At 37.2% G+C, this 115,343-nt stretch carries 102 protein-coding genes, 17 tRNA genes, 3 rRNA genes, 1 other RNA gene and 1 riboswitch (1 of these 124 cut by a window edge); of the genes, 92 read left to right on the top strand and 31 right to left on the bottom strand.

Annotation, left to right across the window (positions count from 1 at the left end; all coding sequences use genetic code 11):
• On the top strand, positions 1–853 hold the 3' portion of the coding sequence (locus tag C1N55_RS00855; RefSeq protein WP_137727063.1) for a CaiB/BaiF CoA transferase family protein. Its footprint begins 329 nt before the window's first position; only the last 853 of its 1,182 coding nucleotides appear in the window; the start codon falls outside the window, past its left edge; it ends in the stop codon at positions 851–853.
• A gap of 308 nt (positions 854–1,161) precedes the next feature.
• Entirely contained in the window at positions 1,162–1,776 is a 615-nt protein-coding gene (locus C1N55_RS00860) for a C40 family peptidase (protein ID WP_137727064.1), read from the top strand.
• Here the strand turns inward: C1N55_RS00860 and C1N55_RS00865 are convergent.
• On the bottom strand, positions 1,741–3,201 hold the full coding sequence (locus C1N55_RS00865; RefSeq protein ID WP_137727065.1) for a hypothetical protein: 1,461 nt from the start codon (positions 3,199–3,201) through the stop codon (positions 1,741–1,743). The genes C1N55_RS00860 and C1N55_RS00865 overlap by 36 nt on opposite strands.
• Positions 3,202–3,859: 658 nt before the next feature.
• Between C1N55_RS00865 and C1N55_RS00870 the strand changes: the two genes are divergently transcribed.
• Positions 3,860–4,789 (top strand): AEC family transporter, encoded by a 930-nt coding sequence (locus tag C1N55_RS00870; protein WP_137727066.1) that lies wholly within the window; start codon positions 3,860–3,862, stop codon positions 4,787–4,789.
• A 110-nt stretch (positions 4,790–4,899) separates the two neighbouring features.
• On the opposite strand, the gene C1N55_RS00875 is transcribed toward C1N55_RS00870, so the two are convergent.
• Complete coding sequence (locus tag C1N55_RS00875; protein WP_137727067.1) at positions 4,900–6,393, bottom strand: catalase; 1,494 nt, start codon at positions 6,391–6,393, stop codon at positions 4,900–4,902.
• A gap of 994 nt (positions 6,394–7,387) precedes the next feature.
• Here C1N55_RS00875 and C1N55_RS00880 point away from each other — a divergent pair.
• The gene (locus C1N55_RS00880; protein WP_137727068.1) at positions 7,388–8,554 is read left to right on the top strand and encodes an IS256 family transposase; all 1,167 of its coding nucleotides are present in this window, start codon (positions 7,388–7,390) and stop codon (positions 8,552–8,554) included.
• A gap of 651 nt (positions 8,555–9,205) precedes the next feature.
• A complete protein-coding gene (locus C1N55_RS00885; protein ID WP_240758343.1) occupies positions 9,206–10,279 on the top strand; it encodes a nitric oxide synthase oxygenase in 1,074 nt (357 codons plus the stop codon).
• A gap of 73 nt (positions 10,280–10,352) precedes the next feature.
• On the opposite strand, the gene C1N55_RS00890 is transcribed toward C1N55_RS00885, so the two are convergent.
• Positions 10,353–10,907 (bottom strand): restriction endonuclease, encoded by a 555-nt coding sequence (locus C1N55_RS00890; RefSeq protein WP_240758344.1) that lies wholly within the window; start codon positions 10,905–10,907, stop codon positions 10,353–10,355.
• Positions 10,908–10,987: 80 nt separating this feature from the next.
• Complete coding sequence (locus C1N55_RS00895) at positions 10,988–12,202, bottom strand: CynX/NimT family MFS transporter (protein ID WP_137727070.1); 1,215 nt, start codon at positions 12,200–12,202, stop codon at positions 10,988–10,990.
• A 419-nt stretch (positions 12,203–12,621) separates the two neighbouring features.
• Between C1N55_RS00895 and C1N55_RS00900 the strand changes: the two genes are divergently transcribed.
• From C1N55_RS00900 to C1N55_RS00915, 4 genes are all read left to right on the top strand, one after another.
• Positions 12,622–14,079: an amino acid permease gene (locus tag C1N55_RS00900; protein ID WP_137727071.1), complete on the top strand. Its 1,458-nt coding sequence runs from the start codon at positions 12,622–12,624 to the stop codon at positions 14,077–14,079.
• Positions 14,080–14,198: 119 nt separating this feature from the next.
• Positions 14,199–14,888, top strand: a complete 690-nt coding sequence (locus C1N55_RS00905) for an RNA 2'-phosphotransferase (RefSeq protein ID WP_137727072.1) — start codon at positions 14,199–14,201, stop codon at positions 14,886–14,888.
• Positions 14,889–15,066: 178 nt separating this feature from the next.
• A riboswitch (purine riboswitch) is annotated at positions 15,067–15,168 on the top strand.
• A 143-nt stretch (positions 15,169–15,311) separates the two neighbouring features.
• On the top strand, positions 15,312–15,884 hold the full coding sequence (locus C1N55_RS00910; RefSeq protein WP_137727073.1) for a xanthine phosphoribosyltransferase: 573 nt from the start codon (positions 15,312–15,314) through the stop codon (positions 15,882–15,884).
• Between the two features lie 41 nt (positions 15,885–15,925).
• Positions 15,926–17,227, top strand: coding sequence for a nucleobase:cation symporter-2 family protein (locus C1N55_RS00915; protein WP_137727074.1), 1,302 nt, complete (start codon positions 15,926–15,928; stop codon positions 17,225–17,227).
• Between the two features lie 54 nt (positions 17,228–17,281).
• Here the strand turns inward: C1N55_RS00915 and C1N55_RS00920 are convergent, their stop codons facing one another.
• Together C1N55_RS00920 and fumC are read right to left on the bottom strand one after the other, a co-directional pair.
• Positions 17,282–18,232: a carbohydrate kinase family protein gene (locus C1N55_RS00920; RefSeq protein WP_137727075.1), complete on the bottom strand. Its 951-nt coding sequence runs from the start codon at positions 18,230–18,232 to the stop codon at positions 17,282–17,284.
• Between the two features lie 276 nt (positions 18,233–18,508).
• A complete protein-coding gene (fumC, locus tag C1N55_RS00925) occupies positions 18,509–19,900 on the bottom strand; it encodes a class II fumarate hydratase (RefSeq protein WP_137727076.1) in 1,392 nt (463 codons plus the stop codon).
• Between the two features lie 372 nt (positions 19,901–20,272).
• Between fumC and C1N55_RS00930 the strand changes: the two genes are divergently transcribed.
• Together C1N55_RS00930 and C1N55_RS00935 are read left to right on the top strand one after the other, a co-directional pair.
• On the top strand, positions 20,273–21,337 hold the full coding sequence (locus C1N55_RS00930) for a YeeE/YedE family protein (protein WP_305036289.1): 1,065 nt from the start codon (positions 20,273–20,275) through the stop codon (positions 21,335–21,337).
• 31 nt (positions 21,338–21,368) lie between these two features.
• On the top strand, positions 21,369–21,593 hold the full coding sequence (locus C1N55_RS00935) for a sulfurtransferase TusA family protein (protein ID WP_137727078.1): 225 nt from the start codon (positions 21,369–21,371) through the stop codon (positions 21,591–21,593).
• 91 nt (positions 21,594–21,684) lie between these two features.
• Here C1N55_RS00935 and C1N55_RS00940 read toward each other — a convergent pair whose 3' ends face one another.
• The 3 genes from C1N55_RS00940 to C1N55_RS00950 form a co-directional block, all read right to left on the bottom strand.
• Positions 21,685–21,993 carry a hypothetical protein gene (locus tag C1N55_RS00940; RefSeq protein WP_137727079.1) on the bottom strand — a complete coding sequence of 103 codons (309 nt, stop codon included), beginning with the start codon at positions 21,991–21,993 and terminating at the stop codon, positions 21,685–21,687.
• 205 nt (positions 21,994–22,198) lie between these two features.
• On the bottom strand, positions 22,199–22,750 hold the full coding sequence (locus C1N55_RS00945) for an SLOG family protein (protein WP_137727080.1): 552 nt from the start codon (positions 22,748–22,750) through the stop codon (positions 22,199–22,201).
• Between the two features lie 95 nt (positions 22,751–22,845).
• Positions 22,846–24,039 (bottom strand): ornithine--oxo-acid transaminase, encoded by a 1,194-nt coding sequence (locus C1N55_RS00950; RefSeq protein ID WP_137727081.1) that lies wholly within the window; start codon positions 24,037–24,039, stop codon positions 22,846–22,848.
• Positions 24,040–24,338: 299 nt separating this feature from the next.
• On the opposite strand from C1N55_RS00950, the gene C1N55_RS00955 reads away from it, so the two are divergent.
• The 3 genes from C1N55_RS00955 to C1N55_RS00965 all read left to right on the top strand — a co-directional run bounded on the left by C1N55_RS00955 (position 24,339) and on the right by C1N55_RS00965 (position 28,282).
• The gene (locus C1N55_RS00955; protein WP_205758533.1) at positions 24,339–25,712 is read left to right on the top strand and encodes a sigma-54 interaction domain-containing protein; all 1,374 of its coding nucleotides are present in this window, start codon (positions 24,339–24,341) and stop codon (positions 25,710–25,712) included.
• Between the two features lie 17 nt (positions 25,713–25,729).
• Positions 25,730–27,064 (top strand): RNA polymerase factor sigma-54, encoded by a 1,335-nt coding sequence (rpoN, locus tag C1N55_RS00960; protein ID WP_168193761.1) that lies wholly within the window; start codon positions 25,730–25,732, stop codon positions 27,062–27,064.
• A 684-nt stretch (positions 27,065–27,748) separates the two neighbouring features.
• Positions 27,749–28,282, top strand: coding sequence for a carbon monoxide dehydrogenase (locus tag C1N55_RS00965; RefSeq protein WP_240758345.1), 534 nt, complete (start codon positions 27,749–27,751; stop codon positions 28,280–28,282).
• A gap of 178 nt (positions 28,283–28,460) precedes the next feature.
• On the opposite strand, the gene C1N55_RS00970 is transcribed toward C1N55_RS00965, so the two are convergent.
• The gene (locus tag C1N55_RS00970) at positions 28,461–29,819 is read right to left on the bottom strand and encodes an IS1182 family transposase (RefSeq protein ID WP_137727085.1); all 1,359 of its coding nucleotides are present in this window, start codon (positions 29,817–29,819) and stop codon (positions 28,461–28,463) included.
• A gap of 302 nt (positions 29,820–30,121) precedes the next feature.
• Positions 30,122–30,688 (bottom strand): TetR/AcrR family transcriptional regulator, encoded by a 567-nt coding sequence (locus C1N55_RS00975; RefSeq protein WP_137727086.1) that lies wholly within the window; start codon positions 30,686–30,688, stop codon positions 30,122–30,124.
• A 148-nt stretch (positions 30,689–30,836) separates the two neighbouring features.
• On the opposite strand from C1N55_RS00975, the gene C1N55_RS00980 reads away from it, so the two are divergent.
• The 3 genes from C1N55_RS00980 (at position 30,837) to C1N55_RS00990 (ending at position 35,829) form a co-directional block, all read left to right on the top strand.
• Entirely contained in the window at positions 30,837–33,947 is a 3,111-nt protein-coding gene (locus C1N55_RS00980) for an MMPL/RND family transporter (protein ID WP_240758346.1), read from the top strand.
• Between the two features lie 186 nt (positions 33,948–34,133).
• Complete coding sequence (locus C1N55_RS00985; RefSeq protein WP_137727087.1) at positions 34,134–34,877, top strand: SDR family NAD(P)-dependent oxidoreductase; 744 nt, start codon at positions 34,134–34,136, stop codon at positions 34,875–34,877.
• A gap of 724 nt (positions 34,878–35,601) precedes the next feature.
• Positions 35,602–35,829 carry a hypothetical protein gene (locus C1N55_RS00990; RefSeq protein ID WP_168193762.1) on the top strand — a complete coding sequence of 76 codons (228 nt, stop codon included), beginning with the start codon at positions 35,602–35,604 and terminating at the stop codon, positions 35,827–35,829.
• Between the two features lie 315 nt (positions 35,830–36,144).
• Here C1N55_RS00990 and C1N55_RS00995 read toward each other — a convergent pair whose 3' ends face one another.
• Positions 36,145–37,338 (bottom strand): YbfB/YjiJ family MFS transporter, encoded by a 1,194-nt coding sequence (locus C1N55_RS00995; protein ID WP_137727089.1) that lies wholly within the window; start codon positions 37,336–37,338, stop codon positions 36,145–36,147.
• Positions 37,339–37,838: 500 nt separating this feature from the next.
• Between C1N55_RS00995 and menC the strand changes: the two genes are divergently transcribed.
• The 5 genes from menC to C1N55_RS01020 all read left to right on the top strand — a co-directional run bounded on the left by menC (position 37,839) and on the right by C1N55_RS01020 (position 42,670).
• Positions 37,839–38,945, top strand: coding sequence for an o-succinylbenzoate synthase (gene menC / locus C1N55_RS01000; protein WP_137727090.1), 1,107 nt, complete (start codon positions 37,839–37,841; stop codon positions 38,943–38,945).
• Positions 38,946–39,103: 158 nt separating this feature from the next.
• Entirely contained in the window at positions 39,104–40,144 is a 1,041-nt protein-coding gene (locus tag C1N55_RS01005; protein WP_137727091.1) for a YkvI family membrane protein, read from the top strand.
• A gap of 141 nt (positions 40,145–40,285) precedes the next feature.
• Positions 40,286–41,029, top strand: a complete 744-nt coding sequence (locus C1N55_RS01010) for a VCBS repeat-containing protein (protein ID WP_137727092.1) — start codon at positions 40,286–40,288, stop codon at positions 41,027–41,029.
• A gap of 66 nt (positions 41,030–41,095) precedes the next feature.
• Positions 41,096–41,419, top strand: coding sequence for a hypothetical protein (locus C1N55_RS01015; protein WP_137727093.1), 324 nt, complete (start codon positions 41,096–41,098; stop codon positions 41,417–41,419).
• A gap of 234 nt (positions 41,420–41,653) precedes the next feature.
• Positions 41,654–42,670: a S66 family peptidase gene (locus C1N55_RS01020; protein WP_137727094.1), complete on the top strand. Its 1,017-nt coding sequence runs from the start codon at positions 41,654–41,656 to the stop codon at positions 42,668–42,670.
• 57 nt (positions 42,671–42,727) lie between these two features.
• Here the strand turns inward: C1N55_RS01020 and C1N55_RS01025 are convergent, their stop codons facing one another.
• The gene (locus C1N55_RS01025) at positions 42,728–43,147 is read right to left on the bottom strand and encodes a universal stress protein (protein ID WP_137727095.1); all 420 of its coding nucleotides are present in this window, start codon (positions 43,145–43,147) and stop codon (positions 42,728–42,730) included.
• A gap of 13 nt (positions 43,148–43,160) precedes the next feature.
• Complete coding sequence (locus tag C1N55_RS01030) at positions 43,161–44,594, bottom strand: SulP family inorganic anion transporter (protein ID WP_137727096.1); 1,434 nt, start codon at positions 44,592–44,594, stop codon at positions 43,161–43,163.
• A gap of 94 nt (positions 44,595–44,688) precedes the next feature.
• Here C1N55_RS01030 and C1N55_RS01035 point away from each other — a divergent pair, with 94 nt between their 5' ends.
• Positions 44,689–45,234 (top strand): recombinase family protein, encoded by a 546-nt coding sequence (locus C1N55_RS01035; RefSeq protein ID WP_137727097.1) that lies wholly within the window; start codon positions 44,689–44,691, stop codon positions 45,232–45,234.
• Between the two features lie 109 nt (positions 45,235–45,343).
• Positions 45,344–45,490 carry a hypothetical protein gene (locus C1N55_RS20385; protein ID WP_168193763.1) on the top strand — a complete coding sequence of 49 codons (147 nt, stop codon included), beginning with the start codon at positions 45,344–45,346 and terminating at the stop codon, positions 45,488–45,490.
• A 79-nt stretch (positions 45,491–45,569) separates the two neighbouring features.
• On the opposite strand, the gene C1N55_RS01040 is transcribed toward C1N55_RS20385, so the two are convergent.
• Positions 45,570–46,328: an SDR family oxidoreductase gene (locus tag C1N55_RS01040; protein WP_137727098.1), complete on the bottom strand. Its 759-nt coding sequence runs from the start codon at positions 46,326–46,328 to the stop codon at positions 45,570–45,572.
• Positions 46,329–46,474: 146 nt separating this feature from the next.
• Between C1N55_RS01040 and C1N55_RS01045 the strand changes: the two genes are divergently transcribed.
• The 9 genes from C1N55_RS01045 to C1N55_RS01085 all read left to right on the top strand — a co-directional run bounded on the left by C1N55_RS01045 (position 46,475) and on the right by C1N55_RS01085 (position 57,094).
• A complete protein-coding gene (locus C1N55_RS01045) occupies positions 46,475–47,038 on the top strand; it encodes a TetR/AcrR family transcriptional regulator (RefSeq protein WP_137727099.1) in 564 nt (187 codons plus the stop codon).
• A gap of 77 nt (positions 47,039–47,115) precedes the next feature.
• The gene (locus tag C1N55_RS01050) at positions 47,116–48,828 is read left to right on the top strand and encodes an ABC transporter ATP-binding protein (RefSeq protein WP_137727100.1); all 1,713 of its coding nucleotides are present in this window, start codon (positions 47,116–47,118) and stop codon (positions 48,826–48,828) included.
• A gap of 91 nt (positions 48,829–48,919) precedes the next feature.
• A complete protein-coding gene (locus C1N55_RS01055; RefSeq protein ID WP_168193764.1) occupies positions 48,920–49,726 on the top strand; it encodes a helix-turn-helix domain-containing protein in 807 nt (268 codons plus the stop codon).
• 252 nt (positions 49,727–49,978) lie between these two features.
• Positions 49,979–50,968 (top strand): ABC transporter substrate-binding protein, encoded by a 990-nt coding sequence (locus C1N55_RS01060; RefSeq protein WP_137727102.1) that lies wholly within the window; start codon positions 49,979–49,981, stop codon positions 50,966–50,968.
• A gap of 111 nt (positions 50,969–51,079) precedes the next feature.
• Positions 51,080–52,075: a FecCD family ABC transporter permease gene (locus C1N55_RS01065; RefSeq protein WP_137727103.1), complete on the top strand. Its 996-nt coding sequence runs from the start codon at positions 51,080–51,082 to the stop codon at positions 52,073–52,075.
• Positions 52,068–53,099, top strand: coding sequence for a FecCD family ABC transporter permease (locus C1N55_RS01070; RefSeq protein WP_137727104.1), 1,032 nt, complete (start codon positions 52,068–52,070; stop codon positions 53,097–53,099). Before C1N55_RS01065 ends, C1N55_RS01070 begins: the two co-directional genes overlap by 8 nt.
• Before the next feature lie 10 nt (positions 53,100–53,109).
• Complete coding sequence (locus tag C1N55_RS01075) at positions 53,110–53,925, top strand: ABC transporter ATP-binding protein (protein ID WP_137727105.1); 816 nt, start codon at positions 53,110–53,112, stop codon at positions 53,923–53,925.
• Positions 53,926–54,666, top strand: coding sequence for an alpha/beta hydrolase (locus C1N55_RS01080; protein WP_137727106.1), 741 nt, complete (start codon positions 53,926–53,928; stop codon positions 54,664–54,666).
• A gap of 166 nt (positions 54,667–54,832) precedes the next feature.
• Positions 54,833–57,094 carry a sensor domain-containing protein gene (locus C1N55_RS01085; RefSeq protein ID WP_168193765.1) on the top strand — a complete coding sequence of 754 codons (2,262 nt, stop codon included), beginning with the start codon at positions 54,833–54,835 and terminating at the stop codon, positions 57,092–57,094.
• 58 nt (positions 57,095–57,152) lie between these two features.
• On the opposite strand, the gene C1N55_RS01090 is transcribed toward C1N55_RS01085, so the two are convergent.
• Positions 57,153–57,563, bottom strand: coding sequence for a YugN family protein (locus tag C1N55_RS01090; protein WP_137727108.1), 411 nt, complete (start codon positions 57,561–57,563; stop codon positions 57,153–57,155).
• A gap of 93 nt (positions 57,564–57,656) precedes the next feature.
• Positions 57,657–58,448 carry a serine/threonine protein kinase gene (locus tag C1N55_RS01095; RefSeq protein ID WP_370452562.1) on the bottom strand — a complete coding sequence of 264 codons (792 nt, stop codon included), beginning with the start codon at positions 58,446–58,448 and terminating at the stop codon, positions 57,657–57,659.
• Positions 58,449–58,835: 387 nt separating this feature from the next.
• On the opposite strand from C1N55_RS01095, the gene C1N55_RS01105 reads away from it, so the two are divergent.
• Together C1N55_RS01105 and C1N55_RS01110 are read left to right on the top strand one after the other, a co-directional pair.
• Positions 58,836–59,258 carry a MarR family winged helix-turn-helix transcriptional regulator gene (locus tag C1N55_RS01105; protein ID WP_137727111.1) on the top strand — a complete coding sequence of 141 codons (423 nt, stop codon included), beginning with the start codon at positions 58,836–58,838 and terminating at the stop codon, positions 59,256–59,258.
• Positions 59,259–59,322: 64 nt separating this feature from the next.
• Positions 59,323–60,480, top strand: a complete 1,158-nt coding sequence (locus C1N55_RS01110; protein WP_137730484.1) for an MFS transporter — start codon at positions 59,323–59,325, stop codon at positions 60,478–60,480.
• 110 nt (positions 60,481–60,590) lie between these two features.
• On the opposite strand, the gene C1N55_RS01115 is transcribed toward C1N55_RS01110, so the two are convergent.
• The 3 genes from C1N55_RS01115 to C1N55_RS01130 all read right to left on the bottom strand — a co-directional run bounded on the left by C1N55_RS01115 (position 60,591) and on the right by C1N55_RS01130 (position 63,977).
• A complete protein-coding gene (locus C1N55_RS01115) occupies positions 60,591–62,243 on the bottom strand; it encodes a sodium:solute symporter family protein (RefSeq protein ID WP_137727112.1) in 1,653 nt (550 codons plus the stop codon).
• A 33-nt stretch (positions 62,244–62,276) separates the two neighbouring features.
• Positions 62,277–62,579, bottom strand: coding sequence for a DUF4212 domain-containing protein (locus C1N55_RS01120; RefSeq protein WP_137727113.1), 303 nt, complete (start codon positions 62,577–62,579; stop codon positions 62,277–62,279).
• A gap of 771 nt (positions 62,580–63,350) precedes the next feature.
• Complete coding sequence (locus C1N55_RS01130) at positions 63,351–63,977, bottom strand: hypothetical protein (protein WP_168193766.1); 627 nt, start codon at positions 63,975–63,977, stop codon at positions 63,351–63,353.
• 375 nt (positions 63,978–64,352) lie between these two features.
• On the opposite strand from C1N55_RS01130, the gene C1N55_RS01135 reads away from it, so the two are divergent.
• The 3 genes from C1N55_RS01135 (at position 64,353) to C1N55_RS01145 (ending at position 66,304) form a co-directional block, all read left to right on the top strand.
• On the top strand, positions 64,353–64,844 hold the full coding sequence (locus C1N55_RS01135; protein WP_370452563.1) for a hypothetical protein: 492 nt from the start codon (positions 64,353–64,355) through the stop codon (positions 64,842–64,844).
• 161 nt (positions 64,845–65,005) lie between these two features.
• The gene (locus C1N55_RS01140) at positions 65,006–65,494 is read left to right on the top strand and encodes a DinB family protein (protein ID WP_137727117.1); all 489 of its coding nucleotides are present in this window, start codon (positions 65,006–65,008) and stop codon (positions 65,492–65,494) included.
• A gap of 276 nt (positions 65,495–65,770) precedes the next feature.
• The gene (locus C1N55_RS01145; RefSeq protein WP_137727118.1) at positions 65,771–66,304 is read left to right on the top strand and encodes a DUF2179 domain-containing protein; all 534 of its coding nucleotides are present in this window, start codon (positions 65,771–65,773) and stop codon (positions 66,302–66,304) included.
• A gap of 125 nt (positions 66,305–66,429) precedes the next feature.
• On the opposite strand, the gene C1N55_RS01150 is transcribed toward C1N55_RS01145, so the two are convergent.
• The gene (locus C1N55_RS01150; RefSeq protein ID WP_137727119.1) at positions 66,430–67,059 is read right to left on the bottom strand and encodes a DUF1643 domain-containing protein; all 630 of its coding nucleotides are present in this window, start codon (positions 67,057–67,059) and stop codon (positions 66,430–66,432) included.
• 348 nt (positions 67,060–67,407) lie between these two features.
• Between C1N55_RS01150 and C1N55_RS01155 the strand changes: the two genes are divergently transcribed.
• The gene (locus C1N55_RS01155) at positions 67,408–68,124 is read left to right on the top strand and encodes a TerC family protein (protein WP_137730485.1); all 717 of its coding nucleotides are present in this window, start codon (positions 67,408–67,410) and stop codon (positions 68,122–68,124) included.
• A gap of 39 nt (positions 68,125–68,163) precedes the next feature.
• On the opposite strand, the gene C1N55_RS01160 is transcribed toward C1N55_RS01155, so the two are convergent.
• Positions 68,164–69,354: a PucR family transcriptional regulator gene (locus C1N55_RS01160; protein WP_137727120.1), complete on the bottom strand. Its 1,191-nt coding sequence runs from the start codon at positions 69,352–69,354 to the stop codon at positions 68,164–68,166.
• A 410-nt stretch (positions 69,355–69,764) separates the two neighbouring features.
• Here C1N55_RS01160 and C1N55_RS01165 point away from each other — a divergent pair, with 410 nt between their 5' ends.
• The 4 genes from C1N55_RS01165 to C1N55_RS01185 all read left to right on the top strand — a co-directional run bounded on the left by C1N55_RS01165 (position 69,765) and on the right by C1N55_RS01185 (position 73,106).
• The gene (locus C1N55_RS01165; RefSeq protein WP_137727121.1) at positions 69,765–69,983 is read left to right on the top strand and encodes a hypothetical protein; all 219 of its coding nucleotides are present in this window, start codon (positions 69,765–69,767) and stop codon (positions 69,981–69,983) included.
• 787 nt (positions 69,984–70,770) lie between these two features.
• The gene (locus C1N55_RS01175) at positions 70,771–71,526 is read left to right on the top strand and encodes a DUF2087 domain-containing protein (RefSeq protein ID WP_137727123.1); all 756 of its coding nucleotides are present in this window, start codon (positions 70,771–70,773) and stop codon (positions 71,524–71,526) included.
• Positions 71,527–71,554: 28 nt separating this feature from the next.
• Positions 71,555–71,899, top strand: a complete 345-nt coding sequence (locus tag C1N55_RS01180; RefSeq protein ID WP_137727124.1) for a GIY-YIG nuclease family protein — start codon at positions 71,555–71,557, stop codon at positions 71,897–71,899.
• A 175-nt stretch (positions 71,900–72,074) separates the two neighbouring features.
• A complete protein-coding gene (locus tag C1N55_RS01185; RefSeq protein WP_137727125.1) occupies positions 72,075–73,106 on the top strand; it encodes a zinc-binding metallopeptidase in 1,032 nt (343 codons plus the stop codon).
• 182 nt (positions 73,107–73,288) lie between these two features.
• On the opposite strand, the gene C1N55_RS01190 is transcribed toward C1N55_RS01185, so the two are convergent.
• The gene (locus C1N55_RS01190) at positions 73,289–73,606 is read right to left on the bottom strand and encodes a thioredoxin family protein (protein ID WP_137727126.1); all 318 of its coding nucleotides are present in this window, start codon (positions 73,604–73,606) and stop codon (positions 73,289–73,291) included.
• A gap of 273 nt (positions 73,607–73,879) precedes the next feature.
• On the opposite strand from C1N55_RS01190, the gene C1N55_RS01195 reads away from it, so the two are divergent.
• From C1N55_RS01195 to C1N55_RS01340, 30 genes are all read left to right on the top strand, one after another.
• Entirely contained in the window at positions 73,880–74,845 is a 966-nt protein-coding gene (locus tag C1N55_RS01195; protein ID WP_137730486.1) for a M23 family metallopeptidase, read from the top strand.
• Positions 74,846–75,053: 208 nt separating this feature from the next.
• Positions 75,054–75,581 (top strand): YceI family protein, encoded by a 528-nt coding sequence (locus C1N55_RS01200; protein ID WP_137727127.1) that lies wholly within the window; start codon positions 75,054–75,056, stop codon positions 75,579–75,581.
• Between the two features lie 257 nt (positions 75,582–75,838).
• Positions 75,839–76,822, top strand: a complete 984-nt coding sequence (locus C1N55_RS01205; RefSeq protein ID WP_137727128.1) for a ring-cleaving dioxygenase — start codon at positions 75,839–75,841, stop codon at positions 76,820–76,822.
• An 18-nt stretch (positions 76,823–76,840) separates the two neighbouring features.
• Positions 76,841–77,434: an NADPH-dependent FMN reductase gene (locus C1N55_RS01210; protein ID WP_137727129.1), complete on the top strand. Its 594-nt coding sequence runs from the start codon at positions 76,841–76,843 to the stop codon at positions 77,432–77,434.
• Positions 77,435–77,815: 381 nt separating this feature from the next.
• Positions 77,816–78,754 (top strand): ring-cleaving dioxygenase, encoded by a 939-nt coding sequence (locus C1N55_RS01215; protein WP_137727130.1) that lies wholly within the window; start codon positions 77,816–77,818, stop codon positions 78,752–78,754.
• Positions 78,755–78,766: 12 nt separating this feature from the next.
• Positions 78,767–79,378 carry a flavin reductase family protein gene (locus C1N55_RS01220; protein ID WP_137727131.1) on the top strand — a complete coding sequence of 204 codons (612 nt, stop codon included), beginning with the start codon at positions 78,767–78,769 and terminating at the stop codon, positions 79,376–79,378.
• A 13-nt stretch (positions 79,379–79,391) separates the two neighbouring features.
• Positions 79,392–80,000, top strand: a complete 609-nt coding sequence (locus C1N55_RS01225; protein ID WP_137727132.1) for an alpha/beta hydrolase — start codon at positions 79,392–79,394, stop codon at positions 79,998–80,000.
• A gap of 497 nt (positions 80,001–80,497) precedes the next feature.
• Positions 80,498–82,052 (top strand): 16S ribosomal RNA (locus tag C1N55_RS01230).
• Positions 82,053–82,365: 313 nt separating this feature from the next.
• Positions 82,366–85,285: ribosomal RNA gene (locus tag C1N55_RS01235) — 23S ribosomal RNA — on the top strand.
• A gap of 64 nt (positions 85,286–85,349) precedes the next feature.
• Positions 85,350–85,465, top strand: a 5S ribosomal RNA gene (gene rrf, locus C1N55_RS01240).
• Together the 16S, 23S and 5S rRNA genes with 17 tRNA genes alongside form the textbook arrangement of a ribosomal RNA operon.
• Positions 85,466–85,475: 10 nt before the next feature.
• Positions 85,476–85,551: transfer RNA gene (locus C1N55_RS01245), tRNA-Val, on the top strand.
• 5 nt (positions 85,552–85,556) lie between these two features.
• A tRNA-Thr gene (locus tag C1N55_RS01250) sits at positions 85,557–85,629 on the top strand.
• Between the two features lie 9 nt (positions 85,630–85,638).
• Positions 85,639–85,722, top strand: a tRNA-Tyr gene (locus C1N55_RS01255).
• Positions 85,723–85,729: 7 nt separating this feature from the next.
• Positions 85,730–85,804, top strand: a tRNA-Lys gene (locus C1N55_RS01260).
• Between the two features lie 38 nt (positions 85,805–85,842).
• Positions 85,843–85,917: transfer RNA gene (locus tag C1N55_RS01265), tRNA-Gly, on the top strand.
• A gap of 5 nt (positions 85,918–85,922) precedes the next feature.
• Positions 85,923–86,011 (top strand) — tRNA-Leu (locus C1N55_RS01270).
• A 10-nt stretch (positions 86,012–86,021) separates the two neighbouring features.
• Positions 86,022–86,098, top strand: a tRNA-Arg gene (locus C1N55_RS01275).
• Positions 86,099–86,104: 6 nt separating this feature from the next.
• Positions 86,105–86,181 (top strand) — tRNA-Pro (locus C1N55_RS01280).
• Between the two features lie 26 nt (positions 86,182–86,207).
• Positions 86,208–86,283: transfer RNA gene (locus C1N55_RS01285), tRNA-Ala, on the top strand.
• Between the two features lie 22 nt (positions 86,284–86,305).
• A tRNA-Met gene (locus C1N55_RS01290) sits at positions 86,306–86,382 on the top strand.
• 9 nt (positions 86,383–86,391) lie between these two features.
• Positions 86,392–86,484: transfer RNA gene (locus C1N55_RS01295), tRNA-Ser, on the top strand.
• Positions 86,485–86,506: 22 nt separating this feature from the next.
• Positions 86,507–86,582, top strand: a tRNA-Asp gene (locus tag C1N55_RS01300).
• 19 nt (positions 86,583–86,601) lie between these two features.
• Positions 86,602–86,677 (top strand) — tRNA-Phe (locus C1N55_RS01305).
• A 6-nt stretch (positions 86,678–86,683) separates the two neighbouring features.
• A tRNA-Gly gene (locus C1N55_RS01310) sits at positions 86,684–86,757 on the top strand.
• 4 nt (positions 86,758–86,761) lie between these two features.
• Positions 86,762–86,838: transfer RNA gene (locus C1N55_RS01315), tRNA-Ile, on the top strand.
• 8 nt (positions 86,839–86,846) lie between these two features.
• Positions 86,847–86,921, top strand: a tRNA-Asn gene (locus C1N55_RS01320).
• A 1-nt stretch (position 86,922) separates the two neighbouring features.
• Positions 86,923–86,994 (top strand) — tRNA-Glu (locus C1N55_RS01325).
• 198 nt (positions 86,995–87,192) lie between these two features.
• Complete coding sequence (locus C1N55_RS01330) at positions 87,193–88,728, top strand: spore germination protein (protein WP_370452565.1); 1,536 nt, start codon at positions 87,193–87,195, stop codon at positions 88,726–88,728.
• Between the two features lie 2 nt (positions 88,729–88,730).
• On the top strand, positions 88,731–89,819 hold the full coding sequence (locus C1N55_RS01335) for a GerAB/ArcD/ProY family transporter (RefSeq protein WP_137727134.1): 1,089 nt from the start codon (positions 88,731–88,733) through the stop codon (positions 89,817–89,819).
• Complete coding sequence (locus tag C1N55_RS01340) at positions 89,816–91,063, top strand: Ger(x)C family spore germination protein (RefSeq protein ID WP_137727135.1); 1,248 nt, start codon at positions 89,816–89,818, stop codon at positions 91,061–91,063. The genes C1N55_RS01335 and C1N55_RS01340 overlap by 4 nt, the downstream gene beginning before the upstream one ends.
• A gap of 270 nt (positions 91,064–91,333) precedes the next feature.
• On the opposite strand, the gene ssrS is transcribed toward C1N55_RS01340, so the two are convergent.
• Together ssrS and C1N55_RS01350 are read right to left on the bottom strand one after the other, a co-directional pair.
• A non-coding RNA gene (gene ssrS, locus C1N55_RS01345) (6S RNA) lies at positions 91,334–91,525 on the bottom strand.
• Between the two features lie 204 nt (positions 91,526–91,729).
• Entirely contained in the window at positions 91,730–92,362 is a 633-nt protein-coding gene (locus tag C1N55_RS01350; RefSeq protein ID WP_137730487.1) for a YfbR-like 5'-deoxynucleotidase, read from the bottom strand.
• A gap of 270 nt (positions 92,363–92,632) precedes the next feature.
• On the opposite strand from C1N55_RS01350, the gene C1N55_RS01355 reads away from it, so the two are divergent.
• A complete protein-coding gene (locus C1N55_RS01355) occupies positions 92,633–93,067 on the top strand; it encodes a hypothetical protein (RefSeq protein WP_137727136.1) in 435 nt (144 codons plus the stop codon).
• 88 nt (positions 93,068–93,155) lie between these two features.
• Here the strand turns inward: C1N55_RS01355 and C1N55_RS01360 are convergent, their stop codons facing one another.
• A complete protein-coding gene (locus tag C1N55_RS01360) occupies positions 93,156–93,341 on the bottom strand; it encodes a YjfB family protein (protein WP_137727137.1) in 186 nt (61 codons plus the stop codon).
• A 148-nt stretch (positions 93,342–93,489) separates the two neighbouring features.
• On the opposite strand from C1N55_RS01360, the gene C1N55_RS01365 reads away from it, so the two are divergent.
• The 16 genes from C1N55_RS01365 (at position 93,490) to C1N55_RS20395 (ending at position 107,585) form a co-directional block, all read left to right on the top strand.
• Positions 93,490–94,056, top strand: a complete 567-nt coding sequence (locus C1N55_RS01365) for a superoxide dismutase family protein (protein ID WP_137727138.1) — start codon at positions 93,490–93,492, stop codon at positions 94,054–94,056.
• A gap of 431 nt (positions 94,057–94,487) precedes the next feature.
• The gene (locus C1N55_RS01370; RefSeq protein WP_137727139.1) at positions 94,488–95,483 is read left to right on the top strand and encodes a TAXI family TRAP transporter solute-binding subunit; all 996 of its coding nucleotides are present in this window, start codon (positions 94,488–94,490) and stop codon (positions 95,481–95,483) included.
• A 121-nt stretch (positions 95,484–95,604) separates the two neighbouring features.
• Positions 95,605–96,123, top strand: coding sequence for a DUF1850 domain-containing protein (locus C1N55_RS01375; RefSeq protein WP_137727140.1), 519 nt, complete (start codon positions 95,605–95,607; stop codon positions 96,121–96,123).
• Positions 96,110–98,176, top strand: coding sequence for a TRAP transporter permease (locus tag C1N55_RS01380; protein WP_137727141.1), 2,067 nt, complete (start codon positions 96,110–96,112; stop codon positions 98,174–98,176). The genes C1N55_RS01375 and C1N55_RS01380 overlap by 14 nt, the downstream gene beginning before the upstream one ends.
• Before the next feature lie 304 nt (positions 98,177–98,480).
• Positions 98,481–99,026: a 5' nucleotidase, NT5C type gene (locus C1N55_RS01385; protein WP_240758347.1), complete on the top strand. Its 546-nt coding sequence runs from the start codon at positions 98,481–98,483 to the stop codon at positions 99,024–99,026.
• 216 nt (positions 99,027–99,242) lie between these two features.
• Positions 99,243–99,395 (top strand): hypothetical protein, encoded by a 153-nt coding sequence (locus C1N55_RS20390; protein WP_168193767.1) that lies wholly within the window; start codon positions 99,243–99,245, stop codon positions 99,393–99,395.
• A 191-nt stretch (positions 99,396–99,586) separates the two neighbouring features.
• Entirely contained in the window at positions 99,587–100,702 is a 1,116-nt protein-coding gene (locus C1N55_RS01390; RefSeq protein WP_137727143.1) for an amidohydrolase, read from the top strand.
• 37 nt (positions 100,703–100,739) lie between these two features.
• Complete coding sequence (locus tag C1N55_RS01395) at positions 100,740–101,855, top strand: mandelate racemase/muconate lactonizing enzyme family protein (RefSeq protein WP_137727144.1); 1,116 nt, start codon at positions 100,740–100,742, stop codon at positions 101,853–101,855.
• 9 nt (positions 101,856–101,864) lie between these two features.
• Positions 101,865–102,554: an N-acetyltransferase gene (locus C1N55_RS01400; RefSeq protein WP_137727145.1), complete on the top strand. Its 690-nt coding sequence runs from the start codon at positions 101,865–101,867 to the stop codon at positions 102,552–102,554.
• Between the two features lie 119 nt (positions 102,555–102,673).
• The gene (locus C1N55_RS01405) at positions 102,674–103,201 is read left to right on the top strand and encodes an HPP family protein (RefSeq protein WP_137727146.1); all 528 of its coding nucleotides are present in this window, start codon (positions 102,674–102,676) and stop codon (positions 103,199–103,201) included.
• Between the two features lie 559 nt (positions 103,202–103,760).
• Positions 103,761–104,675 carry a group II intron reverse transcriptase/maturase gene (ltrA, locus tag C1N55_RS01410; protein ID WP_240758276.1) on the top strand — a complete coding sequence of 305 codons (915 nt, stop codon included), beginning with the start codon at positions 103,761–103,763 and terminating at the stop codon, positions 104,673–104,675.
• A gap of 20 nt (positions 104,676–104,695) precedes the next feature.
• Positions 104,696–105,052 (top strand): group II intron maturase-specific domain-containing protein, encoded by a 357-nt coding sequence (locus C1N55_RS20700; protein WP_137727147.1) that lies wholly within the window; start codon positions 104,696–104,698, stop codon positions 105,050–105,052.
• Between the two features lie 254 nt (positions 105,053–105,306).
• Positions 105,307–105,789, top strand: a complete 483-nt coding sequence (locus tag C1N55_RS01420) for a DUF2975 domain-containing protein (protein ID WP_137727148.1) — start codon at positions 105,307–105,309, stop codon at positions 105,787–105,789.
• A gap of 11 nt (positions 105,790–105,800) precedes the next feature.
• Positions 105,801–106,016, top strand: coding sequence for a helix-turn-helix domain-containing protein (locus C1N55_RS01425; protein ID WP_137727149.1), 216 nt, complete (start codon positions 105,801–105,803; stop codon positions 106,014–106,016).
• 47 nt (positions 106,017–106,063) lie between these two features.
• Positions 106,064–107,311 (top strand): DUF4153 domain-containing protein, encoded by a 1,248-nt coding sequence (locus C1N55_RS01430; protein ID WP_137727150.1) that lies wholly within the window; start codon positions 106,064–106,066, stop codon positions 107,309–107,311.
• Positions 107,312–107,426: 115 nt separating this feature from the next.
• Positions 107,427–107,585, top strand: a complete 159-nt coding sequence (locus tag C1N55_RS20395; protein ID WP_168193768.1) for a hypothetical protein — start codon at positions 107,427–107,429, stop codon at positions 107,583–107,585.
• Positions 107,586–107,803: 218 nt separating this feature from the next.
• On the opposite strand, the gene C1N55_RS01435 is transcribed toward C1N55_RS20395, so the two are convergent.
• Entirely contained in the window at positions 107,804–108,511 is a 708-nt protein-coding gene (locus tag C1N55_RS01435) for a Fe-S oxidoreductase (RefSeq protein ID WP_137730488.1), read from the bottom strand.
• A 133-nt stretch (positions 108,512–108,644) separates the two neighbouring features.
• On the opposite strand from C1N55_RS01435, the gene C1N55_RS01440 reads away from it, so the two are divergent.
• Positions 108,645–109,079: a DUF4395 domain-containing protein gene (locus tag C1N55_RS01440; protein ID WP_137727151.1), complete on the top strand. Its 435-nt coding sequence runs from the start codon at positions 108,645–108,647 to the stop codon at positions 109,077–109,079.
• A 175-nt stretch (positions 109,080–109,254) separates the two neighbouring features.
• Here C1N55_RS01440 and C1N55_RS01445 read toward each other — a convergent pair whose 3' ends face one another.
• The 3 genes from C1N55_RS01445 to C1N55_RS01455 all read right to left on the bottom strand — a co-directional run bounded on the left by C1N55_RS01445 (position 109,255) and on the right by C1N55_RS01455 (position 112,422).
• A complete protein-coding gene (locus C1N55_RS01445; RefSeq protein WP_137727152.1) occupies positions 109,255–110,226 on the bottom strand; it encodes a DMT family transporter in 972 nt (323 codons plus the stop codon).
• Between the two features lie 138 nt (positions 110,227–110,364).
• Positions 110,365–111,594: a peptidase T gene (gene pepT, locus C1N55_RS01450; RefSeq protein WP_137727153.1), complete on the bottom strand. Its 1,230-nt coding sequence runs from the start codon at positions 111,592–111,594 to the stop codon at positions 110,365–110,367.
• Between the two features lie 177 nt (positions 111,595–111,771).
• A complete protein-coding gene (locus C1N55_RS01455) occupies positions 111,772–112,422 on the bottom strand; it encodes a lysoplasmalogenase (RefSeq protein ID WP_137727154.1) in 651 nt (216 codons plus the stop codon).
• A gap of 171 nt (positions 112,423–112,593) precedes the next feature.
• Here C1N55_RS01455 and C1N55_RS01460 point away from each other — a divergent pair, with 171 nt between their 5' ends.
• Positions 112,594–114,261, top strand: coding sequence for a hypothetical protein (locus C1N55_RS01460; protein ID WP_370452608.1), 1,668 nt, complete (start codon positions 112,594–112,596; stop codon positions 114,259–114,261).
• A 279-nt stretch (positions 114,262–114,540) separates the two neighbouring features.
• On the opposite strand, the gene nfsA is transcribed toward C1N55_RS01460, so the two are convergent.
• Complete coding sequence (gene nfsA / locus C1N55_RS01465) at positions 114,541–115,275, bottom strand: oxygen-insensitive NADPH nitroreductase (protein WP_137727156.1); 735 nt, start codon at positions 115,273–115,275, stop codon at positions 114,541–114,543.
• Positions 115,276–115,343: the final 68 nt, after the last annotated feature.

Consider the following 115,343-nt stretch of genomic DNA (forward strand, 5'->3'; position numbering starts at 1 on the left):
ACTCAAAGCGGTAAATCCAAAGCTTATTTATTGCTCCATCACAGGCTATGGGCAAACAGGGCCGTATCAGCAACGTCCTGGGCATGATAATAATTACCTTTCCATTGCGGGGGTGCTTGATCACTCGCGTTTTAAGGGCAAAAAGCCAGTTGCGATGGGCATTCAGATTGCGGATATTGCAGGTGGGACATTACATGCAGCGGTAGGGGTGCTGGCTGCAGCTTTACACCGTGAACAAACGGGTGAAGGGAAGTATATTGATGTCTCCATGACAGATGCTGCTTTTACATTTAATGCATTGTATGGGACCTCCTTTTTAGCGAGTGGACAATTGGCAAAGCCAGAAGAGGAGATATTAAACGGAGGAACCTTTTATGATTATTATCAGACAAAGGATGGCCGTTATTTCTCTGTCGGAAGCTTAGAGCCACAGTTCAGAAAGCTATTGTGTGAGGCGCTCGATATACCGGAGCTAATTCAAAGTACATTTAACGATTCTTCCTATACACAGAAACGTTTTAAAGAGGCAATAAAGGATGCATTCCTGACTAAAAATTTTGATGAATGGCTCGAAAGAATCAAAGATTTTGATGGGTGTGTTGAACCTGTCTTAACATTTGAAGAAGCTTGTAATCACCCACAGATACAAGCGCGACAAATGGTTGTGGAAGTTCCTGAAGCTAATGGGAAAATGCAAAAGCAAATCGGTACAGCCATTAAGTTTGACCAAATGAAGCCTACCTATAACTATGTGGGAGCGAAGTTAGGTGAGCATACACAGGAAATTCTAAAAAGCATTGGTTATTCGGAGGAACAAATAAATCTATTAAATGAAAGTGGCGTTTTAGAATAACTCAATTCTTTATAAAAAGTATGGGGTGTCCAGAAAGTTAATTGATCTGGACACCCTTTGAACCTTCTTATTAACTATCTACTAGAAAATAGTGCGCCAGCGATGGTCAAATTAAAAAATGGTACTAACCTCGTCCGCATGGGAAGTTTCAAAAATCTTTTCAAATGCCCCCTTTTTGAAACTTTTTGCAATGTAATTCGTATTTTTATAGTAGATTCCAAAATTAAGGAAATCTTCATATATTTATTAATTTAATCTTAACAATTTCTTGTTATTATAGAGAGTAAGAGAGTTTGCGGGGTGATGAGATGACAAAAATGGTTTATATTGTGCTAACAAAAACTAAAACAGTATTATCAAAGGCAATCCAAATCTATACACAGCATGACTTTAATCATGTCTCAATCTCCTTTGATTCTGAGTTGAAAGAGATGTATAGCTTCGGGAGGAAAAATATAAATAATCCTTGGATTGGTGGTTTTGTGCATGAGAATCCATCTTCAACCCTGCTTAGAGAATCTAACTGCGTGATTCTTGCATGTCCTGTTACAGAGCAGCAATATAACGTACTGAAAAATAGAATATCCTATTATAAGCAAAATAAAAATGAATATAAATATAATTTCATAGGTTTGTTTGGTGTTGCTTGTCGTGTAAAAATAAAAAGAGAGAGAGCTTTTTTCTGCTCTCAATTTATTTCGACTTTATTTGAAGAAGCGGGCCTACCCCTATATGGAATAAGCCCATATTTTATAAAACCGAATGATTTTGTCAACTTGCCTTATCTTACTTTTATCTATAAAGGTACGATAGAAGATTTTATAGGGTTTAGCGAAGAAAAACAAAAGAAAAAAAGATCGCTTTCCACTATACATGCTATTGCCTTATCAGCTCTTTACATGGGCAGAAACAAAGTCTCGTAAATCAGCAAAGTGAACATCATTTATTAAATACTTCTTGTAAACTTCCATTAACTTCTCGAAAATTTCATAGTTTTCCGTTACAAAAAGCGCTTTTAAAATGTTGCAAATATGCTTAGATGTCATATGGGCGATATCAAAAAAAGGGCTTTTTTCATCTTGGTAGTTTTGTAACCATACTTCAACCGACTGTACAACATTTTGAGGTGAGTTGTGGATAATGTAGGCGATATCCCGTTGTACAGTAGCTTCTATTTTATAGATTGCATCCTGGTCATCTTGCTCGCGATTAAAATAATCATAAAGACTGATACACGATGCGATCTCATGCTGTTTAAGAAGTTCTACAACCTCATAAAAGTTGTTGTTTTGCACAAGAGCATCGATTAGAATGGTGAAAATTTGTTCTAAATAGTTTTTATCGTAGCGTTTAACAAGAGTATTTGGCTCTGGCTTTAAATTTGGCAGGACATCACTATACTCTAAAAATAATTCGATGGCATGGTTGATTAAACGATCATTCGCTATCAAATACTTACCATATTCAATAACCCTCGCTGTATCATTATGCTCAGATGCAGTAATAGCTTGAATATAAGATAAAAGCGTATATTCCTTCTCGGACAGCGCCCATTTTCCAGTCCCCCATGAAGAAATAATTTCTTCGATAAGTGAATCTACTTTACGAAAATGGCGTTTGCCGCCATTAAAATGGGAGATTAAATTATATAAATGTAGTTCCTTTAAATGATAGGAACGGATATTTTCCTGATCTAGAAACGTGATCAGGTGATTCGTAATGATAACGGATTGATTTAAAGTAAAATGCTTTTCTAATAGTAATTTGAAATGCTTGATTAATTTATTGGGATTATGAATAGTAGCCAAAGAATTCTGCATAAAAAGGGAATAAATTTTTTTAATAAACAATACATTCCAGAATTCGTGGTGATCATTAAGAATCGTATGTAAAAGGTATTTATTGCCTACCTGGTAGAGGTATATTTGTCTTAAACCACCATATGACCTCGATCTCGCTATTTTAACTTCTTTTCCAATTACAAGCCCAATCAGAGTGTCAAACTGTAATTGATTGTGTATAGTGAGATAATCCCAAAGCGTCTTCTTTCCTGATTCAGATGAAAAAAAAGCTGCTAAACGATCATTTGCATTTTCAATATCGATTGCAGTCTCCTGTAGGCTAGCATGTAAAAACAAATCCACATTTCCCCAGAATTTTTGAGTTAATGTAAAAATTAAATTTTGTGCTCTAGTTTTAGTCACCAGTATAAAATCAAGTGGAAGGTATGCGCCAAAAATGTCATGATGAAGTTCCTCATTGCGGGTAAGGTTTAAAATAGTATCCTCAAGAGGTTGTCCAATCCTTCCTCTAGCATTGTTTAGTAGCAGCTCATCAATTTTTAGCATGGTAATCTTCCTTCCAAAGAAAAATCATACTCAAAATATATCAGATTATTTTGTAATATTGTACGAAAAAGTATAATTTACTAATTTTGTAAGCTTCCATGACGTATTACAAAAAGAAAAACATCTAAATAGGAGAAGGAAGTAGCCACTCCTATTTAGACGTTTAGTTATTTTTTAGGCTTACTCTTTAAAGTTAAAGCAGATAGAATGGTTGCGATATAGACAACAGCCGTAAATATAATACTTCCTATTTGCAACTCGCCTGTATTTGAATAGTTTCTTATTAAGCTTATAGTAAAAAGTACGGAGATGAATAGACATATAAAGAAATGTCTTTTATTATTTCGCTTTTTCATGAATACCTCATTTTAAAATGTATTTACTTTGATGGTAACAGAGCGAAATAAGTACTTGCAATCGTTTCGCTCTTTCTAATAGATGAATAATTGCGACTAATGGGGATGGTTAACAATTTGTTGATAAAACCTACTTTCCTAAATAGTTAGGAAAGTAGAAGATTTCAAAGCTAGCTTCATTAAGGAAAGACATCAACTCGACCTAGATTGGTCGAGTTGTATTTTCTCATATATCATCTCATTAAAGAAAGGAGTAAAATAAGGTTAATTATACCGCATGTACGGAAAGGATTTAGTAAACGATGCCCTACTTATCTATGATATTTTTCCAAATCGTTGCACCTATCTTAGTGTTATTAGTAATAGGTGTAGGGTTACAGAAAAAATTCCAATTTAATTTAAAAGCGATGTCGCAGTTGCTCACCTATTGTTTTATGCCAATTGCAGTTTTTCTTAATATCTATGAAACTTCTATCCAAATGACAGTACTTGGACAAGTTGCATTATTTGTTACCATTTTTATTGGTGGTCAAATGATTCTAAGTCACTATATTGCTAAGCTACTTGGCCTTGAGCGAAAGGAATCAGCTGTATTTAAAAATAGTGTTGTTCTTATTAATTCAGGTAACTACGGGATTCCGGTAGCTCAAATGGTTTTTGCTACACAACCAATAGGGGTTGCGATTCAGGTAATACTCGTAATTTTCCAAAACATGACGACATATACATATGGCTTGTACAATTTAATATCTACAACCAAATCGGGTAAAGAGATTTTCAGAGACTTTTTAAAAATGCCAATTGTCCATGCTCTTATTGTGGGTGTCCTACTGAATATCTATAATATTGAAATCCCTCAATTCTTCCGGATACCTCTAGATCATATTTCGGATGGATTTGTGGCAATGGCCCTGATCACACTGGGGGCACAGCTCTCTCAAATCGAATTAAAGACTATGATGAATAAAACGATTTTTATAAGTTGCTTTACAAGATTAATAATAGGACCAGCTACGGCTTTGCTCTTTATTTATCTGTTGGGAATCGACGGGGTTGTGGCACAGTCTCTTTTTATTGCAAGTTCCTTCCCGACTTCACGGAATAGCTCAAGTCTTGCCCTTGAGTACGATATAGAGTCGAACACAGCTGCACAAACGGTATTATTTTCTACTATCGTCAGCTGTTTAACGGTGACATTTGTAATCTATTTATCTACTGTTTTGTTTGGTTAATAAATTAAAAAAGCTTCGTAATTCTTTGAAATTACGAAGCTTTTATTTTTGGATTGGATATCAATGATATGTAGATAAGCTATTATCTAGGCTTATCTAGTACTCGACAATTATTGACCTACTTTAGCTAAGTAAGGGTTTGAAAGGTCCATACCGTCTAATGTTAAGCCTAGAGCTTTGGCTACACCTTCACCATAAGCTGGATCAGCTAAATAGCAGTGTAAGATGTGACGGCGTTGAATAAATTCTTCTACACCTTGTAAGTTTTCTGCAGTGTTCTGGAATAAAACTTCTTTTTGTTCAGCAGTCATTAAGTTGAATAACTTACCTGGCTGCTCGAAGTAGTTATTGTCATCTTCACGGAAGTCGTAGATGTCAGCACCACCATCTAATGCTAAAGCAGGCTCTTTATATTGTGGTTGAGCTTGCAGGGCACCATAGCTGTTTGGATAGTAAGTTAATGCACTGCCGTTGTTTCCATCAACTCGGCCTTGACCATCGCGGTGGTAAACCATGAATGGGCAACGTGGTTGGTTAACTGGAATTTGGTAATGGTTCACACCTAAACGGTAACGAGTAGCATCTGCGTATGCGAATAAACGAGCTTGTAACATACGGTCAGGAGAGAATCCAATACCAGGTACTACGTTAGATGGAGCAAATGCTGCCTGCTCAACATCAGCGAAGTAGTTTTCTGGGTTTTTGTTTAATTCGAATTCACCAACTGGAATTAGTGGGTATTCAGATTTGTACCAAACTTTAGTTAAGTCGAATGGGTTATCTTTAGAATTACGAGCTTGCTCTTCAGTCATCACTTGGATGTACATTTTCCATTTAGGGAAGTCGCCTTTTTCGATTGAATCGAATAGGTCACGTTGTGAAGATTCACGGTCTTGACCAATTACTTTAGCTGCTTCTTCACCAGATAAGTTTTTAATACCTTGTTCAGAACGGAAAGTGAATTTCACATATACACGCTCGTTGTCAGCGTTAATCATTGAGTAAGTGTGAGATCCAAATCCGTGCATGTGACGGTAGCCATCTGGAATACCACGGTCAGACATTACGATTGTTACTTGGTGTAATGCTTCAGGCAGGCTAGTCCAGAAATCCCAGTTACTATTAGCATTGTGCATATTAGTTTTTGGGTCACGTTTAACAACGTGGTTTAAATCAGGGAAGTGTAATGGATCACGGAAGAAGAATACAGGTGTATTGTTACCAACTAAATCCCAGTTACCTTCTTCAGTATAGAATTTAAGTGCAAATCCGCGGATATCGCGCTCTGCGTCAGCTGCTCCACGCTCACCAGCTACTGTTGAGAAACGAGCGAACATTTCTGTTTTCTTGCCAACTTCAGAGAAGATTTTTGCTTTTGTATATTTAGTAATGTCATGAGTTACTGTGAAAGTACCGAATGCACCTGAACCTTTAGCGTGCATACGACGTTCTGGAATAACTTCACGGTTAAAGTTTGCTAATTTTTCAATTAAGAAAACGTCTTGTAATAGAATTGGACCACGACGACCAGCTGTTAACGCATCGTCATTACTTACGACTGGCGCACCAGTAGTAGTAGTCAAACGTTGATTATTGTTTGTCATGTTTGTACCTCCTAAGTTTAAATGAATCTCTTCAAAAATGAGTATAACAAATCTAAATCATAATTTCTACTAAATTATAATAATTCTATTTAAGAAATGTTTATATTTAATTAACTATTTGTAATATTAAATTATTTGCAATAGGGAGATTGACTGTTTTTGAGTAATGGATTGTGAATGGTTACTGTATTTAATGTTAAATTGAGTGGGTTTTGTATGGTTGTTATTCAAGAGCTTTATATAATCATTTTAATAAAATAATATTCATTTAACTGTGAGGAAAATCACTCTTATTGAAAATCGAGTGTTCTAATTGAAAATGTAGAGGAATTGTCTTTCTCGAGTGTTCTTTATATCTATTATTATATAAGATAAGTATTAATTTTGAAAAGTAATAAAACCTCTTGAGAAAGTATGAGAAAATGGCGGGTTTTTGAAGTTGGAACTGGCAAGTTTTTGCAGTTGTTGAGTAGGGCGGATGAAGCACTTTGTGAGTGAATTTTCTAGAGGAGCAGGTCATCATAGGGTGGATGGATGAAGCACTTTGTGAGTGGATTTTCTGGAGGAGCAGGTCAGCGTAGGGTGGATGAAGCACTTTGTGAGTGAATTTTGTGACGGAAAAGGACTTCATGAGGTAGATGAAGCAGTTTGTGAGTGAATTTTTTGGTGGAGAAGGTCATCATAGGTTGGATGAAGCACTTTGTGAGTGAATTTTTTGAAGGAGAAGGTCATCATAAGGCGGATGAAGCACTTTGAGAGTGAGTTTTTTGAAGGAGAAGGTCATCATAGGGTAGATGAAGCACTTTGTGAGTGAAGTTTTGGTGGAGAAGGTCATCATAGGTTGAATGAAGCACTTTGTAAGTGGATTTTCTGGAGGAGAAAGACTTCATAAGGTGATTAAGTCCATATAATTGTGTAAAAAGAAAAAGAGTCATTTTATTCTCTCTTGGATACAATGTTTTCAGCGACGATAAACATGAAAGAGGGAATAATAATGACTCAATTACAGTTTAACTTAGATATGGACTTTTTAAAAGATTCTGTACTAAATTCTGACTTAAATACAGTGGTTAAATCTGCTTTAGTATTAGTTTTAAATGAGTTTATGGAAAAAGAAAGAGACGAATATTTAAATGCAGCGGCTTATGAGCGTTCGAATGATCGAATCGATTACCGAAATGGCTACTACGAGCGTGAAATCGTTATGAGTGTTGGAAAACTAACTTTAAAAGTTCCTAGAACTCGCAACGGTGAATTTTCTACTAGTGTGTTTGAAAAATATGCTAGACATGATCAAGCGTTGATTCTATCGATGATAGAAATGGTTGTAAATGGTGTCTCCACAAGAAAGGTAACTCAAATTGTGGAACAGCTTTGTGGTGAAACTGTATCAAAATCACTCGTGTCTTCACTGACTCAAAAACTAGATCCCATTATTAACACTTGGGCAAACAGACCTTTAAACACGACTTACTATCCTTATATTTTTCTGGACGCAATGTATATTAAAGTGCGTGAACATCACCAAGTTGTATCGAAGGCTGTCTATATTGCAACGGCTATTACAGAAGAGAATAAACGTGAAATTTTGGGTTTAAGTGTAGACCATGTGGAGAGCTATGATAGCTGGAGTCGTTTTCTTCAACACTTAAAATCCCGAGGAACTCAATCACCCAAGTTAGTTATATCTGATGCTCACCAAGGTTTACGAAAAGCCATCCAACGCGAATTCATCGGAACTACATGGCAAAGATGCAACGTACATTTTAAACGTAATATTATTGAAAAGCTGCCGAAAAAGGATTCAGGAGATTTCCGTCTCATGATTAGACGTATCTTTGATGCAGTTACCCTTGATGATATGCGCAAATTTAAAGATGAATTAATGAATCAGTATGCAGAAGATCGCAGATATGAAAAAGCACTTACAGTACTAGATGAAGGTTTCGAAGATACCATTCAATATATGAATTTTCCGAAAGGTATACGTGTCAATATTCGAAGTACGAATTCTCTGGAACGACTAAATCAAGAAGTACGTAGAAGAGAGAACGTAATCCGTATCTTCCCTAATACCCAATCTGCCTTTAGATTAGTTGGTGCTGTGTTAATGCACTATCAAGAAAACGATTATTCAAAAAGAACAGGACTTTCTAGATAGTATTTCTGATTTATCTTGTCAACCTTAACTCCCGCCCAGGGAGTATCTCACATTCCGTAAAGGCTATCAAAGTGAAAAGAGCCTTTGACAGCCTTTACGGAATATGAGTGATTAACCCATGGGAGTTAAGGGAGAAAAATGTAGTGGGTGGATAATTTATTACCCCCAATTTTTACAATTAAAATTTAGTTGAAAACATTCGTATTGAATTTTACACAATAACTTGGACTTGACTTCATAAGGTGAATTAAGCATTATTTATAAGCCGTTTTAATCGTACTAAGGTCAAAGTGTTCCCAAAAGGAAGCTACACCAAGGTCAAAGTGTCTCAAAAGGCCACCAAATGGGACAAAAGGAAGCTCCAACAAGGTCAAAGTGACCCAAAAGGCCTCCTATTGAGTTAAACCAAAGCTCCTCCAAGCTCAAACTGTCTTAAACCCTACCTTTGTCTATCCCGAATAACCTCCAACTGTCTTAAACCCCGTCTCTGTCTATTCATCCCAAACTCTTAAGAAATACCAATCCCAATCCCTCGCCCCATAATTTTGTCTATTCTTAGTCATATATATAATTTACATCTTTTAGCTAGTCACACATTCGTTGAGTTCATGAATTTCATTCCTATAAAATAGGGTTATGGAGGAACTAACCATGACACAATTACATGAGAATATTGAAAAACAGCGTAAAGAAGCAATTGAATTTTTAACTCTATATAAAAATGAAAACGCCTTATCTAATCAGTGGTTAAGGGATCGTTTAGATGAAATCAAGCAAGAACAAAAATATATTCCAACTACCGAAGAACTGGTTTTTGGAGCAAGGGTTGCCTGGAGAAATAGTAATCGTTGTATTGGGAGGCTATTTTGGAACTCGTTACAGGTGTTTGATGAACGTCAAGTAGAGACTGAGGAGGAAGTTTATAAAGCGCTTCTTCGGCATATTGAATTCGCAACAAATGGCGGGAAAATTCGTCCGACGATTACAATTTTCAAGCCAAACTCCATAAGAATATGGAACTATCAATTAATTCGATACGCGGGATATGAAACGGAAGAGGGAATCATTGGTGATTCAGATTCCATTGAACTTACAAGAATATGTGAGGAACTAGGATGGAAAGGTGAGAGAACACCCTTTGATATATTACCGTTCGTTATCCAAATTGGCTCGAACAAACCTGCTCTATTTGAAATTCCAAAAAAATACGTATTGGAAGTGGCTATCCGTCACCCGCAATACGAAGAATTAGCCCAGTTGAATTTAAAGTGGTATGCAGTTCCAATGGTTTCAAATATGAAACTTAGTGTAGGCGGCATTGAATTCAATGCGGCGCCATTCAATGGCTGGTATATGGGGACAGAAATAGGAGCACGCAATCTAGCAGATGTAAACCGTTATAATTTATTGCCAACAGTGGCAAGAATAATGGGCCTTGAAACAAAATCGAATATTTCTCTCTGGAAGGATCGAGCCCTAGTTGAATTGAATCTTGCAGTACTTCATTCTTTTAAAGAGGATGGGGTCAGTATAGTCGATCATCATACAGCAGCACAGCAGTTTAAGTTATTTGAACAACAAGAGGTTGAGGCGAATCGTCAAGTAACGGGAAATTGGTCGTGGTTGATTCCGCCGGTTTCGCCTGCGACTACGCATATCTTTCATAAACCGATCGAAAATCTTATAAAAAAACCAAACTACTTCTATCAAAAAAATCCCTTTTAAATAAAGAAAAGGAGCCCATCCTCATCCAGGATGAAAGAGCTCCTTTTCTCGTTTTAACCAGTTAAATTACATACTATCGTTTCTTTAAGATCATCTCGATTAATTCTTCGCGGTCGATTAAATAGACATCGTTTGACTCGGCCAGTTTTTCGGCTTGCTTTGTGAAATAGCTGTTTGTCACAACCCATCCTTGCGTGGCTTCGTACATTTTCAAAGCACCGATAATTTCTTGAACGGCTTTAACTCCAACATTTCCGGAATAGCGTTTTGCTTGAACAGCAATAATATCGTCACGATCCTCCAGTATTAAATCGGCTCCGTAATCTCCGGAAGCCTTGGTGTAGGAAACATGATAGCCGCGTTTATTAAAAAGATGCCCTAGAAATTCCTCAAATTCTTCGCCTGTCATCTCATCAATCTCTCTAATGCCGGCTCTTCTTAATCGAGCAGATCCTCTTGTACTTAGCCAAATTTTAAAGATGATGAGCAGGATTAGGAAAACAACCATTGCTCCGATGGCACCATTCATTGTCTCGGTATAATGCCAGCCCACATATCCAACGGCAAGTAAGCCAAGTATAGGAATTAACCGAATACGTGATTTCTTTTTTTCTTTATTCTTTCCCAACAAGGTAACCCCTTTAACTACAATTTATATTATTGTAACACAAAAAGGGTACATACGTTTGCTTTTGTATCTTCGTTCCTTTATAAATAGCGATCCTTTGCACTAATGAATGCTGTAAAGAATAAAATTACTGCTGCAATGATAAATAGAACATTCGGTGAGTTCCAGCTACCTGTTGCATCATGCAAAAATCCAAATAATACGGGTCCTGCTGCAGCGAGCAAATAACCTATCGATTGAGCAAAACCGGAAATTTGAGCTGCTTCATAGGCCGTTTGAGTGCGTAATGTAAAGAGCATCATGATCACGCCAAAGGATGCCCCACCCGCCAATCCAATACAAATCATCCAGACAGCTGTAAAATCAGTGAGTCCAAGCATTAATCCGGCAAATCCAATGATATAAAGAATGGTAAACATATACACCAAAGGACGTTGCGAGCGTAACTTTTCGGCAATTATCGGAATAAGGAACGTCATCGGGATTTGTGACATTTGCATCACGGAAGTCAACCAACCGGCCTTATCAGCACTATATCCTTGTGATATTAAGATTTCGGGTAACCAGGAGATGGAACAATAAAATAAAAGTGACTGGAATCCCATTGAAATGGCAATTGCCCAAGCTAAGGGTTTTTTCCAAATTTTTATTTCTGGCTTATCGACTGTATCACTTGATATCGTGCTCAAATCCACTTTTTCTCCACGAAGTAAAGGAGTCCACGTTACTAATGTAATTAACGTTAAAATAACAGAAACTGCAAGAGCACCTTGCCAGCCCCAAGTAGTATTTGTTGCAATTGGATTACTAACGCCAACAGCGATTGCGGCTGAAATGTTCATTGATACGGTATAAATGCCGGTTAATAACCCGATACGTAATGGGTATTTTATTTTAAAGAAACTTGGGACTAGGACATTGCCAAAGGAAATGGCGACCCCAATCAAAAAGGTCCCGAAAATTAACATAGACGTTGTTCCAAGTGAGCGTAAAATAATACCGACTGTTAGTAAGATAATCGAGTAAAATAAAGTTTTTTCTATGCCGAACCTTCGTGAAATGCGTGGCGCAATAGGTGATACAACGCCAAAGGCAAGTAAAGGTATCGTAGTTAAAAAGCCGGCAAGGACATTTGAAATCCCGAGTCCATCTCGAATAGAAGAAATAACAGGTCCAACCCCTGTTAACGGCGTTCTAAGTGTACTTGCAAGAAAAATAATTGCGACGACGAAAATAAGTGCAGAGGATGGAATGTGCAGCCTCTTACTTTTATGAGATGCATTTGTAGTAGTCATATTATTCCTCCGTAAATGTATGTGAAAATTCTACAAATTAAAAAATAGAATTTTTCATGTTAAACTAATATTTAAACCAACTTCTATCTTACATCTTTATGTGACTTTGGGATAGTGGTGATTTCAATAAAATCACATAGGCTTCGATGTATGTACGCCTAGAGCTTAGTTAAAATTGCTCGGGTAAACTTCCATAGAAATACGTATGCAAAGAGATGTTAACATTATTCTACAGGACTAGTAATTCCCTGGAAAAAACATTTAACCTGCAAGGCACTCCTTACAAGAGAGTGACTAATTACTGATTAAAGTTAACATACCATCGCATTTGTGATGGTATTTATTTTTTTAGGATTTAAGTTTCTGTTGGAAGATTGGACATACTGTAAGTGAGTGTATTTTAAAGGAGATTTTTTTTCATGAGTGACAAAAATAGTAAGAAGAATAATCAACCTGAGCTAAAAAGAGGATTGAAAAGTCGTCATATTGCGATGATTTCTCTTGGTGGGACAATCGGGACAGGCTTATTTTTAGCTAGCGGTGCGTCCATTGCACAGGCTGGTCCAGGTGGTGCACTAGTTGCATACGCTGTAATCGGGATAATGGTATATTTCCTTATGACAAGTCTTGGGGAAATGGCTGCTTTCATGCCAACGTCAGGGTCATTTAGTACATATGCAACAAAATTCGTAGACCCTGCTTTTGGATTCGCAATGGGATGGAATTATTGGTATAACTGGGCAATTACAATCGCTGCAGAAATTTCAGCTGTTTCACTTATTATGAAATATTGGTTTCCTGATAGCTCCTCTGCTTTATGGACAGTATTATTTATAATAGTTGTATTAACCTTTAATCTTTTATCTGTAAGAGCTTATGGGGAAAGTGAATATTGGTTTGCAATGATTAAGGTAATGACGGTCATTGTATTTATCATCGTTTCGTTCTTAATGATTTTCGGTATTTTAAGAGGTCATGATCCGATTGGATTTGAAAACTTCTTTGTTGGCGATGCGCCGTTTAATGGAGGATTCCTAGCCATTTTCGGGATTTTCTTAGCAGCAGGGTTTTCGTTCCAAGGGACGGAATTATTAGGAATTACAGCCGGAGAAACAGATGATCCAGGGAAAAATATCCCTAAAGCGGTTCGCTCTGTATTTTGGAGAATCTTATTATTTTACATTTTAGCGATATTAGCTATAGGCTTACTGATTCCATATACAGATTCAAGATTGTTATCTGAGGACATAGCGGTATCTCCATTTACATTAGTATTTGATAAATTAGGGATTGCTTTTGCCGCATCGGTTATGAATGCCATTATTTTAACAGCAATGCTTTCTGCAGGAAACTCGGGACTTTATGCATCATCTCGTATGTTATGGCAGCTAGCGGTTGACGGCAAGGCGCCGAAAGTCTTTGCAAAGCTTTCTAAACGAGGAATTCCAGTCTATGCATTAATTGCAACTTTAGCTGTTGGATGTCTTGCGTTTTTATCATCCTTCTTCGGTGATGGTGTTGTATACATGTGGCTATTAAATGCATCTGGTTTATCTGGATTTATTGCATGGGTTGGGATAGCAATCAGTCACTATCGTTTCCGTAAGGCCTATTTGTTACAAGGGAATGATATCAACCTGCTTCCTTATAAAGCAAGATTTTATCCATTCGGGCCATTATTTGCGTTAATCGTCTGTATAATTGTTATTGTTGGACAAAACTACACAGCATTTTCATTCGGCTCGATTGATTGGTATGGAGTAGCCGTATCTTATATTGGGATTCCTCTCTTTATTGCTTTATGGTTAGGGTATAAAATCAAACATAAAACGAAAATCGTACCTTTAGAAGAGTGCGATATTGAAACACATAGATAAAATTTTAAATCGGTAAAAATTCAACATGATGAATTTTACCGATTTTTTTATTTTCGAAAGATGTCCTTGCTATAATGGACATAGTATATTAAGTACGAGAGATAAAGGGAGTAGAGAATATGGCAGTTTCAACCGGCTTTTTTAAAAAAATCCAGCGATGGACAGTAGATGAACACTCAGGGGAAATCTTATTTTTACCATTTCAAGCAGACGGCAATCCCTATAAATCAAAGGTATTCCTTGTTGGAGCGAATCCAGAGCCATTGTTGCAAGTCGATGCATCGGACATTCAAATTTTAGCCGAAACATTGGTGGATTCCGCTTTATTTAGTGATTTATTTCGAGACGAAATTGCTGAAGCATCGAGAGAATATAAGGGTTCACAGAACTTTGCATCGTGGTTAAAAGGAAGATTAAATGAACAAGTTGTCCTCACTAGTATTAATCTTCTTAATTTGGAAAGTAATGAAGTAAAGCAATTAAAAAAAGAAAGCGATCCGTTATATTTAGAGGGCTTCGACAAGTTTATTGAAGTGCTCAATGAATTCGAGCCAGAATATTTAATCATCCAAGGTTCGACAGCATATAAACTCTTTTTGGAACAATTTAAAGAGCAGTTGTTTGAGAAGAAGGTGGATGATTTGCAAGTGTCCGTACAGATTTTGGAACAAAGTGGGATAATTGCGAAATTACAGCTAAACAATGGCGAAAATGTGAACATACTAGTTTGTAGAAGTATGGGTGCCTTTGGTAAAGAAGGGAAAACCTTTGGAGGATTTAAAGAAAAACTACTACAGTTATTGCAATAATCCATGGAAATAGGTTTATTATGGTAGAAAATACGAACATTGACTTCAATATATCATGAATAATTAGCTAATTTCCGAATAATTAGAATCATTTTATTATTTGGTATGTTATTGCAATCAAAACAATCACTGTTTATAATGAGGACATTCTTAACGAAAACTTAACATTTCGCTGTTGATAACAGCTTCTATCTTCACTCATATAATAGCGAGAATATGGCTCGCAAGTTTCTACCGACTTACCGTAAATAAGTTGACTATGAGAGAAACAATGTTTAGAAACGAATGTCTTTATCCAAAGGCTTTTTCGTATTCTATTAACTTTCGACCCTACACTCGGAAGACTTGTTCCCCTCATTGCGGAATAAGTTTTTCGAGTTTTTTTGTTTTAATTGTACAAACCACAAGGAGAGGAAATTTAGTATGCAATCATTAAAAGATAAAATTATTAAAGAAGGAAAGATACTATCAGAGACAGTCTTGAAGGTAGATTCTTTCTTAAATCATCAAATTGACCCACTATTAATGAAAGAAATTGGTGACGAATTTGCCAATCGCTACTCGGATGAAGTAATCACGAAAATCTTAACAATTGAGTCTTCAGGAATTGCCCCAGCAACAATGCTGGGACTTACAATTGGCGCACCAGTTGTCTTTGCACGTAAAAGAAAATCGTTAACACTTTCTGGGAATCTTTATTCTTCAGAGGTTCATTCATTTACAAAGAACGAATCAAATGAAATTTCGGTTTCAAAGGATTTCTTAACAGCAGATGACAACGTGCTAATCATTGATGACTTTTTAGCAAACGGAGAAGCAGTAAAAGGCTTGCTTGACATCGCAAATCAGGCTGGTGCAAATGTAATTGGCGTAGGAATTGTCATTGAAAAAGGATTCCAGCAAGGCGGAATGCTTTTACGTGAACAAGGAATTCGTATCGAATCATTAGCAAACATTAAATCATTAGCAAATGGACAAGTTGAGTTTTTTGAATAATAAATAAACATCTCGTAGACCATTAGGAGGATATTGTTCACATGAATAATGTAAAAGCAGCGACACTTGGAATTCAACATTTACTTGCGATGTATGCAGGAGCCATTTTAGTACCATTAATTATCGGTGGTGCTTTAGGGTTCGATTCAACGCAAATGACGTATTTAGTAGCAATTGATATTATGATGTGTGGTATTGCAACACTTTTACAAGTAATGAGAGGGAAAGCATTCGGTATTGGTTTGCCTGTCGTGCTGGGATGTACATTTACAGCGGTAAGTCCAATAATTGCTATCGGTTCTGATAAAGGAATAGGTGCAATTTATGGAGCGATCATTGTTTCTGGTTTAATCGTTGTTTTAATTTCTGGATTTTTCGGGAAACTAGTTAAGTTCTTCCCACCAATCGTTACTGGATCTGTTGTAACAATCATTGGTATTTCTTTAATTCCGGTAGCTATTAACAACATGGGTGGAGGACAAGGTGCAGAAGATTTCGGTTCTGCTGTCAATATTTCTTTAGCGATGATTACGCTTGTTTTTATTCTATTAATCTATCGCTTTACAACAGGATTCACTCGTGCTATTTCGATTTTACTTGGGCTAGTAGTAGGGACGATTATCGCGGCTTTCTTCGGGAAAGTGGACTTTTCACCAGTAACGGATGCTTCTTGGTTCCATATGGTTCAACCTTTCTACTTTGGAACGCCAACATTGGATATTGGTGCAATAATTACAATGACATTAGTTGCAATGGTTTCTTTAGTAGAGTCAACAGGTGTTTATTATGCACTAAGTGACATTACGAAAAAACCAGTAGATTCAAAGGATTTATCTCGTGGATATCGTTCTGAAGGTCTAGCTTCTATTATAGGTGGTATTTTTAATGCATTCCCTTATACAACATTCTCTCAAAATGTTGGACTATTAAAAATGACTGGTGTAAAAGAACGTAAAGTGATCATTATTACAGGTTCGCTATTAGTCCTACTCGGATTCTTACCAAAAGTAGCGGCATTAACAACCATTATTCCAACAGCAGTACTAGGTGGAGCAATGCTTGCAATGTTCGGTATGGTAGTAACTCAAGGGATTACAATGTTAGCACCTGAAATTATGCGTTCTCCTGAAAATGCAATGATTGCTGCCATCGCGGTTGGTCTGGGCGCAGGGGTTGTATTTGTTCCAAATATCTTCGCAGTACTGCCAGAGTGGCTTTCAATATTAACTTCTAATGGAATTGTATGTGGATCTGTAACGGCAATCGTCTTAAATATTCTATTTAACATGATTGGACCGAAAAAAGTGGATGCGCTACAGCCGCAAATGTTAGAAGCTGAATAAAATTTAGCGGGGAAATCTCAAGGGTCATTCGTGACATCTCGAGATTTCCCCTTTTTAAATCCCTTGTACTTCCTCCAAATTCGGTAATGCATCAATGGCACCAATCTTCTCACACACCTTCGCGGCAACTTTGTTACTAAAGTGAACGATTTCTTGCCAATCCGAAAAGCTTAATGAAAGGGGAGCCTCAAATTTAGCCAATTGATATAAGGTTGCTCCTACAAATGCATCGCCTGCTCCTGTTGTATCTACCACTTGAATTGAAATACTAGGGATAACGGTTGTTTCTCCTTTGTAAGAAAGGAATGTCCCATCTTTTCCAAGTGTAACAGCAATACATTTTGCACCAAGGGAGTGTAGCGCGGATACAGCCTTTGTCATATCAACTTCATTTGTTAATAATAGAAGTTCTTCATCACTCACTTTTAAAAAATCACATTTTGCAATCAATTCTCGGGCCAGGTTTACAAACTGCGCTTCTTGACCCTTCCATAAATCAGACCGGAAATTTGGATCAAAGGAAATATAGCAAGGGTTGTCTTTAGCTGCATCAAGTAATCTACTGTAAGTCTCTTGCAATGTGCCTGGGAGTAGGGCGGTCGCAGAGCCAAAATGAACGAGCTTCATCGTATTAAATATATGGTGTGGTACTTCTTCAATCGACAAAAAGGCATCTGCTCCCCGATTGAAAATAAAGTCGCGCTGACCATCCGCCTGTAATGAAACGAAGGCCAATGTTGTAGGATGCGTAGGATCTTTTAATAAGAAATTTGTATTTACATTCAACTGCACCAACGTATTTTGGAGAAAATCACCAAAGGAATCATTGCCGACTTTTCCACAAAAATGAGCGTTTCCCCCAAGCTTTGCGATAGCTGCGCAAACATTAGCGGGAGCTCCACCCGCTCTCTTCGTAAATGTATGACTATCTACTAAATTAACATTTCGATCCTTACTAAAAAAATCAATTAAAAGTTCGCCGATACAGAAAATTGGCTGATTCATTGAACAAATTCCTTTCTAAATACGAGAGTTTAGTTTCATTATAAAGCTCTTGTTGTAAAAGTGAAGGTAAAAAGGGTCTCATAGCAAAAAACTTACGAGACTCATTTTATAAGGGGGATGAAACGCGTTTCAGAGTAAAAAGCCAATCGAGATGCGTTTCATAGTTAAATTCATGCACAAATGCAGTTCATCGCCTCATGTTACCGCAACAGATTCCCCATACAAAAAACCAGGCAGAAAACCATAAAAGCTTTCTGCCTGGTCAGCTCCAAAAGCCTACTCGGCATTCGGATAAATCATTTTTTTCGGATCAATATATTGTTCGAACTGTTCATCTGTTAATAAGCCAAGAGAAAGAGTAGCCTCTTTTAAAGTCGTGCCTTCTTTATGGGCTTTTTTCGCAATTTTTGCTGCATTTTCGTAGCCAATATAAGGATTTAATGCTGTGACAAGCATTAAGGAGTTTTCAAGATTGCGTTCAAGAACCTCTTTATTTGGTTCAATACCAATTGCACAATTATCATTGAACGATTTCATCGAATCTGCAAGCAGGCGCGCGGATTGTAAGAAATTATAGATGATAACCGGTTTAAATACATTTAATTCAAAGTTCCCTTGGGAAGCGGCAAAGGCGATTGTTGCATCATTTCCTACTACCTGTGTAACGACCATTGTCATTGCTTCGCTTTGAGTAGGGTTTACTTTACCAGGCATAATGGAACTTCCTGGTTCGTTTTCTGGAATTGTAATTTCACCAATCCCACTTCGCGGTCCACTTGCCAGCCAGCGAACATCATTGGCAATTTTCATTAAATCTACAGCAAGCGCCTTAAGTGCACCATGTGCGGATACAATTTCATCGTGGCTTGTCAGTGCATGGAACTTGTTTTCCGATGACTTAAAGGATTGGCCGGTTAATGTGCTGATCTCCTCTGCGACCATGTCCCCAAATTGAGGATGTGCATTAATTCCTGTACCAACAGCTGTGCCGCCAATAGCAAGATCCTTTAAAAATTGGGTATTCACCATGATCATTTTCTCAGATTTTACAAGCATATGATGCCAGCCACTAATTTCCTGACCCAATGTAAGTGGTGTGGCATCCTGAAGATGAGTACGGCCAATTTTAATAATATCGTTAAATGCATCAGATTTTTCTTTTAATGTTTTCTTTAATAATTGAAGTCGAGGCATTAAGTAAGCTTCAACAATCTCTACCGCAGCAATATGTAAAGCAGTAGGGAATGTATCGTTCGAGCTTTGTGACATGTTGACATCATCATTCGGATGAATTCGTTCAGAACTACCTTGTTCTTCAAGCAATTGGTTTGCACGGAAGGCAATAACTTCATTCACATTCATATTCGATTGTGTACCACTACCAGTTTGCCAAACAACTAGAGGGAACTGGTTGTCCCATTTACCGGCAAGAATTTCATCTGCTGCAGCCACGATTGCATTTGCTTTAACTTCAGGAAGCTTTCCTAACTTATTGTTGGCAATGGCCGCTGCCTTTTTTAAAGTTGCGAAAGCATGTATAATTTCAATCGGCATTTTTTCTTCGCCAATTTGGAAGTTCTCTCTGCTTCGTTGTGTTTGAGCACCCCAAATTTTATCAGCCGGTACACGCACTTCACCTAGTGTATCTTTTTCAATTCGAAATTCCATTCTATCAACACTCCTTTAACCATATATATGTAAGTTATACCCAAAATTAGAAGTCATAATAGTAAATGGCAAACCTTTAGTAGATTTGCCATTTTACTTAATATTTATTCGAGAAGTCTGAGGGGTTCGTCTCGAAAGAGTAATAATATACGATAATGATAATCATTATCAATTGAATTGTCAACATTTTTCAGATAAATTATTCCTGTTTTTTTCAAAACTTTTACTTTTACAAAATAAACCTCAAACATATGCCTATGGAACTATTTGTTTTTATGTATACAAAAAAACTATTGTAAACTAATATTCTTCAATGTAATATAATCTTATCGTTTTACTAAGAATTTAATAGGGAGTGAGATTGTGTCTTACATGATAATTACCGGACTACTTTGTGGAGCATTACTGGGCTTCGTTATGCAAAGAGGTCGTTTTTGTTTAACGGGTGGATTCCGTGATATGTATATAGCAAAGAATAACCGCATGTTTTATGCACTGCTAATAGCTATTGCAGTTCAAAGCGTGGGTGTATTTTTACTTATAGATTTAGGCGTATTTGAATATTCTGCCGGCTCTTTACCCATTCTATCGGTCATAATAGGATCCTTTATTTTTGGAATTGGGATAATTCTAGCTGGAGGCTGTGCAACCGGTACTTGGTATCGTGCTGGGGAAGGCTTAATCGGTAGCTGGATTGCATTAGCCGGTTATATGTTAATGAGTACAATGATGAAGTCAGGTGTTTTTGCACCATTCAATCAACAAGCGCAGGCAACGGTAGTACTGCCAACAAACTCAATTGCAGATACTTTTGGCATTAACCATTGGGTAATCATACTTCCATTTGTTGCAGTTGTCGGATTTGTTGTATATAAACAATTATCAAAACCGAAAGTAGTTGTTCCATCTTTAAAGCCGAAACGTACAGGAATGGCTCACATTTTATTTGAAAAACGTTGGCACCCATTTGTAACAGCTACATTAATCGGTTGCATTGCCCTAATTGCATGGCCGTTAAGTGCCGCAACAGGACGTGTTTTTGGTTTAGGGATTACCACACCTTCAGCGAATATTCTTCAATACCTAACAACAGGTGATGAAGGAAATCTTAACTGGGGTGTATTCCTGGTATTAGGTATTTTTGCGGGATCATTTATTGCAGCCAAAGCAAGTAAAGAATTCCGTTTCAGAATGCCTGATGTGAAAACAGGAATCAATAGCTTTATTGGTGGTAATTTAATGGGTGTTGGTGCTAGTCTTGCAGGTGGTTGTTCAATCGGGAACGGTTTAGTAATGACTGCAATGATGACATGGCAAGGTTGGATTGGTCTAGTATTTATGATTTTAGGTACTTGGACAGCATCATACTTTGTTTTTGTTCGCCCACGTCAAAAAGCGAAAGCAGCAAAACTTAAAGAACAGGTAACGCTTGCATAACCTAAAGGAAAAGTTTAGAGGAGGAAAAGACATGCAGAAAACTTTAGAAGTAAAAGGTATGGTTTGCCCATTTCCTTTAATTGAAGCACAAAATGCAATCGAAGACATGAACTCAGGTGATGTACTAGTAGTGGAATTTGACTGTACACAAGGAACAGAGTCAATTCCATCTTGGGCAGCAGAAGCTGGGCATACTGTTACGAACTTCGAGCAATTAGATGAAGCAGCTTGGACAATTTCAATTCAGAAGAAATAGTAGAATATAAACACCGCTTGTAGCGAAGCGCCATTGGCATTCGAACAAAGCGGTGTTTTTACATGGTATTCACCTAATTGTCACCTCAAAATTAAATAATTTTAACATAGAAATCTTGGCCGATTACACTGTTAACATTCATATCTTTCGTATTTAGATAGTAATTTACAATACTTCTTGCAAGGCCAGCATGACCATTTAAATAAGTGCCCGGTGCAATTTGTTTTCCTGGGTTATGGAATTCGAAGTAAAGCTTTGTATCATGAGACATGCTCTCTAAAATCCCTACAAAGTCATCAAATGGAATGTGGACTCCACGAGTGTAGCAGCACTCTCTTCTGTAGGTATCATGAGATACATTAATAGGTTTTGGTTCTTTCACAAATTTGATTTGTTGCATAGCATCATCTCCTTTAAAATAGTTAATATTTTTAGATTTCCTACCATTATAACAAAAAATAATTAAAATGTCAGAAAATTAAATTAATATTTTCTGTTTTGGAATAAAATTTTTCAAATGATTGATAAAGGGAAGAATAAGAAGAAGCTTTAACCGAGGAACAAATGGGTGAAACTGCAATAGACACCTTGGATATGCCAAGATATCACCAGTCTTCTCTTTGCATCTCTTCTGCAATAGATTGTAAATCATATGCATTAATTTCTATAATCCTATAGTTATGCTGATCTTCATATTTTTGTGCAAGCTTTTTTACATATTTCGGAGATCCTTCATTGTCTTCATCGTAAACAAGGAGAATTCCATCAGTATTTTGAATAATAAACTTGTCTTTTTCGATAAATTGCCAAGGAGCCTCATAAGGTCTTTTCGTCACACTTGTGACAAAATCAGCCTTGGAAACAATATAATGATATTGTTGTTGTTTTTGCTCATTCCAATTTTTTTCTTGTTCTAAGAAGGGGGTAATAACGGAATATTTTAAATTAGGATATTCATTTTTTAATTCGATTATGACTTCCGCTGCCCAGGTTTCTACGCCTTGTTGCCCACTAATCACTACCCATTCAAGCCCTTCGTCAAACAAAATTCTTAATTCATTTTCTATAGCCTTCTTAATAATTGGTATTCCAGGGTGTTTATCATTAAAAATACCAAGTTCATGAGGTCGGTATCCAGATATGAAAATTGTCTGCATCTGCATGGCTCCTTTTCTTCTTTCCTTTATCTTAACGTAAAAAAGAGACTATTCGAAAATAATTCGAACAGCCTCTTTGTAAAACTGTAAAACAATTATGCAAATACAGATTTGATTTTTTCTAAAGCCCAATCAATTTCTTCTTTTGTAATGATTAATGGTGGTGCAAAACGAATGACGAAATCATGTGTCTCTTTACATAGTAACCCTAGATCTTTTAATTGTTCGCAGAATGAACGAGCGGGAACGTTTAATTCTACACCAATAAATAATCCGCTACCCCGAACTTCCTTAATGGAAGGGTGATTAATGGAACGTAATTGTTCTTGGAAGTAATTCCCTAGTTCTAAAGAGCGTTCAGTTAATTTTTCTTCTTCAAGAACCTCTAAAGAAGCAATTGAAACGGCACAAGCAAGCGGGTTACCCCCAAATGTTGAACCATGGGAACCTGGGTTTAATACACCAAGAATATCACTATTTGCAACAACTGCAGAAATCGGTAATACACCACCACCAAGGGCTTTCCCAAGAATAATCACATCTGGGTTTACCTCTTCCCATTGGTGAGCAAACATTTTACCTGTGCGAGCAAGTCCTGTTTGGATTTCATCGGCGATAAATAGAACGTTGTTTTCTTTACAGATTTGTTCCACATCTTTTAAGAAGCCTTTAGGAGGCATTACAATTCCAGCTTCGCCTTGTATTGGCTCTACGATAAACGCCGCTGTATTTGGCGTAATAGCTGCTTTAAGACTTTCTGCATCTCCATATGGAATTAACTTGAAGCCTGGTAATAGCGGTCCGAATCCTTTTTTGTATTCTGCGTCAGATGATAGGGAAACAGCTCCCATTGTACGACCATGGAAGTTTCCGTTACAACCAATAATTTCTGCTTTATTATCTTCCACACCTTTAACCTCATATGCCCAACGACGCGCCACCTTAATGGCAGATTCAACTGCTTCTGCACCGGTGTTCATAGGTAATACCATGTTTTTGCCGGTGATTTTTGATAATTTTTCATACCAAGGCCCAAGCTGATCGTTATGAAAAGCACGTGAAGTTAAAGTAGCACGACTTGCTTGATCGATTAATGCTTGAATAATTTTTGGGTGACGGTGACCTTGGTTAAGGGCTGAATAAGCAGAAAGCATATCCATAAATTTATTGCCTTCCGGATCCTGTACCCAAACTCCCTCAGCCTCTGAAACTACGATTGGTAGTGGATGATAGTTATGTGCACCAAATTTCTCTGTTTGTTCAATTATACTAGCTGATTTTGTCGTCATATTTATTCCTCCTTAGAAATTCTTGTTGTTTCAAAAATTCTTTAACCATCATAAATAAGAAGAGAGTATCCCTTTAATTGTTCCCCATCTTAATGCGAATTAATGATATAGAAATTTCTGCTTCATATAATTAATAAGCAATTTTCATGCCAACTTTGTATGCTTGTAATACCAACTATTTTACGTTGATTGCCAAATAATTTTGCGCAAAATTTATTTTAATTTAATCTATTTAGCAAAATATTTTTACAGTATGATAGAAGTGAGGTGATGAAAAATTGAATCACAGCCAGAATGTTATGAAACAATTATATGAAGAAATTATCGAGCGTGTTGGTGTAGGAATACATGCTGTTGACCAAGATGGAAAAACTATTATTTATAATAAAAAGATGCGTGAAATGGAAGCGATGGAAAAAGAAGATGTTTTACACAAAAATGTTCGAGATGTCTTTCAATTTCAAGAAAATCAAAGTAGTACCTTGCTGAAATCATTACAGCATGGTGAGGAAATCGTCAATGTGAAACAAACCTATTTTAACAATCGAGGTGTAGAAATCACAACGGTTAATAATACTTTTCCTTTAACTATTAATGGCGATATCTGTGCGGCTGTAGAAATTGCTACAGATGTGACGAAAATGGAGAGATTGATGCGCCAAAATCTTAGACAGACAAAGACAGATTTTACTTTCGACCAAATTATAGGGAAGAGCAGTGAATTAAAAGAAGTGATTGCATTAGCAAAACGAGCAACACGGACAAATTCAAATGTCTTAGTGATTGGTGAAACTGGAACGGGAAAAGAATTATTTGCACAGAGTATTCATGCTGAAAGTGATCGTTCAGGTGCACCTTTTATAACACAAAACTGTGCTGCATTACCGGATACACTTATTGAAGGAATATTATTTGGTACAACAAAAGGTGCATTCACGGGAGCAGTTGATAGCCCAGGTTTATTTGAGCAAGCACAGGGTGGAACGATTTTACTAGACGAATTGAACTCATTGAATATTTCTTTACAAGCGAAGCTATTACGAGTATTGCAAGAAAGAAAAGTACGTCGAATAGGTGGGGCTAAAGAAATATCGATTGATGTCCGTGTGATAGCGACGATAAATGAAGATCCGATAGATGCTATTGCCAATAATCATTTAAGGAAAGATTTATATTACCGTTTAGCCATAGTGACTTTATTTATTCCACCATTAAGAGAAAGGCAAGAGGATATTGCAATTCTCATTGATGAATTTATACAAAAATATAATGAATTATTCAAATTGAACGTAAAGTGTGTTTCAAATGAAGTGCTTCAGTTTTTTGAATCCCAAAGTTGGCCTGGAAATGTTCGGGAGCTTGAGAATGTCATTGAAGCCTCCATGAATTTAGTCAATCATGAACAAGTGATTGAATTTGACCATCTACCTTATCAGTATCGGAAAAATGAAGCGAAAACGCCTTTCCCGTTTCCGGTATCGATGGAGTCAAAGAAAGATACAAATAGTTTAGGTTTAACGGAACAATTAGCTGTGTTTGAAAAGCAAACAATCGAACATTATTTAAATAAACATCATAACCATATTACTAATACGGCAATAGCCTTAAATATAAGTCGTCAAAGCTTGCAATACCGAATGAAACGATTAAATATCGGTGTTCCGAGAGTCTAATGAAAGGAGGAATCAGTGTGGAGGCTTCTTTAAATTTACAGCAAAAGCTAGAAACAAAGCTTGCCATAACTCCAGAGTTAAGGCAGTCTCTGGAGATTCTAAGTTTTTCTTTGGAAGAGCTTGAAAATTTCATAAGGGAAGAAGCTAATGCCAACCCTCTGATCGAGCTAAAGGAACCAAATAATGAGCATATACTTGAAATGGCTCGTATTCAAAATGCAGGTCCTTCTGGAAGCAGAAATGATGAAATTCCTGACTCGCTACATCAAGCTCTTTATCAAGTAGAATCGATAGAATCTATATTGACGGAGCAGTTAGCCGCCGAGAAGACTTTAACGAAAAATGAAAAAGAAATTGTGCTCTATCTAATTCGGCATTTAAATGAGTTAGGGTATTTAGATTGTGATATCGAGGAAACGGCAGAACGATTTAGTGTCTCGGTAGAGAAGTGTGAAGAGCTTATTTCTGTACTCCAGAGCTTTGAGCCAGCTGGAATAGGGGCACGTAATTTATCAGAATGCCTGTATTTGCAAGTAGTGAGAAAAGAAAACGCACCAAAACATACGGAATTTCTTATCCAAAATCATTTGGAAGAATTAGCTGACGGGAAATTTCAAATAGTAGCGGATTTGTGTGCAATAACAGAAGAAGAAGTTAGAAATGTGCTTTCCTATATACGGGAGTTGAATCCACGACCTTTATCGGAAATACAGTCAATGAAACAAGAATATATAATACCGGATATTATTGTTGAGGAATTTAATGGGGAGTTTATTATTCACATAAATGATATGTATTTGCCTCAAATTTCGATTAATACGTATTATGAGGAACTTCTCAGAACGAACACTAGTGGAGAAACGCAGGCTTATTTAAAAACAAAGCTTACGGATGCTTTCCTTCTAATGCGCGGAATTGAGCAACGTCATGAAACCTTGTATAAAGTGACCGAAATGATCCTGAAAAAGCAAATAACTTTTTTTCAAAAAGGGAAAAAGGCATTGGTCCCACTTCGGTTAAAGGATGTGGCAGATAGCCTGGAGCTTCATGAATCTACCGTTAGTCGGACAATTAGTCAAAAATATATGCAAACACCTAAGGGGACGTTGACGTTAAAAACGTTTTTCGTTCGCGGAGTAAAAATGCAAAGTGGTGAGGTTGAATCACCCATATTTATTAAAGAAAAAATAAAGGCTATTATCCAGATGGAAGATGTAAATAAGCCGCTATCCGATCAGAAGATTGCCAACATCCTACTAGCAGAAGGCCTGCCAATCGCCAGACGAACTGTCGCAAAATATAGAGAAGAGCTCGGCATCCCCCAATCGACAAAACGAGTTCAGAAAAAGTAGCACAACATCTTAAAAAGAGATGGGTGCTTTTTTAGTGTGGAAAAAGTAAATAGGATGAAGAATTTTTTCATGGACAATTAAAGTTTGATAGATGGGCTAATAGTCCGTGAGCAGGAGTCTCGAGGACAATAAAAGCCAGGAGGAGTAGCGAAAAGTCCACGAGTAAGGGTCTCGAGGACAATGAAAGCCGGAACGAGGAGTTAAAAGTCCGCGAGTAAGGGTCTCGAGGACAATAAAAGCGGGAACGAGGAGTTAAAAGTCCACGAGTAAGAGTCTCGAGGACAATGGAAGCCGGAACGAGGAGTTAAAAGTTCGCGAGTAAGAGTCTCGAGGACAATGAAAGCCGGAAAGAGGAGTTAAAAGTCCACGAGTAAGAGTCTCGAAGACAATGAAAGCGGGAACGAGGAGTTAAAAGTCCACGAGAAGCAATCTCGAGGACAATGAAAGCCGGAAAGAGGAGTTAAAAGTCCACGAGCAGGAGTCTCGAGGACAATGAAAGCCAGAACGCGGAGTTAAAAGTCCACGAGCAGGGGTCTCGAGGACAATGAAAGCCGGAAAGAAGAGTTAAAAGTTCACGAGAAGCAGCAATCCCAATGATAATCTATGAAAACTGGATATTAATGAGCTTATTAATATTCACTACTTGAACAAACTAAAGCAAAAAGTAAGATGGAGGTACTAAAGTTGAAAAAGGGTTTCACTTTTTTGCTAATCAGTATTATGTTTTTAGGGATAAATAATGTAACGGTTAATGCCAAGTCCCAAGAAGCTATTCCCTCTTTTGAAGAACAAGCAAGAGAAGCAGGATTTAAAACTGCTGTTGAAGCAGTGAAGGAATTTGAAAAGCACTGTAACTGTGAAATAATATTACCAAAAAAGATCCCCTCGATACCGTTCACGCATGAATTTGCTAAAACTTATATAGACAAGGAATATGGCATAAACGATTTACTTGAAATAAGATTTCTAAACAGTGAAGAAAGAGATCATCTATTTAAAATTGATATTAGGTTAGATAAAATTGACTTTAAAAAAATTTATGAAGGTAGGGAATATCCATTAGATAATGGAGATAAAGGCTTTTACTTTGAAAGTAGCCTATTCAATTTTTTCGTTTTTGAAAAGGGGGATTTACAGTATCTCTTAGGCATAAGAAATACAGTTAAAAACATAGATCATCAAAAAGAATTACTGGAAATCGCCAATTCAGTAAAGTAAAAGCCAATGGCACTCGCACATTAAAAATAGAACCATTCTGAAATCTATCAGAATGGTCAGATTGTCGACAAAAGGCCTTCAGAATGGTCACATTCTGGAAGCCTTTTGTATTTTTTGAGATTCTTTTGGGTATTTTTTAGTCCGATTTTAGTCAAAAGTACTCTTCGAGTATTATAATTTAGACCATTTCTGGAGCTTGCCATGTCCAATTGGCAAGCTTCTTTAAATTCATGGCAGCAAAAGTAAGCATCGCCTGCATGGACAATTTTTTAATCCCTCGTAGGGTTGTCCAGCGCATACCATGCTTCTCTTTCGCATCCGCAAAGACACGTTCAATCGTCTCTTTACGTCTCGCATATATTTGTTTGGTCTCGTTTTGATGACGAAGATGATCCGCTTCCTCTACATATTCTGCCCAAATATGACGCTCAATGATTTTCCGGTGATCTTTACTATTCGTACATTGAGTAAGCAAAGGACAGGTTGCACATTGAGAAGGGTTTGATTTGTACTGGCGTTTACCTTCTTTAGTGGTAGTCGAATATTTAAGAACTTGCCCTTCCGGACAAAGGTAGCAATCATAGTACTCGTCATATACATAATCGTGTTTCCGTAAAAATCCATCCTTCGTTTTTGGACGTGTATAAGGGAGTGCAGGTTGAATCTCTTGGTCAAATAAGAATTTAGTAATCGCAGGAGTTTTATAAGCAGCATCGGCAGCAACAGCAAGTGGCTTCTTCACTTTATCCATAATCTTTTCAACAAGTGGCTGAAGCATATGACTATCATGAACATTCCCAGGTGTCACAATCGATCCAAGTATAAATCCATACCGATCAGCTGCAGCATGGAATGAATAAGCAAACTGTTTGGTTCTTTCATCTTTTACATAGTATCCACTTTCAGGATCTGTCGTACTTTGCTTAATTTCCTTCACTTCTTCTTTTTCAAATTTATCAGGTGGAAATGGCTTCTTCCCGTGATCGATACGATCTTGATTCAATTCTTCTTGAAGTTTGGCTTCATATGCACGAGTCTCTTTACGGACAATCTTCTTTTCGAATTTACGTTTATTCGCACTGGCTTTTACATGAGTTGAATCGATGAAGACATGGTCAGCACTTAGTAATCCCTTATCTGCAATTTCTTTAAGAATACGATAGAAAATCTGTTCAAAGATATCAGTATCTTGGAATCGACGTTCATAATTTTTACCGAAGGTAGAAAAGTGCGGGATTTCTGAATGAAAGCCAAACCCTAAAAACCAGCGATATGCCATATTGGTTTCAATTTCTTTTATTGTCTGACGCATTGAACGAATTCCAAATACATATTGCACAAATGTCATTTTAATTAATACAACTGGATCTACACTAGGTCTACCTAGGGTAGAATACAGTGGTTCTACCAGTGGATAGATGAAAGAAAAATCAATAGCTGACTCAAGCTTTCTGACAAGATGATTCTGTGGTACAAGTTGTTCAATTGTAATCATCTCAATTTGATCCCGTTCATTTATTTGATTTTTCGACATCATATCCAATCACCTCAACCTATATTTAGAAACTAGTTGATTGTAGTGTAGGCGGTGACTCCTGCGGGACAAGCGTGACGGCCGATACCCCGCAGGAGCACAGCGACGAGGAGGATTGGGCCACGCCCGCGGAAAGCTTCCGCCGAAACGGAAATCAACTAACTCTATTTTCAAAAGCAATTATCTAATCTATATTTTATAAGAAAAAAGACTGTAGGCAAACTCGAAAATTCGAGTTTGTCTACAGTCTGACCATTCTGAAATCTATCAGAATGGTTTTTTTAATGTACCTTTTTTATCAATTTCTAACCTATCCCATTAATCCGATGCTCAGCGCCTCGTATCTGGTCTTGAATAAACATATCGATTATTTCAATTATTTCTTCCGGGGTGTGGTCCATTTCCCCTAAAAGCCAACTTTCCACAAGCCCCGCCAATGACAAAGTATAGAAATGAGTTAGAAATGCAATGTGCTCCTCACCTGAATTCAACTTTTCACAAAGTGATTTAATGACTCTCCCTAAAATTGTAGAAATATCCGAGTAGAAAAAGCGCTTTAAATGACCTCGACCTAGAGATTGTAAGGCGCATAAACAAAAATCTTTATTGGCCTCTAAGTATTTGAAAAGCTCTAGTAATCCTTCTTTCCAAAGAAGAGAGTTTTCATGTACATCAAGCAATTGAATCGTTTCCTGCTGAAAGGTCCATTTGAGTAAATCGTAAATATCCTCGAAGTGATAGTAAAAGGTTTGACGATTCACATTTGCATTTTCAGTCAGTTCACGAATGGAGATCTTTTCGAGGGGTTTATTTTTCATTAGTTCCTTTAAGGAAATAGCCAGTATTTGTTTTGTTTCATCACTATGCTTCATTGATAACCTCAAATTAAATATTTTTTTATACAATTCGACCTTGATTGTCTATATTTTAAACTTTTTTATCATGTTAGTGTATTCATAGGCATTTCAAGAGTCAAAAATTTTCTGGGAAAATGAATCTATAGAAGAAAGGTGATCTATTTTGAAAAATTGGCTGAATGTACGTACAGCCTCATTTGTAATATGGGTAGTCATTTCAATCGTTATGATTGTCACAATGCCAAACTTAGATATGTTAGTGCGTGAAAAAGGTCAAACAGAAATTCCATCCTATACACAAAGTCAAATTGCATCCAAGCTTTTGACTGAAATGGCTGATGAGGGGACAGACACCTATCAGTTTATAGCGGTGTTTACTAGTGAAAATGAAGAAGCGTTAGACAAAACACAGCTTGAAGAGATTGATAAGGCTATCCAATCACTAAAAGATAATAGTGATGAATTAGGTATAACAGATATGCTTGCTCCCTCAGATAGTGAGGAAGCTAAAAAACAGCTGGTTTCCGAAGATGGCACAACCATTTTAACGCAAATCTCCGTTGACCAAAAACAGGGAACAGTAGAAGAGGCAGCACAAAGCTTACGTGAAAAGACGGAGCTGCAATCCGTGGATTCCTACTATACTGGAACAGATATCGTAATGGATGACTTTGCTAAATCTTCTCAAGAAGGGATTAAGAAAACAGAAGTCATTGCGATTGTTTTTATCTTGGTCGTCTTAGTTTTAGTTTTCCGTTCACCTGTGGTTCCTTTAATCTCATTAATTACAGTGGGCGTTTCTTATATCGTTTCTCTTGGGATTGTGACGCAGCTTGTTGATAAGTTTAACTTCCCATTCTCGAACTTTACCCAAGTCTTTTTAATTGTTATTTTATTTGGAGTAGGTACAGATTATAATATTCTACTTTATACACGCTTTAAGGAAGAGCTGGGTAAAGGCGGGCATATATTAAAAGCGATAACAGAGACTTATCGCACTGCAGGAAAAACAGTAATTTATAGTGGTATTGCAGTATTTATTGGCTTCATTGTATTGTATTTAGCTGAATTTAAACTCTATCAAGCGACATCAGCTGTTGCAATTGGAGTAGCTGTATTATTACTGGTATTACTTACATTGAATCCTTTCTTCATGGCAGTTTTCGGCATTAAAATGTTTTGGCCAGCAAAATCTATTAATGGTCATAGTGAAAATAAGATTTGGTTATTCTTATCGAAGCATTCATTCTTTAGACCAATCATCGCCTTGGTTTTAGTAGCCGTGATTTCAGTACCATTTATCATCAAATATTCGGGTGAGCTGAATTACAACGACTTAGTTGAAATCAGTGATGAGTATGAATCCAAACAGGCAATCAATGTGATTGAAGATCATTTCCCGTCTGGATTCTCGTCACCAACAACTTTAGTTATTCATGCGGATGACTCACTTGCAACTCAAAAAGGCTTACAGGATATTGATGAGTTGGCAGATGTTATCTCAAATGTCGATGGAGTTTCCCAAGTCTTATCGGTGACTCGGCCATCAGGTGAAAAAATACAGGATTTATATATTAAAGAACAAACCAATACGTTAAATGAAGGTCTTGGTTCTGCACAAGAAGGCTTAGGAACTATTAACGAAGGTCTTTCAGAAGCAGAAGATCAGCTCGGGGCAGTGGATCAAAGTAGCTTTGATAGTGTTCAACAGCTAATCGATGGAACAGCTACAATGGAGCAAGGTGTAGGGCAACTAGGTGATGCTTTAGACCAAGTAGCTCAAGGCTTTGAAGATGGGGCAAACGGTGCCAGTGAATTAGAAAATGGTTTAAGCACTTTAAAACAAAGTATCAGTGATTTAAGTAATGGGGCATCCCAATTACAAAAAGGTTACGCGGAACTTGAAAATGGATTTAGTGCATTTAGCGAACTCTTTGCTACTGTGGAAAATGCGATTACAAGCAGCTCACAAGGCTATGCAGCAATTGAACAATCCATGAATGCCTTAGTTCAGTCAAATCCAGATCTAGCTTCTGATGTAAATGTTCAAACGGTAATTGGTACGGCGAAATCGGCACAGGCTCAGCTCGCACAATTAGCCACAAAATTACAAGAGCTTACGCCACAATACAATGGTGCTGTCGAATCATTCCAAGAAGCAAATACAGCCTTCTCTCAAATTACGAATGGCTTACAGCAAGTTGAAACAGGAGTAGGTCAATTACAAACTGGGGCTAATCAATTAGCGACAGGACTTCAAACAGGTGAAACAGGAGTAAATCAAATTAGTTCAAAAACTGGAGAACTGGAATATGGACTATCTACTGTTAACGACGGTCAAAAACAACTGCAAGAAGGCTTAGCAACGCTGCAAGATAAAATGACGCAATTGCAAGATGGGTTAGCTCAAAGTACAGATGGCTTAACTGAAATCAGCGATGGTTTATTAGATGCACAAGATTATTTAGGTGAAGTGAGCAGTTCCGAGTCAAATAGCGTCTTCTATATCCCACAAGAAGTTTTAGATGGCGAAGAATTTGAAGAAAGCTTGAATATGTATATGTCTGAAGATCGTACCATGTCAAAAATGACGATTATCTTAGACGTAAATCCATATTCAAAAGAAGCAATGTCTATTATTAAAGATATTGATGAACAAATCAAAGCAACTGCCAAAAATTCAAGTCTTGCTGATACAGAAATTGCACTAGGCGGTAAATCAACAGCCAATGTAGACTTGCAACAAATTTCTAGTGATGACTTTACCCGCACAATTGTCATCATGATGATTGGTATTACACTTGTTTTAGTAGTGATCACACGATCTATTTGGCAACCAATTATCATTATTGCTTCTCTAATTTTAGCTTATTACACATCACTCGGTCTTGCTGAATTATTAAGTAATACATTATTAGGGCAAAACATTCTAAGCTGGAATGTACCATTCTTTAGTTTCATCATGATTGTCACACTCGGTGTAGACTACAGTATCTTCCTAATGATGCGTTACCATGAAGTGAAGGATCAGGGTATTGTAGGAATCATTGATGCAGCCAAACACATTGGAGGGGTAGTTTTATCAGCAGCCTTAATCTTAGGTGGTACATTCGCTGCTCTTATTCCATCAGGCATAGTAACACTAATGCAAGTGGCAATTCTAGTATTGGTTGGCTTAGTACTCTTAAGCTTCATTATGCTACCGGTCTTCATGCCGGCCGTAATGGGGCTAACTGAAAAAATGAAATATTTATTCTCGAAAAAGAAAGAGTAACCTAAAATATTAATTTGGTGGAGGAAAGTTAGTTTTTCTTCCATCATTTTTTATTGAAAAACATAGGCTAATAGTTTATTAATCTTGAATTCGAGATTGTTTATTTGACATCATTCGACAAATGGGAATAAGATGAACTTGTTAAATGAAAATTTAACTATCACTTTATGTAGGGAGAGAGTTAATATGACTAATTTACAAGGTAAAGTAGCAGTTGTTACAGGCGGAGCTTCAGGAATTGGACTAGCTACTGTGAAAGCGTTTTTAGATAAAGGTGTAAAAGTAGTTATTGGAGATTTCAATAAAGAAGCTGGTTTAAAAGTAGAACAGGAACTAAAAGAAAAGTATCAGGATGTTTCATTTGTAGAAGTGAATGTTGCTGAAGAACAATCTGTAGAAAACCTTGTTGCTGAGGCGGTAAAACAATTCGGACAATTAGATATTATTTTCAATAATGCAGGGATCGGGATTCAAAAACCAACACACGAATTAACTGACGAAGAATACAAAAGAGTGATTGCAGTTAACCAAGATGGTGTATTCTATGGCATCAAATATGCGATTCGTGAAATGTTGAAAACCGGTGGCGGTTCAATCATTAATACAGCATCAATCTTGGGATCTGTTGGAGAGCCAACTTCTATTCCATACGCAGCAAGTAAAGGTGCGGTTAACTTAATAACAAAATCGGCAGCATTAGAATATGCTGATCGCAATATCCGAGTAAATGCAGTAGCTCCTGGATTTATCGAATCAGGATTAGTGAACAAAGAAGCTTTAGGAGATTTCTACGATGGTTTGGTAGAAAAACATCCAATCGGACGATTAGGAACACCAGACGAAATTGCACATGCAGTAGTATTCTTAGCAGAAAATGACTTTGTTACTGGGACAACAGTTATGGTAGATGGTGGGTATACAGCTAAGTAATAGTCATATAGAAACCAGATAATGATTATCCCTTAGTACAATAGCTCGGTACAAAAGACAATCCCAATAAAATAATATGACAACAATAAAAAGATGCCTATTAGTTTTGAACTAATAGGCATTAAATAGGTTGTATGGGTTTGTGGAAGAAAATTTTGCCCTTTATCAAATTAAATACGCATCTTGAATAAAGCGGCAAGCCAATATTACGATAAGTCTTATTCGGTACGTTCTCGCAAGAGCCTTGAAATACTAGTTACCATCACATTCGTTAATAATGTCAGAAAGGAGGAGGTTTTCATCATTATTGTTTGTAATGAGTACTAGATTCGAATAGGCTGTTGTATATTTGCCAAGCATGCTTAAGTTCAGGTTCCATTTATGAAAACGATGCATCTAGATTGAGATAGCCCTTTTTATGCAATAGGGAACGCACATCTGGAAGCAAAATTTTCATAGGAATTAAAACATGCTAAGCTTGCAAATTAAGAGACTCTGATAGGAATTCGGATTCCCAGGCCTCTAAGAGGGTAAATGTAATTGTCATAGTGCTCGCATTTGCTAGAATTTGGTTAATAATTGTTTGTAAAAAATTTTTCACTTTCAATATTATCAAAGTTGTTCTCGTATTCCATATATTCCTCAGAAAAGTGAACATTTTCATAGCATTTGCTAACACGATCAAATTGACATTTGTCGCTGTACACTTCATATAGGTCCAGAATTGTTTTTGAGAAATGTTGAATGTACATTACCAGTTCATCATGGAATTTCCGTTTGGGAGGGGGAAGAAATTGAATTAGCATTCGCTGTTCAGTCGAATCTACCAGATGAGTTTGTTTTCCAACATGATAATCAATTCTTTATGGGAGATCCATTCTTTATGGTCATGTACCATTACTTAAAAACAGTGATTGATAAAAATTTATATGGTGTTTGTATGCATTTTTAAGTTCTAAATCATCACTTGCCTTTGTGGAGGAGAGTGAATTAGGCAAGTGGATGAGAAAGAACAATTACAAACCAATTCTTCACCTCCTTTCAGTAACATAATATTCTGTTAATAGATTTAGTTAATGGACATATAGCCATCAAAGTTTAAAATGTATTGAAGTTTAATATGAAAACATGAGAAATATTCTACTACTTTATAGAAGTTGGGATACTGTCTAGTTAAAAGAGGGGATACTTAGCGGCTATGAAATGGCGTGCTAAATAAAAATAACAGTTCCCCCTCTAAAAAGAGAAAACTGTCAAAAAGTAATATTTACCTTTGATGAGGATAAACTTCTATAGCTTTAGAAAGCTCTTTTCGATTACTATACCATTTTCCTACTAATAAAATAGCAAGGGCAACTGTTACAATCGAGCCTGCAAAGGAAAGCGGTGCTTTAAAGCTATTAAAATAGGATTCAACAGAACTAGCTAATATTGGCCCTATAATTTGGCCGAGTGCATAAGCAGTTGTTAAAGCAGAAACGACAACACCGCTTTGTTTCGGGAATAGCTCTCGTGCATAAGCTGTTGATAGGGAAACAATCCCAACAAAAGTAAAACCGAACAAAAAGGCAGATAGAAGAACGCTCCAGGATGTCTGAGTAAATACAGGCAATAGAATACCAATTACTTGTAGTATGTATGCAATAGATAATACTCTAACGGTAGAGTATTTGGCTATTAGCATCATCCAAATTGGAGCAGCGGGAGCAGCAGCAACTCCTGCTATTACCCAACTAAAACTAGCGAAAGATCTTAAACTTTCAATATTGTAAATGATATCTACTAAAAATGTCCCCGTGATAATATAGCCAAGACCCTCTAAGCCATAAGCAATGATTAACCAAGGCATAAACCCCTGAAGAATTTTTGTATCCCTTGTTTTTTCAACCTTTTCGCCATTATTAATGGAAATATTATTCCAAAGAACAAGAGTGGAAATAAGAAATAGTGCCGATAAAATACCAAGACCTATCCAAGTTCCTTCCCAATCGAAAATACCTTCTATTAATGGAACGAGTAAACCCGAAATGGCGATACCTATTCCAATTCCGGAGAATAAAAAGCCGGAAAACCGGGTCTGAAAGTGCGTTGCTAAGTAATCCATAATAATACTAGAGGTTAATACGAAAATAAAACCACTGGTTGTACCCGCAATAAAACGTAATAATATCCACACTAAAAATGAATGTGTTAGCCCCATTAAGAAGATAGATAATACATTAAGTACAACGGTTATAAGTAAAAAATTCTTTTTATTCCGGTAAATAAAACCTGCACCAAGAGCACCTACAAAATAACCAATATAATTACTTGAAGCTAAATAGCCGCCTTCTTCAAAGGAAAGACCTTCTTCCATTCGCATAAACGGTAAAATGGGTGTAAATGCAAACCGACTTATCCCCATTGCAACAACTAAAAGCAACACGCCCCCAAATAGCACCCCTATGTGTTGTTTGCGCAAAAGTACATCCCCTTACAATCAATTTAAGAAAAATATCAAAACTTTCCTATAATTGTAACATTCTATAAATTGGAATCAAGGTTTTAGGAATTAGCAGATGGGCCTAAAAACTAACTAACTAAAGAAGGAACTCCTTATGGAAGTAGACTCCGCAACTAATTTCAAAGTATGTGGACGAGATGCACAACTTGATATAATAAAAGACAAAATAATAACCCCATATATATGAACCACTTAAATTTTTCCGAACTTGCATAGTTGAATTTTCACCTTAACCTTGAGGAAGGTGTATATTTATTACCAGTAACACAAAATAATCAGCTGATAAGAGCAACAGATCTGAGACTTGCTTAGATGGGCGAATAAAAAACGGTTCCTGAATAATCACTATTTTCAATTGGCTATGTTGCCGTTCGTTAAAAAATAAGAAAAAACGTACGTCACTATGTTTTCATTAAAAAGAGAACTAATTGAACGTACTTAAAGGAATGAGGATATCTATGAAAATAAAAGAAGTTACCATTAGGCATTTGAAAATGAAACTCAAAAATCCCTTCTCTACAAGCTTTGGCACCTTTGTTAATAAAGAATTTCTCTTATTGGAGGTAACAGATGAGCAGGGGACAATTGGTTTTGGAGAATCCGTTGCCTTTGATACCCCATGGTATACCGAAGAAACATTGAAAACTAATTGGCATATGCTTGAGGATTTTTTAATTCCTATGATTTTAAATAAAGAAATACAACATCCTGATGAAATTTTGGAGTTATTCAAAGGAATTCGAAAAAATAATATGGCTAAGTCCGCAATTGAAGGGGCATTCTGGGATATTTTTACCCAACAGACAAATCAGTCATTGGCACACGCCTTAGGTGGTAAAAAAGAGAAAATTGAAGTAGGAATTAGCTTAGGGATTCAAGGGTCGATTGAAAAACAAATAGACGTTGTGGATAAGGCTATAAAGAGCGGTTATAAACGGATTAAACTAAAAATCAAGCCAGGCTGGGACATCGAGTTGATGCGTGTTCTTCGGGAACACTTCCCGGATACGCCAATGATGGCCGATGCAAATTCGGCGTATACGTTAGAGGATATTGATATTTTTAAACAATTGGATGAATTTAACTTAATGATGATCGAACAACCCCTTGCATCGGATGATATTATTGACCATGCTGTATTACAAAAACAAATCAAAACACCAATTTGTTTAGATGAAAGTATCCAATCATTGGAAGATGTGAGGAAAGCAATTGAATTAGGAAGCTGTGGCGTTATCAATATTAAAATTGGCCGTGTTGGAGGAATTTCGGAAGCGAAAAGAATCCATGATTATTGTGAAGAAAAGGGTATACCCGTTTGGTGCGGCGGCATGCTAGAATCCGGAATTGGACGAGCACATAATATCGCGTTAACTTCACTATCTAACTTTGTTATGCCAGGTGATACTGCAGGTTCAAGCCATTATTGGGAGCAAGATATTATTAAGCCCGAGGTTATTGTTGAGGACGGATACATCTTGGTCCCGCAAGAAATCGGGATTGGCTTTAAACCGAATTTAGAAGCAATTGAGAAATACACAGTAACTAGTAAAACATATAAATAGAGATGAAAATGGCAGGAGGACTTCAATTGTCTCCTGTATTTTTTTCGTCGAAATTTGAATAACATTTAATTACAACACTAGGCGTATGTATAAAAGAGAGATCATATCAATGAAAGCTTGGAATATATGATTGACCAATTTTAGAAAAGAGGGAATTGGTGAAAAAGAGTTTTCAAATTGGTGGCGCATTTGTCGGTTTAGTTGTTGGTGGCGGCTTTGCTTCTGGCCAAGAAATCATGCAATTTTTTACTGGCTTTGGTGTTTATGGAATCATGGGTGCCATCGTAGCAATGATTGGCTTTGCATTTTTAGGAATGAATATAGCTCAATTAGGCTATGAACTACATACTACATCTCATAAAGCTGTTGTTTATCACATAGCAGGACGTTCAATTGGATCTATTTTGGACTTATTAATCACTTTCTTTTTATTTGCCATAATAGTGGCGATGTTTGCCGGAGCCGGAGCTGCGTTATATCAAATACTAGGCATAGACCCTATTATCGGCAGCCTATTTATGGTAGTCATTACGGTTCTCACTTTAATGTTGGATGTAAAAAATATTATTCATGTCATTGCCCTAGCAACACCATATTTGCTGGGCATTATGCTGATTATTGCCATTTACTCGATTCTCACAATGGATCTAACTTTGGCAGAACAAAATATGTTGGCTCAGCACCAACGTGTGGCAGCTCCCAATTGGTTAATGGGTGCCCTTCTTTACGTTTCCTATAATATTGCAACGAGTGTAGCGATGATGACGGTTATTGGCAGTACAGCAAGTAGTCGAAGGGTTGCAGGATTCGGTGGGATTATCGGCGGAATCATGCTTGGTATCTTAATTATTTTTATTAATGTGGCGATGTTAGCTAAAATGGATGTTATATCTGGTAAAGATTTGCCGATTCTTGAGATTGCCTCGAATATGCATCCGATAATTGGAATTCTAATGGCTATTGCACTGTTAGGTATGATTTATAATACGGCAGTCGGTCTTTTCTATTCATTTATTGTCCGATTTGTACCAAGAAAGGACCCAACCTATAAACCAATTGTCATTATGTTAGGGGCAATTGGTTTTATGGCTAGCTTTGTAGGCTTTACTACGTTGGTAGGTAAAGTATATTCACTAATGGGCTATTTAGGCTTTGCAATAATAATCGCCATTATTTTTTCTTGGATAAATAAACGTTAAACCTTCGTCTACGGAGGTTTTTTTCATATTCCGATTAATTTTAATACTCATGGAACTTAGTTTTGAAAAAGACTCATGACACTTTTCCTTGTCTGGTCTCATTTAATAAGTAGAAGAATATGATGGGCGAGGAGAATGAAGATGAACAATCAATTTAATTGGAGAAGGGTTCCCGGTATCCCTCTTTCCTCAGGTCAAACAGTTGTAGCAAGCCAGGTTGGTGATGTTACGGGGGATGGCTATCCAGATTGGGTGTATTTAATCGGTACCCAACAACCTGATAGCCCGTATATAACAAATATTCAGCTTATACTTAAAAATGGTCAAACAAATCAATATCAGACGTTCCCTCTTCCTGAAAATGCAGGTTATGAGCCAACAATCTGGTTAGGGGATTTAACTGGAAATGGAGTAAAAGACATTTTCATTGTCATGGATTCTGGCGGGAGTGGAGGTATTATCTTTGCGTACGTATACTCATTTATCCAAGGAAGAATGACTAAAATATTTGATTCCATCCAATTTAATGAGCAGCATCCATATAAGGTGCATTACCAAAATAATTATAGCGTCAACGTGTACAGTGGAAATCCAAGAAAAAAATATACCCTAGATCTGCGTTATAAAGGGGCAGAATACCTAAATGAAATCTATAATGCAAATGGAACTTTAAAACAACCAATAGAAGGATGGGTAGATCCAATTAGTGCCCTTTATCCAATTGATGTTGCGCGAAATGGTAAATATGATTTGCTCGGACTGCAGCAAATTGCAGGTCGTTATCATGCCGATGGATTAGGTTATGTTGAAAATCTTCTGCATTGGAATGGTCAAGAGTTTCTTATTGTGCGTCAAATTGTCGCAATTTATGGAGAAGAATTTTAAAAAAAATAGTATAACCTCCTAAAAACAACGCATTCTAATTTTATTACGATTAGGAGGGAAAATGTGTTGAAAAAATTATTAGCGATTCCATTCTTGTTTCTTTTTGCAGGAGCTTTAGTTGGGTGTGGCTTGACAGATGAAGCGCAAAATGACGAAATTATAAATGAAGACGTACACGATGAAGGTACAAATAATCTAAATGAAGGTACAAACAACGGTACTGGTACTAATAATAATACTGTCGGTGACGATGAAGTATTAGATACAGAAGATGGCATGGGTGGTACTGATAATACAACAGGTGGTACAACAAATGGTACGACTGGTGGTACAACTGGTACTGGTACAGATGGAACAACGGATATGAATAGAGCAGATGAAGAAGAGTAATTCTAATTTTAGGTAAAACTATAAAGAAAGAATACCCAAGCTATCTTGAAAACGCTTGTTAGAGTAGCCGATTGCGAACGAACGAGGCAACCGACCTACGTGAGTACTTTTCAATAGCCTAAGCCGATTTCAGCTAAGAAATCGGCTTTATTTTATTATCCATACCTAAATAGATGGAGTTGGTAATATGATAATAAGACAAAAGTATTTTTAGACGAAATGGGGCTATGAAATATGATTCGTTATCCACATTTAAGTGAACCAGTAAAGATTGGTGTTACTGCACCTTCATCTGGATTACATTTGGAACAGCACTCCTTATTGGAAGAGGCAGTGTATCGAATGAAAAAGAAAGGCTATGAGTTCTTAATAGGACAAACCTGTTGGACTGAATATAAGTTAAAATCAGCACCCGCAAAAACGAGGGCAGACGAACTGAACCAGATGCTGCAAGATGACGCTGTCCAGTTAATATATCCACCTTGGGGCGGAGAATTATTGATCGAAATTTTGGAGCATATTGATTTTAAAAGTATCAAGCCTAAATGGATACTTGGATATTCAGATATAAGTACATTGTTATTTGCTATAACATTAAATACAGGAATTGCAACAGCACATGGTCCAAATTTGATTGATTTACGTGGACAAATATCCGACTCTACAACAGCCATGTGGGAAAAAGTTCTATTCACAAAAAAGGGAGAGGAAATCATCCAATATCCATCTGAAATGTATCAACTCAGATGGCAGCACGATTATGTAACGGACTGGGTTTATCATCTAACGGAACCTACTAAATGGAAAACCATTAAAAATAGGCCAATGTTGATTAAAGGGCGTTTACTTGGTGGATGTATTGATGTCATTCGTCATTTAGTCGGCACGCCTTTTGGGGATGTAGCGCAGTTCCAACAAAAATACATAAACAATGAGCCAATCGTCTGGTACTTTGAAAACTGTGAATTGTCGGTACCAGATCTACGTAGATCACTTGTTCAGATGAAATTAGCTGGATGGTTTGAAAATTGCAGTGGAATTCTTTTTGGAAGAAGTGCAGCAAATGAAACAGCGAGTGATTATCATATATTAGATATCTATCTGGAGCTTGCTGAAGAAATTAATGTGCCCATTGCGTATGATATTGATTGTGGACATATGCCGCCTCAGCTTACCCTTATTAACGGAGCATATGCAGAAGTGCGGGTTTATAATAACAACGGAACAATGGTTAAACAGGTATTTAAATAAATGATTTAAAATAAAAAGCATCTCATGATCATGTGTTTACAGAGATGCTTTTTCACTTTATTTTACAATTAATGCAGGGCAGTTAACGCGTTTCATGACTTTATGACTCACACTCCCCAGCACCATCTCCTGTAATCCATTTAAACCGCGACTGCCAATGACAACTAATTCTACCTGGTGTTCATTGGCATATTTAACGATTTCAGGACCCGGTGTACCATGTAAAAAAGTCACTTTGTACGATACATTTGATTCTTTAAGTGTTTGTTCGACTTTAGATATTTTTTTGCGTCGCTCCAAAAATAAAGCTTCAGTAGAGCTTGAATGTAACACTTCAGATTTCGATTTATCGTAGTCTATCACATAGACTACCTCAATGATTGAATCCGCGTTACATAAAGCCACTTTAATCGCTTCCTTTGTAGCACGGACGGCATTTTCAGATCCATCAGCAGCAAGTAAAATGTATTTGTACAACGCAATTCCCCTCCTAATGTGATGAAGATAAGCTTTCTAGTTTTGATATGATTTTCTTACTGGAAGCATCTAGTTCGACAACCTCCACTTTAAGCCCTCTTTCTTTTAAAAGTTCTTGTACTTTTACTAGTGCACCAACACCAGAATCATCCCAAATTCGGCTATTTGAAAAGTCAATTTGAATGGACTCGCTTTTAAATTCATTATATTTAAAGTAGTCGATGAAAGAGTCAGTTGAAGCAAAGAAAAGTTGCCCATTCACAATAAAACGATGATTTTCTTGCGTGATTTTTATGGATGATATTTTGACTACAAAGAATACGGCGCTTAAAACCACTCCAGCAATAACACCTTTTGAAAGGTCATGTGTCCAAACGACAATTACTACTGTCGTAAGCATAACTAAGGCGTCTGTACGTGGCGCAATAACCAGATACTTAAACGAAGACCAATCGAAAGTTCCGATACATACCATAATCATAATTCCAACCAAAACCGGCATCGGAATTTTCACTACTAATTCACCTAATACAAGAATTAAAAACATAAGGAATAAACCTGCAACTAATGTAGATAATCGACCTCGTCCACCAGACTTTACATTAATAACGGATTGACCAATCATCGCACAACCAGCCATTCCACCAAATAATCCTGTGACAATATTGGCAATCCCTTGTCCTCTTGCCTCTTGATTTTTGTTGCTCTCAGTTCCAGTCATGTCATCAACTATTTGAGAGGTTAACAAGGATTCCACTAAACCCACAATGGCAAGTGAAATGGAGAAAGGAAATATAATTTTAAATGTTTCTAGACTGAAGGGAACATCCGGAATAATAAATGATGGCAGAGTTTGAGTAATCGTTCCTAAATCACCAATGGTTCTCAAATTTACACCACTAAATATTGCAACAACTGTTAATGCAACAATTGCGATAAGCGGTGCTGGAATCACTTTTATAAAACGTGGTAATGTATAAACAAGTATTAAAGTTATTCCTACAAAGACATAAGTCATCGTTGATATACCGACAAAATGTGGGACCTGTGCCATAAAGATTAAAATCGCTAATGAGTTTACAAATCCAATCATGACAGCGTTCGGGATAAACTTCATTAACTTGGCTACTTTTAGAACACCAAAGAGTATTTGAATGACCCCAGTTAAAAGGGTTGCAGCAAATAAATATTCTAAACCGTAATCCCGAACCAACGGGACCATTACTAATGCCATCGCTCCTGTAGCTGCTGATATCATCCCAGGGCGTCCACCGGCAAATGCTATAATGACAGCCATCGTGAAGGATGCATATAGACCAACCATTGGATCAACACCAGCGATAATGGAAAACGCAATGGCTTCCGGAATAAGTGCAAGTGCTACGACAATTCCAGATAAAATATCGCCGCGGATATTGCCGAACCATTGTTGTTGTAAACTTTGCATGGAAGTCTCCTTTACTTTTAAAAATTCTTTGGTTATCATAACACTTTTATTCCTAAAAAGGAACCTTTTTGGGAATGGGAGAGGAGTAAATAGTATGATTTATGGGTATTTACGCCCTTTATATAACGATGAATATTGCGAAATTCAGTTAAAGCGTCTTCAAGATTGTGAAGAGATTTTTCAAGAATTACATGGGTTACCGAAAAAAAGAGTGGAACTTGAGCGAATGTTAATGGCCTTGCGAAAAGGCGATAGTATTATTGTTGAACGAATGTTTGCAATAGCTGATACAACAAGACACCTTATGGAACTACTAAAATTATGTGAAAAAGATGGAGTAACCATTCAGTTTATAGGGGAAGGGATAGATAGCAAAAGAGTATTAAATTTCACGTTAGCTGAAATGTTGGAGCATCTACTTATCTTCCAATCTGATATCGTTAAACAATCAACCATCCTTGGAATCGCCAATGCAAAAGAACAGGGAAAAACGATTGGTCGGCCTAAAAAATCAGACGACAATATAAAAAAGGCTATTGCGATGTATCATTCAGGTAATTACACATTACTTGAAATCAAAAATGAAACCGGTATAAGCAAATCAACCCTTTATCGGTATTTAGAATTAGAAGAAATATAGATAGTAGTTTAATTTTTATAAAGTTGAAAGAAGATTAGGAGAAGCTCTATTCTAGTCGAGAACTTGCAAAAGGAATTGCAGAAAGCTATGGGGCAGGTGCAGACTTCAGATGGTTCTCTTACTGTCAGTTGTGAATAATATCGTACGCTTTACAGAAATTGCAGCTAAGGCAGCAGGAATAGCTGACTACAAAGCAGTAGAAGCATTGTACATGCTGTCCTATGGGAAATGTATATTGCAATGTTTTTTCATTTGATAAGGTTCTTTTAGGGGATGGATTCATTAAACAAATAAGAGGGACCATATTCAATGGATCCCTCTCAAGATATAAAAAATTAATAAGCAGTCCAACCAGCGTCTGCTGCGATTACTTGACCATTTACAAAGCTCGACTCGTCAGAACCTAAGAATAATGCAAGTTGTGCAATTTCTTCGGGTTGACCTGCACGAGGCATAGTACCAAGGCCTGTACCTTGACGACCTGCACCGAACTCAGAAACATTTGTCATAGAAGATTGGATGTTTGTCATAACGCCACCTGGTGCAATTCCGTTACAACGGATACCAGAGTTAGCATACATATATGCTGTATTTTTAGTTAATCCAGTTACGGCGTGTTTAGAGGCAGTATATGCTGCACCAGCACGAGCTCCACGTAAACCACCTGCAGAGATGTTGTTCACGATAACCCCGTGGCCTTGTTCTAAAAAGATATTTGTAGCGATACGCATTGCACGCATAACACCAGTCGTGTTTACTGCAAATACGCGATCCCATTTTTCATCTGAAATTTCACCAACAGGTTCCATGCCGTCCATGATCCCAGCATTGTTTACTAAAATGTCTAGTTTACCGAATGCTGCTTTCGTTTCAGCAAATAGGTTTTCTAAATCAGCTAATTCAGCGACGTTTGTACGGTTTGCAATTGCTTCTCCACCAGCAGCTTTAATGCTATCTGCTACAGCTTGTGCACCCTCGAAATTGTAATCAGATACAACAACCTTTGCACCTTCTTTAGCATAAGTTTCAGCGATTGCTTTCCCCATACCTGAAGCTGCTCCTGTAACAATTGCTACTTTGTCCTGTAATCTCATAAAAAAACCTCCCGAATTAAATTATTGAACAGTTGTACAATAAAAATTATAAATGAAACAAGTAAACGCTTTCAATCAGCAAAAAAGAGTATACTGTTTAGTAATGAACACATTCTGACTTTTTTGTTCAAGAAGGGGTGAAAAAATTGGGTCAAATTGATTTAAGAGTTGTGAAGACGAAGGAAGCACTTCATATAGCTTTACTAACATTATTAAAAAATAAACCTTTAGAAGCCATTTCAATTTCTGAAATTTGTCGAATTGCGAAGGTGAATAGAGGCACTTTTTATTTACATTACACACAAGTAGGAGAATTATTTGAAGAATACTTTAAAGAAATCATGGATGACTTGGCAAATTCCTATCAGGAGCCATATCGACATGTGGCAAAGCTTAATCCTAAAGAATTAAATCCATCGACAGTACGAATTTTCCACCATGTTGAAAAATATAAAGAATATTATCGTATAATATTGTCCAAAAATGTACCACTTACTTATTACTATTTATTGCTTGAAGAGGTTAAAAGTCTATTAACGGGCAACCTAGAAAAAGACCATAAAATTGAAGAAGATATTGACTCAGATTTTCAGGCTTCTTATGCGGCGAATGCTATTTTAGGATTAATCATTCAATGGTATAATGATGACTTTCAGCAAAAGGCAGGCTATTTAAGTGAGCAGCTTGTAAAAATTCTAAGATTAACCTAACTTTTTCTAACATTTCAATTGTAGATAGGTTAAAATAAGAAACTATACTTCGTAAACCGAAATGAGAGGAGACTTCTATGCTTTCCAAGTTTTTTGCCTATTATAAACCGCATAAGCGGCTATTTATAGTCGATTTTTCGAGTGCAATCATTGTAGCCATTTTAGAATTAGCGTTTCCAATGGCAGTCCAATGGTTTATCGATGATTTACTTCCAACGAACGAATGGGGAATGATCGTAAAGGTAAGTATTTTATTACTATTTGTATTTGTCATTAGTACGGTTTTAAACTTCATCGTAAACTACCTTGGACATAAACTGGGTATCAATATTGAAACAGATATGCGACAGGATTTATTTAACCATCTTCAAAAGCAATCCTTCCGTTTCTTCGATAATAATAAAACAGGACATTTAATGAGTCGTATTACAAATGATCTGTTCGATATTGGAGAATTCGCTCATCATGGACCGGAAGACTTTTTCATTGCAATTATGACGTTCATCGGGGCATTTGCGATTATGTTCAACGTCAATCCAACTTTAGCTTTCGTCGCGCTAGTTGCTGTGCCATTCTTAATTTGGATTGTTACATATAGCAATAAAAAAATGAATGCAGCTTGGAAAGAGATGTATGGCAAGATTGCTGATGTAAATGGTCGAATTGAAGATAGTGTTTCTGGAATCCGTGTTGTCCAATCATTTACAAACGAAAAGTTTGAAATGAAACGCTTCCGCGAACAAAACGGGTTGTTTAAGACAGCGAAATTAATGGGATATAAAGTAATGTCTGGTACACATTCAGGAATCTACATGATGACAAGGCTGCTAACATTAGCCGTTCTAGTAGTAGGGGCGTGGTTAAGCTTTAATGGAAAACTTTCCTACGGGGAACTAGTCAGCTTTGTCCTATACACAAATGTGTTAATAAAACCGATTGATAAAATTAGTGCGTTGCTTGAGCTCTATCCAAAAGGAATGGCAGGATTCAAACGATTCCAAGAAATGTTAAATGAACAACCCGAAGTGCAAGATAAAGCGGGTGCAATCGATGTTGAATATTTGCATGGCGACATTAAATTTGAAAATGTTACCTTTGGCTATGAAGGAGACAAAGTAATATTAAATGATATTTCCTTTGAGTTAAGAGCTGGGGAAATGACTGCTTTTGTTGGTCCATCTGGTGCAGGAAAAACAACGATATGTTCTTTAATACCGCGATTCTATGATGTAAATAGTGGTGCCATTTCAATCGATGGACTAGATATTCGAGATATGTCCAAACGTTCATTGCGTGACCAAATCGGAATCGTCCAACAGGATGTATTCTTATTTACTGGGACAATTCGCGAAAATATTGCTTATGGTAAACTCGGTGCTTCAGAGGATGAGATTCTCGAGGCATTAAGAAAAGCACATTTAGAGGAATTTGTTAATAATTTATCGGATGGATTAGAAACAGAAATTGGTGAACGAGGCTTGAAGCTTTCGGGAGGACAAAAGCAAAGGCTTGCGATTGCTCGTATGTTCTTAAAAAATCCACCAATTCTTATCTTGGACGAAGCTACATCTGCCCTTGATACAGAAACTGAAAAGATTATTCAAGAGTCATTAGCGGAATTAGCAGAAAACCGTACCACTCTTGTTATTGCCCATCGACTAGCTACTATTAAGGATGCAGATCGTGTCATGGTCGTAACTCCTAATGGTATAGAAGAAGACGGCTCTTACAATGAGTTAGTTGCAGACAATGGAATCTTTGCAAGATTACACCAACATCAATATAGTTAAAAGGGAGAATCCACTTTCCAAGGAAGGTGGATTCTTTTATTTATTGCTTTATACTTATCTGAAAGAATGTAAACAAGAAGGTGCTTTCCAAATGAATCTAAATATTAACCAAATAACAGAATACTATGCTCGGGCACCAGTGATGTTTGTTGATATGTTTATGAATTCAATGCCTAAAGGCAGCAAGGATAGTGGCAGATTTACTGCACCAAATCTAGCCGGTTTAATTATTCCTTTAAAGGGGAGTGCTACATTTAGTTTGAATGGGATGCCCTATTTCATGTCAGCTAACACGATTGTCCACGCAGGACCAAGCATGAACATTGATATTGAAGTTCAGAGTGGTGATGAATGGCAATATGCAGTAATCCATTATCAAATAGCAGAGAATCATTTAGGTAAGTATCCATATTTTAATAAGCATTTCTCCATTTCTGTTGATACAAATGGTTTGCTAACTGAACTTACACATCAACTGATGAAAAATTATATTACACCTACCAATATGGCTAAATTATCATGCAAAGGACTCTTCCTACAATTAGTCGAAACAATTTTAGTAAGCTCCTCAAAAAAAATAGACAATGTAGATCAAATGGATCTAGCGGTAAGACTAATTCATGAGCAATATTCTAGACCAATAACAATACAAGATTTGGCAATGCAGCTTGGAATTGAAAGAAGACGATTTGCCTACCTTTTTGAACGGTACACTGGATTGACCCCCATTCACTATTTAACGGAAATTCGAATTAGAAGGGCGAAGGAATTGCTGCGAAGTGGGATAACTGTTGCAGAAGTTGCAGAGAAAGTAGGGTATTTAGATAATTTTTATTTTAGCAGGGTATTTAAAAAGCACACGGGTTTGTCACCTACAATGTATAAAAAGCTTTTATGAAAATGCTTCAGATTTCCTTGAAGCATTTTCATCTATTTTTATTTCGGCAAAAGTCCATATGATTTGTAAATTTGTCCATTCCTATGCCTACACTAATTTGCTAGTATTACATTGTATTGAGAATGATAATCAATTAGATATCCTTTACTTTTCCAAATAACTATTGACTTCTAATTGAAAACGATTATCATTATCAATATAAATACATAAGTCGACTTATACTAAAATTTAAATATTTAGGAGTGTTATGAAGTGAAAAGACGTTGGGTATTTGGTGCAGCTGCACTATTAACATTAGCTTTAGCTGGCTGTGGATCTACGGAAGAAGAAGCTACTAATGAAAGCGAAAAAGAAACTACGGAAGAAACAACGCCAGTTTCAGCAGAGGAAAGCAAAGAAGCAACTACACAAACAATCACGTATTTAGGTGAAGAGTATACAGTACCAGCTGAAGTTAACACGATTGTCGCAGCTAGTTTAGAAGCAATGGAAGACGCAGCAATCTTAGGGATTAAACCTGCTGGGGTATTACAAATAGGTGGTGAAATTCCTGCATATTTGGCAGATGATTTAGCCGGAGCCGAACTTATTGGAGACAAAAGAGAACCAAATGCAGAAAGTATTTTAGCTCTAGATCCGGATGTTATTGTCGGGACTTCAAAATTTGGCGAAGATGTTGTTGAGAAGATGAATAAAATCCAAACAATGATTCCTTATTCTCATATTTCAACAAATTGGAAAGAGAATTTAACAGTTCTTGCACAGCTTGGAGGAAAAGAATCGGAAGCCGAACAAATTATTGCGGACTACGAAGCGAAAGTTGAAGAAGCACAAAGCTTATCTAAAGAAAAATTAGTTGATAAGGAAATCTTAATTATCCGTATTCGTGGTGGCTTAATGTACATTTATCCAAAAGATGTTTATTTAAACCCAGTATTATACGAGGACTTAGGTGCACAAGTACCTGAAATTATTACTCAAACGGAAGCGCAAGCTGAAATTACCCTAGAAACTTTAGCTGAAGTAAATCCGGATACAATCTTTTTACAATTTGAAACATCAGAAAATGCGGATGCGCCAAAAGCTTTAGAAGAGTTACAAAGCAATCCAATTTTCGCTAATTTAGCAGCAGCAAAAAATGATCAAGTATTGGTAAATACTATAGATCCTTTAGCACAAGGTGGTACAGCTTGGTCAAAAGTTAAATTCTTGGATGCGGCTTACGAAAGCCTCCTTCAATAAAATAAGTGCTGGTAGCTAGAGCCTTTGTAGTTCTACTGCCAGTTTTTCTTTTATATTAGTGACGCTAAGATTAACTTCCAAAAGAAAAAGGTGTGTGCTTTGAAAAATCTCATGTTTAGACCTTTTGCTATATTAATAGCTTCACCAATCTTCATCCTTGCAGTAGCGTTAATATCTATTCTATACGGGACAAAAGATATTAGTGCTATGACAGTTTGGAATTCGATTTTTCAATTTGAGGTAAATAATATCGATCATCAAATTATTCGTACTAGCCGGATACCTAGAGCGTTGGCAGTTATTTTAGTTGGTGCATTTCTTGCTGTAGCAGGAGCAGTAATGCAGGGGATTACACGTAACTATTTAGCTTCCCCGTCTTTAATGGGTGTAAATGATGGTTCCGCATTTGTTATCACTTTAGCCATTGTATTTTTTCCTGGCTTATCAAACTACCAAATGATTTTATTATCAATGCTAGGTTCTTGTATAGGAGCGGGGCTGGTTTTTGGATTCGGTTCATTAATTCGAAATGGGTTATCTCCTGTTCGTTTAGCCATTATAGGTACAGTTATAGGAACATTTTTAAGTAGTATTGCTACTGCTGTTGCCATGTATTTTCAAGTATCCCAAACAGTTAGCAGTTGGTATAACACTAAAGTACATACCGTTGATTTAGATATGCTTTTACTTTCAATTCCATTTGGTTTCCTAGGTCTAATCTTAGCGATTATTTCTGCACGTGCTATTACCGTTACGTCCTTAGGTGAAGAGGTTGCCGTGGGTCTAGGACAAAAAACAAAAATTATTCGTTTGGTTAGTATGTTGGCAGTGGTTTGCTTAACAGGAACAGCAGTAGCTCTTATTGGGAAGATTGCTTTTGTCGGTTTAGTAATCCCTCACATCACAAGGTTTCTTGTAGGAGTAGATTACCGTTATATTATTCCTTGTTCAGCGGTTCTCGGTGCTCTTTTCTTAGCTCTTTGTGACCTGGTAAGTAGGTATATTAACTTCCCATACGAAACACCTATTGGCGTTGTAACAGCATTGATTGGTGTACCATTTTTCCTATTCTTAATTCGAAAATTTGGCGGTGAAAAACGTGGTTAACAAATCATCCCGAACTTTTTATTTCACATTATTACTGCTCCTTATTTTGATACTCGGAGCTAGTTATTTACATATTACAAATGGTGTATTTGATATGTCGATTTTAGAAGTTGCGAAAACTTTGCTAAGAATCGATAGTAATGAAAGCTTTGATTTAGTCATATTTGAATTTCGGCTACCACGAATTCTTATTGCAGGGCTTGTTGGATTAGGATTAGGGATGGCAGGGGTTGTACTGCAGGGGATTACAAGAAATGGATTAGCCGACCCAGGCATTCTTGGAATAAACGCTGGTGCTGGCGCAGCCGTGGTAATCTTTATGTTCTTTTTCCAAATCAGATTAATCGATGCAGACATACAAAGTTGGATATCTATATTAATGATGCCTATTTTCGGATTTGTTGGAGGAACCATTGCAGCTGCACTAATTTTCTTATTTGCTATGAAAAATCGTTATCTGGATATGCAACGATTAATCCTGACCGGGATAGCGATTAATAGTGGCTTTGGGGCACTTTCCTTGTACGTCTCCCTTAAAATGAATGAGAAAGATTATGAATCGGCAGCCGTTTGGATGGCAGGATCAATTTATAACGCGAATTGGATATTTATTGTATCGATGCTGCCTTGGCTAATCATTTTGGGCTTTTACGTTTATAAAAAAGCGTATTTACTAGATTATTTTCAGTTAGAAGAAAGTAGCGTTATGAGTTTGGGGATTGATGTGGAAAAAGAGAAAATAAAGCTGCTGCTAGCAAGTGTGGGTTTAGTAAGTGCCTGTGTCTCTGTTTCGGGCAGTATTGGCTTTATTGGGTTGATGGCACCTCATATAGCAAAACAACTAGTTGGTATTCGACATCAATATGTCATGCCCGTTAGTGCAATGATAGGTGCGTTTCTTTTAATCATCGCTGACTTTATTGGAAAAACAGTTTTTGCACCATCAGAGCTAGCTGTTGGAATTGTTGTATCCATTATTGGAATTCCGTATTTCTTATATTTATTAGTAAAGGCAAAAGAGTAGGAGGGAGAGCATGAAAGCAGCATTTCGAATTGAAAGTTTATCTTCTGGATATGAAAACAATTTAATTTTAAACGGTTTGAATTTGTCCATACCAGAAGGGAAAGTAACAACGATTATTGGCCCAAATGGCTGTGGAAAATCGACGCTACTAAAAACAATTGGACGAATTCTAAAAAAAGATTACGGTGAGATTTATATACAAGAGCAAAATATGGACGAATTGTCATCGAAACAAATCGCAAAAGAGTTGGCTATTCTTTCTCAATCTCCTACTGCCCCCGCTCAGTTAAAGGTAGAGGAGCTTATTTCATATGGCAGATACCCACATAGAAAAAATGTAAATCGACTAACAAAGAATGATTCGGAAATAATTGAATGGGCAATGGAAGTAACCCATACAATCGAATTTAGAAATCGGGAATTAGCTCAACTTTCAGGTGGACAAAGACAACGAGTGTGGCTTGCAATGGCTCTTGCACAAGAGACCAATATTTTACTATTGGATGAACCAACGACTTATTTAGATATGGCTCATCAATTGGAAGTGTTGAATATTGTAAAAGAACTCAATGAAAAGCATGGGTGTACAATTGTCATGGTACTGCATGACATTAATCATGCTGCCCGCTATTCACATGAACTCATTGCTATGCGGGAAGGAACAATTATGAATTGTGGTTCCCCTCAAAAAATTATTACAACAGAAGTGCTACAAGAAGTGTTTCAAATTCATGCAAAGATTTTACATGATGAGGAAACAAATTCTCCGATATGCTTTAGTTACGATGTCATAAAACAAAAGGCACTATCCTTGCAGGAGGCATAAATGGGAAATTTTAAAATAGAATCAAAGAATACTAATTATCAATATGAGGTATCGGTATTTGTTCCTAATAGCGAACAACCAGAAGAAGGATTTCCGGTTATCTATGTACTGGATGGTCGCAGCTATTTTGATTATGCGAAGCAAACCGTTCAAATTCAATCTCGAAACTCACCAAAAACAAGAGTAAACACTGCAATTGTGGTAGGAATCTGCCATCAGGAAAACGATGAGAGAAAGAGAAGGTTTTTTGACTTCACAGCACCAGCAAAAACCTACCACTTCCCAGAGCATACAAGAGGGAAATTGAATGATATTAAAGACATGGGTGGTGCAGAAAATTTTAGCCGGTTTATTGAAGAAGAGTTGAAGCCTGAAATCGATTCCCGTTATCCAATCGATAAAAACAAACAAACATTGTATGGGCATTCCTTATCTGGTTACTTTGTACTCTGGAGTTATTTAACAAAAAGATCATGCTTTCAATCCTATCTGGCAATAAGCCCTTCACTTTGGTGGAACAACCAAGAGCTTTTCCATTTTGTAAAGAATGCTGAATTTAAAGAGCAGCGATCCGTTTTTGTCATTGTTGGTGAACAGGAAGGGTTTATGGTAAAGGACGCGATCCGTTTTTATGATCACCTCCCAACTGGTGAGGCGAAGCAGTTGTATATCGCGCCAGAGGAAAATCATGCCTCTGTTGTTCCCACTACAATGAGTAGAGCTTTTCGATTTTTAAGCTAAACAAGAATAAATAATCCTATTAAAAAACAACCAATTAGACTGTTTGGTTGTTTTTATTTTTTTATATAGGTAATAATTACCTATACATCGTTGGTGACTTTTATACTAAAATGGTAATAACTAAACATTTCCAATTTATTGATAGATGTAGGAGGAAGTGGGAATTTTGAGGTATAAGGAACCGAAGTTGAATATTTTAAAACGACTTTTTAATAACGAAGAAAATAGTGTGGTGACTGAACAGAATAAAGATAATTCTGAGCTAAATAGTCATCCTGTGGAAATAGAAGAAACAATGCTAATAAATGAGATTAATAGCTTTCAATATATATTTGATAACTTAACATCTGGAATTTGGATGCGTGAGGAAATTCATGGTGACTTACTCTACGCTTCAAAGGGGTTTGAGGCGATTCTAAATCTCCCCTTAAAAGTAATATATGAAACGCCCTCTTTAAGAAATAAGATGGTCCATCCATTGCATAAAAAAGAAGTGGCTACTAATTTTGAGTTGCTTGCTCAAGGGAAAACGGTTCAAATGCTTTATCCTATCACGGATGGAAAAGGACAAAAAAAGTGGTTGCTGGAGCAAATTGTCCCAAGGGTTAATAAAGAAGGTGTTGTCACTCAGATTTTCGGCATGATAACAGATGTCACCCACGAGATGGATAACGAAGAAAAACTCAATTTTTTGGCGAACTATGATTCCTTGACAAGACTACCAAATCAAAAAAGTCTATTTGAAAAGCTAGATCAAGATTGTAGGGAGCGCAAAACTTTTGCTCTTTTTTATCTAGATATCGACCGCTTCTATGTCATTAATAATTCTTTAGGATATCAAATTGGCGATGAAGCCTTAAAAAAGATTGCCTTGCGTCTAACCGAGCTGACGCCTGAAGATGGATACCTTGCACGATTAAATAGTAATGATTTTATTATCATTTTCAAGAATTATCGTGATGAAAAGGAAGTTTATCAGTTAGCGGAAAAAATCCTTCGCTCCTTTGAAGAGGCTTTTACCGTCCAGGATTATGTATTACATATTACAACAAGTATCGGTATTACCTTTTTTCCTGAGGAAGGGGAGCGTAGGCTAACATTATTGGAGAATGCTCATACTGCTCTTTATCAAGCAAAACGACAGGGGAAAAATACTTACCAATTGTTTTCGCACTCTAGAGATATTCCGTCCTATAAGAAATATGTCCTTGACCGGGATATGCGACTAGCTTTATTAAATGGCGAGTTCACCTTATATTTTCAGCCTCAAGTTGAACCGAGTAAAGGGTTCATTGTTGGGGCAGAAGTGCTCCTTCGCTGGCAGCATCCTGAATGGGGAGATATTTCGCCAGCAGAATTTATTCCATTAGCGGAAGAAAATCATATGGTTAATCAAATCATAGATTGGGAAATTGAAAAAGTTTGTACCATTCTTCATGATTGGAAGAAAAAGGGCTACCGCCTCTATCCGGTTTCGATAAATATCTCACCGATTCGTTTTATGAAAAAGGGTTTGGTAGAATTCATACAAGCTCAATTAGAAAAATATGAGGTGAATCCTCATTATTTAGAATTAGAGATTACCGAAAGCTCGCTTATAAAAACGGATCAAACGGTTTTAACAATCTTAAAGGAATTGAAGGCGTTAGGGGTAAAAGTAGCGATTGATGATTTCGGAACAGGATATTCGTCATTGGACTATTTAAGAAAAATTAAACCAGATACCATTAAAATCGACAAAACCTTTATAAACAACATTAAAAGTGAAAGTGAAATTGATAAAGGTGTTATTGCTTCAATCTTATTTTTAGGAAAACGATTGGATATGAAAGTAGTTGCTGAAGGAGTAGAAGAAAAGGATCAGCTAGAGTTTTTAAAGCAAAATGAATGTGATATGATTCAAGGCTTCCTATTTTCAGAGCCTGTACCACAGGAGAAGTATGAAAAACTAATCCAGGTAGGGTATTTAAAAGCAGTACAAAGGACGAAAAAGAAAACTGGCATGCGAGAAAATCGGAAATACTATCGATTTGAATTACCATTCCACATCCATGGTAAAATGACCATTGCAGAAGTAAATGATCAGGTTGTCCAGGTCGGTTCGACACCGGTATTAATAGAAAATTTTAGTTTAGCCGGTATTAAAATATTATCGAATTTAAAACTGCCAGTGAACTCCAATATGAAATTTAAATTTGAATTTAAAGTACTGGGTGAAGTAATTGAGGTCTATGGGAAATTACGTTGGATTGAAGATGAGCTTCAGGACGTTTACTCATATGGAGTAATATTTAATTTAAATCGTACATTAGAAGACAACCTGGCTCGACTGATTAATCGAATGACCACTTTAAGAATCAAAAATCAAGCAATTCCAAACACAGAATTTGTCTATGATCAAGTAACGAAATTTTTTAGTAAAGAGTAAAGAAGAAGCCATATAGAACAGTTATGTATTAACATTCCATATGGCTTTTTTTGAATTGTTAATTAAGGTATTGAAGGACCTTCTCAACGACTTGTTCACCAGCTTGCACCCATTTGTGTTTATTTTCAATCTTTCCATCTTTGTCAACAGGAGTTTGGAATTGACTAAATCCTGTTGCTTCAAGGAGGGAGCCTTCATCAAAGTCTAAACCATAATTGATTACATGTTTAATGACATATGGCGTTTTGAATTGTATATGTGCACTATCAGAATCAAGCACCCCACTAATGACAACAAAGGGTAATCTTAAATAAATTGTTTCCCCGTCTTTCTTTGACAAAGTGGCATCAAAAAAACCACGATCGTAATCCCAGTAACCCCCAAGACAAAAACCATAGTTTTTTAGTTTGTCACGCAAATAACCAAATTGTGCATGTTTTCCTTCTAGTTCGGATTCGAATTGTAGCATTGGTATTTAACTCCTCCATCTCTTTCTTGCTAAAAGGATAGACAAAAATGGAAGAAGCAATACGTAAAACTTGCAATAGAAAAACACAAACTACTACATGATTGTGTTTTTGTTGTGACTATCAATTGGAATCTTTTCTAGAGCGTTTTCAGCACTTGAAAATGGAGGTCGTATTAATAGCAATCTTTCCAGATAATCAGTAACTTCAGCTGGAAGCTGTAGCTCTTCTTGCCAACTTCTTTCTTTCTTTGTGGTTGGAGTGTATGTAGAATACAGTAAAAAAAGCAGAAAATGCCCAATAAAATAAAGATCACTAATATGATTTTCTGCTCGTTTCGGGTTGTTTATTGCATCGAATTTCATCTCTTTTTTCAGGAAAGCCGCTAAACCAAAATCGATAATGTTAAGTGTGTGATTCTTTATTAATATATTTGGAATTCGTAAATCCCGATGGACAATCCCTTTATTATGGAACTCTATAATGATTTTAAGCAGTTCCTTCGTAATTTGGAGCGATTGTTCAAGTGAGAACGATTGCCCATCTTGAAAAATAGCCTGTTCAAAGGTCTTTCCCTCTATATAATCCATAATATAAAATGGGATATCTTCAATTTCCCCATACGTAATTAGAGCAGGCACATTTGGAAGCCCAAATTCTTTCAGTATTTTTATTTCCTGCTCAAATTTTTGCCGTATGCTTTTTTTATGTCGGTGCTTTGTTTTCATTCGTTTCAACACATATTTATGAGTGGTGGAATCTTCTAGCAAGTAGGCAACCCCGTAAGCTCCGACACCAATTTCTTCAATAAATAGATAGGGTGTTTCAGTTGCAATATAGTCTTTTACGAGCTGATCATATTTCTTTTCGGAAAAGTATTGAAGCACCATTAGCTACTGAAAAAGCTGCGGGAACTTCTAGAACCGAAAAAGCCAGAGCTGCGTTTATAGCCTTTTTTATAATGCCTATGACCATAGTAATTATGTTTGTTAGAATAACTTCTACGGCTACTTGAAGAGTGACGACGTTTTCCATGACCACTACCTAATAATCCTTTTATAATCTTATCAAACATATTATCTGTCCTCTCTAATAGAAAGTATTTTTGTTGTATTTTTCTTTATATTTATTATACGTATAAAAATGAAAGAAGTTTCATCGGCTGTATATGTTTTTCAAAGGGGAAATAGTGTATGGAACTATAGACAGCATGACATAGAAGGTGTACAGTAAAATAGTTAGTTAGGGTAACTATCTATTTAGGAGGATTTAAAATGAACGATATGGAACCAACACTTTTTGATAGCTATAGAGACTTATATAGACCCTATGTAAATTCAGTGAACAATCGATTAGCAAAGCATCAATTATATACATCACAGTGGGTAGTTTTACGTTTGATCAAAATTAGAAAGTCATGTACCTTAGCTGAATTGGCAAAAGAAACGCGAGTTGAAAAGCCAAGTGTTACGCGTATTATTCAAAAGCTGATAGAGCTTGGGTACGTCGAAATTACCGCTGGAGACGATAAAAGAGAAAAAATTGTCCAACTAACGCTACTTGGTTTTGAGGTATATACATCGATAGAGCAAGAGTTATCTACATATTTAAACGAGCTGACGGAAGGCATTAATAAGGCGGATTTAAGGATTGCTCGGGATGTACTAAGTCAAATTCTGGAGAAGTTATTGAAGTAAGTTAGAAAAAAGGAGAGGTAAGACGGTGGATATAAAAGAGCCATTATGGACCAGAAATTTTATCATGATTTCTTTGACCAATTTTCTGGTTACTTTGATATTTTATTTGTTAATTGTTGTTATTGCAGGGTTTGCAGTAGATGAATTCAGTGCATCAACAAGTACAGCGGGATTAGTTTCAAGTATTTTTATAGTTGGCTCATTATTGGGCCGATTAATTACTGGACGGGTTATTACATCAATTGGTAGTAAAAGGACCTTCCAAATAGGGTTAATTGCATTTCTCATTACTACATTTGCCTATTTTATCGCTGTAAATTTACCGTTATTAATCTTGATTCGTTTATTGCATGGAATAGCAGTAGGGATCATTGGCACAACAACAGGGACTTTAATTGCACAAATTATTCCACCAACAAGACGTGGTGAAGGAATAGGCTATTTTAGTATGAGTGCTGTACTGGCTACGGCAATAGGCCCGTTTATAGGCATACTACTCACTCAATATACCGAGAGTTTTACTTCTATTTTTATATTCAATGCTATTTTAGTAGTGATTTGTGTATTAATGTATTTCACAGTGAATTTGAATAATATAAAAGCACCTGCGAAAGCGTTGGAGGAATCGAACGAAAAAGGATTTAAACTGAGTAACTATATCGAACCAAAAGCGCTGCCAATCTCAATTATTGTGTTATTTATTGGATTTGCCTACTCTGGTGTGATGTCGTTTCTGTCATTCTATTCAGAGAGTATCAATTTAGTAAAAGCAGGGAGCTTCTTTTTCCTAGTCTATGCGATTACTATTCTATGTACCCGCCCAATCACTGGGCCGTTAATGGATCGAAAAGGGGCAAATATTGTGGCATATCCGGCTTTAGGTATATTTGCTATCGGGATGCTGTTATTTAGCCAAGCGACAAATTCGTTGCTTTTTTTAGTCGCAGCAGGTTTAATCGGAATCGGGTACGGCAACATGAACTCCATTGCACAAGCGTTGGCTGTAAAATCAACTGAGCCTCATCGCTACGGTTTAGCGACATCAACATATTTCATACTGCTTGACATCGGATTAGGAGTAGGTCCATTTATTTTAGGACTAATTGAACCTCACACAACATACCGTATGCTATTTTTAGCAATGGTTCCTGTTATACTAGTTGCTTTAGTTTTATACTATGTATTAGTTCATAAAAAGAACCGGATTCAAGAACAATACTAATTGTTCTTGAATCTGGTATTTTTATCGTTGGAAAATATCTAGTTGCTGTACACTAGCCCCTCATGGTGGTTAAGTCCTCTTCCTGCGTTATGAAGTAGCTTGTGCTTTTCCTATTCTTCCATGTAGACATCGCCGTCTTTATAAGTCATTTGTTCAGGGTATCTCAGGTTGACAACAGCATCTTGAATTTCTTGTGAAGGTGGTTTTGTTGCAAGGGAGACAATGATGTTAGTTGCAAATGCTGCGATTGCACCGAATACACCAGCACCTGTATCAATAATACCTAAAATCGTAAATCCGCCATATTTTGCAGCGAATATATACGTTAAGGTTACGGCTAAGCCGACAATTAACCCAGAGATTAAACCTTTTGAATTCGAACGCTTCCACCATACCCCTAATACTAAGGCAGGGAAGAATGTACCTGTTGCTATTGCGAAGGCCCAAGCAACAATTTGCGTAATGGCTCCAGGTGGATTCAAGGCAACTAAACCAGCTAGAAGTGTGGCTACAACAATTGTGATACGTCCCACATTTAAACGTTGTTTATCAGTCGCTGTTGGTCGTAAAACTCGATAGTAAATATCATGTGCAAAGGCCGAAGAAATCGCAATTAATAAACCCCCTGCAGTTGAAAGCGCGGCAGCCATTGCACCAGCAGCTACTAAACCGATAACAAATACACCTAAGTTTGCTATTTCCGGAGTTGCCATTACTACAATATCGTTTGCAATAATTAACTCATTCCATTGCAGGATTCCATCTGCACTTGTATCGGCTACTTTTAAAAGCCCAGTGTCTACCCAAGTTTTCGTCCATGCAGGAAGTTCAGCAATTTTACTGCCAGCCACTTGAGTCATTAAGATAAACCGAGAGAATGCTGCATAAGCTGGTGCAGAGAAGTATAGTAATCCGATGAATAATAATGCCCAAGCACCTGACCAACGTGCAGCTTTCATCGTTGATACTGTATAGAAGCGAGCGATTACGTGAGGAAGGCCTGCTGTACCGGCCATCAATGTAAACATAAGTGCAAGGAATTGCCACTTGGTTCCTTTTTCGAACGGTGCAAAGTATTCTGATAGACCCAATTCTCGATCGAGTTCCCCAAGCTTACCGACAATTTCACCATAAGATAGCCATGGTAGTGGGTTGCCAGTGATTTGTAAAGACATAAAAATAACAGGTACAAGATAGGCAACGATTAAAACAATATATTGTGCTACCTGTGTCCATGTAATCCCTTTCATTCCGCCAAAAGCCGCATAAATCGCAATTAGGACGACGCCAATCATTGTTCCTAACTTCGCATCAATTTCGAATAATCGACCAATTACAACCCCAGATCCAGATAATTGACCGATGGAGTAGGTGAAACTAATAATCATCGTACAAATGGCTGCTATGATAAGTGCGGTTTTACTCTTGTAACGGTCACCGATAAATTCAGGAACAGTATAACTTCCAGACTTTCTAAGTTGTGGAGCTAATAAGAAGGTTAGAAGTAAATAACCACCAGTCCAGCCCATAATATAAGCTAATCCATCGTAGCCGAGCATCATTATTGTTCCGGCCATACCGATAAAGGAAGCAGCACTCATCCAGTCCGCACCGATTGCCATCCCGTTCCAAATTGGTGGAACGCCTCGGCCGGCAACATAAAATTCCGAAGTTCCTTTTGCCTTATTAAATACTGCAATAAAAATGTATAAAGCAAATGTTGCCAAAATTATTGCCATTGAAGTAATAAACTGTGTATCCAATAACCATCCCCCTTTATCTTCATAATTCAGTTATTAATGATCGACAGTCGAATTTCGCCCAATTGATTCGTTTTTGTTATGATCGATTCCGTACTTTTTGTCGATTTTATCCCCTACAATGGCATTAACAAACAGTAAGATAATAAACACGGCCAAAGCACCTTGTGCTCCCATGTAATAATGTAATGGAAATCCGTTAAAGTAAATATCACTTAAAGGTTCGGCAAATAACACGACACCATAAGAAACAATTGCCCAAATAATAAAGTAAATTATCATATAGGTATTTTTCTCTCGAAAGTACGCATCTGCTTTGCTTTTCTCAATTTTTTTCACTAGATCACCCCTGTTTTCGATTTCCTAAACCGTCGTTGTAAGGACATTATGGTAACTTCCTCTAAATTAAGTTTCCCACTTCCTTTTTGATAGGATTATATTTTTACTTTGCCCAGAAGTAGACAAAGGAAAAATGAAGAAGAAAGATGACTAATTGGAACGGTGATAATGGACTTTGAAATAAGAGGTTAGATTGTGAGTGTTTACTGTAGGCTAAAAATGAATTTTACGGTATCAAAAAATGGAGCCGGAACGAGTATGATTTCAACCAATATGTAAAGTACAAGAGCTACGAGAGGCACTGCTAGAAATGCAAAGCGCTTTTTTCTCAACGCGATAAATAAACAAATTCCTGTTAGTAAAAGAAAAATGTATAAAATGGCCCTAACCTCCTTCATCTTCGACAGCGGATTTCATTATGTTAAAACGTATGAGGAAAAACAAAACAATATTATTATTTTCAAAAGAAAAAATGTTTAAAGGAGTAAAAAATAGCATATTTAATCCATTTTCGGATTGTTTGAGAACAAGCAATAAAAGCTGGCCTGATCGATTATTTGCCATAGATTGGTGGTGGGATAAGTGGTGTAATGAAAAGCTGTCGTGGCGTAATATCGTTTCGTATTTCTTATGAGGGCAATGTTGACCTAAGCTAACTGGAGGGAAATATTTCGTTGAAATGATGGTGTATTAGAACAAGAAGGAGGAAAAAGGAAGGACACGAAGAATGATAAATAAAAATTGGCCCTAAAATGATAGGCCAATTATTTCTTACAAAATATATTTACAAAAATATTCAGCCATTTCTTGATAGGTTAGGTTCAATTTTCGCATTAGACCCAAGAAGTTGGATACGACAATGTCAGCTCCTTCTGATTGTTCAAATTGGACACCGTAATCTGTTTGAAGGTAATTGGCGAAATCCCACTTTTCTGGGGAGTTCTGTTTATCACCGTTATAATAATTATCCATTTCACTATATAAATCTTCAAAAAATTGTTCAAATAACTCGCTTCGTTCCACTAAATATCGATAAGTACTACTATTTGACGGAACTTTTGAGGCATATACATCTCTTGTAACAATTTGAATAATATCTTCCTCATTAATGTATTCGCTTGCGGTTTCTTCAATTACCCATATAGCTGATTGAAATAATGGATGGGATTCAAGCGTTTGAACATTTTCGATTTTTTTTCGATAAAACTTCTTTAATATAATGCCTTCATCTGAAACATAAAGAACTTCATATTGAAATGTTGTATCAACATCCCATGTATTATCTTCTTCTAAAATTGCATAGCTCTCGCCATAAAGTATATCTGTATGCATGTGAATTGGTTCAAATTCGTAATAAGTTGAGCCCTCAACGGCATAGCCAGAATACTTCAAATACACATCTTGAACGTCTCTTTTACTGGGATTCACAAGACATAAGCTGTATTTTTCCTTTGGAATGACAAATTGAAGAATAGCATTCAGCTCCTTCTAGGTTGTTAAGCCAAGTTTTAATGGCTGTTTAAGAAAAAGCGATTCGTTAAAACATATTCCGAAGATTAATTATTATTCATCATTACTGGATTTTTCTTATCTGCCCTTCCATATATGATCAAGATTCAAGTACAATTTTGTGAATTTCTCTTCTTAAACGGAAAAAGTTAAGAGTTTTTTTAAAAAATATTTATAGAAACTTTTTTTGTAGGGATAGAAAACCTAGATGGGCTCTTTTTTTCTACATAAATTGATTGTAGTTCGATAGAAAGGAGGAGTATAGTGTACCCTTTTGATTTTGATGATGATTTTCTAGATGATGATTCCCCGGGTAGAGGTCGTGGAAGAGGTGGCCGCCAACAAGGATTTCCAGGAGGTGGACTGGGAGGATTCCCAGGTATTCCGGGATTCCCGGGCGGTCCGGGAGGAGGATTTCCAGGTGGTCCAGGAGGAGGATTTCCAGGTGGTCCAGGAGGGGGATTCCCAGGAGGCGGTCCAGGTCAATTACAAGCACCAACTGCACCTCCACCAAGCTTTACACCACAAATGTCGACATTCCAACAACAAGAGTTTACTCGTAGTGGAGGAGTAGGTAGTATTAGGCGCTGCTTTTTCAGAAATACTTTTGTATGGATGAGAAATGGGAATAGTTTCTGGTTCTTTCCAATGCTTGCTTTCGGGAATCGAATTATTGGTTTCCGATGGAGAGGAACAAGGGGTTGGGTCTACGATTCCATCAACCGAAATAATATCTTGTTCTTCCAATGCTACTAATTAGTTATTAAATTATTCACACCCCCTAAAGTTCGTGTAAATATACCCCCACTTCAAAGTGAGATGCCATTTGTATCTCACTTTTTCAATATTTTTAGTTGTTCTAAGCTGAGGTGAAAAGGAATATGAAATACTAATGATATTTTTGGGGGTAATGGAAAATGGAGAGACTGCAAAAAGTTCGAGAAGAGATATTAGAATGTGTAAGTAATCTAACTGATAGCCAATTAAACGAAGTTGTAGAAGAGGGAACTTGGAGTATCGTACAAGTGTTAGAGCATTTATATATAATGGAAGAAAATGTAACAAGTCAAATGCAGCGTGCTCTTAAACAGGAGGAATTTGATGTACCTGGAACGTTCCCCCTTCAAGTTATTGCGGATCGTACAAAAAAAATCAGCGCTCCAGAATTTTTATTGCCATCCAATAATTTTTATACCTTCGATGAGTTGAAAGAAAAATTAGCTGCTTCAAGGGCATCTTTAGAAAAATTTGTCCACGAAACAAGTGATGTAGAATTAAATCAAAAAACATTTGCTCATCGACGCTTCGGCGTCTTAACTTTAAATCAATGGATATCGTTAATTGGCTATCACGAACAGCGGCATATTGGCCAAATAGAAGAAATCAAAGCTGCGTTAACAAAATAAACTTCAGCTACTAGCACTGAGCTAGTGGCTTTTTAAATGTACTTATTTCTCGTTTTGAATACAGAACTTACATAAATGGGCAAATGACTAAGGTGTTTAGATTGCTCACCTATAAAAGATTAAATCAAAAACTTTCTTAATATTTCTTACTACGAAAAACTTGAATTTTTTGACAAAATATACTTCCTCCCTAGACGACAAAAATTAATAAGAGTACAATACAGCATTATGGGTAAACACTAATAATAGTAGATAATATTTGAAAGAGGCGTTTTCATGACTAATATTATATTAATTTTAATATTGCAGCTTGTATATGTACCGTTATTAACCCTACGTACGATTTTCTTAGTAAAAAACCTTACATTATTTGCTGCTATTTTTGGGATATTAGAAATGCTTATATACGTATTTGGCCTTTCTTTAGTGTTCAATGGAGACCAAAGCTTACTCGCGATGGTTGTTTATGCTGTTGGATTTGGACTTGGAATGTTCTTAGGAACGAAAATAGAAAATAAATTAGCAATTGGATACGTTTATATCACGATTAACACACAAAATAAAAACCAGGAACTAATTGATACATTAAGAATTAATGGTTTTGCTATCACGACGTATGTAGGTGAAGGGCGAGATAGCGATCGCTATAAATATGAGATATTAGCAAAACGAAATCGCGAAAAAGAAGTATTTACACTTGTAGAAAATATTGAGCCAAAAGCATTTATCATTTCCTACGAGCCCAAATCATTTAAAGGCGGCTTTTTAGTTGATCGAATGCGCCAGGCCAAGCTAAAAATGAAGCAATAAACAAGAGCTAGGGAACAATTATTCCCTAGCTCTTGTTTTAATATAAAACAAATCCAGGAAGATTTGTTTTTTATAGATAAGATTAACTAGAAAGATTAAACTGGCAAAATAGTAGGATGAGGTAATTATTTTTTTAGTGTAAGAGGTTTGATGTTTAAGTTATATGCTTGGATAAGCTGTTGGAGTCTTTCGGTTTTGGCAGGACCTTTTGGGCAAGGGTGATAGTATTCATTATTCTCGGATTTGATGCCGAAAGAAGGGACACCGCTATCATTGATTAATTGAAGCCATTCTCTTTTTTCTTCCTCAAGAGATCGCCATCTACTTCTTTTTTCAACTCCCCAGCCAATGAGAATCCAAGGATGTTGTGTCATTTCAAACAAAGACGGAAGTGTAATGGTTGGGTATTTTCCAGTTGCTTTTAGAAGCTCAAAAAGTTCGATTGCTTCCACAGAGGCGGTATTTCTTACGTAAAATAAATTGTATATATGAAGTCTACCTTCTAAACATGTATGAGATGCTTTCATAAATTGAATCAATTGCCGCAACGTATTGTCAATTGTCGTTTCATCAGTATGTGAACCATTCATGATGAGCTTTTTTCTTGCTTCACCTTTTAGATCTGCTGATCCGGGATTTAACATAATTACGGCACCTAATGATTTACGAGAAGAACCGAATTGAATATAGGTATTTGTACGATAAACTTCCTCTCCAATTAGCTGAAAGGTGGCGATAGCTTTTACGTTTTCCACTCCCAAACCTCCATTTATACGTAGTGTTATTAATCATATTCGCAAGGGAATGGAATTATTATCCTAAATTTGCTATTATAGAAATTTTTCTAAAAAAATTACTTCTTGCAAAGAATCTGGGCTGAGGGAAGATTAAACTAAAAAAATAGTGTGATAAATGGTTGAATTTCAATGAAAGGTATATAATGAGTACTGGTAGTAATTAGATGCCATATAATTGATAAGAATAAATTCGGGGTATATCTATTATATGGATATACCTTTTTTCTATTGAGCGGCATGAATACTAATTCATAATTTGAGGAGACGAGTAAGGTGTTAGAAGAGGTATTTTCAACCTATGCTTCCATGTTCGATTGGCATATGTGGGCAAATGTATTAACGAGTTCAGAGAGCTGGGGACTGATATTGTCTTTAGCTGTCATGGAATGTATATTATCAGCAGATAACGCATTGGTGCTTTCTGCATTCGTTAAGCCATTACCTAAGGAACAGCAAAAGAAGGCTCTAATTTATGGGCTATGGGGAGCATACATTTTCCGTTTTATCTTTATCGGGTTAGGTACGGTTTTAATAAAATTCTGGCCAATTAAATTAATAGGTGCTCTTTATTTATTGTATTTAGCCATTAAATTTTTCCGTGAAAAAAGTAAGGGTCAGGATTCGGAAGAAACTGAGGCTAAACCCAAAGGCTGGTTAGTAAAAGTATTCGGTATATTTTGGGCAACGGTAATAAGTGTAGAGCTAATGGATTTAGCCTTTTCGGTAGATAGCATTCTAACCGCACTTGCCATTTCAGAACAAGTTTGGGTAGTCCTGCTTGGTGGTATGATCGGAATTCTTTTAATGCGAGGTATCGCAACATTCTTCATTACCCTGATGAATAAGGTGCCCGAATTAGAAACGACCGCCTACGTTCTGATTGTGTTTATAGCAATTAAAATGGGGCTTACGCTAGTTAATATCCATATTCCAAATGAAATATTTATTATCGTATTAGTTTTAGCGTTTATATTTACTTTCATTATTCATGCGGTTCGAAGTAAACATAGTACAGTAAATTAAATAGATAAGCGGTGAAAAAGTTTAGCTTTTTCACCGCTTTTATTTTAAAGCATTTTTTTGACTTAGAATGTCTTCGATCATTAAAGCTAAATTTAAGTTTGTCCTTGTAAATGTATGACTAAGGTTTACATCTAGCAATGATTCTATTTTTTTTATTTTATAGTTTACAGTGTTTCGATGAATAAAAAGTTTTTTACTAATCTTACTAGTGCTACCTTCCTCTGCAAGGAAAATACGTAAGAAGTGAACGAAATCAGTATTATGCAGGTGATCATACATATAAAGTGGGCCAAGCATATCCTGTTGAAACGCCTTTATAATCGATTGATCTGAAACACTCATCAGCAGTTTATAAGCACCAATTTCTTTGTATTTTTGAATGAAAGGATTTTTGTGTTGCTCAACCAAATGGATTACGGTTAAAGATTCGTTATAGCTTTTGGAGATATCCCCTGGATAAGTTGAAAAATTCCCCATGCCAATAATCAAATCCTCTTGTCCATTAATTTTGATTACATCTTCATATATCATCTCTACAGTTTTGGAAAAGGGAATATGAGCTGTTTTGACTTCTTGCCGATTTATTAAAAAAATTAATTGATTATAATGCCTCAAAGCCAAGAAGTAATTATAACGATTTTGAAATTCATAAAAAATAATTGATTCATAGCGTTGAATGCTATTTTTTGAGGATGTGGGAGTTGTACAAGTGATAACTCCCAGTTCCGAGCCCTTTGGGAATCCACGTTTTTCTAAGGATTCAATCAAAAATTTAAATTCCTCATAACGAAAAATCAAATTGTATAGAAGCTTTTCGTCTGTTTGCTGGTTATGGGCGGAATGTTGTTTTGCTGAAAGAAATTGAAAGGTGCTTTTTAGCAAGTCAGCAATACGATAATTCCACGCCATCTCAAAAATAGGGAAATTCTTTTCATTCGCGAACTTGCATATTGAAGAAGGGACATTTAAGATATATTGCCCCGTATTAATGATAAAACCTGCAGCTTTCTTCTCAAATGCTCTCATAATGAGCTCTTCCAATTGCGTAGAGCTAGAATCTAAGTGGATTCCAGTCGTTATGATGATTTCATTTGGCCGACAAAAGGGGATGGAATCAACACTTTCTATCACATTAATACCTGTAATCTGTCTGTATAGCCCATTTTCTCCTGCAATCAATGCAAGCATTTTAAATTCGGGCTCTACGATTAGTTCATTTATCGATGCCATATTAAACTTCCTCCTCATTTAGTATGTTAGAAAAATTGACGTTAGAACTATGCAATTGCACAAAAATCTTTGTAGGTAATGTCCATATTCTGTAAATGTATTTTACGTTAAAATAAGTTATAAATCTACATGTTATAAAAGTTGACGTAATAAAAAGGGGCATTTGCTGTATATATGCTATAGACTGAATATCAATCTGGAAGGATGCAGCTGAACTCAGATTAATGAGTGAAAGGGTCAAATGCTCAAAGTGGGGCCATTTAGACTCATATTATAAAGTAATAAGGAAGTTTGTATTAACTGTATAAATGCCATAGATTCTTGTTAAGAGAATTTCAAGCTATATGAATAAAAAAATCGCTAAATAATTTAAATATATTAGACTTCGAGTAGAAAAGAGGGGTGTAAGCATGTCTGAGTATGAAACGTATATGGAAGAGAAAGGAAAAATTGATAGTTACTTTGACAAAGGCTACCAAGTTATCAGTATTTTTGAAAATTTAAGTGGTACATTTGTTGATTTTGTAACTGGTGAAGGAGCGGCTGAACGTGAAGTCGTGCAACTACAATTACTTACTGCCGAGGCTAGAAAATATATCGCAACAAAGCTATTGTTCGTCAGTTATTAATTTTTGCGAGTGGTGAAGGGGGGAGTAGAGATACTTCCCTCTTTTTTATTCTTCCAAAAACCCGCCAACAATTGCGAGGTCTAAGTTTTTTGTGATCATGTTGACTTCCTTATAAAACTAGGAATGTAAAAATAATAACTAGTTTTTAGAAAAAACTGATAAATTAAGATGAGCGTGAACAAATGGAAGAGGTGAATTAATGGAAGTCTAATGCTTTAGAACTCTTTGTGTGTGTTTTGAATTCCTTCTTAATCCGAAGTTCGTGAATTTGACATATTGTGAACAATCCTAAATATAAAATAAGAAAATCCTGACAAACCGATTATTCCTGCTAAAGTTAATAGTGCTATTTTTTCTGAGTAAAGCATCCCGACACAAAACAATAGAAAACATGTGAATGCCCCAATTAGGTTAATAAGAATTTTATTTTTATTCAATGTTTAAGCACGTCCTTTTTGTCTTTGTACCTTATACGTTCTAAAGATTGTGAGGTTTCAACATAAATACAATTTCCGGTATCATCCTATCTAATTTTACGGCTTGATGAATACTAATTAAGTAAAGTAGGGTTATGCCGTCAAACATAACCGTGGATTTAGAGTAGTTAAGGACATCCTTAATTGCTCTTTTTTATTGGAGAAATATATCGAAGGTTCAGCAATTCCAACTTGACACTATACAAACGATTTGATAAATTGTTTGTAAATAGACAAACGTAATACATAATTGTTTATAAATGTAACAAATAGTTATTTCGAACGTTTGGAAAAAGAGGTGTTTAACATTTATGAGTCAATCAGAACTATTCTGGAATGCTACATTAGAGGAAATGAAGAACGGATTTATAGAAGACGCTAATCAATATACGTGTCTTCTGTGTGGGGAGCAGATAGAAAAAGGTGTTATTTACCAAAATGGGGAAGTTCTATATGAAGCTAAACGTTTTATTCGCCTGCATGTTGAACAAAAACATGGGTCTGTGTTTGAGTATCTACTCAGCTTAGATAAGAAATTCACAGGGCTAACAGAACACCAAACAACTCTTCTAAGTCATTTCTACGATGGGAAAAGCGATAAAGAAGTTCAAGATGAGATGGGGATAGGAAGCAGTTCAACAATTCGTCATCATCGTTTTGTTTTGAAGGAGAAAGAACGTCAGGCAAAAACATTATTAGCGATTATGGAGCTGTTAAAAGAAAAGGATCGAAATGCACCAGCATTTGTACCGCCGCATAAACATGCAACAATGGTGGATGATCGTTATTCCGTTACGACAGATGAACAAACCAAAATACTAGAAAAATACTTTACCAAAGGGCTAAATGGTCCAATAGTAAAATTCCCTCCAAAAGAAAAGCAACGTATTGTCATTTTACGTTCGATTGTCGAAAGATTCGATGCAGCAGCTATTTATACGGAGAGAGAAATGAATCTTATTTTAAAAGAAATCTACGAGGACTTTGTAGTACTCAGAAGATACTTGATTGAATATGGATTTTTTGACAGAAAAGCAGATGGTAGTGCTTATTGGGTAAAAAAATAGAAAAATTAACAGAGAGGGAGTGTGAGCCATGGATCGAAAAAAAGAATTGAAACAGCAATATCAAGAAATTGAGATCATTGCAGGGATTTATCAAATTAAAAATAATGTTAATGGAAAACTGTTTGTGGAAAGTACAAGAAATTTAAAAACGATCAATGGGGTTAAATTTACCCTTAACAACAGTACGCATATAAATAAAGAACTTCAGTCGGATTGGAATGAGTTTGGCAAGGATGCGTTTTCCATTGAAATTCTAGAGATGTTGAAAAAAGATGAGAATAATCCAGATTATAATGAAAAAGAAGCCTTAAAAGCGATGGAACAAAAATGGTTAGATCAACTAAGTCCATATGGGGAAAATGGATATAATTAAAAATCAAGAAAAAGTGCACGCCTAGAAAAAGGTTGTGCGCTTTTTATGTCGATAAGTATGAGTTTATTAAGGAAAATGTAATAAGAAAGCGACAAAAACATTTGGATTTTTATTCATTTCAAATGGTTAATTTTAGTAATATATAGTGACGTTATGAAAGGAGGCGAGTACCTTTTTGAGGCTTTTCCACTTTCTCTTAGTTGCCTTCGTTGTGCTTTTAGTAGGTTGTGAAGAGTCGGTGGAAGAAAATCCAGTTGTCATGATATATGCCAAACCAGCGATTGAAGCCAGTTCAGTTAAAGAGGTTTCAGAAGATGAGCTATTAGAATTGGAGACTTCCAGTGACGAGATAGAGTTATTGAATGTTTGTTATAGTAATGAAATCTATATTGAAAAAGAAAATACATGTTCGTTAAAGATGGAATGTAATGATTATAGCTCCTGTATTGAATGGGGGAATCAAGTAGTTGCAAATCTTGAAGCTGATTATGGGTCGCTAGTTTATGAAGAATCTGTTGCAACTGGGAACGAAGGGATAACCTTACTCGCTAGTTATAATGTTGATCATGAAAGAGAAAAGATTTATACGGAGCAAGAAGTGACTGATGAAGTACTGGAATATCATTCGAATCTTTGGTATAGCTTTAGCTGGCTGATTCCAGAAGAATATCGAAAAGAGATTAATCAATTTGAAGTATTCGAAAGTGGTGATACGCTCGCCTATGTGTCATTACACGATAGATATGGGCGATTTTGGACTTTGGGGATGAATAATGAGGATATTGAACTTGCTTCTGAAACGCTTGTTACATATATACATGAATTCGCACACTTTCTCTCCTTAAATCAGAGTCAAATTGATTACTGGGTACCCCAAGAGCGATGTGATTCGTTATTTTTGAAGGATTCAGGTTGCTTTTATAAGAATGCCTATTTAAGTGATTTCTATAAGCGTTTTTGGGAGCAGGGTGGCCATGGTAAAGTAGAGGACTTTTATGTTTCGAAGTATGCGATGTATTCACCTGAAGAAGATTTTTCAGAATCCTTTGCCCATTTTGTCCTTACAAAAGCACCTAGTGGACAAAATATAAGGGAACAAAAGCTTTTATTTTTTTATGAATATGAAGAGCTGGTACAGTTAAGATCGGAAATTTTAGCACGGACTGCAACATGGCTTGTTCGAAGTGCTCTAAAAGTACAAGAGTAACTTACAATCAAATAGTATGTATTATATAAAGATGCGAAAAACCCCCTTCGCCTATTGCGTCGGGGATGTTATTTTCTGCAGCCATCTTAACGAATTTATAGTGGGGAGCGTATTTTAAAAGGCGCTCTTTTTAATGACTAATTGTCTAGTTATAATGCCCGCAGATTTAAAAATCATGATTGTTATTTTAAACCATCAATAAATGCTTCAATCTCTTCTTGAGTTTTGCGATCCTTACTTACAAAACGACCTGTCTCTTCGTTATTATTATAACCGATGAAACTTGGAATGCCGAATACGTCAAGCTGGATACATAAATCAATGAAATCGTCCCGATCTACTTTTACAAATTTATATGTTTCTGCATATTTCTCTTCGATTGTTGGCATAACAGGATCTATGAAGCGACAATCTCCACACCAGTCTGCTGAAAACATGAAGATTGTTTTTCCTTCTGCTTTTAACTGCTCAAATTGTTCGATTGATTGTAAATTTTCCACGGTAACTCCTCCTCTACATTTTTACCTCATCTTACCATAAAGATGTTTTATTTCCTATAAGCTAACTATGGAATGACAAAAACTTCTTCAAATAATATGCCACAATTGGACCAAAATATTAACGTTAGAAAACTTGGTTAAATCAAAGTCATCTATTTAATATTATCCTATTTGAACCAAATATTTCAGTGCTTATGGTTTAAAGAATTTCGGACATGCTAAAAAAAAGGAGGTTTCAATTTGGTTCGGCATTTGATTCCGTGGTTTATATTGATGTTTATTATTAGTGCATTCATTTCTGATGTCGTTAATGCAAATGAAGCACCTTCTAGGGAACAAATTATAGAACAACGAATGTCTATGTATGTGCAATTTCAAGATCACATTGTTCCATGGTATAATTTGGCTGCTATCGATCAATATGAGCGAAATATTCAAGCGGTTAGACCTGACATTCCCAAAAGGGAAAGCACTGTTGCCATTCAGTTTTCTAATGAGTATTGGGTTGGTGCGCTAAATCCGCAGCAAGAAGATACCTCGCCTTTTTCAATTGAGTATTTTGGTGGATTAGGGCTTGATGGGAATGGTGATGGGATTGCGAGTCGTGATGATGATGAAGATATAATGTTTACGATGGCTAATTATTTAAGTAAATTTGGACCGACAGAAGAGGATTTCAAACTAGCTTTATACGAATATTACCAAAGTGAACAGGTAGTAAATCAAATATTAACCATTAATAAAATGTATAAACATTACGATACAATCGATTTAGATACACATGTTTTCCCAGTTCCTGTACGCGGATACAATTACAGCTATAAAGGAACGTGGGGTGCCAATCGTGGCTGGGGCGGAAGACGTATACATGAAGGTACAGATATATTTGCAGGTTATAGTACGCCTGTAGTTTCGACATCCTATGGTGTTGTAGAAATAATGGGATGGAATGAATTTGGTGGTTGGCGAGTAGGTATACGAGATAATCACAATACGTATCATTACTTTGCTCATTTAGCTTATTTCAATAAAGATTTAAAAGTTGGAGATATTGTAGAACCGGGAATGCTCATTGGTGGTGTTGGCAGCACGGGTTATGGGAAAGAAGGAACTTCTGGGAAATTTCCACCACATTTACATTACGGAATGTATAAATTTAATGGCCGTACTGAATGGGCATTTGATCCATATCCATCGCTTACTCAATGGGAGAAATTCTCGAGACAGAAAAAGAAATAAAAATGAGGTTGCTCTAATGTGGGCAACCTTTTCTCTTTAAAAAATTTTCAAACCTTATTGACAAGGAAGATGAAACTATGTTAAATTTATCTCGAATTAAAGATAACTTAATTCTAAGTATTACATGAACATGTTAATAAATTAGTTAATAAATTATTTTTTTAATATAATATCTCGATTTCGAGATAAAAAACGGAGGAAAATTAAAATGGCAAATTGGACAGTAGATCAATCTCATTCAAGCGTTGGTTTTGAAGTAAAACACATGATGGTTTCAAAAGTGAAAGGGTCTTTTGATGCTTATACTGCAGAAGTAGAAGCGGCAGATCTTGCTGACTTAACTACAGCTGCAATTGCATTTAAATTTGATGTAGCTAGCATTAACACGCGTAGCGAAGATCGCGACAATCACTTAAAGGGTGAGGATTTCTTTGATACTCAAAACTTCCCTACAATTGATTTTAAATCTACAAGCATCACAAAAGATGGAGATGACTACAAAGTAACTGGTGATTTAACAATCAAGGGAGTAACAAAACCAGTAACATTTGATGTAGAGTATGGCGGTAAAGGAAAAAATCCTTGGGGCGTAGAAGTTTATGGTTTCGAAGCAGAAGCTAAAATCAACCGTGAAGAGTTCGGTTTAACTTGGAACGCTGCTCTTGAAACGGGTGGCGTATTAGTAGGAAAAGATATTAAAATTAAAGTTGAATTAGAAGTTAACCCGGCTGCCTAATTTTTTTGGCTAATAAGAGAGCAATTCATATTTTGGATTGCTCTTCTATTGTAATAATGGAATTAATGAGAAACATTATCATTGACTCTGGTTCAGGTAGATGGTATTATTATCTCGAATTGAAGATAATTCATTTTGAAATTTAAGGTTTTTGAATAATATTGAAGAACAAATCCATAATAATGATAGAATTTTGAGTAATAAATTTTTTTAAATAATTATCTCGATTTCGAGATAATTTTATAGGAGGAATAAACATGGATGAATTAAAAGGTCTCCATCATGTAACGGCGATTACAAGCAGTGCGGAAAAGATATATGACTTTTTTACTTATACATTGGGTCTCCGATTAGTAAAGAAAACTGTTAATCAGGATGATATAAAGACGTACCACTTATTTTTTAGTGATGACGTTGGAAGTGCTGGAACAGATATGACATTCTTTGATTTCCCAGGTATTCCTAAAGGGGTCCACGGTACAAATGAGATTTCTAAGACGTCGTTTCGCGTACCAAACGATGCCGCTATTGAATATTGGGAAAAACGTTTTAACCGTTTAGAAGTCAAGCATACGGGAATTAAAGAGCAATTCGGTAAAAAAGTCTTGGGATTCATTGATTTTGACGATCAACACTATCAATTAATCTCAGATGAGTTCAATGAAGGAGTGGAATCTGGAACACCGTGGCAGAAGGGGCCGATTCCTTTAGAATATGCGATTACTGGTTTAGGACCAATCTTTATTCGTACTTCCTATTTTGATTATTTTAAAGAGGTTCTAGATAAAGTCTTCTTTATGAGAGAGGTAGCAGAAGAAGGATCCTTCCACTTATTCGAAATGGGGGAGGGCGGAAATGGTGCACAAGTAGTTCTTGAGTACAATACAGTCCTCCCGCAAGCTAGACAAGGATTTGGAACAGTTCATCATACAGCTTTCCGTGTAAATGATCGAACGGATCTAGAAGCATGGCAACAAAGATTGCAGGAATTTAAATTACCGAATTCGGGATTTGTAGAACGTTACTTTTTCGGTTCCTTATATTCAAATGTAGCACCATCCATTTTATTTGAACTAGCAACAGATGGCCCTGGATTTATGGGGGATGAACCGTACGAAACACTAGGTGAAAAATTGTCTTTGCCACCATTCTTTGAAGATAAGCGTGAACAAATCGAAAAATTAGTAAGACCAATTGATACAATTCGTAGTACAAAACACTTTGAAAAGGAATATGAATAAGGAGGTGACTATAAATAAATGGGGTTTTTAAATAAATTATTTGGTAACAAACAAGAGGAGGAACAAACAATGACAAAATTAAACATTGGTATTATTTTAGGATCAACTCGTGAAGGACGTGTTAGCCCTCAAGTAGGTGCATGGGTAAAAGAATTGGCAGACAAACGCGGAGACGCAAACTATACAATCATTGATATTGCCGATTATAAATTACCATTCTTAGGTGAAGCTGGAGCTGATCATTCAGGTATCGCAGCATGGTCAAAAGCAGTTGGAGAACAAGACGGTTTCGTATTCATCACGCAAGAATACAACCACTCAATCACAGGCGCTCTTAAAAACGCATTAGACTTACTTCGTGAAGAATGGAACAACAAAGCGGCTGGTATCGTATCTTACGGTTCAGTAGGTGGGGCGCGTGCAGCAGAACACTTACGTGGAATTCTGGGTGAATTATTAGTAGCGGACGTACGTGTACATCCAGCATTATCATTATTCACTGACTTTGAAAACGGTACTGACTTCAAACCGAAAGAAGTTCAAGCTGATTCTGTAAACCAAATGTTAGACCAAGTGATTCCTTGGGCAACAGCTTTAAAAACAATTCGCTAAAAGAAAAGTGGAAGGTGCTCGTCCAGCTTCGAAAACAACTGGAGAAATCGACCAAAGGACGCTTTTTGTCCTTGCAGGCGATTTAGAAGTTGTCGAGGAGCTAGCACCTGCAGCTAGACAAAAAGAAAAGCGGAAGGTGCTTGTCCAGCTTTGCGTCTTGTGGCAATGTCGACACTTGCACATTCTCTTCATGCGGAAAAATCGACCAAAGGACGCAATAAGTATATAGCTTACAAATTACAACATGTGCACAAGATTTGTGTACATGTTTGTAAGTAAGTGCAAAATAAACTTTCAGGTATGAGGTTTGAGCAAATCAATTAAATGCATTGAGGGATGTGCTCAGATTTTATGCTTACGTAAATATCGGAGGGAAATCTTATGAAAAAACATACAACAGGGATACACCACATCACTGCAATTGTAGGGCATCCACAGGAAAACATAGATTTTTATGCAGGTGTACTAGGATTAAGATTGGTTAAACAGACGGTTAACTTTGATGATCCAGGAACGTATCACTTATATTTTGGTGATAAAAGTGGAAAACCAGGTTCAATTATAACGTTCTTCCCTTGGGCAAATGCTTATCAAGGTAGAATTGGTGATGGTCAAGTAGGTGTAACTACTTATGTGGTACCATCTGGAGCGATGGATTTTTGGAGAAATCGCCTAACTAAATTTGATGTCAATTATATAGAAGCGGAACGATTTGGAGAAACCTATCTTCAGTTTGACGACCCTCATGGTTTACATCTTGAAATTGTTGAGCGTGAAGAGGGAGAGTTGAACCCATGGACTTTTGGGGGAGTATCAGAAGATGTTGCTATCAAAGGGTTTGGTGGGGCTGTTTTATACTCGGCACGTCCCGATGAAACTGCTTCAACATTAGTAGATGTGATGGGTCTTGAAGTGGTAGGTACTGAAGGGGACTATACTCGCTTTAAAGCAACAGCTGATATCGGAAATGTTATTGATGTCAAAATGACAACAGGGATTCGAGGGACTATGGGCGTTGGTACAGTCCACCATATTGCATGGAGAGCTAAAGACAATGCTGATCATAAGGAGTGGCAAGAATATGCCATGAATCATGGTCAACATGTAACTGATATAAAGGACCGTAATTACTTCAATGCGATTTACTTCCGTGAGTCAGGAGAAATCTTATTTGAAATTGCTACGGATCCTCCAGGCTTTGCTCATGATGAGTCCTATGAATCAATGGGTAAACAATTAATGCTGCCAGACCAATATGAGCAAATACGTGATCGCTTGGAGAAGTCTTTAATTCCAATTGAAGTAAAACCCCTTGACTAAGGAGTGATAAGCATGATTTCTATAAATCCGAATACAATTAGTGAGCATGCAATCTCCAAAATATTGAAAGGTACAATCATTCCACGACCTATTGCATTTGTAACGACAATCTCTGATGAAAAGATTGTTAACGGTGCCCCGTTTAGCTACTTTAATATTGTAGCTGCATATCCTCCAATGATTTCATTATCGATTCAACGAGAGGGTGGGAACATAAAGGATACTACTAGAAATATAAAGTTTAATGGGGAATTTGTTGTTCATATCGTGGATCAAGATAACGTAGCCAAGGTAAACGAAACTGCTGCCCCCCTCCCTTATAATGAAAGTGAACTGGAACTGGCCGATATGACTCAAGTTCCAAGTGAAGAAATAAGTGTTCCAGGTATAATGGAAGCAAAAGTGAGAATGGAATGTAAACTAGTCAAAACTGTTCCTTTGGAGAAAAACAATCATATTGTTTGTGATCTACTTATTGGTGAAGTGGTTCATTTCCACTTAGATGAGGGTATTTATGAAACAAATGGTCGAATTACAGCTGAAAAACTAAATCCAGTTAGTCGTTTAGCAGGTGCTGAATATGCAAAATTAGGAGAGTTTTTTTCTATTGAAAGACCGAAGTGATTAATGGAGGGTAATTATGAAACATATATTTAAAAAAGGTACTAATCCATCTAAACCGGTGCTACTTTTATTGCATGGTACAGGCGGAGATGAAAATGGTTTACTGGCTTTAGCGGATATAGTAGATCCAGAAGCTTCCGTACTAAGTGTTAGAGGGAATATTTTAGAGAACGGAATGCCCCGTTTTTTCAGACGTTTAGCAGAAGGTATATTTGATGAAGAGGATTTAATCTTTCGTACAAAGGAATTGAATCAATTTTTAGATGATGCATCAAAGGAATATAGATTCGATCGTCAAAACATCGTAGCTATAGGATATTCGAATGGAGCAAACATCGCAGCGAGTCTTTTATTCCATTATAAAGATGCTTTAAAGGGAGCGGTTTTACATCATCCAATGGTTCCGAGACGCGGAATTGAATTGCCAGATTTAAAAGATGCTAAGGTATTTATTTCTGCTGGTACAAACGACCCGATTTGTCCGCAGCAAGAATCGTTGGAACTCAAACAAATTTTAGATTCGGCAGGTGCGTCGGTAGAAGTACATTGGGAAGACCGTGGGCATCAACTAACAATGACTGAAGTTCAAGCAGCTAAACGGTGGTACGAACAAAATTTATAAGTGCAATGCGTAGGTGTAGTTTGCCTACGCTTTTAATTTGCTATTTGAATTTTCAATTTCTCCTCCTTCAAAAGTGAATGTAAAAAGGGAGGGGTATAAAAATGATTTTATATAGAAAGAAAGTTAACTTATTCTTTTTTCTTAAAAGTGTTGACAAGTATTGTTGAGGAATGTAATATTGTAAAAGTCGCTACGGTGACGTGAAGGAAATCTTAATTAATATCAAAAAAAGTAATTGACTTTGATTGGATAAGTTGTTACTATATAAAAGTTGTCTCAAATAACCGTTGAAAATAATTTGAAAAAAGTTGTTGACAAAAATGGTGAGATTTGATAAATTATAAAAGTCGCTGTTGAAAAATAGCGAAAGATATGAACCTTGAAAACTGAACAACAAAACGTTAATGAACATAGTTTCTTCTATTAATTTAGGGAAACGAAATTTTGGACATCAAAATTGATGCCAGCAAGAAATTTGAGCTAATCAAATTTTCTCTTTTATGGAGAGTTTGATCCTGGCTCAGGACGAACGCTGGCGGCGTGCCTAATACATGCAAGTCGAGCGGACTTGATGGGAGCTTGCTCTTTGTCAAGTTAGCGGCGGACGGGTGAGTAACACGTGGGCAACCTGCCCTATAGTTGGGGATAACTCCGGGAAACCGGGGCTAATACCGAATAATACATTTCATCTCCTGTTGAAATGTTGAAAGATGGTTTACGCTATCGCTATAGGATGGGCCCGCGGCGCATTAGCTAGTTGGTGAGGTAACGGCTCACCAAGGCGACGATGCGTAGCCGACCTGAGAGGGTGATCGGCCACACTGGGACTGAGACACGGCCCAGACTCCTACGGGAGGCAGCAGTAGGGAATCTTCCACAATGGGCGAAAGCCTGATGGAGCAACGCCGCGTGAGTGAAGAAGGTTTTCGGATCGTAAAACTCTGTTGTAAGGGAAGAACAAGTACAGTAGTAACTGGCTGTACCTTGACGGTACCTTATTAGAAAGCCACGGCTAACTACGTGCCAGCAGCCGCGGTAATACGTAGGTGGCAAGCGTTGTCCGGAATTATTGGGCGTAAAGCGCGCGCAGGTGGTCCTTTAAGTCTGATGTGAAAGCCCACGGCTCAACCGTGGAGGGTCATTGGAAACTGGGGGACTTGAGTGCAGAAGAGGAAAGTGGAATTCCAAGTGTAGCGGTGAAATGCGTAGAGATTTGGAGGAACACCAGTGGCGAAGGCGACTTTCTGGTCTGTAACTGACACTGAGGCGCGAAAGCGTGGGGAGCAAACAGGATTAGATACCCTGGTAGTCCACGCCGTAAACGATGAGTGCTAAGTGTTAGGGGGTTTCCGCCCCTTAGTGCTGCAGCTAACGCATTAAGCACTCCGCCTGGGGAGTACGGTCGCAAGACTGAAACTCAAAGGAATTGACGGGGGCCCGCACAAGCGGTGGAGCATGTGGTTTAATTCGAAGCAACGCGAAGAACCTTACCAGGTCTTGACATCCCATTGACCGCTATGGAGACATAGCTTTCCCTTCGGGGACAGTGGTGACAGGTGGTGCATGGTTGTCGTCAGCTCGTGTCGTGAGATGTTGGGTTAAGTCCCGCAACGAGCGCAACCCTTGTTCTTAGTTGCCATCATTTAGTTGGGCACTCTAAGGAGACTGCCGGTGACAAACCGGAGGAAGGTGGGGATGACGTCAAATCATCATGCCCCTTATGACCTGGGCTACACACGTGCTACAATGGACGGTACAAACGGTTGCCAACCCGCGAGGGGGAGCTAATCCGATAAAACCGTTCTCAGTTCGGATTGTAGGCTGCAACTCGCCTACATGAAGCCGGAATCGCTAGTAATCGCGGATCAGCATGCCGCGGTGAATACGTTCCCGGGCCTTGTACACACCGCCCGTCACACCACGAGAGTTTGTAACACCCGAAGCCGGTGGGGTAACCCTTTTGGGAGCCAGCCGTCGAAGGTGGGACAGATGATTGGGGTGAAGTCGTAACAAGGTAGCCGTATCGGAAGGTGCGGCTGGATCACCTCCTTTCTAAGGATATTTAACGGAATGGTTGACCTTTTGGTCAAACCAACATTAACGTTTTGTGTTCAGTTTTGAAGGTTCAGCAATGAATTTTCAAATTGTGCTCCTGCCGCGAAGAAAAGCTAGGAAGTAATTCAAAGCTTTCGTCGCAAATCTGCACGGAGTATTTCACTGATGTTTAGTCGCGATGTGATTGAAGTCAGCTGATTTGTTCTTTGAAAACTGGATAAAACGACATTGAAAGCAACAAAATTCAAGTAATTGATTGTGTAGTTCTTAAGTCTTTTCTTTTTTAGAAAAGCAGTAACTGATCTTTATAGGTTAAGTTATTAAGGGCGCACGGTGGATGCCTTGGCACTAGGAGCCGAAGAAGGACGGCACTAACACCGATATGCTTCGGGGAGCTGTAAGTAAGCTTTGATCCGGAGATTTCCGAATGGGGGAACCCACTGTTCGTAATGGAACAGTATCTTGACGTGAATACATAGCGTCTTGAAGGCAGACCCAGGGAACTGAAACATCTAAGTACCTGGAGGAAGAGAAAGAAATTATTCGATTCCCTGAGTAGCGGCGAGCGAAACGGGAAGAGCCCAAACCAAGAGGCTTGCCTCTTGGGGTTGTAGGACACTCTATACGGAGTTACAAAGGAATGAATTAGGCGAAGCGATCTGGAAAGGTCTGCCATAGCGGGTAAAAGCCCCGTAGTCGAAAGTTCATTCTCTCTTGAGTGTATCCTGAGTACGGCGGAACACGTGAAATTCCGTCGGAATCCGGGAGGACCATCTCCCAAGGCTAAATACTACCTAGTGACCGATAGTGAACCAGTACCGTGAGGGAAAGGTGAAAAGCACCCCGGAAGGGGAGTGAAATAGAACCTGAAACCGTGTGCCTACAAGTAGTTAGAGCCCGTTAATGGGTGATAGCGTGCCTTTTGTAGAATGAACCGGCGAGTTACGATTACGTGCAAGGTTAAGCTGAGAAGGCGGAGCCGTAGCGAAAGCGAGTCTGAATAGGGCGAATTAGTACGTGGTCGTAGACCCGAAACCAGGTGATCTACCCATGTCCAGGGTGAAGGTGAGGTAACACTCACTGGAGGCCCGAACCCACGCACGTTGAAAAGTGCGGGGATGAGGTGTGGGTAGCGGAGAAATTCCAATCGAACTTGGAGATAGCTGGTTCTCTCCGAAATAGCTTTAGGGCTAGCCTCGTGATAGAGAATACTGGAGGTAGAGCACTGTTTGGACTAGGGGGGCATCTCGCTTTACCGAATTCAGACAAACTCCGAATGCCAGATATTTATACACGGGAGTCAGACTGCGAGTGATAAGATCCGTAGTCAAAAGGGAAACAGCCCAGACCACCAGCTAAGGTCCCAAAGTAATCGTTAAGTGGAAAAGGATGTGGCGTTGCTTAGACAACCAGGATGTTGGCTTAGAAGCAGCCATCATTTAAAGAGTGCGTAATAGCTCACTGGTCGAGTGACGCTGCGCCGAAAATGTATCGGGGCTAAACGATTCACCGAAGCTGTGGATGGACATCTAAGATGTCCGTGGTAGGAGAGCGTTCTAAGTGCGTTGAAGTCAGACCGGAAGGACTGGTGGAGCGCTTAGAAGTGAGAATGCCGGTATGAGTAGCGAAAGATGGGTGAGAATCCCATCCACCGTATGACTAAGGTTTCCTGAGGAAGGCTCGTCCGCTCAGGGTTAGTCGGGACCTAAGTCGAGGCCGATAGGCGTAGACGATGGACAACAGGTTGATATTCCTGTACCACCTCCCCGCCGTTTGAGTAATGGGGGGACGCAGTAGGATAAGATAAGCGTACCGTTGGTTGAGTACGCCCAAGCAGTAAGGCGTGGAAGTAGGCAAATCCGCTTCCTGTAACGTTGAGCTGTGATGGGGAGCGAGTTTCTCGCGAAGTATCTGATTTCACGCTGCCAAGAAAAGCCTCTAGCGAGGCGGGAGGTGCCCGTACCGCAAACCGACACAGGTAGTCGAGGAGAGAATCCTAAGGTGTGCGAGAGAACTCTCGTTAAGGAACTCGGCAAAATGACCCCGTAACTTCGGGAGAAGGGGTGCTCTCAGCAATGAGAGCCGCAGTGAATAGGCCCAGGCGACTGTTTAGCAAAAACACAGGTCTCTGCAAAACCGTAAGGTGACGTATAGGGGCTGACGCCTGCCCGGTGCTGGAAGGTTAAGAGGAGGGGTTAGCGCAAGCGAAGCTCTGAATTGAAGCCCCAGTAAACGGCGGCCGTAACTATAACGGTCCTAAGGTAGCGAAATTCCTTGTCGGGTAAGTTCCGACCCGCACGAAAGGCGTAACGATCTGGGCACTGTCTCAACGAGAGACTCGGTGAAATTATAGTACCTGTGAAGATGCAGGTTACCCGCGACAGGACGGAAAGACCCCGTGGAGCTTTACTGTAGCCTGATATTGAATTTTGGTACAACTTGTACAGGATAGGTAGGAGCCAGAGAACTCGGAGCGCCAGCTTCGAGGGAGGCGTCGGTGGGATACTACCCTGGTTGTATTGAAATTCTAACCCATACCCGTAAGCCGGGTAGGAGACAGTGTCAGGTGGACAGTTTGACTGGGGCGGTCGCCTCCTAAAAGGTAACGGAGGCGCCCAAAGGTTCCCTCAGAATGGTTGGAAATCATTCGTAGAGTGTAAAGGCACAAGGGAGCTTGACTGCGAGACCTACAAGTCGAGCAGGGTCGAAAGACGGGCTTAGTGATCCGGTGGTTCCGCATGGAAGGGCCATCGCTCAACGGATAAAAGCTACCCCGGGGATAACAGGCTTATCTCCCCCAAGAGTCCACATCGACGGGGAGGTTTGGCACCTCGATGTCGGCTCATCGCATCCTGGGGCTGTAGTCGGTCCCAAGGGTTGGGCTGTTCGCCCATTAAAGCGGTACGCGAGCTGGGTTCAGAACGTCGTGAGACAGTTCGGTCCCTATCCGTCGTGGGCGTAGGAAATTTGAGAGGAGCTGTCCTTAGTACGAGAGGACCGGGATGGACACACCGCTGGTGTACCAGTTGTCTTGCCAAAGGCATCGCTGGGTAGCTATGTGTGGACGGGATAAGTGCTGAAAGCATCTAAGCATGAAGCCCCCTCAAGATGAGATTTCCCATTACGCAAGTAAGTAAGATCCCTCAAAGACGATGAGGTAGATAGGTTCGAGGTGGAAGTGTGGTGACACATGGAGCTGACGAATACTAATCGATCGAGGACTTAACCAAATCTTGAATGCAATCAATGTCTTTATCCAGTTTTGAGAGAACAAAGTTCTTTCAACTAAATAAGTCTAGTGATGATGGCAAAGAGGTCACACCCGTTCCCATACCGAACACGGAAGTTAAGCTCTTTAGCGCCGATGATAGTTGGGGGCTTCCCCCTGTGAGAGTAGGACGTCGCTAGACTTATTACCCAGGAGGATTAGCTCAGCTGGGAGAGCACCTGCCTTACAAGCAGGGGGTCGGCGGTTCGAGCCCGTCATCCTCCACCATATATGCCGGTGTAGCTCAGTTGGTAGAGCAACTGACTTGTAATCAGTAGGTCGAGGGTTCGACTCCTTTCGCCGGCATCCTTTTTTGGAGGGGTAGCGAAGTGGCTAAACGCGGCGGACTGTAAATCCGCTCCTTCGGGTTCGGCGGTTCGAATCCGTCCCCCTCCACCATTTGTAAGAGCCATTAGCTCAGTGGTAGAGCATCTGACTTTTAATCAGAGGGTCGAAGGTTCAAGTCCTTCATGGCTCACCAGTTTTATAAAATTTGTGCCAGTATTAATTTCAGTACATGCGGAAGTAGTTCAGTGGTAGAACACCACCTTGCCAAGGTGGGGGTCGCGAGTTCGAACCTCGTCTTCCGCTCCAAATGTGCCGGGGTGGCGGAACTGGCAGACGCACAGGACTTAAAATCCTGCGGTAGGTGACTACCGTACCGGTTCGATTCCGGTCCTCGGCACCATTCATAATATGCGCCCGTAGCTCAATTGGATAGAGCGTCTGACTACGGATCAGAAGGTTGTGGGTTCGACTCCTGCCGGGCGCGCCAATATTTCGAGAAGTAGCTCAGCTTGGTAGAGCACTTGGTTTGGGACCAAGGGGTCGCAGGTTCGAATCCTGTCTTCTCGACCATGTAACTATAAAGTGAAATTTTATTTGGGGCCTTAGCTCAGCTGGGAGAGCGCCTGCCTTGCACGCAGGAGGTCAGCGGTTCGATCCCGCTAGGCTCCACCAATAAAAAAACATATATTATAATGGCGGCGTAGCTCAGCTGGCTAGAGCGTACGGTTCATACCCGTGAGGTCGGGGGTTCGATCCCCTCTGCCGCCACCATAAAATTTCGGAGGCATACCCAAGTCTGGCTGAAGGGATCGGTCTTGAAAACCGACAGGCGGGTTACACCGCGCGTGGGTTCGAATCCTACTGCCTCCGCCATTTTTCTCAAATCATACATAAAGGTCCCGTGGTGTAGCGGTTAACATGCCTGCCTGTCACGCAGGAGATCGCCGGTTCGATCCCGGTCGGGACCGCCATTTTTAATCTCAATAATATGGGTCGGTAGCTCAGTTGGTAGAGCATTAGATTGAAGCTCTAAGTGTCGGCGGTTCGATTCCGTCCCGACCCACCATATAATGCGGGTGTAGTTTAATGGTAAAACCTCAGCCTTCCAAGCTGATGTCGTGAGTTCGATTCTCATCACCCGCTCCAATTGGGGCCTATAGCTCAGCTGGTTAGAGCGCACGCCTGATAAGCGTGAGGTCGATGGTTCGAGTCCATTTAGGCCCACCAAAAATTTTTCCGAAGTAGCTCAGTGGTAGAGCAATCGGCTGTTAACCGATCGGTCGTAGGTTCGAGTCCTACCTTCGGAGCCACGGCCCGTTGGTCAAGTGGTTAAGACACCGCCCTTTCACGGCGGTAACACGGGTTCGAATCCCGTACGGGTCATATTGAGAAATGCCCTAAAGTTAGCCAATAACTTTAGGGCATTTTTTATTTCAATCATACAATATTTTAAAAACCATTAGAAAATTTCTTCTAATGGTTTTTCTTTATATTTATTCTGGCGTATGGATAATCTGAACATTTTATACATAAATAACACTCTCTTGTGCAAAATAAGGAAAAAGCATGGAGTTGCTAAAATTGAATTTTTTTAAGAAATTAATGAAATCAGATAGTGAGCAGGAAAATCAATTTCCTGAACAAACATCGGAAAATGAAATATTAATTAAGAAAAAACATATAGACAGAAGTTTAGCAAACAATTTAAATACAATTAAATCTCTCTATTCTATACCATTGAATTCTGATATTAAAATTCGCCAATTCACTTATGGAGAAATGCAGATAAAGGCGATGGTTGTCTATATAAGTACTATAACAGACGCTCAAAAAATTGATGAATCTATTATCCAGCCTTTGTTAACGAGTCAGTCTTCAAAAGGAGTGGATAATATTATTACCGCCGAGACAATATCAACCGTTAAAGTGATCGAAGATACGGTAAAAGGTATTAATGGTGGAAATACTGTATTGTTTGTAGATGGTGAAGAATGTGCCTATATCATTTCTACTAGCAAGTTTGAGGGGAGAAGTGTTGAAAAGGCAGGGAATGAGGTTGTTATTAAGGGGTCAAAGGATGCTTTTAATGAAATGGCAACCTCAAATATTTCGTTACTTCGAAAGAGAATCAAAAATGAAAGTTTAATTGTTGAATCAACCATTGTATCAAAACGTTCAAATAATGAAGTTTATCTGCTCTATGTTAAGGACTTAGCAAACGAAGATATTATAAACGACGTCCGACAAAGAATAAGTTCAATAGATGTAGATGCAATTCAAAATGCCGCCGTCTTAGAACAATATATTGAGGAAAGACAAAAATCTATATTACCCACAGTTTTATACACAGAAAGACCTGATCGTACAGCCTCGTTCTTAGAAAACGGATTTATCGTACTAATTATGGATAATTCACCTGAAGCATTAATCGTACCGGCAACATTCTGGTCATTTTTCCATAACGCTGAGGATCATTACCTTCGATTTATTTTTGGGAATTTTATAAGAGCCCTGCGTTTGCTTGCTTTATTTATAACACTATTTATTTCTGCAATTTATATATCGATAACTAATTATCATGTAGAGATGGTGCCAGCCGATTTATTGCTTGCAATTTCCGCGACTCGAGAAATTGTACCGTTTCCTGCTATTGTGGAGATTTTACTAATGGAAATTGCCTTTGAATTAATAAGAGAAGCAGGGCTACGTGTACCAAGCCCGATAGGACCTACAATTGGGATAGTAGGAGCATTAATTTTAGGACAAGCTGCCGTTCAAGCGAATATTGTTAGCCCTCTCGTTGTAATTATTGTGGCCCTAGGGGGATTAAGTTCCTTTGCAATTGGGGATATTAGTATGAACTTTTCGATGCGATTATTAAGATTCCTCTTCATATTCTCAGCTGCATTATTTGGTTTTTATGGGATGACAGCATTATTTACTATAGGCATTGTCTACATGGTATCAATGAAATCTTTTGGAGTGCCTTATCTAGCTCCCATGACGCCGACCTATATTTCATCCAAAGATACTGTTTTTAGAAGAATGCTTAAAAATGAGATCTTTAGACCAGGTTACTTGAAACCAAAAGATATAGAAAAAAAATCAGGAGAATAAGGATGTACAAATCAGAAGGAAAAATAGGGACCAAGGAGTTATTTTCCATTATCATTCTTGTGATAGGGACCAAATTAACAGATAATACGCCATTGCTCTTTTTTGATGATTTGAGTAATGGCGCTTGGATGGCAATTATATTCATCTTTCTTTTTTCACTTTTTCCTATCTATTTTTTAACAAGGGTTATGACATTCTATCCGAAAAAAAATTTAATTGAAGTAACAAATCATTTGTTTGGGAAGTATATCGGTCAGTTTGTTTTATTTGGTTTATGGCTTTTGTTGACTAATTCCATTATTTCAACATCAGCGGTTTACACGGATATTATTGGAACCATGTATTTTACGAAAACACCTACAATGATTATTTATTTCTTATTGATGGGAGTAGCTGTATATATAGGAAAAAAAGGATTAGAGAATATCGGGTCAGCATCATGGATGACGATCATCAGTATTAAAATCTCCCTACTTGTTGTGTTAATTCTTGCCTATTATAAGGGAGAGACTGCCTTTCTCTTTCCTCTGTTTGGAGAAGGGCAAGTAAAGATCATAAAGGAGAGCGCGTTAAATTCTTCAATTTATGCTGAATTTTTGTTCATGGCTTTAATTGCGACCAATGTTAAAAATATATCAAGTTTTAAAAAGGGAATATGGTTAGGGTTAGTGATTGTTACAGTTGAAGTTACATTAGCTTTTATAGCTTATGTATTGCTATTTGATTACAATGGTGTGAATTTGTTGAATTACCCGTTTCATGAAACAATTCGCTTGATTGAACTAGGCTTCATTACGAATGTGGAATCCTTGTTTTTCCCTTTTTGGCTAATTGCTACGTTTCTTCGATTTTCTTTTTTGCTCTATATAAGCGCTTTATTATTCGGAGGGATTTTTAAAATCAAGCAATTTGAGTATATCATCCCGACCTTAGGTACTATAATTGTATTTTTAGGATTAATTCCAGAGACACCTGTTTTTAACTTTACCTCTAATCGAGAAGTATTTTTAAATATTTCCACCCCCATTTTCATGGTAATGCCTTTTCTGTTATGGGTATCCGCAAAAATAAAAGGGGATTATAAAAAATGATAAAAAATGTACTGTATCATTTGCCATTTCTAATTTTCCTTTTGCCTTTGCTGAGTGGATGTTGGGACCAAACAAACATTGATAAAAGAGCGTATGTTGTGGCGATTGGTTTAGATAAAACGGAAGAAGAGCATCAATATAAAATTACTTATTTAATATCGAATCCTGAATTGTCAAAACAACAAGCTGGTACAAATGAGCCCGGAAAAGAAATTATTACATTCAATACAAATGATTTAATGACAGCTAAGAAAATGGCTAATACTGTAATAGCTAAGGAGATTTCATATAATTTAGTGACAGTTCTAGTTGTTTCGGAAGATTTAGCGAAGGATAATTTTTTCTTAAGACTCATATATGATTCCATAAAAGCTAGAGACATATCTCGAGATACGACTTTGATTGTATCTAAAGAGAATGCTAGTGAATTTTTGAGTAATAATGACCCTAAATTAGAAACTAGAATTCATAAATACTTTGAGCTAATTATGGAATCGGGAAGTGAGTCGGGTTTTATCCCTAAATCTACACTTCATTCATTTTATAGAATTACAGAAGCGGATGCAGATTTGTTTTTAGCACCTTATGGTACGACAGAAATGAGTGATAATGCCAATAAAGATGTATTAAATGATGAATTTTTAGCTGGTGAATTCCAAGTTGAAGGACAAACCAACAAAACCCAATTTATAGGGTCTGCTCTATTTAAGGAAGGTAAAATGATTGCAAAGTTACCAGCGAAAGAAACAAGAATCGCTATTCTTTTAAATGATACTTTAGATATGGGGGAATTATTGACCAGTTATCCTGATCCGGAAAATGAACAATACCGGATTGGTGTGAGAGTTATGAAAAAGGAAGGAAACAAGGTCGATATGCAGCTAAAAGGGGAAACTCCCTCCATTGATGTGGAAATTCCTATACGTGTTGATATATTGTCAAATCATAGTATGGAAAATTACTCCAAGGACAGAAAAGAAAGGCAGGAGTTAAAGAAGTATCTTGAGGAACTGATGACTAAGGAGATTAACAATTTTGTTAAAAAGACGCAGGAAGAGTATAAGGGAGAACCATTTGGATGGTCTTTAGCTGCCAGAAAAAAGTTTAAAACCGTCCCTGAATATGAGAAATTTGATTTTATGAAGACATATCCCAATATGAAAGTAAATGTAAAAGTAAGTATAGAGTTCGGCAACTTTGGAAGACAAAGCGAGGTTCCGAATATAGGAGAAATGAGGGATTAGCTTGAATATGGTAGTGTGGGCAATCATGATAGGTATCTTCCTGTACACAATGGGTTTTTCCCGAGTATTGTGGAAAGATAAAAATAAGATGGGATCCATTGCTGTATTTATGTTGGGTATATGCACCCTTATCGCTCCATTTTTTTCCGTACTAAGTTGGTGAAGGAAAAGTATGCGTAGAAAGTATAAACAATATATAATAGTTGATTTAATCAAAAATCCCCTATCGATTCGATAGGGGATTTTTTAGCCTTGCTATACAATATGTATGGCAAAGCCGCCTTGCCGTAATAATTATAGAAAGTTTTAAACCACCACTCCTCAAAGTGGGTGTTCGCAAAAGATTTCCTGTATATCGTCATTCACCTTAGTGTGACGCTCGCCATTCCACCTTCTATATAAAACTCCCTTTTACAGTTCAAAGGTTAAAACTTAATATGTGTACGAACAACGCAGCTTTAATGCTATATTATACGATTGTTTTCAGTTGTGCAAGTAAGTACTATCAAGGAAAAAAGTCAAATATTTATCAAATGTTTTCAACTTAATTAGGGGGTTTATTCGAATTTAGTGAGTAGATGAGTGCGAAAACGTGGATGGAAATGGAGGTACTATTGATTTTTCAGTAAAATAAAAAGCCTTCCATTATTGGAAAACTTTTCAAACCTATTCGGATATGTTTAACACTTCATTTGTAAGAGCGGCAATATTAATTTGCGTTTCCTCATGCATTACGTCTTTTAGTATTTCATTTCTAAAGTAACGAACACTCACATGGAGAGGCATTTTAAGGAGTTTTTCAAGTGCTTGCTGATACATGATTACGAATTCCTTATCTGTATTTCCGCGCTTTAGCTCTGCAAAGGATTCATAAAACTGGTCAAGCTTGTCTGCAAATTCTAGAAGACGCCCTTCTATTGTTTCGTCTTTTCCTTCCTTCATTCGCTCTGAGAAGACATCTTGAAAATCGGGCGGTATTTCTTCCCGAATAAATTTCTCCATCATTTTTTCTTCTACATGGGCTAGCATTTGTTTTAGCTCCACACTGGCATGCTTAACGGGTGTTTTAATGTCGCCAATGAATACTTCGGCAAAGTCATGATTGATTGTTTTTTCATAAAGTGATTTCCAATTGATTGTTGCGCCATTCATCTCTTCAAGCGTTGCAAAAAACATAGCATACTGAGAAACCTTCCAGGAATGGGCGGCAACATTATGCTCTTCAAATTTAAAACGTCCAGGGGCACGGAATATTCTTTCTAAATCATTTAAACTTGTGAAAAATCTATGGATACCTATACAAATCACTCCTCAAATGTTTTTAGCACAATTTATATGCCTATATCTGCATCATATAATTATTCATACCCTAATAGATGCTCATTTCAATCATTTAACAAACAATTAATATGATATTTACAATGAGCGAGATTTTAATGGTTAATTTATAAGATATGCAAGAATGATGGAAATGTGAACCTTGTTTTTAGAAAATGTCAAGATTCCCAAATATTATTGATATGACCGGTGTTATACTGGAGATAACTTAAGAAAATGGAAGTGAAGAGGATGTTCCATACATTATGTTTATACATACATATAGTAAGCGCTGTGGGGTCAATTGGTCCTTTATTCTCTCTAATTCCCATCATCAAAAAAATGGAATCAGCAGAGGTCGAGCAGTTAAGCGGTTTGGTCCAATCGTTTCAGTCGGCTATAACAGTTGTAAAACATGCAGGACATGTGCTAGTTTTTTCAGGTATTATACTCGTTATCATTAGTGGGTGGACGTGGACAACTTCATGGGTCGTGTTAACAATTGCGATTATGATTGGTTCAATTGTCTTTTTAGCAAGAGCATTTAAGCCAACATTAAAAACATTTGCTACCCAAGAATTTCAGAAAGAATTATTCATTAAAAAGCTAAGAAAAGCGACTTGGCAATATATATTCATATTGCTGATTATGCTATGGCTGATGGTGGCAAAGCCTGTGTTGTGGTAACAAGGGAAGTTGGGCTCATTTCCTAAATAGTATGAGAACTGACCACAAATTTAAAAGATCTTTGATATAAAATCAAAGATCTTTTGCATTACACAGACACATCAATCGTTGTCCCCTTATGAGGATGGGGGGCTGCAGGTTGTTGTACCGGCATTTGCTCAAGCATTTGAACTGCACTTGCTGCACCCATATTCAGCGATTTATCCATAATGCTCATATGTACAGTTTGCTGCAGCTGTGCTACTTGTGCAGACATAAATGAACTTAATTCCATTCAATTATCCCTCCTTTTATTCTTTATCGGCATAATTTTAAAGTATATTTATCTTTTCCTTTAAAATAGGATATATGGCATCTTTCGGTAATAGAAGAATATTCCGCTTTTTAGATGGTAATACTTTTACTGATAGGAGGCTAAAAAAATGTGGAAAAATCTAATTCTGTTTGGTAGCATGACCCTTCTTTTGAGTGGCTGTGGACTTTTCGGGATGACCGATGAAGACAAACAAATACCTGTTGCAGCGCCTGAGGCTTTAAAGGCAGCAGCAAATATTGTGGATACAGAAGGTAATGAAATTGGACATATGGAGCTAACAGAAGGCTCAGATGGAGTATTAATATCTCTTGGATTGACAAACGTTCCAGAGGGTGAGCATGGTATTCATATCCATGAAGTCGGCAAATGTGAAAAACCAACCTTTGAAACAGCTGGTGCCCATTTTAATCCACTACAAAAACAACATGGTATCGAAAATCCGAAAGGACCGCATTTAGGTGATTTACCAAACATTGCACCTGAAGAAGATGGAACGGTTCAAGTTGAATTTGTTGCGAAGAACTTAACGTTAGAACCAGGTATGGAAAACTCCATCTTGGATAAGGATGGCAGTGCCATCGTCATTCATGAAGATCCAGATGACTACAAAACGGATCCTGCTGGAAACTCAGGAGCACGTATTGCATGCGGAGTTATTACTTCTGCAAAATAAAAAAATTGCTGTGTAATTAAGCTATATTTTTAGCTTTTTACACAGTTTTTTTCTTTGTATTTTTCAAAATAAGAAAACAATCCCTTTACATAATTATGTAAAAAAGTGTATTAAATAACATCGTTTTATTAGAATATCTTATTTTAATTTCTAAAAGAAAATAATCTTTCACAACTGGATTCCGATAGGCAAGGGTTAAGAAAAGGCTGTAATAACGTGTTTTACCAGCTCTGTATTATAACAAAAAAATGTGCGGTATATAAGAATTACTATTCTGAAAAATTTACAAAGTTCTTCATGTAAACGTATACATGCTGTTAACTTAAGCTATTATTCTATTGATAGAATAATTAAAATCATTGACACAACCAAAAGAGAGTAGTTACAATTGTAACTGTGATGTAACAATTATTTGTATTGGGGGGTCTTAATTGAAAAAGAGTAATTTATTGTTAATGACATTATTAGGTTTGTTACTTCTAGTTCTTGCGGCATGTGGCGGTGAAGAATCTACTGACACAGAAAGTTCGACAGGTGATACTTCAAAAGAAGAAACGACTACTGATATTAAATTTTTAAGCTTAGTAACTGGTGGTACACAGGGTACTTATTATGCTCTAGGTGGTACTTTTGCAGATTTAATCTCAGATGAAACTGGTATTAAAACAACTGCTGAGGTTTCTCAAGCTTCTGCAGCAAATGCAAATGCTTTAAAAGCTGGTGATGCTGAAATTGCATTCCTACAAACAGATATCGCTTATTATGCAAAAAATGGTGAGTTAATGTTTGAAGGACAAGCGGTTGATGATCTTGTAGCAATCGGTGGATTATATCCAGAAACTATTCACTTAGTAACAACTGCAAACTCAGGAATTACTTCGTTTGATGATTTAAAAGGGAAAAAAGTTTCAGTAGGTGCACCAGGTTCTGGTACTTACGCAAATGCTGAGCAATTATTAGAAGTACACGGTTTAACAATGGATGATATCGAAGCTCAAAACTTAGATTTTGGTGAATCGACTGACGGTTTAACGACTGGTCAAATTGATGCTGCTTTCATCACAGCTGGCTATCCAACTGCTGCTGTTGAAGCATTAGGTGCAACAACAGATGTAGTGATTGTTCCAGTTGAAGCAGATAAAGCTGAAGCTCTAATTGAAAAATATCCTTACTATGCAGTAGATACAATTCCTTCAGGTACTTATGGATTAACTTCGGAAGTTCCAACTGTATCAGTATTGGCAATGATTGCAGTAAAATCAGATTTACCTGATGATGTAGCATACGGAATTGCAAAAGCGATTTACGGGAATGCTGGAGAAATCAGTCATGCTAAAGGAGAGTTCATTAAAACTGAAACTGCTCTAGATGGTATTGGAATTGATGTTCATCCAGGTGCTCAAAAATACTTTGACGAAAATAAATAAGTTTTAGAGAAGGGCTTGAAGATAATGCTTCTTCAAGCTCTTTTTGACTTTATTTTCTTTATTACTTTTGGAAAGCTATCGACGAAATACCAAGGTACATGGAATTAGATGAGGCGATGAAATGAAAAGGCTAATTTTTCTCTTAGTTGTAGCTATACTTGGAATAATAATTTTGTTTTCACCGAGTTTCACTGTGATGTCCTTTCAAGAAACGAGAACGAATAATCCGCAAAGCTATTACATAAATGTTTCCAAAGAAGATAAGTTTAATATCCGTTATACGCACTCAATTCATTTAACAGATGTACTTGAAAATTATGAAATAACTGACTCTAATCAGATAAAGCTACTTTCAATGGAATATGAAGATGTTGCGATTGGTATGCCAGCACATGCTGAGCAGGGTCAAACATTAAGCTATGAAAATGGCAAATACAAACTAGAATTTGAGAATCAAACAGTAGAGAGCTTTACCTTATATATTGGTAACATTAATTTGGAATTAGCAGTTATTTATGAAGGGAATACCTATGACTTAAAAAAGTCATTAGAGCGAGGAAGTGCCTTTCTATTTGAAATCAAAAGGATTTCAATATTTGATAAGCTGAAAGGAGTTGTGATGGTGCATGAAAAAGAATGATAAACAGCTTTCAACAAATGCTTCTAGCAGTCTAGTAAAGGACGAGCTTGCTGCAGATCAAATTGAAGCATTATCTGCAGAACAGCAACAGCAACTATTGGAGAAATACGATACAGAGTCGAATACGCGCAAAATTGTTGGTATTATGAAATGGGTTATCTATATTGGGTTACTGTCCTTTTCACTATTCCAGCTATACACTGCCGTTTTCGGTCAATTTACGGCCTATATTCAACGAACAATTCACTTAGGTTTTGGTTTAACGTTTATATTCTTACTTTTCCCTTCTTTTAAAAAGGGAAGAAAAGATAAAATCCCGTTCTATGACTATATCCTGGCGATTATCGCTGCGGTGACAGGGATTTACTGGACACTTAATTATGAACGCCTTGTATCAAGCCTTGGATCAATTACACAACTGGACTTTATTGTCGGGCTTATCGTAATTGTATTAGTTTTAGAAGCAGCAAGAAGAGCAGTCGGGCTACCAATTGCAATTATTGCTACATTATTCTTGGTATACGCATTCTTCGGACCATATATGCCGGACTTTTTAGCACACCGTGGCCAGTCCTTAGATCAAATAGTTAACTTAATGTATTTCTCGACAGATGGTATTTTGGGAACACCAATTAGTGTTTCTGCGACATATATTTTCGCTTTCCTATTATTCGGAGCCTTCCTGGTTAAAACAGGAGTAGGGCAATATTTTAATGATTTAGCAATAGCTGTTGCAGGGAAACTAGTAGGTGGTCCTGCAAAAGTAGCGATTTTCTCTTCTGCATTACAAGGGACAATTTCTGGAAGCTCTGTAGCAAACGTTGTTACATCCGGTTCTTACACAATTCCTTTAATGAAAAAGTTAGGGTATAAGAAGGAATTTGCAGGAGCAGTCGAAGCAGCTGCTTCGACAGGTGGCCAGTTAATGCCTCCTATTATGGGTGCAGCGGCCTTCCTAATGGTAGAGTTTATTGGTCGAGGAATTACTTATTGGGATATTGCCAAGGCCGCAGCCATTCCAGCCCTACTTTACTTTGTAGGAATTTGGATTATGACGCACTTTGAAGCAAAACGTCTTGGCCTTGAAGGGCTTAAAGAAGAAGAAATGCCAGACCGCAAAGCAATCTTGAAAAAGATTTATCTATTAAGTCCGATTATTTTAATTATTGTAATCATGATGTCTGGTGTACCAGTTATACTCTCTGCCCTTTATGGTATTCTTGCTTGTATTATTATTGGATTTATAAATAAAGAAGTTAAGTTTGGTATTCGAGAAATTATTGATGCATTAGTAGATGGTGCTCGTACGGCTTTAGCAGTTGCGGCTGCTACGGCATGTGCTGGTATTATCGTAGGTGTTGTTGTGAAAACTGGCTTAGGATTAAGTTTAGCAAATAGTTTAGTAGACCTTGCTGGTGGAAAAATCTTCTTAACACTGTTCTTCGTTATGATTGCCTCTCTAGTTCTAGGGATGGGTGCACCAACAACAGCTAACTATGTTATTACGTCAACGATTGCTGCTCCAGCAATTATCACATTACTGGCGCCGGATGTATCTCAAGCTTTAGTACCAATGACAGTGTTATTATCTGCACATTTCTTTGTATTCTACTTCGGAATTATTGCGGATATTACACCTCCAGTTGCCTTGGCAGCCTTTGCCGCATCGGGGATATCTGGCGGGGATCCGATTAAAACCGGTATAAACTCAGCTAAGCTAGCTATTGCTGCGTTTATTATTCCTTACATCATCGTCTACTCACCTGCACTGTTAATGATCGATGTAACAATTTGGGAAATCTTATGGGTAGTGTTTACCGCATTAATGGGAATGATTGCAATAGGCGCTGGAATTATCGGTTACTGGTACCGTCGTATCAACTGGATTGAGCGCTTAATTGTTTTAGCATCTGGATTAGCGATGATTTACCCAGAATCGTTCTCAGATTTTGCGGGATTAGCTGTATTCGGTATCATGTTCTTATTACAACTAGCAACAAAGGATAAAGGTAACAAACCGAATAACAAAAAATTAAATACAGCTACAAACTAATAGTTCAAAGAGCTTGCATTTAAACGTATGCAAGCTCTTTAATTGTGGAGAATTCTATGCAAAACGGTGTCTTAAGGACAACAAGTAAGTAATACTAGACGAGTTAAAAATAGAAGAGATCTAATAAACTTGATATGCTATCCTGTGTTAAGGATTTAAATTTATTGTAAATATTTTCAAATCCTCATTGTTTTTCGTTCCGACCTTTTTTACACTGATAAGAAGGTATGGTATTTTTGATATCGGTGTGAGAATAGACAATGGTATCCTGAGACTAAAAATAAAAGATTTTATGGAGGTAGTCATGAAAAGTATTGCTGTGGATATGGACCAGGTATTAGCGGATTTTTTAGGAAAGGCTTCAAAAGCTTGTGAGGAACGTTTTAATGTCTCCATCTCTAAGGAAGAATTTGATGTAGCGAAATTGGAAGCCAGGCATCCTGACCTTGTGAAAAAATTCTTTTTAATGATTAATGAACCTGACTTTTTCCGTGACTTTGAATTATTAGATCCTGATGCAGTTCCTGTATTAAGAGAGTTAAGTGAACATTATGAAATCTTCATTGCTACAGCGGCAATGGATGTACCTGGCTGCTTTAATGCAAAGTATGAATGGCTAATTGAACACTTCTCATTTTTAAATCCCGAGCACTTTATCTTCTGTGGTGATAAAAAGGTAGTAAAAGCAGATTTCTTAATAGATGATAATGTTAGACAGCTTCATTCTTTTACAGGGGAAGGAATTTTATATTCGCAACCCTACAATGAACATTGCAATGTTTATAAACGAGTTCATAATTGGCAAGAAATACGAAATTTATTTTTACCTGTAAAAGAAGCTTCTAAATAAGGAATGCTTTGAATTTAGTCCCTCTCAATAGGAGGGACATTTTTTAATTATAGATAATATTCTAAACAAATTTCGTCAATATTAGATGTAAAGTTATCACAAAATGAGATTGTTTTGATACTTTTTTTGCATAGATAACGAAAAAATGTTGTTTTTAACAAGAGAAGTGTGTATGATATAAAATATCAGAAAATTCAAACTAAGAGGTGTTAAAGTATGACAAACTTATTATTATCCAAGTTTGAAACCTATTTATTAGATCAGGACTTTGAACTTGAATTAGAGAAGCCTCAAGCTCATGTAGATTTTAACTATGAAGAGTCGGCGAATTATAATGAATACCCTCCTGGATTCTTTTCAGGTTTATAAAGTTAAATAAGAGGAAGGGTTTTTTCAGTTCCTTCGTACGGCAAAATCCACTTAGGAGATTGTCGTTTTTTTTATTAGTAAAGAGGAAACTTCAGTTTTCTAAATTTTGGTTTATAGGCAGAAGTGGTTAATAATTAAGGCTTTCTTATGTATAATAGAGAAAGCGAAATAAAAATTCGAGGTGCGAAGAAATGGGTCAAGTAAAGACTTACGAAGAAGTTATCCATGGATGGTTTGATCACTTTCATGCTCATCCAGAGGTCAGTTGGAAAGAAGTAGAAACAACTAAGAAAATTGCATCAATATTAGATGATATGAACATCAGCTATAAATTCTTTTCCGATGTAACGGGTCTTGTGGCAGAAATTGGCCAAGGGGAAGAAGTGATTGCAGTACGTGCTGACATAGATGCGTTATGGCAAGAAGTTGACGGAACAATGCGTGCCAATCATTCTTGTGGACATGATGCAAATATTTCGATGGTATTAGGAGCACTCCTGCAACTAAAAGATGTACCCTTAAAAAAGCGTGTTCGTTTTATTTTCCAGCCTGCTGAAGAAACTGGTGGCGGAGCAATCGAAATGGTGAAACATGGCGTTATTGATGATGTATCGTATTTGTTTGGTGTACATCTGAGACCGATAGAGGAGTTGCCTTTAGGAAAAGTAACACCTGCAATTCACCATGGAGCAGCGATGTTCTTACAAGGAACAATTCACGGGATAGATGCACATGGTGCTAGACCGCATCAAGGTAAAAATGCCATCGATGTAATTTGTGCCATTCAACAAATGATAAAGAATATATATATAAATCCTTTTGATGTATATAGTGCGAAATTAACGAAAATCGTTGCTGATGGTGGCAGTACGAATATAATACCTGGTAACGCGACATTTTCAATGGATATTCGTGCACAAAAAAATTCAGTTTTAGAAGAGCTGCAGAAACGAATTGATGAAGGATTTGAAGGAATTCGTAATATGTTTGGAGTCGAGCTGAAATGGGACTGGTTGGATAAAACACCAGGAGCAGAAGTGTCTGAAGACGCTGCTCAAATCGCCAAAGCTTCTATTATCGAGGCTTTAGGATTAGAGCATCTAGAAAAGCCGATATCTACACCTGGAAGTGATGATTTCCATTATTATACGGTATTAAGACCAAACTTAAAGGCTGCAATGATTGGTATTGGTGCAGATTTAACACCTGGTCTCCATCATCCAAAAATGAGCTTTAATAAGGACGCCTTAATGACTGGTGCAAAAGTGTTAACTACCACTTTACGTAATGCAGCACAAAATTATTAATAGACTACTATAGACTAAAGAAGGAAGTTAAAAAATCATGAAAATCAAGCAAGTTGAAATCTTTGCAGTAAATCTACCCTTAATTAAACCATTTATAATTAGCTATGCATCTTACCCTAACATTCAATCGATTATTGTCAAAATTACAACAGAATGCGGGTTAGTAGGATGGGGGGAGAGCGTTCCAGACGAGCATATTACGGGAGAAACGCCGCATTCAACCTATGCCATGCTAAAAAATACATTGGCTCCTATCATGATTGGACAAAACCCAATGGAATTTGAAAAAATCCATGAATTACTGGACAAAAATGTCCACAGAGCACCAGCAGCAAAAGCCGCAATTGATATTGCTTGTTTCGATGTGGTAGGGAAAAAATTAAATGTTCCGGTTTATCAATTATTAGGTGGACGTTACCATGAAAAATTCCCGGTTACACATGTACTTAGTATCGATGAACCTGAGAAAATGGCCGATGAAGCCGAACAAAAGGTGGAAGAAGGCTACACATCTTTTAAAATGAAAGTAGGTCAAGATGTATTAGGGGACGTAAAACGCATTACAGCTGTACGAGAACGTGTTGGGGAAGATATCGCCATTCGAGTTGACGTAAACCAAGGATGGGTAAATAGTGCAAATACACTTCAAGCAATTCGACACTTAGAAGCCCTGGGGATTGATTGGCTAGAACAGCCTGTTGCTCAAGATGATATTGATTCCATGGTTGAAATTAAATCAAAATCAACAATTCCTGTTATGATTGATGAAGGGATTCGCGATATGAACAACATGCGCGAGATTATTGCAAAACGTGCTGCAGATAAAGTGAACATCAAGCTTATGAAGTGTGGCGGAATTTACCCTGCTATGAAGCTTGCTACAATGGCTGAAATGGCTGGCATCGAATGTCAAATTGGTTCAATGGTTGAATCTTCAATTGGTTCAGCTGCAGGTTTCCATGTTGCCTTTTCGAAAAAAATCATTAAAAGTGTGGAGCTAACTGGACCCGTTAAATTCTCAAAGGATCTTGGAGATTTAAAGGAAAGCTATATAATCCCAGACATCCAATTAAACGAACGTCCAGGGTTAGGTGTAAGTGTAGATGAATCAATCCTCGCTGAGCTTACTCAATACTCGGATTTAGTAGAGTAGGTGACTATTTTGGATTCAATTTATAATGGGGTATTAGGTGATTGTCCATACGAAGTAAAGGTACTAGAACAACATCATTTACCTAATATTCTAGCATTACAAGAAATAGTTTATGATGCTTTACCCAATAAAGATACCTTGCAGCCATTATCGGATGAGGAGTTTCTTTATATATTAAACGGTCAAGGGCTGTTAATCGGAGTATTTGTTGCTGATGAGCTCATAGCTTTTCGAGCGGTTTTAATACCAGAAATTGATGCTGAACATTTAGGCTATGCAATTGGGCTAGTAAAGGAGTCGGATTTAAAGCGTGTCCTTTATCAAGAAATTTCAAATGTTCATCCGGAGTTTCGAGGCTATGGTCTTCAGAAAATATTAGCGAATGTCATCATGCAACAAATTGATACGAAAGACTTTGACTATATTGCAGCCACAGTAATGCCATACAATATTGCAAGCCTAAAGGATAAGTTCTCACAAGGTTTCAATATTGTCGGTTTGAAATATGCGTATGGCGGAAAATTACGTTATGTTTTTGCTTTAGATTTACGTAATCAGTCAAAGTATGCTGATGAAAGAGTAATTATTTCAATGGGTGATGTTGATGCTCAAAAAACACTGTTACAAGATGGATTTGTGGGAGTTGCTATGAAGCCACAAGCAGATGATTGGGTAGTAGAGTATCAAAAACCTTTTTAACGTTTTATTAAATAGATAGGCTACCTTTGTGTCATAAAGACGAGCAAGGTAGCTTTTTCGTGCGAGTTAATAAGCAATAAATTTTTCAGTTAAGAAAAGTGAATAGTGGAGATAAGCTTATGATAAATAACCAGCATATAAAACCAGTCCCTCAGAAAATAAAGAGACATAATACAGTTAATAATCGTACGACGCTTTCAGATGCAATCATTGCCTCGGTAGGGGTATTTGTTTGCATGTTTACTATTTTTGAATTAACCCAATATACAGATTCGTTATGGTTTATCGCGTCATTCAGTGCGAGCAGTATGCTTGTGATGACTGCTTGGAATGCCCCAGTTGGACAACCTCGTAATGTGATAGGTAGCCATCTTATAGCTTCGTTTATCGCAATAGCTATCCTGAATCTGTTTGGATCATCGCCCGTCATGATGAGTTTAGCTCTTTGCTGTACAATCTTTTGTATGTTAATGACAAGAACATTCCATCCACCAGCATGTGGTGATCCGATCATTATTATGATGAGTGGCTATAGTTGGGGGTTTTTATTTCACCCAGTCTTAATCGGTGCAATCATTATTGTCATTTTTGGGCTCATAATTAATAATCTACATCCAAAAAGAAAATATCCATTGTATTGGTGGTGAAAAACAAGCCGTCTCATCGGAATGAGACGGCTTGTATTAAGTGTGCGCCCGGCATGGGTAATAACTTGGTGGTGAAAGTCCACTACAGGCTTGGTAGTAGGAACTGTTAGCGAATGGCAAGGGTGTCCGTGGTGACGCGGAATCTGAAGGAAGCCGGACGCAAATTCTTGAACTGACGAACAGAAACTATATACAAGGCTGAATCGGGACGGACGAGTTTGCATTACAAAACGAAGTCCAATACTGCCCAAATCCCGTACAGTAAATATAGCAGTTACATGAGAAGAAGGTTATTACTCTTACCCGGGGAGGTCTCATGAGGGTTATTCAATTAACAATCAATTTAGTGATAACTTGATGAATTATGAGAAGTCAGCAGACGTCATAGTAGTTTCCTTTCGGAAATGAAGGACTGAACAATCTTAAATCTTGGAAAACAAGGAGGTATAGATATTCCGTATAATCGCAGAAAACATCGTGGTAAAGTCCGAAAGATGGCTACCTGTTAAGAGATAAGTTGGAAACTAAAGGGTAAATAGGAGTGCGTAGGAATATCAATATGGATATGAAAGAACAGGATGGTATCAATTTAATCGATAAAGTCATTGCAAATAACAATCTCTGGAGAGCATACAAGAAAGTAAAAGCAAATAATGGTGCACCAGGGGTTGATGGAATTACAGTAGTACAATTAAAGTCACACATGAAGAAATACTACGAACCTCTTAAAAGGAAGCTAAAAGATGGAACTTACCAACCTCAACCAGTCAAAAGAGTTGCCATACCAAAACCGGACGGTTCTAAACGATATCTAGGAATACCTTGCGTTTTAGATAGAGTCGTTCAACAAGCTATTCTTCAAGTAATTGAACCGATTATAGACCCACACTTTTCAGAATATAGTTTTGGATTTCGGAAAGGTAGAAACGCCCACCAAGCTATTAAATCAGCACAACAATATTACGAAGAAGGTTATCGAGTTGTAGTAGACTGTGATTTGAAAAGTTACTTCGACACAATACATCATCAAAGGTTAAGAGCGTATTTAGAAGAATTCATATCAGATAAAATTGTTTTAAAATTAATATGGAAATTCCTTCGTTCAGGTATTCTTGACCGAGATATCTATATCGAAACGAAAGATGGTGCTCCGCAAGGTGGACCTTTGTCTCCTATTTTAGCAAATGTCTATTTAAATAAACTAGATAGAGAATTAGAAAAGAGAGAACATCGTTTTATTAGATATGCGGATGATTTCGTCATCTATGTGAAAAGTGTTCGAGCTGGGGAGCGGGTAATGGAAAGTATCAAGAAATACATCGAGGATGACCTACATTTAACAATTAACCAAAAGAAAAGTAAGGTTTGTGGTGCAACATCAGCAACATTCCTCGGCTTTAATATTCAAAATTTAATGGGAAAGTCGGATGCCGACCAAGTAAGTCGGCCAAGCAACGATTCAAAGACAAGTTAAAGAAGAATACAAGCCGGAAAATGAGTGGAACTTTTGAAGAAATAGTAAAGAAAATTAATCAAATCACAACTGGATGGATTAATTACTATGGGATCTCAAGAATGAAGAAATTCATTTTTGAAACTCAGAAATGGTTAAACCATCGATTAAGACAACTCATATGGAAGAGATGGAAGAAACCAAAGACTAAATATAAGATGCTTCGTAAATATGGAACTAACCATGATGACGCAATGAAATTAGCAAACTCCCGTAAGGGATATTGGAGAATATCACGAAGTGAAATCCTCCAACGAGCAATAACAAAAGATAGGCTCATAAAGTGGAAACTAAAAGACATCTCCTTACTTTATGAGCAACGATACTTAAAAGGTTGAACCGCCGTATACGGAACCGTACGTACGGTGGTGTGAGAGGTCGACTAGCCAAATAATGGTTAGTCTCCTACTCGATTAGTTAAATTCAGTATGGAGAAGGTAAAATTATTGAGCATTCCTTTGAATTAGGAATGCTTTTTTTGATTAAAATTAAAATATACAATAAAAATGTTTTTATAATTAATAAAAATTTATTGTAAAACGATAAAAAATAGATTAAAATCAATATCACAATATGTAGGTGAGGTGTTTTTATGGAAAAAATAACAACGTTGTTTTTAAAAATAGCAGTTATTCTTTTAGGAGTCCCAGTTCTTACTCTATGCATCTTTTTGGTGCCTGAGATAGCGAATCTTGCAGCAAAATTGCTTCCGGAGTTTGCTTTTATAAAATATCCCGTTTTCATCACATTTGATGCATCGGCTATACCTTTTTACTTTGCTTTGTATCAGGCTTTCAAACTCTTGCGTTATATTGACAATAATAAAGCCTTCTCCGATTTATCTGTAAAAGCTTTAAAGAAAATCAAATACTGTGCCATCACAATCAGTATATTGCATGTGCTAGTTTGGCCGCTCTTCTATATCTTTGCGGAAGTAGACGACGCACCAGGAGTTATCTTTGTCGGATTAGTTGTTCCTTTTGCTTCGATGGTTATAGCAGTCTTTGCGGCTGTTCTCCAAAAACTTTTACAAGAAGCAATTAATATCAAAACAGAAAATGATTTAACGGTCTGAGGTGAAAAACAATGGCAATTATAATCAATATAGATGTGATGTTAGCAAAAAGGAAAATGAGCGTAACAGAACTTTCGGAGAAGGTTGGAATAACAATGGCGAACCTTTCTATATTGAAAAATGGAAAGGCAAAAGCGATTCGATTATCGACTTTAGAGGCAATTTGTAAGGCTTTAGAATGCCAGCCTGGAGATGTTTTAGAATACAAAAGTGACGAAGACAGCTAAGCATTGTAGTTGATATTTAATATAAAAAATTTAGGGGAGGAAAAACTATGGACAGTAACAATTTAATCACTGAAAATATTGCTAACCCACATGAGCTGGAAAAAATGTATAGAAAAGACCCAAAAGCCTTTAAGAAGTCATTTTTGCACGCATGGGACCAAAATCCTGATTCTCAGGTTCTTGGTGTATGGTATGAAAGATTGCATTTCAAGGAGTCGACAAATACAGAAAAATCGCCCTTGCTTCAAAAGGGTTTCTTATTCATGGGCATTTTAGCCATTCTGGCCGGGATCAGTACCAGGGTCATTTTCCATTTTGTCGAACAGGGGGCAATTGCTCCAATTAACCTGGCTTTTGGTATAATTCCCTTCATTGCTGCCTATTTTGTTTACAATAATACTCCGAAAAAAAGTATTATTTATTCCATTGCAGCGTTGTTCCTTATTTCCGGGTTTTATCTTAATATGCTGCCGTTAAATTATAAAGACAGTACTATCCTTGCTTATTTACACCTTCCTATATTCTTATGGGTATTGGTAGGGCTTGCATTTACAGGAAATGAATATTCAAAAGGAAGTACAAGATTAGCCTATATAAAATTTAATATGGAATATTGTATTCTCTACGCCAGCATGGCAGTTAGCGGAATGGTACTGGCAGCATTAACTATGCAGTTATTTAGCTTTGTTGGCTTGGATATAGAAGACTTCTATTTCAGTAATGTGGTTTTAATTGGTGCTGCCGCTCTCGCTATTGTGGCTGCATACCTGGTAGCAATGAATCTTAAACTTGCAAAGAATATTACACCATATATAGCTAAAATTTTTAGCCCTCTTGTCCTGGTCACATTGTTGGTCTATCTTATAACGGTTATTTGGGTTGGAAAAAATCCATTCTTGGACCGTAATTTCCTGTTAGCCTTCAACGGAATACTCCTTGGTGTATTGGTCGTTACCATTTTTTCAATTACCGAAAGCGACTCAGACGAGAAAAAGAACATTTCAGATTATATAAATTTTGCCTTAATTGTTCTTGCGCTTATCATTGACAGTGTGGCTTTGTCAGCCATTGTGTTCAGACTTACTTCTTATGGAATAACACCTAATAGACTTGCTGTTTTAGGAGTAAACATTCTGATCTGGGCAAATCTAATATGGATTATGCTCTCCTATACGCGCTTTCTAAGAAACAAATCTGGACCTTCAACTATCCAAGATGCCGTTACTAAGTATTTGCCGGTCTACGGACTTTGGGCAGCTTTCGTTATATTTACTTTCCCTATAATTTTTAATTAGAAAGGCTTAGTTAATATAACGAGAAGCTAATCTTCTAAAACGTATAAAATCCTTAGAGCCGATATTATGCAGCTTTTTATACAGAGTTGCATAGTTCGGCTTATTTTCGTGTTTAATGGTAATTCAATCATTAGGATCAATCGGAATTGGTACAATCGCTGCTGCCTATTTCATCGGCAAAATTTTAGGGTGGATGATAACACATTATCAACAACCTGTTCAACGATGGGTATTTAAAACAGAGGGGGCTGCTACAGAAAAAGTAGAAAGCTAAATAGGGCGTGATTCTTCAATAGAGAAGATTGCTAAATAAAGTGAAAAGGCCAGATTGATGAATAATAATATTAAAAGAAATGGATAATGTGGACCTATGTTAAAGCTTATATGGTTTTCAATACTCTACAATCTGGCCATTTCTATAAATTGAGCACTTTTGTATGGATTAATATTTAATTAAAAATAACAATTGATTTAGATTGTTTTAGAATATTTTTATTTCATCGGACAAAATTCGCAATGCATTAAGCCGGGAACGTCTTTAGAAAAACAGCAGCTTTTTCTTAGCGTTTTCTGTACTAGCTCGGCAGGATTTTTGCCGCCAGTATATTGATAGAACCAGGATTTATTGGAGAAGAGCTGCCATGCTTTTGTTCCTTCCAGAATTTCTAAATCTTCAAAGGCACGGTCAGCAAGCAACGGGTTCTCAAGCTGTTCGTAATAATTCCATAACATATAGCCAAAAAGATTTTCCCATAAAGTTAGTGGGGAAATTGAAGTCGTTTTACGCAATTGCTGAAAAACTTCATGGCATTGATATAAAAGTTTACTAATTACATATTCGCGTTCACGATCCTCAACGTAGCGATAGTCATTAGGGGTAATAAACGTACCAAAAGTATTCACCCCATACTCATTAATAAGACTAAAGCGTACGTCTACCTTCTTTCCATCCCATATCTCATCATACATAGAAAGCATATAAAATTGCATCGCCATAAACATTCCATATCGTCTACTGAAGTGGGATATTGCTGCCGTTTCCGTACTAGCCTGTGTAATGCCCATCATTAGATTTCTGAAATCCGTTAAATAAAAATCCTTGTGTAAGTTTTCTAAGGTAAATAGCGGACGGTCCGGATTCTCTATAAAGACCCCATATGAATTCAAAACACGCACTTGATCATAAGTCAAAGCAGGCATATATTTCACCTTCATTTTTTACATTAACTATACCATTTTTCGTAAAAATTGATGAAGATTTTAGTTTTAAGTATACAAGAATGATTAATCATAATAAAATATATAAAACTAATAAGGAAAGTAGGTTTTATATATGAATCAAGTACCTTCAATACCTAGACCTTTAGTAAGAACAAACCAATGGACAATTTTTCTCTCAGTAGTCTTAACGTGGATTACAGGTAACGCATGGATTTTAGCTGTTCCTCTTATAGCAAATTTAATGGGGATCTTATATAACTATAATCCTATTATGAAGGCCGCGAGAGTGTTCCTCATAAAAGAAGGGAAGAAATATATTCCTGAAGATGTAACACAACAAAAATTTAATGCAAGCATTGCAATTTTTTGTTTAGCAGGAGGACTTATTAGTTTTCTTGCTGGTTGGACGATTGTAGGATATATATTTACTATCATGGTTGCTGTAGCATCCTTTATTGCAATATTAGGTTTTTGTGTGGGATGTTTTATATTTTTCCAAATCAAACAGTTTCAATATCGTCGAAGTTTAACAAAAAATAAGGCATAAATAGTCTTCAAAAAATTTAACCAAATAGTTGACTCTCTAATTGAAAACGATTATCATTATCATATAAATAAAAACCTTATCACTAATGGTGATAAGTGCTTTTCTCCAAAGTTTATAAGTCAAACGTTCTTCCCCCCTATTTAGAACGTTCGACAGTTGCAAAAAAAGCCGGGCTTCAATGTTGAAGCTCGGCCTCTTTTTCTTTTTCTTGAGTTGCTTTTGAAAGATGCATTGTGTGATAACTATGCAAGAGCATACCAATCACGATTACACCAATACCAATCAGTGCAACTGGTTGTGGTAGGGGAACACTCAGTAAAATCATTTCACCAATAATCACAAATAAAACCTCTGTAGATTGAGTGGCTTCGACTGCTGCAAGCTTGCCTTGATTTTCTCGAACACGATCTGTTGCTATGAAGAATAATACTGTTGCAATAACACCCGAGCTGATGCCGACAATCAGGGATTGAAATACTTGGTACCCAGAAGGAAGGCCTACAGTGAATAGGGCATAAGCAGCCATAATAATCCATGCCGGTAAGGAGGCAATGGTCATGCCGAGAACTCGTTGATAAGTATCGAGTCTTCCACTACAAACCTCCATCATTTTTCGATTTCCTAAAGGGTAGGCAAAAGCTGCGACAATAACTGGCAAAATTCCAAGCATCAAGGTTTCAAAAGAGACGGATTGTGCTTGTGGAACTTGTATTAACAAAATGCCGATTAAAATAACAGTGGAAATCAATAAAGAAATAACAGGTATTTTTTGACGTATACTTTTATCATCTACAACGGTAATAAATAATGGCGCTAATAAAACACCAGCGACAATTGTAAATTGCCATGTTCCTGAAACAATCCATCCTGGCCCAAAGGCGGCTGCATATGTTAGCGGTCCATAAAATAAAACAAACCCTACAAAGCTCCAAAGTAACCACTTTGATGGTTGAGACTTCATTTCTTTAGTTAAAGGTTTCCAGCCTTTACGGGATAGCACAATAATAAGAAGGAAAGGAAGCATAAAGAAGTAGCGTAAAGAAGCGCTCCATAACCAACTGCCACCTTCTAATTCCATCGAGTGGTTTAAGATAAATGTAACAGCAAAAAACAAACTTGCGAGTATACCTAAAGCAATTTCTTTCAATCTAATAACCTACTTCCATACCAAATTTCAGTCTGGCGCAAGTGCGTTTTAAGTATCTCTTGTTGTGAAGTGACTTAATATTCCGATTTATTAAATCTCGAAAAAGCGAAGTAAGGTGTTCTCACTTCGCTATTTTTATTATTTACCTTGCGCTTCAAACATTTGAACAATTTCCAAAATAACTTTTGTTGCCATTTCCATTGTTTCACCTGATACAAATTCAAATTTGCCATGCATGTTTTCCCCGCCAGCAAAGATATTAGGGGTAGGTAATCCCATGTATGATAATTGAGAGCCATCTGTACCGCCACGCACTGGTTCGACAATCGGAGATATATCTAATTTTTCCATTGCTTTGTAGGCAATGTCAACAATTTCTTTTACCGGTTCGATTTTTTCACGCATATTATAGTACTGATCTTCAATTTCTACAATGATAGAATTGTCGCCGAATTTTTCCTTCATCATTTTTTCTACTTCCAGGAAATGAGCTTTTTTAGCTTCGAATTTCTCACGATCATGGTCACGGATAATATAAGAAAGTTTAGTTTCTTCAATATGGCCATTGAAATTCATTAAATGAATAAAGCCTTCATAGCCTTCTGTTTTTTCAGGCACTGCATCTGCAGGCATTGAACTCTGGAATTTAATAGCTAGTGTGATTGCGTTGACCATTTTCCCTTTTGCAGAGCCAGGGTGTACGCTTGTTCCGCGAGTTGTTACTTTAACACCTGCTGCATTAAAGCTTTCAAATTGTAATTCACCTAGTGGACCTCCATCCATTGTATAAGCGTATTCAGCACCAAAAGCTTTTACGTCAAATTTATGTGGGCCACGGCCAATTTCTTCATCCGGTGTAAAAGCCACACGTAGCTTACCGTGCTTGATTTCTGGGTGTTGTACTAAATATTCCATAGCTGTCATAATCTCAGCAATTCCGGCTTTATCGTCCGCACCCAAAAGAGTAGTACCATCTGTTGTAATTAGCGTTTGCCCTACATAATTCTTTAAATTTGGGAAGTAGCTAGGTGACATAGTAAGTTCATTGTTTAACTGAATATCTCCGCCATCGTAATTGTCAATCCGCTTTGGATTAACATTTTTGCCTGAAAAATCCGGTGATGTATCAACGTGAGCCAAAAACCCGATCGTCGGAACTTCTTTGTCCGTATTTGCAGGTAATGTAGCAAATAAATAACCATTTTCATCTAGCGTAACTTCTGTTAGTCCAATTTCTTCAAGTTCAGCTTTTAACACATTTAATAGGTCGAATTGTTTTTCTGTTGATGGGGTAGTAGTGCTTTCAGGATTTGATTCTGTATCGATTTTTGCATAGCGAATTAATCGTTCAATCACTTGTTCTTTCATTTATAGAGCCTCCTGACAAATTAGAGCTTTTATCCCGCATTAATGGGCAGTAAGATGCTGCTACAATATTATAAGAGTAACCAGCAAACTTAGATGGGGCGGACTGCCCGTAAAAGCCCGAGTGGTTCATTCAACCATCAGTGGGAATAAGAAAATCTCTCTGATGGAAGATTTCCTTTATTGTATCACTTTGCTTCGAATAGCGGAATATTTTGGGATACTTAAAGCGATTAAAATTTGCGCACTGTAATAGGTCAACATAATAAGCTGATGAGAATATTCCACTGGGAACATGAATTTATTGATTGCTAAAATTGAATCCGAAATGATAAACAGGATAGCTCCAACGATGGCGAACTTTGACCCCGTTTTAAAGGAAGTCCACCCCATTATTAAAATAACGATCATATAGGCAAAGACCGCAATTGCGAGAATCATATTATCTTCTTTAATTAAAGAACCACCAATCCAAATCATCATCGATAAGCCGTATATGCTTAAGCAAATGGTGATCCAAAGAGGGGCTGTGTTTTCTTTAGTTGATAGAAAGGCACGAATATAAAATAAATGGCCAACTAAAAAACAAGCAAGACCAATGATGAACCATTGAATCGTATAATCTCCGAAAGCGCAAAAAATTAGAGCAATGATGATCAGCGTTTTATAAGGGATAATATTTTCAGCCTTGGTCATTATGGCCAATAAAAGGATCAATAGCATCGGCAATAATTTAAATACCATAACAAATGGTTGGCTAATTGAATTAATAAAGAAAACATAATAAAGTGCTAAAACCACAATGAAGCCTAAAAGTATATTCCGTAGCAAATTCATCACTCCTTTTTTTAAAACAATCCTAGCTACTTAGATGTAACATTACACTATAATTTTCCAATTTAACATAATCTTAAGTTTATAATATTTATGAAACTATATGGCTAGCTATTCCGTATAACAAATATAAGAGAAAGGATGGTTCAATTGACTCAAACAATAATAATGGCGTTAATTGCTTCAGTCATTACAACGCTCTTGATTGTCCCGGTTACAAAGAAGGTTCAAAAAGGAGAAATAACAAATAAGCAACTTTTAAATTCATTTATTTATGTTCTGATAGCAAGTTTTGTTATTGGGTTTATAATTATCTATGTTACAAAAATCGATTTGCATTGGACAGTTTTTGCGTATGTATTACCAGTAGTTGCCTTGCTTGGTACACTGATTTCTAAAGGAGTAGAACAAACTTTTAAAGGCGTTGTGTTTTTAGGAAGCTTAATTCTGCTCGGGTATATGCTTAGTGCTCCTTTATTTAATGCAGATGATAAGTACGAATCTGCACAAATGGAAGAAAAGGTGGAAATTGAACCTTTCGATGAGAAACAGACACCAGCAAGTGTTCCACCTCGCTTTGCTCAGAACAAAATGAAAAAAGCTTTTGGGCAAGTGCCGAATACAAGTTACTATGAGCTTGGAAATCTACAAATTCAAAAAGTGAATGGGCAATATGTTTATATCGCGCCTGTTGAGTTTTCAGGATTTTTCAAATGGTATAACGGAAAAACAACTCCTGGTTATTTCACAATGAGTGCAACAGATTCAACAGATAATCCGAAATTTATTAAATCAGAAATGACCTATGTACCATCTGCTTTTTTAAACAATAATCTGGAACGCCACATCCGTTTAGAAAATCCAACTTTAATCTTTAATGGTGATCCACAGCTTGAAGTTGATGATGAAGGAAAACCCTATTACATTCGTTCTTACGGGGAATTTATTTCCGCTCGTAATGGTTTTGATGTAAAAGGGATTGTGAAGGTGGATGCAGCAACAGGGGAATCCGAAATCTTAACCTTGGATGAAGTACCTGAATTTATCGATGGTGCGGTTTCTCCAGAAGCAGTTAGTCTGCAAAATAGCTACTTCGGTAACTATTTACATGGATTTTGGAATAGCTTGTTCGGTAAAAAAGATGTGAAGCTGCCTTCAGATGAAGGAACAGAAGCAAATGTAAGTCCAGTCTTCAATGAAAGTGGCGAAATGTATTACTTTACAGACTTTACGAGTCCTAAAGAAGGCGTAGATTCAATGCTTGGATACTCCTTAACAAATGCTCGTACAGGTGAATCAACTTACTATACAGGTAATCTTGAAGAATCTTATATGGATTCGCAAGGTGCATTAGCTATTATCGAAAAGAAATTCATCGAAAAAGAATGGGAAGGCGAAATGCCGATTCTATATAATTTCTATGGAGAAGCAAGTTGGCTGGCACCTGTCCTTGATTCGAATGGATTCTTACAAAACTACTTTATTGTTTCAGCTGCAAATCCTGAAATTTCAGCCTATGGTACAACACCGAACGAAGCATTAAAGCAGTATAGAACGACGCTGAGTCGTGGTGGCGGAACGGTTGATGGCACTTCAAATTCAGAAGAAGCAACAATTTCCGGTGAAGTGGTTCGTGTGTATAAAGAACGTGTAGGCGATTATACAATCGTTACATTCCTATTAAACACGGGGCAAAACTTCACCATCAGTTCAGAAAATGCACCATTAGCAATCTATCTACAAGAAGGGGATCATGTAGCAATCACCTATTATGCAACTGGCGAGTTATTCCTTCCTGTTAAGCAAATTGTAATTGATGGGATTGCCACTCCGTAAATAAAATTAGCCCAAACCAACTTGTTGGTTTGGGTTTTTGTGTTTCTTTTTGAGGGAATGGGACAAGTGGCGGATATTCAGCAAAAGTTGGCGGAAATATTAGTAGAAGTGGCGGATATTCGCTAAAAGTTGGCGGAAAAATTAGTGAAATTGGCGGATATGCGACAAAAAGTGGCAGACCTATTAATAAAAGACGTGAATTTCCTTTGACCAAAAGACGTTAAATTAAAAAAGTGACACCAATGCAAACACTTAGTTCGCCTTTGGTATCACTGTTTTTTATTTCCAGTTAAAGCCTTTAGAAGCTAGGAATTCCTTGATATGCGGTCTTCTTTGTTCAACTAGGAAGTCGGCCATTTGTTTTGTCCAGTTGGCCATTTTTTGATTTGAGCTACGGCTTGCGTAGTATTCTTCCATTGTCGCATCATATTCGTCAAGCAAAGTATCGTATTTATCAACGTCATAACCGTTTTCGTGTAGAATGGCTTCGACTGGAAGACGTGGTTTTGTTTCATTTTGTTTTGCTGGTGTTCCAATTGTCATGGCAAATAGTGGGAATACGTATTCAGGTAAGTTAAATAGCTCGCTAATTTCTTTCGGATTGTTACGAGCACCACCAATATAGCAAATACCGTAACCAGCATCTTCAGCAGCAATTACAAAGTTTTGAGCGAAAATGCCAACATCTGCAATACCAACCAGCACATTTTCAGCACTATCTGCAACAATATCGACACCTTGTTTTTCCCCCGCTACTTGAAGGCGTTTAAAGTCAACACAGAAAAGAAAGGCAGCACCCGCTGTTTGAAATTGGAAGTCGTTTTTTGATAGCTCTCCTAATTTTTGTTTCTTTTCTTCATCTGTTACCCAAATGACACTATAGGCTTGTACAAAGTGTGAGCTAGCTGCCATTTGTGCTGTTTGGATTAAATCGACAACAGTTTCTTTTGAAATAGCTTCACCTGTATATTTTCTAACAGATGAATGGCTACGTAATAACCCTTTTGTTGACATCTCATTTCCTCCCCTAAAATAAGTTTTCATAATTTTAGCCTTACAGAGCAAAAGTGCTCCCTAAGGCT

Source organism: Lysinibacillus sp. SGAir0095, assembly GCF_005491425.1.
In the GTDB taxonomy this organism is placed as follows: Bacteria; Bacillota; Bacilli; order Bacillales_A; family Planococcaceae; genus Ureibacillus.

Excerpts from the sequence above, each read along its gene's own strand:
- C1N55_RS00860 (WP_137727064.1), top strand. The coding sequence starts at position 1,162 with ATGACAAAAATGGTTTATATTGTGCTAACAAAAACTAAAACAGTATTA.
- C1N55_RS00865 (WP_137727065.1), bottom strand. The coding sequence starts at position 3,201 with ATGCTAAAAATTGATGAGCTGCTACTAAACAATGCTAGAGGAAGGATT.
- C1N55_RS00870 (WP_137727066.1), top strand. The coding sequence starts at position 3,860 with ATGCCCTACTTATCTATGATATTTTTCCAAATCGTTGCACCTATCTTA.
- C1N55_RS00875 (WP_137727067.1), bottom strand. The coding sequence starts at position 6,393 with ATGACAAACAATAATCAACGTTTGACTACTACTACTGGTGCGCCAGTC.
- C1N55_RS00880 (WP_137727068.1), top strand. The coding sequence starts at position 7,388 with ATGACTCAATTACAGTTTAACTTAGATATGGACTTTTTAAAAGATTCT.
- C1N55_RS00885 (WP_240758343.1), top strand. The coding sequence starts at position 9,206 with ATGACACAATTACATGAGAATATTGAAAAACAGCGTAAAGAAGCAATT.
- C1N55_RS00895 (WP_137727070.1), bottom strand. The coding sequence starts at position 12,202 with ATGACTACTACAAATGCATCTCATAAAAGTAAGAGGCTGCACATTCCA.
- C1N55_RS00900 (WP_137727071.1), top strand. The coding sequence starts at position 12,622 with ATGAGTGACAAAAATAGTAAGAAGAATAATCAACCTGAGCTAAAAAGA.
- C1N55_RS00905 (WP_137727072.1), top strand. The coding sequence starts at position 14,199 with ATGGCAGTTTCAACCGGCTTTTTTAAAAAAATCCAGCGATGGACAGTA.
- C1N55_RS00910 (WP_137727073.1), top strand. The coding sequence starts at position 15,312 with ATGCAATCATTAAAAGATAAAATTATTAAAGAAGGAAAGATACTATCA.
- C1N55_RS00915 (WP_137727074.1), top strand. The coding sequence starts at position 15,926 with ATGAATAATGTAAAAGCAGCGACACTTGGAATTCAACATTTACTTGCG.
- C1N55_RS00920 (WP_137727075.1), bottom strand. The coding sequence starts at position 18,232 with ATGAATCAGCCAATTTTCTGTATCGGCGAACTTTTAATTGATTTTTTT.
- fumC (WP_137727076.1), bottom strand. The coding sequence starts at position 19,900 with ATGGAATTTCGAATTGAAAAAGATACACTAGGTGAAGTGCGTGTACCG.
- C1N55_RS00930 (WP_305036289.1), top strand. The coding sequence starts at position 20,273 with ATGATAATTACCGGACTACTTTGTGGAGCATTACTGGGCTTCGTTATG.
- C1N55_RS00935 (WP_137727078.1), top strand. The coding sequence starts at position 21,369 with ATGCAGAAAACTTTAGAAGTAAAAGGTATGGTTTGCCCATTTCCTTTA.
- C1N55_RS00940 (WP_137727079.1), bottom strand. The coding sequence starts at position 21,993 with ATGCAACAAATCAAATTTGTGAAAGAACCAAAACCTATTAATGTATCT.
- C1N55_RS00945 (WP_137727080.1), bottom strand. The coding sequence starts at position 22,750 with ATGCAGACAATTTTCATATCTGGATACCGACCTCATGAACTTGGTATT.
- C1N55_RS00950 (WP_137727081.1), bottom strand. The coding sequence starts at position 24,039 with ATGACGACAAAATCAGCTAGTATAATTGAACAAACAGAGAAATTTGGT.
- C1N55_RS00955 (WP_205758533.1), top strand. The coding sequence starts at position 24,339 with ATGAAACAATTATATGAAGAAATTATCGAGCGTGTTGGTGTAGGAATA.
- C1N55_RS00970 (WP_137727085.1), bottom strand. The coding sequence starts at position 29,819 with ATGATGTCGAAAAATCAAATAAATGAACGGGATCAAATTGAGATGATT.
- C1N55_RS00975 (WP_137727086.1), bottom strand. The coding sequence starts at position 30,688 with ATGAAGCATAGTGATGAAACAAAACAAATACTGGCTATTTCCTTAAAG.
- C1N55_RS00985 (WP_137727087.1), top strand. The coding sequence starts at position 34,134 with ATGACTAATTTACAAGGTAAAGTAGCAGTTGTTACAGGCGGAGCTTCA.
- menC (WP_137727090.1), top strand. The coding sequence starts at position 37,839 with ATGAAAATAAAAGAAGTTACCATTAGGCATTTGAAAATGAAACTCAAA.
- C1N55_RS01010 (WP_137727092.1), top strand. The coding sequence starts at position 40,286 with ATGAACAATCAATTTAATTGGAGAAGGGTTCCCGGTATCCCTCTTTCC.
- C1N55_RS01020 (WP_137727094.1), top strand. The coding sequence starts at position 41,654 with ATGATTCGTTATCCACATTTAAGTGAACCAGTAAAGATTGGTGTTACT.
- C1N55_RS01030 (WP_137727096.1), bottom strand. The coding sequence starts at position 44,594 with ATGCAAAGTTTACAACAACAATGGTTCGGCAATATCCGCGGCGATATT.
- C1N55_RS01035 (WP_137727097.1), top strand. The coding sequence starts at position 44,689 with ATGATTTATGGGTATTTACGCCCTTTATATAACGATGAATATTGCGAA.
- C1N55_RS20385 (WP_168193763.1), top strand. The coding sequence starts at position 45,344 with ATGGTTCTCTTACTGTCAGTTGTGAATAATATCGTACGCTTTACAGAA.
- C1N55_RS01040 (WP_137727098.1), bottom strand. The coding sequence starts at position 46,328 with ATGAGATTACAGGACAAAGTAGCAATTGTTACAGGAGCAGCTTCAGGT.
- C1N55_RS01050 (WP_137727100.1), top strand. The coding sequence starts at position 47,116 with ATGCTTTCCAAGTTTTTTGCCTATTATAAACCGCATAAGCGGCTATTT.
- C1N55_RS01055 (WP_168193764.1), top strand. The coding sequence starts at position 48,920 with ATGAATCTAAATATTAACCAAATAACAGAATACTATGCTCGGGCACCA.
- C1N55_RS01065 (WP_137727103.1), top strand. The coding sequence starts at position 51,080 with ATGTTTAGACCTTTTGCTATATTAATAGCTTCACCAATCTTCATCCTT.
- C1N55_RS01075 (WP_137727105.1), top strand. The coding sequence starts at position 53,110 with ATGAAAGCAGCATTTCGAATTGAAAGTTTATCTTCTGGATATGAAAAC.
- C1N55_RS01080 (WP_137727106.1), top strand. The coding sequence starts at position 53,926 with ATGGGAAATTTTAAAATAGAATCAAAGAATACTAATTATCAATATGAG.
- C1N55_RS01090 (WP_137727108.1), bottom strand. The coding sequence starts at position 57,563 with ATGCTACAATTCGAATCCGAACTAGAAGGAAAACATGCACAATTTGGT.
- C1N55_RS01105 (WP_137727111.1), top strand. The coding sequence starts at position 58,836 with ATGAACGATATGGAACCAACACTTTTTGATAGCTATAGAGACTTATAT.
- C1N55_RS01110 (WP_137730484.1), top strand. The coding sequence starts at position 59,323 with ATGATTTCTTTGACCAATTTTCTGGTTACTTTGATATTTTATTTGTTA.
- C1N55_RS01140 (WP_137727117.1), top strand. The coding sequence starts at position 65,006 with ATGGAGAGACTGCAAAAAGTTCGAGAAGAGATATTAGAATGTGTAAGT.
- C1N55_RS01145 (WP_137727118.1), top strand. The coding sequence starts at position 65,771 with ATGACTAATATTATATTAATTTTAATATTGCAGCTTGTATATGTACCG.
- C1N55_RS01155 (WP_137730485.1), top strand. The coding sequence starts at position 67,408 with ATGTTCGATTGGCATATGTGGGCAAATGTATTAACGAGTTCAGAGAGC.
- C1N55_RS01160 (WP_137727120.1), bottom strand. The coding sequence starts at position 69,354 with ATGGCATCGATAAATGAACTAATCGTAGAGCCCGAATTTAAAATGCTT.
- C1N55_RS01165 (WP_137727121.1), top strand. The coding sequence starts at position 69,765 with ATGTCTGAGTATGAAACGTATATGGAAGAGAAAGGAAAAATTGATAGT.
- C1N55_RS01175 (WP_137727123.1), top strand. The coding sequence starts at position 70,771 with ATGAGTCAATCAGAACTATTCTGGAATGCTACATTAGAGGAAATGAAG.
- C1N55_RS01180 (WP_137727124.1), top strand. The coding sequence starts at position 71,555 with ATGGATCGAAAAAAAGAATTGAAACAGCAATATCAAGAAATTGAGATC.
- C1N55_RS01195 (WP_137730486.1), top strand. The coding sequence starts at position 73,880 with ATGTTTATTATTAGTGCATTCATTTCTGATGTCGTTAATGCAAATGAA.
- C1N55_RS01200 (WP_137727127.1), top strand. The coding sequence starts at position 75,054 with ATGGCAAATTGGACAGTAGATCAATCTCATTCAAGCGTTGGTTTTGAA.
- C1N55_RS01205 (WP_137727128.1), top strand. The coding sequence starts at position 75,839 with ATGGATGAATTAAAAGGTCTCCATCATGTAACGGCGATTACAAGCAGT.
- C1N55_RS01210 (WP_137727129.1), top strand. The coding sequence starts at position 76,841 with ATGGGGTTTTTAAATAAATTATTTGGTAACAAACAAGAGGAGGAACAA.
- C1N55_RS01215 (WP_137727130.1), top strand. The coding sequence starts at position 77,816 with ATGAAAAAACATACAACAGGGATACACCACATCACTGCAATTGTAGGG.
- C1N55_RS01220 (WP_137727131.1), top strand. The coding sequence starts at position 78,767 with ATGATTTCTATAAATCCGAATACAATTAGTGAGCATGCAATCTCCAAA.
- C1N55_RS01335 (WP_137727134.1), top strand. The coding sequence starts at position 88,731 with ATGTACAAATCAGAAGGAAAAATAGGGACCAAGGAGTTATTTTCCATT.
- C1N55_RS01340 (WP_137727135.1), top strand. The coding sequence starts at position 89,816 with ATGATAAAAAATGTACTGTATCATTTGCCATTTCTAATTTTCCTTTTG.
- C1N55_RS01355 (WP_137727136.1), top strand. The coding sequence starts at position 92,633 with ATGTTCCATACATTATGTTTATACATACATATAGTAAGCGCTGTGGGG.
- C1N55_RS01360 (WP_137727137.1), bottom strand. The coding sequence starts at position 93,341 with ATGGAATTAAGTTCATTTATGTCTGCACAAGTAGCACAGCTGCAGCAA.
- C1N55_RS01365 (WP_137727138.1), top strand. The coding sequence starts at position 93,490 with ATGTGGAAAAATCTAATTCTGTTTGGTAGCATGACCCTTCTTTTGAGT.
- C1N55_RS01375 (WP_137727140.1), top strand. The coding sequence starts at position 95,605 with ATGAAAAGGCTAATTTTTCTCTTAGTTGTAGCTATACTTGGAATAATA.
- C1N55_RS01380 (WP_137727141.1), top strand. The coding sequence starts at position 96,110 with ATGAAAAAGAATGATAAACAGCTTTCAACAAATGCTTCTAGCAGTCTA.
- C1N55_RS01385 (WP_240758347.1), top strand. The coding sequence starts at position 98,481 with ATGAAAAGTATTGCTGTGGATATGGACCAGGTATTAGCGGATTTTTTA.
- C1N55_RS20390 (WP_168193767.1), top strand. The coding sequence starts at position 99,243 with ATGACAAACTTATTATTATCCAAGTTTGAAACCTATTTATTAGATCAG.
- C1N55_RS01390 (WP_137727143.1), top strand. The coding sequence starts at position 99,587 with ATGGGTCAAGTAAAGACTTACGAAGAAGTTATCCATGGATGGTTTGAT.
- C1N55_RS01395 (WP_137727144.1), top strand. The coding sequence starts at position 100,740 with ATGAAAATCAAGCAAGTTGAAATCTTTGCAGTAAATCTACCCTTAATT.
- C1N55_RS01405 (WP_137727146.1), top strand. The coding sequence starts at position 102,674 with ATGATAAATAACCAGCATATAAAACCAGTCCCTCAGAAAATAAAGAGA.
- ltrA (WP_240758276.1), top strand. The coding sequence starts at position 103,761 with ATGGATATGAAAGAACAGGATGGTATCAATTTAATCGATAAAGTCATT.
- C1N55_RS20700 (WP_137727147.1), top strand. The coding sequence starts at position 104,696 with ATGAGTGGAACTTTTGAAGAAATAGTAAAGAAAATTAATCAAATCACA.
- C1N55_RS01420 (WP_137727148.1), top strand. The coding sequence starts at position 105,307 with ATGGAAAAAATAACAACGTTGTTTTTAAAAATAGCAGTTATTCTTTTA.
- C1N55_RS01425 (WP_137727149.1), top strand. The coding sequence starts at position 105,801 with ATGGCAATTATAATCAATATAGATGTGATGTTAGCAAAAAGGAAAATG.
- C1N55_RS01430 (WP_137727150.1), top strand. The coding sequence starts at position 106,064 with ATGGACAGTAACAATTTAATCACTGAAAATATTGCTAACCCACATGAG.
- C1N55_RS20395 (WP_168193768.1), top strand. The coding sequence starts at position 107,427 with ATGGTAATTCAATCATTAGGATCAATCGGAATTGGTACAATCGCTGCT.
- C1N55_RS01435 (WP_137730488.1), bottom strand. The coding sequence starts at position 108,511 with ATGCCTGCTTTGACTTATGATCAAGTGCGTGTTTTGAATTCATATGGG.
- C1N55_RS01440 (WP_137727151.1), top strand. The coding sequence starts at position 108,645 with ATGAATCAAGTACCTTCAATACCTAGACCTTTAGTAAGAACAAACCAA.
- pepT (WP_137727153.1), bottom strand. The coding sequence starts at position 111,594 with ATGAAAGAACAAGTGATTGAACGATTAATTCGCTATGCAAAAATCGAT.
- C1N55_RS01460 (WP_370452608.1), top strand. The coding sequence starts at position 112,594 with ATGGCGTTAATTGCTTCAGTCATTACAACGCTCTTGATTGTCCCGGTT.
- nfsA (WP_137727156.1), bottom strand. The coding sequence starts at position 115,275 with ATGTCAACAAAAGGGTTATTACGTAGCCATTCATCTGTTAGAAAATAT.